General features: G+C 59.5%; 104 protein-coding genes, 1 tRNA gene and 1 riboswitch (1 of these 106 only partly in view). Of the genes, 57 read left to right on the forward strand and 48 right to left on the reverse strand.

Annotated elements, in window-relative coordinates; all coding sequences use genetic code 11:
* The first annotated feature begins 421 nt into the window (after window positions 1-421).
* From gntH to amaB, 8 genes are all read left to right on the forward strand, one after another.
* Window positions 422-1678, forward strand: coding sequence for a guanitoxin biosynthesis MBL fold metallo-hydrolase GntH (gene gntH, locus ACXAH8_RS16415; protein ID WP_475219888.1), 1257 nt, complete (start codon window positions 422-424; stop codon window positions 1676-1678).
* A 605-nt stretch (window positions 1679-2283) separates the two neighbouring features.
* Window positions 2284-3354: a hypothetical protein gene (locus ACXAH8_RS16420; RefSeq protein ID WP_475219889.1), complete on the forward strand. Its 1071-nt coding sequence runs from the start codon at window positions 2284-2286 to the stop codon at window positions 3352-3354.
* 27 nt (window positions 3355-3381) lie between these two features.
* Window positions 3382-3549 (forward strand): hypothetical protein, encoded by a 168-nt coding sequence (locus tag ACXAH8_RS16425; RefSeq protein WP_475219890.1) that lies wholly within the window; start codon window positions 3382-3384, stop codon window positions 3547-3549.
* A 61-nt stretch (window positions 3550-3610) separates the two neighbouring features.
* Complete coding sequence (locus tag ACXAH8_RS16430) at window positions 3611-5533, forward strand: DUF3604 domain-containing protein (RefSeq protein WP_170379816.1); 1923 nt, start codon at window positions 3611-3613, stop codon at window positions 5531-5533.
* A gap of 150 nt (window positions 5534-5683) precedes the next feature.
* On the forward strand, window positions 5684-6514 hold the full coding sequence (locus ACXAH8_RS16435) for a peptidyl-prolyl cis-trans isomerase (protein WP_475219891.1): 831 nt from the start codon (window positions 5684-5686) through the stop codon (window positions 6512-6514).
* Complete coding sequence (locus ACXAH8_RS16440) at window positions 6511-7500, forward strand: HupE/UreJ family protein (RefSeq protein ID WP_475219892.1); 990 nt, start codon at window positions 6511-6513, stop codon at window positions 7498-7500. The genes ACXAH8_RS16435 and ACXAH8_RS16440 overlap by 4 nt, the downstream gene beginning before the upstream one ends.
* A 202-nt stretch (window positions 7501-7702) precedes the next feature.
* Window positions 7703-8809, forward strand: a complete 1107-nt coding sequence (locus tag ACXAH8_RS16445; RefSeq protein ID WP_425084756.1) for a saccharopine dehydrogenase family protein — start codon at window positions 7703-7705, stop codon at window positions 8807-8809.
* A gap of 18 nt (window positions 8810-8827) precedes the next feature.
* Window positions 8828-10324 (forward strand): L-piperidine-6-carboxylate dehydrogenase, encoded by a 1497-nt coding sequence (gene amaB, locus ACXAH8_RS16450; RefSeq protein ID WP_475219893.1) that lies wholly within the window; start codon window positions 8828-8830, stop codon window positions 10322-10324.
* Between the two features lie 36 nt (window positions 10325-10360).
* Here the strand turns inward: amaB and ACXAH8_RS16455 are convergent, their stop codons facing one another.
* Complete coding sequence (locus ACXAH8_RS16455; protein WP_475219894.1) at window positions 10361-11938, reverse strand: DUF5928 domain-containing protein; 1578 nt, start codon at window positions 11936-11938, stop codon at window positions 10361-10363.
* 141 nt (window positions 11939-12079) lie between these two features.
* Here ACXAH8_RS16455 and ACXAH8_RS16460 point away from each other — a divergent pair, with 141 nt between their 5' ends.
* Entirely contained in the window at window positions 12080-12898 is an 819-nt protein-coding gene (locus ACXAH8_RS16460; protein WP_170692414.1) for a sulfotransferase family protein, read from the forward strand.
* Between the two features lie 326 nt (window positions 12899-13224).
* Here ACXAH8_RS16460 and ilvD read toward each other — a convergent pair whose 3' ends face one another.
* Complete coding sequence (gene ilvD, locus ACXAH8_RS16465; RefSeq protein WP_475219895.1) at window positions 13225-15057, reverse strand: dihydroxy-acid dehydratase; 1833 nt, start codon at window positions 15055-15057, stop codon at window positions 13225-13227.
* Window positions 15058-15163: 106 nt separating this feature from the next.
* Between ilvD and ACXAH8_RS16470 the strand changes: the two genes are divergently transcribed.
* The 4 genes from ACXAH8_RS16470 to ACXAH8_RS16485 all read left to right on the forward strand — a co-directional run bounded on the left by ACXAH8_RS16470 (window position 15164) and on the right by ACXAH8_RS16485 (window position 18124).
* On the forward strand, window positions 15164-15718 hold the full coding sequence (locus tag ACXAH8_RS16470; protein WP_170379801.1) for a helix-turn-helix domain-containing protein: 555 nt from the start codon (window positions 15164-15166) through the stop codon (window positions 15716-15718).
* Between the two features lie 24 nt (window positions 15719-15742).
* A complete protein-coding gene (locus ACXAH8_RS16475; RefSeq protein WP_170472696.1) occupies window positions 15743-16015 on the forward strand; it encodes a CBU_0592 family membrane protein in 273 nt (90 codons plus the stop codon).
* Window positions 16016-16085: 70 nt separating this feature from the next.
* Entirely contained in the window at window positions 16086-16940 is an 855-nt protein-coding gene (sseA, locus tag ACXAH8_RS16480) for a 3-mercaptopyruvate sulfurtransferase (protein WP_170379797.1), read from the forward strand.
* Entirely contained in the window at window positions 16940-18124 is a 1185-nt protein-coding gene (locus ACXAH8_RS16485; RefSeq protein ID WP_170700884.1) for an amino acid aminotransferase, read from the forward strand. The genes sseA and ACXAH8_RS16485 overlap by 1 nt, the downstream gene beginning before the upstream one ends.
* A 56-nt stretch (window positions 18125-18180) precedes the next feature.
* Here ACXAH8_RS16485 and ACXAH8_RS16490 read toward each other — a convergent pair whose 3' ends face one another.
* From ACXAH8_RS16490 to ACXAH8_RS16500, 3 genes are all read right to left on the reverse strand, one after another.
* On the reverse strand, window positions 18181-18546 hold the full coding sequence (locus ACXAH8_RS16490; RefSeq protein WP_170700885.1) for a SpoIIAA family protein: 366 nt from the start codon (window positions 18544-18546) through the stop codon (window positions 18181-18183).
* Between the two features lie 157 nt (window positions 18547-18703).
* Window positions 18704-20017 carry an ammonium transporter gene (locus ACXAH8_RS16495; RefSeq protein ID WP_170555187.1) on the reverse strand — a complete coding sequence of 438 codons (1314 nt, stop codon included), beginning with the start codon at window positions 20015-20017 and terminating at the stop codon, window positions 18704-18706.
* 34 nt (window positions 20018-20051) lie between these two features.
* Window positions 20052-20390 carry a P-II family nitrogen regulator gene (locus ACXAH8_RS16500; RefSeq protein ID WP_170379789.1) on the reverse strand — a complete coding sequence of 113 codons (339 nt, stop codon included), beginning with the start codon at window positions 20388-20390 and terminating at the stop codon, window positions 20052-20054.
* Window positions 20391-20650: 260 nt separating this feature from the next.
* Here ACXAH8_RS16500 and ACXAH8_RS16505 point away from each other — a divergent pair, with 260 nt between their 5' ends.
* Window positions 20651-22837, forward strand: coding sequence for a transglycosylase domain-containing protein (locus tag ACXAH8_RS16505; protein ID WP_475219896.1), 2187 nt, complete (start codon window positions 20651-20653; stop codon window positions 22835-22837).
* 72 nt (window positions 22838-22909) lie between these two features.
* Here ACXAH8_RS16505 and leuB read toward each other — a convergent pair whose 3' ends face one another.
* Window positions 22910-24013 (reverse strand): 3-isopropylmalate dehydrogenase, encoded by a 1104-nt coding sequence (leuB, locus tag ACXAH8_RS16510; RefSeq protein ID WP_170379785.1) that lies wholly within the window; start codon window positions 24011-24013, stop codon window positions 22910-22912.
* A gap of 91 nt (window positions 24014-24104) precedes the next feature.
* Here leuB and ACXAH8_RS16515 point away from each other — a divergent pair, with 91 nt between their 5' ends.
* Window positions 24105-24632, forward strand: a complete 528-nt coding sequence (locus tag ACXAH8_RS16515) for a redoxin domain-containing protein (protein ID WP_475219897.1) — start codon at window positions 24105-24107, stop codon at window positions 24630-24632.
* A gap of 3 nt (window positions 24633-24635) precedes the next feature.
* On the opposite strand, the gene ACXAH8_RS16520 is transcribed toward ACXAH8_RS16515, so the two are convergent.
* From ACXAH8_RS16520 to ACXAH8_RS16545, 6 genes are all read right to left on the reverse strand, one after another.
* Window positions 24636-25664, reverse strand: coding sequence for an endonuclease/exonuclease/phosphatase family protein (locus tag ACXAH8_RS16520; RefSeq protein ID WP_475219898.1), 1029 nt, complete (start codon window positions 25662-25664; stop codon window positions 24636-24638).
* Window positions 25661-26491: a hypothetical protein gene (locus ACXAH8_RS16525; protein ID WP_475219899.1), complete on the reverse strand. Its 831-nt coding sequence runs from the start codon at window positions 26489-26491 to the stop codon at window positions 25661-25663. The genes ACXAH8_RS16520 and ACXAH8_RS16525 overlap by 4 nt, the downstream gene beginning before the upstream one ends.
* A 333-nt stretch (window positions 26492-26824) precedes the next feature.
* Window positions 26825-27430: a 3-isopropylmalate dehydratase small subunit gene (gene leuD / locus ACXAH8_RS16530; protein WP_170472726.1), complete on the reverse strand. Its 606-nt coding sequence runs from the start codon at window positions 27428-27430 to the stop codon at window positions 26825-26827.
* A 42-nt stretch (window positions 27431-27472) separates the two neighbouring features.
* On the reverse strand, window positions 27473-28027 hold the full coding sequence (locus tag ACXAH8_RS16535) for an HdeD family acid-resistance protein (RefSeq protein WP_170379776.1): 555 nt from the start codon (window positions 28025-28027) through the stop codon (window positions 27473-27475).
* A gap of 37 nt (window positions 28028-28064) precedes the next feature.
* On the reverse strand, window positions 28065-29468 hold the full coding sequence (gene leuC / locus ACXAH8_RS16540; protein WP_170459358.1) for a 3-isopropylmalate dehydratase large subunit: 1404 nt from the start codon (window positions 29466-29468) through the stop codon (window positions 28065-28067).
* A 43-nt stretch (window positions 29469-29511) separates the two neighbouring features.
* Window positions 29512-29619, reverse strand: coding sequence for an isopropylmalate isomerase (locus ACXAH8_RS16545; protein ID WP_170528597.1), 108 nt, complete (start codon window positions 29617-29619; stop codon window positions 29512-29514).
* Window positions 29620-29849: 230 nt separating this feature from the next.
* Between ACXAH8_RS16545 and rsfS the strand changes: the two genes are divergently transcribed.
* The 3 genes from rsfS to ACXAH8_RS16560 are packed head-to-tail and all read left to right on the forward strand — an operon-like array spanning window position 29850 to window position 31222.
* Entirely contained in the window at window positions 29850-30209 is a 360-nt protein-coding gene (gene rsfS, locus ACXAH8_RS16550; RefSeq protein ID WP_170379770.1) for a ribosome silencing factor, read from the forward strand.
* 44 nt (window positions 30210-30253) lie between these two features.
* Entirely contained in the window at window positions 30254-30724 is a 471-nt protein-coding gene (gene rlmH / locus ACXAH8_RS16555; RefSeq protein WP_170379769.1) for a 23S rRNA (pseudouridine(1915)-N(3))-methyltransferase RlmH, read from the forward strand.
* Window positions 30725-30736: 12 nt separating this feature from the next.
* Window positions 30737-31222, forward strand: coding sequence for a flavodoxin family protein (locus tag ACXAH8_RS16560; RefSeq protein WP_475219900.1), 486 nt, complete (start codon window positions 30737-30739; stop codon window positions 31220-31222).
* A gap of 3 nt (window positions 31223-31225) precedes the next feature.
* Here the strand turns inward: ACXAH8_RS16560 and ACXAH8_RS16565 are convergent, their stop codons facing one another.
* Complete coding sequence (locus ACXAH8_RS16565; protein ID WP_475219901.1) at window positions 31226-31573, reverse strand: hypothetical protein; 348 nt, start codon at window positions 31571-31573, stop codon at window positions 31226-31228.
* A 35-nt stretch (window positions 31574-31608) separates the two neighbouring features.
* On the reverse strand, window positions 31609-32319 hold the full coding sequence (locus tag ACXAH8_RS16570) for a DUF599 domain-containing protein (RefSeq protein WP_170484917.1): 711 nt from the start codon (window positions 32317-32319) through the stop codon (window positions 31609-31611).
* 81 nt (window positions 32320-32400) lie between these two features.
* On the opposite strand from ACXAH8_RS16570, the gene ACXAH8_RS16575 reads away from it, so the two are divergent.
* The 8 genes from ACXAH8_RS16575 (at window position 32401) to ACXAH8_RS16610 (ending at window position 42105) form a co-directional block, all read left to right on the forward strand.
* A complete protein-coding gene (locus ACXAH8_RS16575) occupies window positions 32401-33840 on the forward strand; it encodes an FAD-linked oxidase C-terminal domain-containing protein (protein WP_170555215.1) in 1440 nt (479 codons plus the stop codon).
* Window positions 33841-33889: 49 nt separating this feature from the next.
* On the forward strand, window positions 33890-34990 hold the full coding sequence (locus tag ACXAH8_RS16580) for an FAD-binding protein (protein ID WP_475219902.1): 1101 nt from the start codon (window positions 33890-33892) through the stop codon (window positions 34988-34990).
* 4 nt (window positions 34991-34994) lie between these two features.
* Window positions 34995-36314, forward strand: a complete 1320-nt coding sequence (glcF, locus tag ACXAH8_RS16585) for a glycolate oxidase subunit GlcF (RefSeq protein WP_475219903.1) — start codon at window positions 34995-34997, stop codon at window positions 36312-36314.
* 119 nt (window positions 36315-36433) lie between these two features.
* Window positions 36434-37225, forward strand: coding sequence for a trypsin-like serine peptidase (locus ACXAH8_RS16590; RefSeq protein ID WP_475219904.1), 792 nt, complete (start codon window positions 36434-36436; stop codon window positions 37223-37225).
* Window positions 37222-38037 (forward strand): trypsin-like serine peptidase, encoded by an 816-nt coding sequence (locus ACXAH8_RS16595; RefSeq protein WP_475219905.1) that lies wholly within the window; start codon window positions 37222-37224, stop codon window positions 38035-38037. Before ACXAH8_RS16590 ends, ACXAH8_RS16595 begins: the two co-directional genes overlap by 4 nt.
* Window positions 38038-38163: 126 nt before the next feature.
* On the forward strand, window positions 38164-38631 hold the full coding sequence (locus ACXAH8_RS16600) for an Hsp20 family protein (RefSeq protein ID WP_475219906.1): 468 nt from the start codon (window positions 38164-38166) through the stop codon (window positions 38629-38631).
* A 190-nt stretch (window positions 38632-38821) separates the two neighbouring features.
* Entirely contained in the window at window positions 38822-39862 is a 1041-nt protein-coding gene (locus tag ACXAH8_RS16605; RefSeq protein WP_475219907.1) for a glycosyltransferase family 2 protein, read from the forward strand.
* Window positions 39862-42105 (forward strand): glycosyltransferase family 2 protein, encoded by a 2244-nt coding sequence (locus ACXAH8_RS16610; protein ID WP_475219908.1) that lies wholly within the window; start codon window positions 39862-39864, stop codon window positions 42103-42105. The genes ACXAH8_RS16605 and ACXAH8_RS16610 overlap by 1 nt, the downstream gene beginning before the upstream one ends.
* Window positions 42106-42108: 3 nt before the next feature.
* Here the strand turns inward: ACXAH8_RS16610 and ACXAH8_RS16615 are convergent, their stop codons facing one another.
* Window positions 42109-43077, reverse strand: coding sequence for a glycosyltransferase family 2 protein (locus ACXAH8_RS16615; RefSeq protein WP_475219909.1), 969 nt, complete (start codon window positions 43075-43077; stop codon window positions 42109-42111).
* A gap of 193 nt (window positions 43078-43270) precedes the next feature.
* Between ACXAH8_RS16615 and ACXAH8_RS16620 the strand changes: the two genes are divergently transcribed.
* A complete protein-coding gene (locus tag ACXAH8_RS16620) occupies window positions 43271-45481 on the forward strand; it encodes a glycosyltransferase family 32 protein (protein ID WP_475219910.1) in 2211 nt (736 codons plus the stop codon).
* 9 nt (window positions 45482-45490) lie between these two features.
* Here ACXAH8_RS16620 and dxs read toward each other — a convergent pair whose 3' ends face one another.
* From dxs to ACXAH8_RS16650, 6 genes are all read right to left on the reverse strand, one after another.
* Window positions 45491-47419 (reverse strand): 1-deoxy-D-xylulose-5-phosphate synthase, encoded by a 1929-nt coding sequence (dxs, locus tag ACXAH8_RS16625; RefSeq protein WP_475219911.1) that lies wholly within the window; start codon window positions 47417-47419, stop codon window positions 45491-45493.
* 16 nt (window positions 47420-47435) lie between these two features.
* Window positions 47436-48302: a polyprenyl synthetase family protein gene (locus ACXAH8_RS16630; RefSeq protein ID WP_475219912.1), complete on the reverse strand. Its 867-nt coding sequence runs from the start codon at window positions 48300-48302 to the stop codon at window positions 47436-47438.
* Window positions 48303-48545 carry an exodeoxyribonuclease VII small subunit gene (locus tag ACXAH8_RS16635; RefSeq protein ID WP_170484940.1) on the reverse strand — a complete coding sequence of 81 codons (243 nt, stop codon included), beginning with the start codon at window positions 48543-48545 and terminating at the stop codon, window positions 48303-48305. It lies immediately after the preceding gene.
* Complete coding sequence (locus ACXAH8_RS16640; RefSeq protein ID WP_475219913.1) at window positions 48542-49468, reverse strand: histone deacetylase family protein; 927 nt, start codon at window positions 49466-49468, stop codon at window positions 48542-48544. Before ACXAH8_RS16640 ends, ACXAH8_RS16635 begins: the two co-directional genes overlap by 4 nt.
* 69 nt (window positions 49469-49537) lie before the next feature.
* Complete coding sequence (locus ACXAH8_RS16645) at window positions 49538-50239, reverse strand: response regulator (RefSeq protein WP_170379735.1); 702 nt, start codon at window positions 50237-50239, stop codon at window positions 49538-49540.
* The gene (locus ACXAH8_RS16650; protein ID WP_170459388.1) at window positions 50236-50748 is read right to left on the reverse strand and encodes a MarR family transcriptional regulator; all 513 of its coding nucleotides are present in this window, start codon (window positions 50746-50748) and stop codon (window positions 50236-50238) included. Before ACXAH8_RS16650 ends, ACXAH8_RS16645 begins: the two co-directional genes overlap by 4 nt.
* A gap of 159 nt (window positions 50749-50907) precedes the next feature.
* Here ACXAH8_RS16650 and ACXAH8_RS16655 point away from each other — a divergent pair, with 159 nt between their 5' ends.
* From ACXAH8_RS16655 to ACXAH8_RS16670, 4 genes are all read left to right on the forward strand, one after another.
* Window positions 50908-51774 carry a branched-chain amino acid aminotransferase gene (locus ACXAH8_RS16655; protein WP_170379731.1) on the forward strand — a complete coding sequence of 289 codons (867 nt, stop codon included), beginning with the start codon at window positions 50908-50910 and terminating at the stop codon, window positions 51772-51774.
* 111 nt (window positions 51775-51885) lie between these two features.
* Entirely contained in the window at window positions 51886-52836 is a 951-nt protein-coding gene (locus ACXAH8_RS16660) for an AraC family transcriptional regulator (protein WP_475219914.1), read from the forward strand.
* Between the two features lie 111 nt (window positions 52837-52947).
* On the forward strand, window positions 52948-53313 hold the full coding sequence (locus tag ACXAH8_RS16665) for an SPW repeat domain-containing protein (protein ID WP_475219915.1): 366 nt from the start codon (window positions 52948-52950) through the stop codon (window positions 53311-53313).
* Window positions 53314-53564: 251 nt separating this feature from the next.
* Window positions 53565-53753, forward strand: coding sequence for a hypothetical protein (locus tag ACXAH8_RS16670; RefSeq protein ID WP_170555244.1), 189 nt, complete (start codon window positions 53565-53567; stop codon window positions 53751-53753).
* On the opposite strand, the gene cobO is transcribed toward ACXAH8_RS16670, so the two are convergent.
* The 5 genes from cobO to ACXAH8_RS16695 all read right to left on the reverse strand — a co-directional run bounded on the left by cobO (window position 53747) and on the right by ACXAH8_RS16695 (window position 57718).
* A complete protein-coding gene (gene cobO / locus ACXAH8_RS16675; protein WP_170661763.1) occupies window positions 53747-54346 on the reverse strand; it encodes a cob(I)yrinic acid a,c-diamide adenosyltransferase in 600 nt (199 codons plus the stop codon). The genes ACXAH8_RS16670 and cobO overlap by 7 nt on opposite strands.
* 56 nt (window positions 54347-54402) lie before the next feature.
* Window positions 54403-55338 carry a DMT family transporter gene (locus ACXAH8_RS16680; protein ID WP_170661765.1) on the reverse strand — a complete coding sequence of 312 codons (936 nt, stop codon included), beginning with the start codon at window positions 55336-55338 and terminating at the stop codon, window positions 54403-54405.
* Window positions 55339-55392: 54 nt separating this feature from the next.
* Window positions 55393-56055 carry an HD domain-containing protein gene (locus ACXAH8_RS16685; protein ID WP_475219916.1) on the reverse strand — a complete coding sequence of 221 codons (663 nt, stop codon included), beginning with the start codon at window positions 56053-56055 and terminating at the stop codon, window positions 55393-55395.
* Entirely contained in the window at window positions 56039-57139 is a 1101-nt protein-coding gene (aroC, locus tag ACXAH8_RS16690) for a chorismate synthase (protein WP_475219917.1), read from the reverse strand. The genes ACXAH8_RS16685 and aroC overlap by 17 nt, the downstream gene beginning before the upstream one ends.
* 141 nt (window positions 57140-57280) lie before the next feature.
* Complete coding sequence (locus ACXAH8_RS16695; RefSeq protein WP_170767942.1) at window positions 57281-57718, reverse strand: 6,7-dimethyl-8-ribityllumazine synthase; 438 nt, start codon at window positions 57716-57718, stop codon at window positions 57281-57283.
* 75 nt (window positions 57719-57793) lie between these two features.
* A riboswitch (FMN riboswitch) is annotated at window positions 57794-57948 on the reverse strand.
* A 54-nt stretch (window positions 57949-58002) separates the two neighbouring features.
* On the opposite strand from ACXAH8_RS16695, the gene ACXAH8_RS16700 reads away from it, so the two are divergent.
* Complete coding sequence (locus ACXAH8_RS16700) at window positions 58003-58632, forward strand: FMN-binding negative transcriptional regulator (RefSeq protein WP_475219918.1); 630 nt, start codon at window positions 58003-58005, stop codon at window positions 58630-58632.
* Window positions 58633-58688: 56 nt separating this feature from the next.
* Complete coding sequence (locus ACXAH8_RS16705) at window positions 58689-59297, forward strand: glutathione S-transferase (protein ID WP_475219919.1); 609 nt, start codon at window positions 58689-58691, stop codon at window positions 59295-59297.
* Between the two features lie 3 nt (window positions 59298-59300).
* Here the strand turns inward: ACXAH8_RS16705 and ACXAH8_RS16710 are convergent, their stop codons facing one another.
* Window positions 59301-59744: a cytochrome C gene (locus ACXAH8_RS16710; protein ID WP_475219920.1), complete on the reverse strand. Its 444-nt coding sequence runs from the start codon at window positions 59742-59744 to the stop codon at window positions 59301-59303.
* A gap of 461 nt (window positions 59745-60205) precedes the next feature.
* Here ACXAH8_RS16710 and petA point away from each other — a divergent pair, with 461 nt between their 5' ends.
* Genes petA through ACXAH8_RS16725 form a run of 3 tightly spaced genes read left to right on the forward strand, consistent with a single transcriptional unit; the run spans window position 60206 to window position 62942 of the window.
* Complete coding sequence (petA, locus tag ACXAH8_RS16715; protein WP_170379708.1) at window positions 60206-60790, forward strand: ubiquinol-cytochrome c reductase iron-sulfur subunit; 585 nt, start codon at window positions 60206-60208, stop codon at window positions 60788-60790.
* A 14-nt stretch (window positions 60791-60804) separates the two neighbouring features.
* A complete protein-coding gene (gene petB, locus ACXAH8_RS16720) occupies window positions 60805-62136 on the forward strand; it encodes a cytochrome b (RefSeq protein ID WP_170379706.1) in 1332 nt (443 codons plus the stop codon).
* A 17-nt stretch (window positions 62137-62153) separates the two neighbouring features.
* Complete coding sequence (locus ACXAH8_RS16725; protein ID WP_170379704.1) at window positions 62154-62942, forward strand: cytochrome c1; 789 nt, start codon at window positions 62154-62156, stop codon at window positions 62940-62942.
* Between the two features lie 140 nt (window positions 62943-63082).
* Here the strand turns inward: ACXAH8_RS16725 and mtaB are convergent, their stop codons facing one another.
* Window positions 63083-64339, reverse strand: a complete 1257-nt coding sequence (gene mtaB, locus ACXAH8_RS16730) for a tRNA (N(6)-L-threonylcarbamoyladenosine(37)-C(2))-methylthiotransferase MtaB (RefSeq protein WP_475219921.1) — start codon at window positions 64337-64339, stop codon at window positions 63083-63085.
* On the reverse strand, window positions 64336-65178 hold the full coding sequence (gene dapF, locus ACXAH8_RS16735; protein ID WP_475219922.1) for a diaminopimelate epimerase: 843 nt from the start codon (window positions 65176-65178) through the stop codon (window positions 64336-64338). The genes mtaB and dapF overlap by 4 nt, the downstream gene beginning before the upstream one ends.
* 212 nt (window positions 65179-65390) lie before the next feature.
* Between dapF and ACXAH8_RS16740 the strand changes: the two genes are divergently transcribed.
* A tRNA-Lys gene (locus ACXAH8_RS16740) sits at window positions 65391-65466 on the forward strand.
* A gap of 577 nt (window positions 65467-66043) precedes the next feature.
* On the opposite strand, the gene ACXAH8_RS16745 is transcribed toward ACXAH8_RS16740, so the two are convergent.
* From ACXAH8_RS16745 to ACXAH8_RS16765, 5 genes are read right to left on the reverse strand one after another with little or no spacing between them, the layout of a single operon-like run.
* Window positions 66044-66586, reverse strand: coding sequence for a DUF3833 domain-containing protein (locus tag ACXAH8_RS16745; protein WP_475219923.1), 543 nt, complete (start codon window positions 66584-66586; stop codon window positions 66044-66046).
* Window positions 66583-67200: a DUF3833 domain-containing protein gene (locus ACXAH8_RS16750; RefSeq protein ID WP_475219924.1), complete on the reverse strand. Its 618-nt coding sequence runs from the start codon at window positions 67198-67200 to the stop codon at window positions 66583-66585. The genes ACXAH8_RS16745 and ACXAH8_RS16750 overlap by 4 nt, the downstream gene beginning before the upstream one ends.
* Window positions 67197-68420: an MFS transporter gene (locus ACXAH8_RS16755; RefSeq protein WP_475220032.1), complete on the reverse strand. Its 1224-nt coding sequence runs from the start codon at window positions 68418-68420 to the stop codon at window positions 67197-67199. The genes ACXAH8_RS16750 and ACXAH8_RS16755 overlap by 4 nt, the downstream gene beginning before the upstream one ends.
* Window positions 68420-68965, reverse strand: a complete 546-nt coding sequence (locus tag ACXAH8_RS16760; protein WP_425084801.1) for a hypothetical protein — start codon at window positions 68963-68965, stop codon at window positions 68420-68422. Before ACXAH8_RS16760 ends, ACXAH8_RS16755 begins: the two co-directional genes overlap by 1 nt.
* On the reverse strand, window positions 68919-70250 hold the full coding sequence (locus ACXAH8_RS16765) for an NAD(P)/FAD-dependent oxidoreductase (RefSeq protein WP_475219925.1): 1332 nt from the start codon (window positions 70248-70250) through the stop codon (window positions 68919-68921). Before ACXAH8_RS16765 ends, ACXAH8_RS16760 begins: the two co-directional genes overlap by 47 nt.
* Window positions 70251-70478: 228 nt before the next feature.
* On the opposite strand from ACXAH8_RS16765, the gene ACXAH8_RS16770 reads away from it, so the two are divergent.
* On the forward strand, window positions 70479-71204 hold the full coding sequence (locus ACXAH8_RS16770) for an SDR family NAD(P)-dependent oxidoreductase (RefSeq protein WP_475219926.1): 726 nt from the start codon (window positions 70479-70481) through the stop codon (window positions 71202-71204).
* A 16-nt stretch (window positions 71205-71220) separates the two neighbouring features.
* Here the strand turns inward: ACXAH8_RS16770 and ACXAH8_RS16775 are convergent, their stop codons facing one another.
* Together ACXAH8_RS16775 and ACXAH8_RS16780 are read right to left on the reverse strand one after the other, a co-directional pair.
* Entirely contained in the window at window positions 71221-72873 is a 1653-nt protein-coding gene (locus ACXAH8_RS16775) for a DUF6504 family protein (RefSeq protein ID WP_475219927.1), read from the reverse strand.
* A gap of 61 nt (window positions 72874-72934) precedes the next feature.
* Window positions 72935-73222 carry an I78 family peptidase inhibitor gene (locus ACXAH8_RS16780; RefSeq protein ID WP_170722047.1) on the reverse strand — a complete coding sequence of 96 codons (288 nt, stop codon included), beginning with the start codon at window positions 73220-73222 and terminating at the stop codon, window positions 72935-72937.
* A gap of 130 nt (window positions 73223-73352) precedes the next feature.
* Here ACXAH8_RS16780 and ACXAH8_RS16785 point away from each other — a divergent pair, with 130 nt between their 5' ends.
* Window positions 73353-74465 carry an S-(hydroxymethyl)glutathione dehydrogenase/class III alcohol dehydrogenase gene (locus ACXAH8_RS16785; RefSeq protein WP_170379545.1) on the forward strand — a complete coding sequence of 371 codons (1113 nt, stop codon included), beginning with the start codon at window positions 73353-73355 and terminating at the stop codon, window positions 74463-74465.
* 54 nt (window positions 74466-74519) lie between these two features.
* Here ACXAH8_RS16785 and ACXAH8_RS16790 read toward each other — a convergent pair whose 3' ends face one another.
* The 3 genes from ACXAH8_RS16790 to ACXAH8_RS16800 form a co-directional block, all read right to left on the reverse strand.
* On the reverse strand, window positions 74520-75458 hold the full coding sequence (locus ACXAH8_RS16790; RefSeq protein WP_475219928.1) for a DMT family transporter: 939 nt from the start codon (window positions 75456-75458) through the stop codon (window positions 74520-74522).
* Between the two features lie 142 nt (window positions 75459-75600).
* Window positions 75601-76014, reverse strand: a complete 414-nt coding sequence (locus ACXAH8_RS16795; RefSeq protein ID WP_170555298.1) for a group III truncated hemoglobin — start codon at window positions 76012-76014, stop codon at window positions 75601-75603.
* 48 nt (window positions 76015-76062) lie between these two features.
* Window positions 76063-78981 (reverse strand): error-prone DNA polymerase, encoded by a 2919-nt coding sequence (locus ACXAH8_RS16800; RefSeq protein WP_475219929.1) that lies wholly within the window; start codon window positions 78979-78981, stop codon window positions 76063-76065.
* Window positions 78982-79091: 110 nt separating this feature from the next.
* Between ACXAH8_RS16800 and ACXAH8_RS16805 the strand changes: the two genes are divergently transcribed.
* Window positions 79092-79556, forward strand: coding sequence for a DUF1203 domain-containing protein (locus tag ACXAH8_RS16805; RefSeq protein ID WP_475219930.1), 465 nt, complete (start codon window positions 79092-79094; stop codon window positions 79554-79556).
* On the opposite strand, the gene ACXAH8_RS16810 is transcribed toward ACXAH8_RS16805, so the two are convergent.
* Window positions 79553-80545 (reverse strand): ABC transporter ATP-binding protein, encoded by a 993-nt coding sequence (locus ACXAH8_RS16810; RefSeq protein WP_475220033.1) that lies wholly within the window; start codon window positions 80543-80545, stop codon window positions 79553-79555. The two genes, ACXAH8_RS16805 and ACXAH8_RS16810, sit on opposite strands and share 4 nt — an antisense overlap.
* Before the next feature lie 87 nt (window positions 80546-80632).
* Between ACXAH8_RS16810 and ACXAH8_RS16815 the strand changes: the two genes are divergently transcribed.
* From ACXAH8_RS16815 to polA, 4 genes are all read left to right on the forward strand, one after another.
* On the forward strand, window positions 80633-80812 hold the full coding sequence (locus ACXAH8_RS16815) for a zinc-finger domain-containing protein (protein WP_170379537.1): 180 nt from the start codon (window positions 80633-80635) through the stop codon (window positions 80810-80812).
* A 90-nt stretch (window positions 80813-80902) separates the two neighbouring features.
* Complete coding sequence (locus ACXAH8_RS16820) at window positions 80903-81565, forward strand: YrbL family protein (RefSeq protein ID WP_475219931.1); 663 nt, start codon at window positions 80903-80905, stop codon at window positions 81563-81565.
* 154 nt (window positions 81566-81719) lie between these two features.
* Complete coding sequence (locus ACXAH8_RS16825) at window positions 81720-82190, forward strand: hypothetical protein (protein WP_475219932.1); 471 nt, start codon at window positions 81720-81722, stop codon at window positions 82188-82190.
* A 70-nt stretch (window positions 82191-82260) separates the two neighbouring features.
* On the forward strand, window positions 82261-85059 hold the full coding sequence (gene polA, locus ACXAH8_RS16830; RefSeq protein WP_475219933.1) for a DNA polymerase I: 2799 nt from the start codon (window positions 82261-82263) through the stop codon (window positions 85057-85059).
* A gap of 43 nt (window positions 85060-85102) precedes the next feature.
* Here the strand turns inward: polA and ACXAH8_RS16835 are convergent, their stop codons facing one another.
* Complete coding sequence (locus tag ACXAH8_RS16835) at window positions 85103-85333, reverse strand: DUF2798 domain-containing protein (protein WP_170379529.1); 231 nt, start codon at window positions 85331-85333, stop codon at window positions 85103-85105.
* A 49-nt stretch (window positions 85334-85382) separates the two neighbouring features.
* Window positions 85383-86162, reverse strand: coding sequence for a hydroxypyruvate isomerase family protein (locus ACXAH8_RS16840; protein WP_475219934.1), 780 nt, complete (start codon window positions 86160-86162; stop codon window positions 85383-85385).
* Window positions 86163-86379: 217 nt separating this feature from the next.
* On the opposite strand from ACXAH8_RS16840, the gene ACXAH8_RS16845 reads away from it, so the two are divergent.
* Window positions 86380-87279 carry a DMT family transporter gene (locus tag ACXAH8_RS16845; protein ID WP_475219935.1) on the forward strand — a complete coding sequence of 300 codons (900 nt, stop codon included), beginning with the start codon at window positions 86380-86382 and terminating at the stop codon, window positions 87277-87279.
* Here the strand turns inward: ACXAH8_RS16845 and ACXAH8_RS16850 are convergent.
* A complete protein-coding gene (locus ACXAH8_RS16850) occupies window positions 87276-87854 on the reverse strand; it encodes a DUF1285 domain-containing protein (RefSeq protein ID WP_475219936.1) in 579 nt (192 codons plus the stop codon). The genes ACXAH8_RS16845 and ACXAH8_RS16850 overlap by 4 nt on opposite strands.
* A gap of 64 nt (window positions 87855-87918) precedes the next feature.
* Here ACXAH8_RS16850 and ACXAH8_RS16855 point away from each other — a divergent pair, with 64 nt between their 5' ends.
* The 4 genes from ACXAH8_RS16855 to ACXAH8_RS16870 are packed head-to-tail and all read left to right on the forward strand — an operon-like array spanning window position 87919 to window position 94596.
* Complete coding sequence (locus ACXAH8_RS16855) at window positions 87919-88926, forward strand: AAA family ATPase (RefSeq protein ID WP_170379521.1); 1008 nt, start codon at window positions 87919-87921, stop codon at window positions 88924-88926.
* Complete coding sequence (locus ACXAH8_RS16860) at window positions 88923-89798, forward strand: DUF58 domain-containing protein (RefSeq protein ID WP_475219937.1); 876 nt, start codon at window positions 88923-88925, stop codon at window positions 89796-89798. The genes ACXAH8_RS16855 and ACXAH8_RS16860 overlap by 4 nt, the downstream gene beginning before the upstream one ends.
* Window positions 89795-92557, forward strand: coding sequence for a DUF4159 domain-containing protein (locus ACXAH8_RS16865; protein ID WP_475219938.1), 2763 nt, complete (start codon window positions 89795-89797; stop codon window positions 92555-92557). The genes ACXAH8_RS16860 and ACXAH8_RS16865 overlap by 4 nt, the downstream gene beginning before the upstream one ends.
* Window positions 92554-94596 carry a hypothetical protein gene (locus ACXAH8_RS16870; protein ID WP_475219939.1) on the forward strand — a complete coding sequence of 681 codons (2043 nt, stop codon included), beginning with the start codon at window positions 92554-92556 and terminating at the stop codon, window positions 94594-94596. Before ACXAH8_RS16865 ends, ACXAH8_RS16870 begins: the two co-directional genes overlap by 4 nt.
* 100 nt (window positions 94597-94696) lie before the next feature.
* Here ACXAH8_RS16870 and pbpC read toward each other — a convergent pair whose 3' ends face one another.
* Window positions 94697-96757, reverse strand: coding sequence for a penicillin-binding protein 1C (gene pbpC / locus ACXAH8_RS16875; protein WP_475219940.1), 2061 nt, complete (start codon window positions 96755-96757; stop codon window positions 94697-94699).
* Window positions 96754-102177, reverse strand: coding sequence for an alpha-2-macroglobulin family protein (locus tag ACXAH8_RS16880; RefSeq protein WP_475219941.1), 5424 nt, complete (start codon window positions 102175-102177; stop codon window positions 96754-96756). Before ACXAH8_RS16880 ends, pbpC begins: the two co-directional genes overlap by 4 nt.
* Window positions 102178-102293: 116 nt before the next feature.
* Between ACXAH8_RS16880 and ACXAH8_RS16885 the strand changes: the two genes are divergently transcribed.
* Window positions 102294-104483, forward strand: coding sequence for a response regulator (locus ACXAH8_RS16885; RefSeq protein WP_475219942.1), 2190 nt, complete (start codon window positions 102294-102296; stop codon window positions 104481-104483).
* A 126-nt stretch (window positions 104484-104609) separates the two neighbouring features.
* Here the strand turns inward: ACXAH8_RS16885 and yaaA are convergent, their stop codons facing one another.
* The 3 genes from yaaA to ACXAH8_RS16900 form a co-directional block, all read right to left on the reverse strand.
* Window positions 104610-105380 (reverse strand): peroxide stress protein YaaA, encoded by a 771-nt coding sequence (gene yaaA, locus ACXAH8_RS16890; protein WP_475219943.1) that lies wholly within the window; start codon window positions 105378-105380, stop codon window positions 104610-104612.
* Between the two features lie 133 nt (window positions 105381-105513).
* Window positions 105514-107553 carry a DNA helicase RecQ gene (gene recQ, locus ACXAH8_RS16895; protein WP_475219944.1) on the reverse strand — a complete coding sequence of 680 codons (2040 nt, stop codon included), beginning with the start codon at window positions 107551-107553 and terminating at the stop codon, window positions 105514-105516.
* Window positions 107554-107631: 78 nt separating this feature from the next.
* Window positions 107632-107919, reverse strand: a complete 288-nt coding sequence (locus tag ACXAH8_RS16900; RefSeq protein WP_170472916.1) for a YggT family protein — start codon at window positions 107917-107919, stop codon at window positions 107632-107634.
* Window positions 107920-108048: 129 nt separating this feature from the next.
* Here ACXAH8_RS16900 and ACXAH8_RS16905 point away from each other — a divergent pair, with 129 nt between their 5' ends.
* From ACXAH8_RS16905 to ACXAH8_RS16935, 7 genes are all read left to right on the forward strand, one after another.
* Entirely contained in the window at window positions 108049-109416 is a 1368-nt protein-coding gene (locus tag ACXAH8_RS16905) for an MFS transporter (RefSeq protein WP_170722020.1), read from the forward strand.
* On the forward strand, window positions 109413-110276 hold the full coding sequence (gene mepA, locus ACXAH8_RS16910) for a penicillin-insensitive murein endopeptidase (RefSeq protein ID WP_170722019.1): 864 nt from the start codon (window positions 109413-109415) through the stop codon (window positions 110274-110276). The genes ACXAH8_RS16905 and mepA overlap by 4 nt, the downstream gene beginning before the upstream one ends.
* Window positions 110249-111133: an esterase-like activity of phytase family protein gene (locus ACXAH8_RS16915; protein WP_475219945.1), complete on the forward strand. Its 885-nt coding sequence runs from the start codon at window positions 110249-110251 to the stop codon at window positions 111131-111133. Before mepA ends, ACXAH8_RS16915 begins: the two co-directional genes overlap by 28 nt.
* Window positions 111134-111224: 91 nt before the next feature.
* On the forward strand, window positions 111225-111872 hold the full coding sequence (locus ACXAH8_RS16920) for a queuosine precursor transporter (RefSeq protein WP_170379493.1): 648 nt from the start codon (window positions 111225-111227) through the stop codon (window positions 111870-111872).
* Window positions 111873-112136: 264 nt separating this feature from the next.
* Window positions 112137-112556: an alternative ribosome rescue aminoacyl-tRNA hydrolase ArfB gene (gene arfB / locus ACXAH8_RS16925; protein ID WP_475219946.1), complete on the forward strand. Its 420-nt coding sequence runs from the start codon at window positions 112137-112139 to the stop codon at window positions 112554-112556.
* 58 nt (window positions 112557-112614) lie between these two features.
* Window positions 112615-113361, forward strand: coding sequence for an SDR family oxidoreductase (locus tag ACXAH8_RS16930; RefSeq protein ID WP_475219947.1), 747 nt, complete (start codon window positions 112615-112617; stop codon window positions 113359-113361).
* A gap of 81 nt (window positions 113362-113442) precedes the next feature.
* Window positions 113443-113481: the start of a P1 family peptidase gene (locus ACXAH8_RS16935; protein ID WP_475219948.1), read on the forward strand. Its footprint extends 975 nt past the window's final position; the window shows 39 of its 1014 coding nt (coding positions 1-39); it begins with the start codon at window positions 113443-113445; its stop codon lies beyond the right edge, outside the window.

Consider the following 113481-nt stretch of genomic DNA (forward strand, 5'->3'; position numbering starts at 1 on the left):
TCAGGCTCATAACCTGAAGGTCGTAGGTTCAAATCCTACTCCCGCAACCAGTGTTGGCGAACAGAGTCCCGAACAAGCCGCCTCAGGGCGGTGTTTCTATTTGTGCCATCACAGCTGGAAGCATTGTGGAAGCAAGCGAAGCGAATTCACCCTGTGGTGAACGCACAACAGAGGCTAGTCGCACAAGTCCCCTAAAAGTCGCGCTGAGCTCTGAGCAACCGTTGCCACGAGAACCGGATTCTGCAAGTGCATTCGGCAACTCAGAGCCAAAAGCAGAATTCGGCGAATGGCTTTCCACCCTGCCGTTAATTTTGATTAGAAGATAAGACTTGTCAGATGTATTCTGAAATTGCGATCCTTTAATGGGTCGAATCCGCGCAAATGAATATTTTGCCAGATTCCGTGATGGGGGAGATTATCAATGATGCATTCGGAGTCATATTTTCGAACAGTGGTACTTAGCGCTGGGATTTTCGCGGCTTCGGCCACCATTTTGATTGCAGAAGACCAAGGTCCGTCTGAATGGTCAAGAACCGAACCTTACCCAAATCAAACTGTCTATTATCCTGGAACTGAAGCCCTTGGCCCTGACGAAATGCGGGTCATCGCCTGTGGAACTGGAATGCCTCAACCACGTCTGAAACAAGCTGCTGCGTGTTTCTTAGTCGAGTTGGGTAATGGTGAAAAATTCATCTTCGACATGGGTGAAGGATCATATGAACGGATCATGGCGCTTGGAATTCCTTTGGACCAGCTGGACAAGGTTTTCTTGGGTCACTTGCACCTCGATCATGCAGGCGACTTTCCGGCGTTCTATTTCACTGGCCCTGTGAATAACCGACTGACGCCTGTTCGTCTTTGGGGACCCGAAGGGATAAAGCCCGAATGGGGCACCAAGGCGTGGGCGGATCACATGATGAAAATGTGGGCGTGGGAAGAAGCAACTCGGGGAGCGGCCGTAGATCCACGCGGACTGCAACTAGAGGTGAACGAATTTGATTGGAAAGCTGTGAACAACGTCATTTTTGACGAAAACGGAGTTCAGGTTAGAACATTACCAGCAATTCACGGTGAGCAGGCCGTAAGTTTTTTACTGGAATGGAATGACCTCAAGTTTGCCTTTTCTTCCGACACACTTCCGACGCGCTGGTGGAGAGAGCACGCGGACGGTGCGGATCTTGCCATCCATGAGTGCTTTACTCCTCCGGAGTTTATGATCGAGAAATACGGATTTGAACCGTCAGAGGCCATTTTTGTGGGATCGCAAGGGCATACTGCTGCACAAGCATTTGGGAAGATCATGTCTGAAACGGAGCCGCGATTGGCGGTCTGCTATCACTTCCAAAACGATCATGACATTGCTCTGGCCGTCTATTCAGCAATTCGTGAGACATATAGTGGCCCGTTGGACTTGGCGGCTGACTTCATGACATGGAACGTGACGAAGGACGAAATCCGCACCCGCCAAGGTGTACCCAATGAAGAGTCTTTCCCAGCACCAGTTCAGATGGCGAAGCAACCACCGGACTCGGCGGCGGAATTCCCGTTTTCTGAATTTGATCTAGAGAGTATGGACCTTGGAGCCGCTGAAGCCACAAACGACATGATCGAAGCTTTCAACGAGCGCTCTGGAAACGATGAGGTAGGGGCTTACACGAGCCTACCGTTCAAGGAATAGCACACAAAGACTCCACGCTGATCTATTTCTTGGGTTTCAAGGGGCGGCTTTGTCCGCAAAGCCGGAGCTGGAGGACCTGATGAACGGCCAAACAATCAGGGTGACCTTTCTGTCTGCGTTATGGAAGTCTGTTAGCTACAAACATGAAGTCCCCTTGGGCGCTTAAACCAGTTACTACAGTCGCGTTCGGCAACAGTGGTTGCACCACCCCACGACCAAAATACAAAGCAGCCAAAGTCTTGTATTGACCAACTCGGCCAATGCCAACCTATGCAATCCAAGACATGAAACGTGCGGAATGTAATTTTGTTCCCGCCGCAGAGCTGCATGAAGGTCTAAAATTGAACCTTCGTTGTGGTTAGCTCAAACAGGTGCTGCGCGGTAGATTCTGGACATCTGCCGTTACGTCCTTTGTCGTCACTGAATTGAAACTCAGAGGTACAAAGCAGACTCTCGAAGGCGGCGAGATCCCCTAAGCGATCGCTCAAAAGAACAAAAAAGCTAAAAAACCACAGACTAATCTCCGGCTGGATAAAAAGTTCTTAGCTGCTACTCTGATTCTATGGCGCAGAGCTTTGCACTTGGTTTGAGGGGTTTTCCGCGGCTTGAGAATAGTTCTGATCATATTTGCGACTATCTTTGGGCTTGCTGAACCGCGAGCCGGACAGGCGTGTGGGGTTTGTATCGAACGGCCCGAGGCGTCGCTTGCAGATCACATCCTGTCGGCTGATTTCATAGTTCTGGCAGGCCCTGCGGCCGAAAACCCGTTCAGATACGGTGTGCAGGAGGTTCTGAAAGGACAGTGGGAAAACCTCGACGATGTGCCGGATATTCCCTTCCTCATTGATAGCGTTACGCGGCGCGCTTTTCGCTTGGATCCTACGAGATCTGTTTTATTGACCTACGGTCCAGACTATCAAGAAAGCACTGATCGAAGCTTCTCGAAGGCGTGGCGGCGTATTTTTCTGGTCGACCCGGAAAGAGCTGATTTTTTCGAAGACTTACGCTCGGCCGGTGCATTGTGGACGTACGGCGAAACGGACACTCAGGACCGTGTTCAGTTTTTTACCGAATATTTGTGGCACCCGGACACTGCGCTTCATAACGCGGCCCTGATAGAAATCGGGCGGGCACCCTACAAGCTTGTGCGCCCAATCGGTGACACGTCCACGACAAAGCAGATTCTGCGGGACTTCAACGATTTGAACCGCTTCCCCTATAGATCCGTCGCAATTCGCCTGTTGGGTCTGCAAACAGATCCACAGGCGCGCTCGATCGTGAAGGCGCGTTTTGCTGACGTGCTGGCCTCGGGCGACTTACATTCTTATGAGTGGGCACTTGCCGGTATAGAAGCGGAGGAGGAAGCCGCTATCAACGCAATCGGGTTGGCGTTGCAAGGCAGGCAAAAGACGTCGGTCGACAGACAGCCGCTTATTCGCGCTTTGGCTGAGGCCGGTGAATCGCAGGCAAGATTCAAGCCTCAGATCATCCAGATATTCTCGGAAGCTTTGGAAATGGACTCGGACCTGGCCCTGCAGATTGCAATTGCTACGCGGCAATGGGGGAGTACTCAGTTAAACCAGCAGTTTGAGGCTTTGCTTGCCCGGGCTGATACGGATCCGGCCACTCAGTTTGCCCTCAACCTGGCTTTGGGGACCGGTGTGGCATCTGACTAAGCTGAGTTCGAACGGTGTTTGTGTTGCTTGGGTTTCGAACAACAAGGAAAGCTTGAACAGTTTGGCGAAGGGCCGGAGCAAAGCGCGACAATACAGATCGAACTGGCGGCGATGGACGTTCAAATTAAGACTGAAGCACGCTTTCCAAAAAAATTTTCAAAGAAAGCAGAGACCTATGATATAGGTAAATTCTAATATGTTTTTCGCATGGGTGCCCGAAGGTACCTGACTTCATTTTTTGTATAGGGAGGTGAATATGTTTCGGCTATCCGTCTGTTTGGTTTCGCTTGTGTTGGCACCAACAAGCGTACTGTCTGACGCGGTTCCAAGCGAAGAGGCCGCAGAAGGCTTGTTCCAGGACCAACCGTATTCACCTTACGCCAACCGAAGTTTCCCTGAACGTCCACTTTGGGGGGATACGCATCTTCACACGGGCCTATCACTGGATGCCGGTGCGTTTGGCAACACATTGCTGCCCGATGAGGCCTGGCGCTTTGCCAAGGGAGAGCAAGTTATCTCTTCCACAGGTCAACCTGTCCGGCTGTCACGACCGTTGGATTGGATGGTTTTGACGGATCATACTGACTTGATGGGATTTGCCCCCGACCTTCAGGCCGGCAAGCCGGGCGTTCTGTCTGATCCCAAAGGCTTGGAATGGTACGAAGGTTACAAGGCCGGTGGAGAAGAGGCTGGAAAAACGGCCTTTGATATCATCACCAATTTTTCGCAGATGACATTGCCCGAGGTGCTTCTGGAATCCTACAGCCCGGGCGCGGACGCGTTTGCGTTTACGTGGGAACATATTGTTCTCGCCGCTGAGCGGCACAACGACCCCGGCGAGTTCACGGCCTTCATCGGGTTCGAATGGACCTCGGTCCCAAAAGGGTTCAACCTGCACCGCAACGTCATGCTGCGGGATGGTCCCATCCGGGCGCTTCAGATGGTGCCCCCGGTCACACAACCGCCCTATGGTGATACGGATCCTAAGTCGCTCTATGCGTGGTTGGAGGAATATCAGGAAAAAACTGGCGGTCGGGCTGTTGCCTTTGCCCATAACGGCAACCTGTCGAATGGTTGGATGTTCCCGACAGAAGATACCTATCACGGCGGCAAGGTCGACGAGGACTACGTCGCAGCCCGCGCAAAATGGGAACCGCACTATGAAGTCACGCAAATCAAGGGTGACGGCGAAGCGCACCCCTTCCTCAGCCCCGATGACGAATTTGCAGACTACGAAAACTGGGACGTAGGCAACCTCGATATCACCGAGTTGAAGACCGATGACATGCTGGCCGGAGAATACGCCCGCGAAGCGCTGAAGCGCGGTTTGATGCTTGAAGAAAAGTTCGGCGTGAACCCCTACAAGTTCGGCATGGGCGGGGCCACAGACAGCCATACCTCTTTGGCCACAGCGGAGGAGGACAACTTCTTCGGTAAGTCCGTCAGTGTCGAGCCTTCGGCCTCAAGGATCAAGCATCCGTTCATTGCCAATGATCTTGGCGAAATCCCTGGCGATCTGCTTGTGGCGTCCGGGTACACGGCCGTTTGGGCGACCGAAAACACACGCGCTGCGATTTTCGACGCGTTCAAGCGGCGAGAGACATATGCCACAACCGGCCCCCGTATTGGCCTACGGTTCTTTGGCGGATGGGATTTCAGTGACGCGGATGTAGAAACCCGCTTCCTTGCGGATGTCGGTTATACCAAGGGTGTCCCAATGGGATCCGACCTGCGTCCGCGCGAAGGGGATGGGGCTCCGTCCTTCCTGATCGCAGCGCTGCGTGACCCGGTTGGTGCCAATCTTGATCGCGTGCAGGTGGTCAAAGGGTGGCTGGATGCCGAAGGCGCCATGCAGGAAAAAGTCTATGATGTAGCGTGGTCGGACGACCGCGTCGCGGACGGGAATGGCAAGATCCCAGCGGTTGGAAATACGGTTGACGTTGATACTGCCAGCTGGACCAACACAATCGGCACGGCGGAACTGGTCACCGTTTGGTCCGATCCTGATTTCGACCCGAATGAGCGTGCCTTCTACTATGTCCGAGCGATCGAAATCCCCACCCCGCGCTGGATCCTGTATGACAAACTGCGGTTCGGGGCCGAATTGCCCGAAGACGCAATCCTGACACATCAGGAGCGCGCCTATTCCTCACCGATTTGGTACACGCCGTCCGAGTGAGCTGTCTTGAAAACTCAGCCGACCGCCGGAGCCTGGAGTATCACTCCGGCGGGTTCCTTGCGCCTCACCGCAGGCAGGGCGTAGATTTACGCGCAAACCGTTTCCAAAATTGACGGTCAGAACCTGAGTGCATTTCCAGCAGGAGCCTTCATGCGTTTGCTAAAAGAACCGCTGTTCCATTTCTTCCTGATCGGAGCGGCCATATTCATCTGGTTCCACATCGTTTCTCCGGAATCCGAAGCCGCAGTAGACAGTGAAAGGATAGAAATCACCGAGCAGGACGTCACGCTGCTGTCTGAACAGTTCGAAGCCCGCTGGAAACGCCCACCCAACACTGCTGAGCTACAAGCCCTGGTCGACGCCTCAATCCGGGAAGAGGTTCTGGTGCGTGAGGCGAAGAAGCTCGGTCTTGATCGTGGTGACACGGTCATCCGGTCTCGACTCAGCCAAAAGATGGGATTTCTGACTGAAGCCATTGCCGCATCAGTTGTTCCGGAAGAGGAAGTGCTAGAGGCGTTTCGTCAGCAAAATCTGGATCAATACGCGACCCCTCAAAAGATTGCTTTCACTCAAGTCTTTCTGGGCGAAAACCCCGCTGACGGCGAAGTCGAACAGGCCCTGAAGGCGTTGCGTGCGCAGCAAGAACCGGCTGATCTCAGCAGATCGACCCTTTTGCCCGCGTCGATGCCGTTGTCAGCCACACGGGTTGTCGACTCGGTTTACGGAAACGGGTTTTCGGATGGTTTGACCCCCCACGCAGAAGGGGAATGGGCTGGTCCGGTTCTATCGGGCTACGGTGTTCATCTGGTTAAGGTCCTTGAGATTGAACCCAGCCAGAACCCACCATTGGAAGAGATTTACGAGGTCGTTTTGCGGGACTGGCTGCGCGCGACAAGCGAGGATTTGGCCCAGGCGCAATATGAAACGCTGGCCCAAGGCTATGAAATCGTAGTTCCGGATGTTGAGGAGCTGTCTGAATGAAGGCTGCACTCTGTTTTTTGATTTTGCTGCTGTTTTCATTCACGGCAGACAGGGCAAATGCGCATGCGCTTGATCCCGGATATCTGGAAATACGCCAAATCGCGTCGGATAGTTGGAGCGTTCATTGGCGCAAACCGGATGTGAATGGCCGGCCAATGGCGATTGATGCCGTATTGCCCGAAATCTGCACCCTGGCACGAGGGCCAGACCCGGTGGCCGGGAACAGGGCATGGGTCTCGTCGTGGGTCACAGAATGCAGCGCGGATATTGCCGGTCAGCCCATCGCGATTGAGGGCCTGGAGACCCAAAACAACGATGTTCTGGTGCGCCTGCATCCGTTGCAGTCAGAACCGCTGACCCTTCGTTTCACGCCGGATGCTGCAGTCCAGACCATACCGGTGGCACAGTCAACATGGTCCGTTCTGGCCGCGTATTCCATTTTGGGGTTCGAGCACATCCTGGAAGGCTGGGACCATCTTCTGTTCGTCCTTGCCCTGTTCATTCTGGTCCGTGATCGCTGGCGGCTGTTCGGGGCCGTCACCGCGTTTACCTTGGCACACTCGATCACTTTGGCGCTTGCAACCTTTGGTGTTCTGAACGTTCCCGGGCCACCGGTCGAAGCCGTCATTGCGCTCTCGATCGTTTTTCTGGCGATGGAGATTGCAAAGGATGGCGAAGGCAGATTTCGACTGTCAAAGGAGAAACCATGGATCGTCTGCTTCGGCTTCGGGCTCTTGCACGGGCTGGGCTTTGCCGGGGCTCTGGCAGATATTGGTCTGCCTGCCAACGACATTCCTGCGGCCCTACTAGCGTTCAACCTTGGCGTTGAAGCCGGGCAGCTGTGTTTCATTGGGGCTTTGGCTCTCGTGGTCGCAGTATGGCGGCAGGTTGCGTTGCCACTGGGCCAAAAGGCCACGATCGTTGCTGCCTATGGCATTGGTTCCGTGTCGATGTATTGGTTGATTGAGCGCACGGCCGGATTTTGACGCGAGGCCCTGCCTTCGGATACTGAACGCGTCTCTGCTTTTGATGACAGCTTCGCGACCTATGTCCAAAACCTGTTTCGTCAAAAAGGGAAAAGGACCCGTAAAAATGACGAAATCATCCGTTAAATCGTCAATTTAGCTCCTGCGAAATGACGATATTCTCCGCCACTCTGGACTGAAAACCAGAAGGAGGAGGCGCGTTATGGGCTGGAATATTTGCATCGTTGGGGCTGGCAAGATTGGGCAGATGATCGCCACGCTGTTGAAGGGGTCGCCAAACTACAGCGTCACGGTTGCGGATCATGATCTCAAGGCCTTGGGCGACATCGCTAGAATTGGGGTAGCGACCAAGCAGATTGATGCCTCGGATATTGAAGGTCTGGCGCAAGGCCTGAAGACGTTTGACGCGGTGATTTCGGCCGCTCCGTTCTTTTTGACACCGAATATCGCGAAAGCTGCTCAGCGGGCCGGGGCGCATTATTTTGACCTGACCGAAGATGTGGCCGCAACCAATGCCGTGCGTGATTTGGCAGAAAACAGCAAGACCGCATTCATGCCCCAATGCGGGTTGGCACCCGGCTTTGTCGGCATCGCGGGGGCGTCCTTGGCGGCCGAGTTTGATGAGATTGACAGCCTGCATATGCGGGTCGGGGCCTTGCCTCTCTTTCCGACCAACGCTTTGAAATACAACCTGACCTGGTCGACCGATGGGCTGATCAACGAATACTGCAATCCGTGCGATGCCATCGTTAACGGCGAGCGGGTGAAGACCGCTCCGTTGGAGGACTATGAGGTCTTAGGCCATGACGGGGTGGAGTATGAGTGTTTCAACACCTCAGGCGGCCTTGGAACCCTTCCCGAAACCCTTGAGGGCAAGGCGCGGGCGGTGTCCTACCGCTCGATCCGCTATCCGGGTCATTGCGATATCCTGAAACTGCTCTTGAACGATCTGGGGCTGGGTCAACGCCGCGATCTTCTGAAAGAGATTTTTGAGGCCGCCCTGCCGCGCACGGATCAGGATGTGGTGCTTGTCTACTGTACTGCCAAGGGCAAGATCGACGGTGCCCTGCGCGAAAAATCCCTGATCAATAAAAGTTTCGCGCGTGAGATCAACGGACAGGTCTGGAGCGCCATTCAGGTCACCACGGCCGCAGGTGTGCTGGGCGTGGTTGATCTGATGCGCACGGGCGTTCTGCCCTCGACCGGCTTTGTCCGACAGGAGCAGGTGAAGCTGTCCGATTTCCTCAATACCGAATTTGGCCGGCTCTATCGGGCGGGCGACGTAACCCCACAGAACAAGGCGGCGTAAAAGATGAAAGACGTTGTGATGACTGCAGAAACCACTCTGGCAAACCTCGACCTGACCGCGGCGGAGCTGACTGGGGGAACGTTGGCGGTACGGTCTCCGATCGACGGGCGCACCCTGGCCGACGTGCATGAAACACCGGCCTCTGACATGGAGGCTATCCTGGCCAACGCCAAAACCGCCTTCAAAGCGTGGCGCACCGTGCCCGCCCCTCGGCGGGGGGAACTGATCCGCCTGCTGGGCGAGGAGTTGCGCGCCGCCAAGGACGATCTGGGCGCCTTGGTCAGTTGGGAGGCGGGCAAGATCACTTCGGAAGGTCTGGGCGAAGTGCAGGAGATGATCGATATCTGCGACTTTGCCGTTGGCCTGTCGCGGCAGCTTTACGGTCTGACCATCGCCTCGGAACGTCCCGGCCACCGGATGATGGAGACTTGGCACCCGGCAGGTCCGGTCGGCGTGATCTCGGCCTTCAATTTCCCGGTTGCGGTCTGGTCATGGAACGCGGCGCTGGCGCTTGTCTGCGGCGATCCGGTGATCTGGAAACCATCCGAGAAGACGCCTCTGACCGCAATGGCCTGCCAGAAGATCTTTGAACGCGCGCTGGCCCGGTTCGGGGATGCGCCCGACAATCTGCTGCAAACGCTGATTGGCGGCGCTGCTCTGGGTGAGGCCCTGGTGGCCAGCGAAGACGTACCAGTAATCTCAGCCACCGGCTCAACGCGCATGGGTCGAGCGGTTGCGCCGATTGTGGCGGCGCGGTTCGGCAAGTGCATTCTGGAGCTTGGCGGGAACAACGCGATGATTGTCGGCCCGTCGGCCGATCTGGAAATGGCGGTGCGGGCGATTGTCTTCTCGGCGGTCGGAACGGCGGGTCAGCGCTGCACGACTTTGCGCCGACTGATCGTACATAACTCTATCAAGGATGAGCTGGTCGCACGTCTGAAGAAAGCCTATGCCGGATTGCCAATTGGCGATCCGATGGCTGAGGGAACTTTGATCGGCCCGCTGGTCGATGAGGCTTCGGGCGCGGCGATGACAGCGGCGCTGAAATCCGCCGAAGCAGAAGGCGGCGTGGTCTTTGGTGGGAAGCGCGTGACCGAGGGTGTACCGGGTGGCGTTTATATGGAGCCAGCCATTGTTGAAATGCCAGGCCAGACAGAAACGGTTAGAACGGAAACCTTCGCGCCGATCCTCTATGTCATGAGCTATGACGATTTCGACGATGCCATCGAGATTCAGAATGGTGTGCCACAGGGACTGTCCTCATGCGTCTTCACCCTGAACATGCGCGAGGCCGAGCAGTTCCTGACCGCAGCCGGATCGGATTGTGGTATCGCCAACGTTAATATCGGCCCGTCAGGTGCCGAGATCGGTGGCGCCTTCGGTGGTGAAAAAGAAACCGGCGGCGGGCGCGAAAGCGGCTCGGACGCGTGGAAGGCCTATATGCGCCGTCAGACCAACACGGTGAACTATTCGGCAGAGCTGCCCCTGGCGCAGGGTGTAAAGTTCGACATCTGAACGCTCGTCCGGCGGCGGAGTCACGCCGCCGGGCCATCAATCTGAAAACAGATAGTCCAGTTTCATGATGGATTGGGCTGTCTCGGTTTTCACCCCAAGGAACTTAGTGATTGCGGCCTCATTCTCGGCCCGACCCGATGTCTCGCGCAGGCGCAGATAGCCATCAATTCCAGCCTTGCGGATTTCTTCGGACTCGTGTGCCAGATCATTGCGCAGGGTTGGCAACAGGCGCGCGACGGTCTCGGTTGGGCTGTTTTCACCTGCAAGGCCGACACGGCGCGCATGGCCGATAAGGTAGTCATCAGAATATTGACACTCGATCTCCAACACATGGGTCTTCGCCGCGTCGCCGCAGAAATCCTGAATGGCGTCCAGATAGGCCGGATCAAGGCACAACGCCAATTGGTTCGATCCGAAATGATCAAACAGCATGCGCACAACAGCCCGCCTATGACGTGAACGTTTGGTCAGGGTCGTCTCGATCCCGCCCAGATCAGGCAGCGGAGTATCCTGCTCATTGAACAGGTACTCCACGCAGGGGATGTCGGTGACCGAAGCGATCTGATCCACCAGCCGCTTTGCCACGTGCCACTTTTTGCAGACGATCAGAAACAGCTCTCGTTCCGGGCCCAGCGTATTCCCGGCCTCCCAGAACCGCTGACCGAACCGGCGGCCCACACGTCCACGCCCGGCCAGGAAGGCATAGAGGTTGCGCCCCTCATCCGAGATCGGGAAATCAACACCGGTGCTCGCGTAGAGAGTCCCGAGACGCTCTTTCAACTCATGCGCTTCGGGGCTGATCTTGCGGGCGAATAGGTAATTCTGCCCCAACAACATGTCGAAGTGATCATTGTAGAAGGTCACCGGCATGCCGTAATCCGAGAACATCAGGAACGTCAGCGTCCGGTTTTCAATCTCGTTCTTCGGGATCAGATGACGGACCAGGGTCTGAAAGAAGGTCTCGTCTGGAATCCAGGTGGAGGAGAAGAACCTGACCACATCGCGCCGCTGTTTCAGGAAATCCAAAATCAACTCGACCGTGCGGCGGCGCAGGCACCACCACTGGCTGCCGATCATCACCTGAATATCATCCGGGATGTCGCGTGTGACTTTGAAGCGCTTCTGCAACTCGTAAGAGGTATAGAACCGTTTGGGCTGAGTCCGTTCATTGAAGTAGTGGCGGTAGATCAGCCGGTCTTCTTTCATGCCGGTCTTGATCCAGTTGCTGGCAAAAAAGTCGTGGCTTTCGATGAAATCCGTGTCGTGTTCGTCCAGAAAGTTATGGGCGTATTCTGCCGTTTTGATGGCCATGCAATCGCCCGACAACATGTAGAAATGTGTGGCACGGGGAAAGGCGCTTTCGGCAGCTTGAAGGGCGTGCAGAGTTGCCTGCACCAGAGACCACTCACCCCAGCCGCATTTGATGCGTTTGGCGGCGAAGGTGACGTTCGGGTTGTCCTTCAGGGCTGCACGAATGCGGTCATAGTCCGACGCTTTGGCCCGTGCATCGAAATGGATTGCCATATAATCGCCGACGGCGGTCAATTGCTCAGCCTGCGCGATGATCGCGTCGGGGTCCTTGTGACACAGCAATATGTAAGCAATCTTCGCCATGTGGGTCCGCTATTTCCGTTTCTGCCCGTTTGCACTCGTGATACTGAGGATGAGCGATTGAATAAACCGAATAGTTTTGGTTCTTTGCTTGTAAAACGACTTGCGCGTAACAAGTTCCGAGATTTTGAGGAGGCATAGCAGATGGGGTTCCCCGGCACCTGGATGACCGAAAGCGAAAGCATGGTGTACCGTGTTGTGCCGAAATGTGCCTGCTCGACCATTGGCCAGATCATGTATTATTCCGATCATGGCCGGTTTTTTGATGGCGACATTCATGATGCCAAGGACGGGATGCATAAATGGGCCTTTGACCACAGCCAGGGCACGATCTCGGCTAATGTGCGCAATCACGGGTCTTATGCGTTCACCTGTGTGCGCAATCCCTATACGCGGATCCTCAGCTCTTTCTTCGACAAGATCTGCGGTATTCAGCGCAACGGCAAGCGGTACCGAGGCAAGCTGGTGCCGACGCTGGTTTATAACTACGGGATCGAGGTTGGCGGCGACGATGGAAAGGGTGAGTTCGACCAGATCGCCAGTTTCCGCCGCTTCCTTCTGTTTGCGCGGGATACGATCCGGTGGCGCAGGCCGATGGACCCGGATATCCACTGGTCGGCCATGTCTGGGCATGTGTCGACCTTTGTGGTTAATGGCGGGCGCTATGACAACATTTTCTGGACTGAGAAGTTCAACGACGGAATGCAGGATGTTTTGAACCATATCGAGACCGCGCATCCCGTGACCCTATCCGAGATCCCAAGGTTCAATGAATCCGAAGGCCACGGGCCCAAGCGCGCTCACCCTGTCGAGGACTATTTCGACGATCTTTCGATGCATCTGGTCTATGAGATCTACAAACAGGATTTCGAGCTGTTCAAATACGATTTCGAAAACCCAGCAAACAAGATGCCGGTGGGTGAGATCGACTTGGATGAAATCCACGCGAAACTCGGGTCGTAGCTCTGGCTGATTGGGGCAGGGCCCAAGTCCGAACATGGTATCGGCGGAGCCGATGGCACAGCTCGGGCGCGGGAGTGTTTGCGATTGTGTCATTGGTTGGCGAGGTGTCGATTCCCAACGCAAAGGGAGTTGGCGGTCTCTCAATACTCAGTTCGTGGGTGAATAGTTGACGGCCAGTTTCTTTAGTCTGAATGGGTCCCAAGACGTGTCGGTCGCATGAGTGTATCCCGAAGAGGAAGGTTCGACTTTGGGATTGCTCCATCCGCCCCAAAAAAAGGCCCCATCCGCTGGGCGGGTGGGGCCTTTGGGTTTCGCTCCCGAAGGCGTTACAGCTCTCGCACGGCTCCCTTTGCTGCGCTAGTGGTCAGCTTTGCATAAGCCTTCAGCGCAGTGGACACTTTGCGTTTGCGCGGCGCTGCTGGGGCCCAGCCTTTTTCGTCCTGAACCTTGCGCCGTTCGGCCAGATCCTCATCCGAGACCGACAGATGGATCGAGCGGGCAGGGATGTCGATTTCGATCTTGTCGCCGGTCTGCACCAAGCCGATGACGCCACCTTCAGCCGCCTCAGGCGAGACGTGACCAATCGACAGGCCCGATGTGCCGCCCGAGAAACGACCGTCAGTCAACAGGGCGCATGCTTTGCCCAGACCTTTGGATTTTAGGTACGAGGTCGGGTACAGCATCTCCTGCATGCCCGGCCCGCCGCGCGGACCTTCATAGCGGATAACCACCACATCGCCCTCTTTCACCTTGCCGGTCAGGATGTCGCTGACCGCCTGATCCTGGCTTTCGCAGACATAGGCCGTACCGGTGAATTTGAGGATGTTCTCATCCACACCCGCGGTTTTCACTATACAACCGTCACGGGCGATATTTCCGAACAGAACGGCAAGACCACCGTCCTGACTGAAGGCGTGCTCCTTGGAGCGGATGACGCCACCTTCGCGGTCGGTGTCCAGCTCTTTGTAACGGTTTGACTGGCTGAAGGCCTGCGTGGTGCGGACCCCGCCGGGGGCCGCTTTGAACAGCTCTTGCGCCTTCGGGTTGTTGGCAACCTTGATGTCCCAATTGGCAATCGCCTCGCCCATGGTAGCTGAATGCACGGTGCTGCAGTCTTCGTGCAGAAGCCCGGCGCGGCTCAACTCTCCGAGGATCGAGAAGATGCCGCCTGCGCGGTGGACGTCCTCCATATGCACGTTCTCGGTGTTGGGCGCGACCTTGCACAGACAGGGCACATTGCGGCTAAGGCGGTCCATGTCGGACATGTTGAAATCGACGCCGCCCTCATAAGCGATGGCCAGCAGGTGCAGAACAGTGTTGGTCGATCCGCCCATGGCGATGTCCAGCGACATTGCGTTCTCGAACGCATCAAAGGTGGCGATTTCGCGGGGCAGGAAGCCCTTCTCGTCCAAATCGTAGTGCCGTTTGGTGATCTCGACGATGCGGCGACCGGCTTCCAGGAACAGCTCTTTGCGGTCCGAGTGGGTAGCCAGGGTCGAGCCGTTGCCCGGCAGGGCCAGACCCAGCGCCTCGGCTAGGCAATTCATCGAGTTCGCGGTGAACATGCCCGAGCAGGAGCCGCAGGTCGGGCAGGCGTTTTCCTCGATATGTTTGACCTGTTCGTCGGTGTACTTGTCGTCCGCTGCGGCAACCATCGCGTCAACCAGATCGATCTTTTTTACGTCCAAATCGGCGATGTCGATCTTGCCGGCCTCCATCGGTCCGCCTGAGACGAAGATCGCCGGGATGTTCAGGCGCATTGCGGCCATCAGCATGCCGGGGGTAATCTTGTCGCAGTTCGAGATGCAGACCATCGCGTCGGCGCAGTGCGCGTTGACCATGTATTCCACCGAATCCGCGATCACCTCACGCGAGGGCAGCGAATAGAGCATGCCGTCGTGACCCATGGCGATGCCGTCATCCACCGCGATGGTATTGAACTCTTTGGCGACACCACCAGCGGCCTCAACCTCGCGCGCAACCATCTGGCCCAGATCTTTCAGGTGGACGTGGCCGGGCACAAATTGGGTGAACGAGTTGACGATGGCGATGATCGGTTTGCCGAAATCGTCATCCTGCATACCGGTGGCGCGCCACAGGCCGCGGGCACCGGCCATGTTGCGGCCATGGGTAGAAGTTCTGGATCGGTACATTGGCATGATGCTGTTTCCCTTTTGCCCCGGTTGCGATATGCGGGGTGCGTACGTTATAGCGCACGTACCACATGTGCGTTATAACGCACAAGACAAATCGTTGGGCGCGGATATGGAATCGGACGAAATTACGCTGAAACTAAAGGAAGTGCGGGCAGCATCGGGCCTCAGCCTGTCCAAAGTGGCCGAGTTGACGGGTGTCAGCAAAGCCATGTTGGGCCAGATCGAGCGTGGCGAATCAAGCCCAACCATCGCGACCCTGTGGAAAATCGCCAAGGGGTTTCAAGTCCCGCTCAGCGCCTTGATCGGGACTTCGGACGCGCGTGCGCAGGGCGTGTTCCGGACCGTGACCTTTCCGGGTAGCATTCAGGTCAAGATCGTCTTTCCCTTCGATCCCGCCCTTGGGGCCGAGACCTTCCATGTCGAACTGGCCGCCAACCAAAGCCACGAATCCCCGGCCCATGCCGCTGGGGTGACCGAGGAGGTCTTTGTGCTGAACGGCGCGCTTGAAGTTTTGCAGGATGGCAAATGGGTCGCCCTCAAAGCCGGTGAGGGACTGCGCTTTGCCGCCGATCTACCGCATGGCTATCGCGCTGGGCCAGATGGGGCAGCCTTTCTGAACATGCATCACTATTTTCAACCGGCCGAGCTGGCCTCGGTCGGGTAGCCCGGCCTTTCAGGATTATTTGCAATGACGGACGTGCTGAACAGCCTGACTATCGTCGATGCCGTGGGATCAGCCGGAGCGCTAGTCGTGGTCGCGGCCTATTTTGCGACGCAGATGCGGATGATGAATTCCGACGATCTGGCCTTTCCGGTGATCAATCTGCTGGGGTCGGTGCTGATCGCATACTCTCTGCTGCATAACTTCAATCTGGCCTCGATGCTGATAGAGGGGTTTTGGATCATCATCAGCGTGATCGGGATAATTCAGTATTTCCGGCTGAAACGGCGCGCGGAATAGCGCTAACCCGGCTTGAATACGGCCCTTTGCGCGTATAGGGAAAACCCAACCGCGCTAAGGGGAGGCTTTGATGCAAGACGATCCCAAAACCCTCGTTTCAACCGACTGGCTTGCCGCCCATCTGAAGGACCCGGATCTGCGGATTCTGGATGGGTCGTGGTACTTGCCTGCGCAGAACCGTGATGCCAAGGCGGAATATGACGCGGCACATATCCCCGGCGCCCGGTTCTTCGATATCGATGACATTTCAGACCACCGTTCGGACCTGCCGCATATGGCCCCTCCGGTCGAGAAATTCATGTCGCGCCTGCGCGCTATGGGAGTGGGCGATGGTCATCAGGTGGTGGTCTATGACGGGGCCGGGCTGATGTCGGCCGCGCGTGTCTGGTGGCTGTTCCGGCTGATGGGGCAAGAGAATGTCGCCGTTCTTGATGGTGGTCTACCGAAATGGCAGGCCGAGGGGCGCGAAGTCGAAGACCTGCCACCCGTTATCCGGGATCGCCATATGACGGTGCGGGTGCAGAACCATCTGGTTCGGGACGTGACTCAGGTCTCGGCAGCCGCCAAGCTGGCCGATCATGAAATTATCGACGCCCGCTCGGCCCCGCGTTTCGCGGGTACCGAGGCCGAGCCGCGCGAAGGTCTGCGCTCGGGCCACATCCCGGGATCGCGCAATGTGCCCTTTGGTCAATTGCTGAACAAGAACGGTACAATGAAATCGCCCGAGGATTGCCGCGCCGTGTTCGAGGCCGCAGGCGTGGACCTGTCGAAACCCGCGATCACCTCCTGTGGGTCGGGCGTGACAGCAGCGATCCTCAGCCTTGCGCTGGAGCGCATGGGCAAAAAAGACCACTCGCTTTATGACGGGTCATGGGCCGAATGGGGCGCCTTCCCAACCCTGCCTGTCGCAACCGGAGAGAACTGATGTTCGAGAACCTCAAGCCGCAGCCAGCCGACAAGATCCTGGCGCTGATGCAGATGTACCGTGAAGACCCGCGCGACCAGAAGATTGATCTGGGCGTCGGCGTCTACAAGAATGCCGAGGGCGTGACCCCGGTGATGCGCGCCGTCAAGGCCGCCGAAAAGCGCATTCTCGAAGAGCAGGAAACCAAAGCCTATACCGGTCTGGCAGGTGATCCGGCCTATGCCGATGCGATGATCGGCCTGATCCTCGGCGACGCAGTGCCTCGCGCTAATATTGCCGCCGTTGCGACCCCGGGTGGCACCGGTGCCTGCCGTCAGGCGTTCGAGATGATCCGCATGGCCAACCCCGAGGCCCGCGTATTCGTGTCGAACCCGACATGGCCGAACCACCTGTCGATCCTGAACTATCTGGGCATGGAGACTGTCCAGTATCGCTACTTCGACGGCGAAACCCGTGGCGTCGATTTCGATGGCATGATCGAGGACCTGAAAACTGCCAAGGCGGGCGATGTGGTTCTGCTGCATGGTTGCTGCCACAACCCCACCGGCGCGAACCTCAACCTGGTGCAGTGGCAAGAGGTCGTGAGCCTGATTAACGAGCTTGGCCTCGTGGCGATGATCGACATCGCCTATCAGGGTTTTGGCGACGGTCTTGAAGAAGACGCGCAGGCAACCCGTCTGGTGGCCTCGTCGGTCAAGCGCTGCCTGATCGCAGCGTCCTGCTCGAAGAACTTCGGCGTGTACCGTGAGCGTACCGGCCTGCTGATGGCGATCAGCGATGATGCGGCGCAAACCTCGCTGAACCAGTCGACACTGGCCTTCCTGAACCGCCAGAACTACTCGTTCCCGCCGGATCACGGCGCGCGCGTTGTAACCACGATCCTGACCGATGACGCCCTGCGTGCCGATTGGCAGGCCGAACTGGAAGAGGTCCGCCTGTCCATGCTGGGCCTGCGCCAGCAACTGGCGGATGAGCTGCAGCGCCTGACAGGGTCGGATCGGTTCAGCTTTGTCGCCCAACACCGTGGTATGTTCTCACGTCTGGGTGCTGCGCCCGAGCTGGTGGAGAAACTACGTGCGGACCACGGGATCTACATGGTCGGCGACAGCCGGTTGAACATCGCGGGTCTAAACGCGACAACTGTGCCTATTCTGGCAAAAGCGATCGTGGATGTAGGCTGCTAAGGCATCCTTTGGAAATCAAGAAAGCCGCGAAATTCGCGGCTTTTTTGCTTTGACGGTTAAGACTTGATCCAAGCCCACGCCTTATCAAGTTCGTCGGTGGTAAAGTGCTTTTCACCGATGTCGAGCATAGCGGCAAATTTCGCGTCGATCTCGACCAGGTGACCCAAGAACACGCTGTCAGCGACAATCGCCAGCTTACCAAGTTTCTTCACATTCTTGATGACCCATTTCAGATCAGTCATAGCGGCCTCAAATGTGGCAGAGACCCCTTTGTCGACGACCACGAGCACGCTGATCTTGGCGTGATCTTTTAGAATGTCCTCGGCTTTTTCGATCAACTCACGTTCCTGCGTGATGTCGATTTTGCCGGAAATTTCTAGGCCAAGGATATTGCCCTCGCTTTGGTCCAGCACCTTGTACATAACTCTCTCCCGATCTGATGTACGTCTTTGCGACCGTTGATTGGTCGGCTGTTTTCAGTGTTCAGCCATATACCAGAGTTGAGGGTGCAAGGGATCAACCAAAAGTAAAATGGCCCGGCATTGCGCCGAGCCATTCCAATGGTTTTATAAGTGGCACTTACCCTTTCGAGAATTCGGGGTACGCTTCCATGCCCAGCTCTGCCATGTCGAGGCCGTTGATCTCGTCCTCTTCGCTGACGCGGATGCCAACGATGGCTTTCAGGATGGTCCACAGGATCAGTGCACCAACAAAGGTGAACACACCGTAGGCCGCGATACCCAGCAACTGGGTGCCCAGGGACGCCTCGCCATAGAAGATGACGGCGATGGTGCCCCAGATACCTGCGAACAGGTGAACCGGAATTGCGCCAACAACATCGTCCAGCTTGAATTTGTCCAGCATAGGGACAGTGAAGACCACGATGATACCGCCAACTGCACCGATCCACAGTGCGCCGAACAGGGTCGGGGCCAGAGGTTCAGCGGTGATCGATACCAGACCGGCCAGCGCGCCGTTCAGCACCATGGTCAGGTCAGGCTTTTTGTACAGCAGTTGGGTCAGGATCAGCGCGGTTACGGCACCGGATGCAGCTGCCATGTTGGTGTTGGCGAAGATACGCGACACGTCCGTTACATCGCCCACGGTGCCCATCGCCAGCTGCGAGCCGCCGTTGAAGCCGAACCAACCCAGCCACAGGATGAACGTACCCAAAGTTGCCAGCGCCAGGTTCGAACCGGGCATCGGATGGACTTTGCCGTCCTTGTACTTGCCGATACGCGGGCCCAGAACGATCACGCCTGCCAGAGCTGCCCAGCCACCGACCGAGTGTACGACGGTCGAACCAGCGAAATCCGAGAAGCCAGCTTCAGACAACCAGCCGCCGCCCCACTGCCAGGAGCCCGAGATCGGGTACAGGATACCGGTCAGCACGACCACGAAGATCAGGAAGGGGAACAGCTTGATCCGCTCGGCCACGGCACCCGACACGATGGACGCGGTTGCAGCCACAAAGACCAGCTGGAAGAAGAAGTCCGACCCGATCGAGGCATAGTCCAAAGCAGCCTCAGCAGGGTCAACACCAACCGGATCAAGCACGGTTGGGCCGCCAATGGCAAAGAAGCCGTTGAAGTCGCCCGGGTACATCGTGTTGAAGCCAACCAGCCAGTACATGATTGCGGCAATGGAAAACAGCGCCACGTTCTTGATCATCTGCATGGCCACGTTCTTGGAACGCACCAGACCGCCTTCCAGCATGGCAAAGCCTGCCGCCATGAAGAAGACCAGGAAGCCCGCCATCAGAAACAGCAGGGTGGTGAAGATATACTGGGTGTGCAGCGCAGCTTCGCCTTCGGCGGCAGCCTCTTGCGCCAGACCCATCTGCGGCAGCGCGACAATCGCGGCAGCAGGGATGAGAGATTTCATCAGGTTCATAGTCAGTCCTCGAATGATAGTGAGTGTGGGCGCCTTACAGCGCCTCTTCGTTCGTTTCCCCAGTCCGCACGCGCATGGCCTGCTCGACATCGAGGACGAAAATCTTGCCGTCACCGATCTTGCCGGTCTTGGCGGTGTTGGTGATGGTCTCAACGATCTGATCGGCCATCGTTGCAGGTACCACGATCTCAAGTTTGATCTTGGGTACGAAGTTCACGGCGTATTCCGCGCCACGGTAGATTTCGGTGTGACCGGATTGCGAGCCGAAGCCCTTGATTTCGGTCACCATCATGCCGCGTACGCCCGCTTCGGTCAGTGCCTCGCGCACCTCCTCGAGCTTGAACGGCTTGATTGTCGCAATGATCAGTTTCACGTCTGTCCCCTCTACTACTCCGGATCGGGCCGGCTTGTTTGCACGTGCAGAAAAAGAGCGCGTGTCGGGGCGTTAAGGAACGATTCCCCGACGTGAAACCGACTGAAAATGACGCAATATTGCACAATTTTTGCACAAACAGTACTTGATGATTAAAAAATAGGCGAAAAAGGGAAGGGTAGTTCTGGAAAATCGGACCTCAACATAGGCGGGACGTCAGGGTATGGTGAGGCAAAAGTATAAACGGGCAGAGTTTGAGCATGTCTGAGTCCAAGCGCCGCAAACCGACACTGGTCGCGGATAAAAGATACCCTTCGAAGGGGCGCAAACCTTCGACGACCAAGCGGGCTGCCAAGCCTGCGGGCAAGAAGTCGACCGCCCGAAAAACCACGACGCGCAAGACGGCACGGAAGAAAACGCGCAAGCGGTCGGGCGGCAATGGTGGTGGTTTTTTCCGTCGTCTGTTCCGCTGGATCTGGCGTCTGGTCTGGGGCGTGACATGGCGCGTTGGGGCCGTGGTCGCCATGCTGATCGCGCTTGCGGTCGGGGTGGTCTATACCTCGCTGCCCGATGTCGATGCCTTGCTGGACGGTCGCGCTCGCGGGTCGGTGACGATGTTGGACCGTGATGGCAAGGTCTTTGCATGGCGCGGGGACCAGTTTGGCGGGGTGATCACCGCCGATACCGTCTCTCCCCATCTCAAAAACGCGGTCATCGCAACCGAGGATAAACGGTTCTACCGCCATTTTGGCGTCAGCCCGCGTGGTGTGGCCAGCGCGGTGCGCATCAACCTGAGCGAAGGACGCGGTCCGCTCTCGGGCCATGGCGGCTCGACCATCACGCAGCAGACGGCCAAGCTGCTGTGTCTGGGTGTGCCTTATGACCCAGCCGAATGGGAGTCGGAGGCCGCCTATGAAGCGGATTGCCGTCAGGGCTCGCTCTGGCGCAAAGGCAAAGAGGCGATTTATGCCCTGGCGATGGAGGTGAAATATTCCAAGGCCGAAATCCTGACGATCTATCTGAACCGCGCATTCCTGGGGGCTGGTGCACGTGGGTTCGAAGCGGCCAGCCAGCGCTATTTCGGAAAGTCCGCGGCCGAGGTCTCTCCTGCAGAAGCCGCGATGCTGGCCGGTCTCCTGGTGGCACCATCGCGCTATGCGCCGACGAACAACCTGCAGCGCTCGCAGGATCGGGCGCGACTTGTGGTTGGGCTGATGGAAGCGCAGGGCTACCTGTCCGGCGCGCAGGCCAGTGAAGCGCGTGCCCGTCCCGCGCAACTGTCTGAGGCCGCCGCTGCCCGTGCAGGCGGCTATTTCGCCGATTGGGTCATGGCCAGCGGGCCCGAGTTCTTCACCCGCAACACCACCGAGGATGTGGTGATCCGCACGACATTGGATCAGCGCATCCAGACCTCGGCGGAAGAGGCGCTGCAATTCATCTTTCAGGAGAAGGTCCGGGAAGGGTCGAAAGCACAGGCCGCGATTGTTGTGATGTCGGCGGATGGGGCGGTGCGCGCCATGGTCGGCGGTCGCAAAACCCGCGTCTCGGGCGCGTTCAACCGCGCGACGCAGGCGCTGCGGCAGACCGGGTCGTCGTTCAAGCCTTTTGTCTATGCTACTGCGTTGGAGCTTGGGTATTCGCCCTATGACACGGTGATGGATGAGCCCTACTGCGTGAACATCCCCGGATCGGGTCAATGGTGCCCCAAGAACTACACCAACAAATACTACGGGCAGGTCACGCTGGCGGATGCGCTCAAGAACTCTCTGAACATCCCGGCGGTGAAAGTCGCCGAGATTTCGGGCCTCGATAATGTGCGTACGGTCGCCACCGGTTTCGGGATCGCCAGCGATCTGGCGCAAGGCCCCGCGCTGGCGCTGGGCGCGTCGGAAAGCACGCTGATCGAGATGACGGGCGCCTATGCGGGTATTCTGAACGGCGGCTCGTCGGTTGAACCCTACGGCCTGACCGAGTTGAAACTGCTGGGTGATGAAACCCCGGTGATGGTGACGACCACGGGGATTGGTGAGCGGGTGATCAATGACAAAGCCGCCAAGGAACTGATCTGGATGATGGAGCGCGTCGTGTCCGAGGGCACAGGTGGCCGCGCCCAGCTGCCGGGATGGCAGGTGGCAGGCAAGACCGGAACGACGCAGGCAGCGCGGGATGCGTGGTTCATCGGGTTCACAGCCGACTACGTGGCCGGTGTCTGGATGGGCTATGACGACAACACGCCCCTGTCCGGTGTTACCGGAGGTGGGCTGCCCGCCGAGATCTGGAAAGAAACGATGCTGCGAGTCACCGAAGGGATGACGCCCACGCCTCTGCCGATGATCGCGCCAGAACCGCCTGTGCAGGTCGCGCAACCTCAGCCCCGCCGCAAACAGGGCGGAGGGTTTGAACGCGCCATCAACAACCTGATCCGGGATATCTTCGGCGGGAACTAACACGTCGCGGTCCAAACACAAAAAAAGGCGGCACACTAGGTGCCGCCTTTTTCAATTCAAACGGATTGAGGATCAGACGCTGGCGTCCAGCGCGGCCAGGATTGCATCGCCCATTTCCGACGTCGAAACCGGGGTCACGCCTTCATCGGCCAGCAGGTCTGCGGTGCGAACGCCGTCGGCCAGCACTTTCTCAATCGCGGCTTCCAGACGGTCGGCCTCGGCCCCTTGATCAAAGCTGTAGCGCAGCGCCATGGCAAAGCTGAGGATACAGGCAATCGGGTTGGCTTTGCCCTCGCCCGCGATATCCGGGGCCGAACCGTGGACCGGCTCGTACATCGCCTTGGGACGGCCATTCTCCATCGGAGCACCCAGCGACGCCGACGGCAGCATGCCCAGCGAGCCTGTCAGCATGGCGGCACAGTCCGACAGGATGTCGCCGAACAGGTTGTCGGTCACGATCACGTCGAACTGTTTGGGCGCGCGTACCAGCTGCATCGCACCATTGTCGGCATACATGTGTGTGACTTCGACCTCGGGGTAATCCTTGGCGACCTCGTTCACGACTTCGCGCCACAGAATGCCCGATTCCATGACATTGGCTTTCTCCATCGAGCACAGCTTCTTGTTCCGGCGCATCGCCAGTTCAAAGGCCGAGCGCGCAGCGCGTTCGATCTCAGATTCGGTATAGCGCTGGGTATTGACGCCCACGCGCTCATTGCCTTCTTCGAAGATGCCTCGCGGCTCGCCGAAATAGATGCCCGAGGTCAGCTCGCGCACGATCATGATATCCAGACCGGCCACAACATCAGTTTTCAGCGACGAGAAATCCGCCAGCGCATCAAAGCACTGGGCCGGGCGCAGGTTGGAATAGAGGTCCATTTCCTTGCGCAGGCGCAGCAAGCCACGTTCGGGCTTTAGGCTGAAGTCCAGATCGTCGTATTTCGGGCCTCCAACAGCGCCCAGCAGAACCGCGTCTACCTCTTGGGCTTTGGCCATGGTCTCATCCGACAGGGGTTTGCCATGGGCGTCATAGGCCGCACCGCCGACCAGATCCTCGCTCACGTCAAAGTGAAGGCCGCGATTGGTGTCGAACCATGAGATGATTCTGCGCACTTCGGCCATAACTTCCGGGCCAATTCCGTCTCCGGGCAGGATGAGGAGCGAGGGGTTGGACATCGACAGTCTCCTTGCGTTTTGTCGCAAAGGGCCTAGCGTCTGCGCTGCACCGGGTCAATGAGACGATCCGGATGAATCACGAGGAAAATACATGTTGATACCGGGAAATCCCGTCCCAGGCCTAAAAATTGAAACAGTCGGGCACGGGGTGTTCGATCTTGAGGCCGACAAAGGCGAAAACGGAACGCTGGTGATCCAGTATCGCGGCCTGCATTGCCCGATCTGCATCAAGCAGATGACCGAGGTCGAAGCGGCGCTGGATGATTTTGCCGCGCTGGGCGTCGAGGTCATCATGATCACAACAGATACCGCCGACCGCGCGGCTGAGGCCGCTGAAAAGGCCGGTGTGTCCCGACTGCGTATCGGGCACAGCCTGCCGCTGGCCGCCGCGCGTGAGGATTGGGGCCTGAACATCTCAACCGCGCGTGAAGGCAGCGCCGAGCCCGCCTTCTTTGCCGAGCCGGGGCATTTCTACATCGCCACGGACCGGACGCTGTACTACGCGTGGCAGCAGACAACGCCATTTGGACGTCCGGCGATGGCGGATATTGTTGGCGGTCTGAAATTCACCCTCGGCAACAACTATCCAGCGCGTGGTACCTATACCGGCCCGTTCTAGGCCTTATGGCAGCGAGACATCGACCCACACCAGCCGGTGACGGCTGGCGCGCTGGGCGATCTCGCGCATCGGGTCCTCAGGATTGGGCCAGAACACACCCGAGTTAACAACCTGCAGGTCAGCTGAGGGCAGGACAAAGTCCACCCTCAGCTCTCCGACAGCTTTCCAGTTCACAGTTGCGGCGTCGCCCTCTGCGGTCTTGGGCTGGGGGTCTTGCAAGCGGGGGTCGGAGAGAAGCGCGACGATGGTCTCGGTACGTCCGTCGCTCTTGCCGGGGTCCAGATTGGCGTCGCCTGCGATGACAAAAGGGCCATCAGGAACGGGGCCAAGCCGCCCGTCCAGCAGCAGGGACCAGAACCGGATTTCATCGCGATTGCGCAGGCCATTGCGGTCCTCTGGCCCGTCGAAGACCGGCGGAGTGGCGTGAAAGGTCATCAGATTCAGATGACCAAAAGGCGTGGTGACGGGAACCACCCAATGCCCGGTGGAGGACAGCCTCTGCGCCGCCTGCGCCTGTGCTGAGGGGTAGGGCGCGCCATTCACGACCGGAAGTTCAGCCCCTGGAAGTTCTGACCACAGCAGAGACGCGAAATTCTGTGCCTCGTCCTGTGCGATCTCGTATCGGGACAGAACGGCCAGCCCACCATGACCCGTGAACAAGCCCCAGCCCTGTGAGTCGCCCGGTCCTTGGGTGCGTCCGTCTCCGTCCAGATCCAGACCGCTATCTATCCCGGTATTGGGCTGCACGGCAAAATGATGTGGAAAATCCAGACCGGCCGCGCGTAGCGCATCGGTCAAAGCGGCCAGCGCCCGACCATCTATATCCCAGTCGATCCCCTGCAACGCCAGAATATCAGGCTGGACGGCAATCAAGACGTCGACAACGGCCTGAACCTGTGCGTCATCGCGCTGAATATCGCGCAGCAGCAGCCCTGGGCCTTTGCGGCTGAGTTCGGTGTTAAAGGTGGCAACGCGCACGGTCTCTGCCTGTGCGGCCAGAGGCAGCATCAGCAGGATCAGGGTACGGATCATGCGGTCTGAGTGGACTCGGTCGTGGAATAGGCGCGGCGTTTCTCGACGATCAGCCCGGCAATCCGAAGGGTCGCCATGCCGCGCATGATCATGCTTGCAGGCAGGAAGGCCCAGGCGCACATGGTCCAGATCAGGGTCTGAGGGTTGCTCAGCGAGATCGGGAGCAAGGCATTTGTAAGCAGCTTCATCACTGCCGGGATCAGGAAGGGCAACAGGATGCCAATGCAGATGTTCAGGCGCCCGTCGCGTTGCAGGCGCGTTACCACGTCACCGCCCTTGGTCGGGTCGAACAGAGGCAGGTTAGTCCACACATTGAACGCTCCGTTTCCAGTCGGCCAGCCGCGCAGTTTCACAGCATAGGCGAAGCTTGCGATGGTCACCAATGCTGCCATGTAGGCGATGCTGGCAGCAACGCGCACAAGCTCAACCAACTGCTGAGACGCATCTGCAGGCAGCATCAAAACGATCAACCGAACCGGAGAATAGGGGAAATCCACCACATTTGCGACAGACAAGCCCATCGCGTAGGAAAAGCGGGTCATTTCGGTTGGCGCATAGGCGTTTTTGCAGATCAACGTCAGGAACGTGACCATCGACATCAGGCCAACGAAGCGCAAACGGTTCACCGGAGGCGCATCACGAAATTCGATAAAGCTTGGGAAGGCAGAGTTATATTCGGCAAAGGTCAGGATGAACGCGAGGATCGCGAGGAAGACAACGACCTCGGTCCCGTTCGTCGATGAAACTGGCAGGTACAACGCGGGGGTCAACACCATAACGGCGACCAAAATCCCACGTATCGCCGCCCCTGTCGTGCGTGCAATCACTATCCGAACCCTTTTTCAAACCGGAACCAGCCAATTCTGTGTCGGCTTCATTCCAACTTGTGCCCGTCGCCTGCGTTTAATGACGGATACCTCTTTCGACCAAACATGGACGATAAGCGGTAATTCGCTCAAGCCAGGGTGCAGATAACACGTGATTTCGGGCAAAATGATGGCGCAACTGGTGCGGGATTGCATCAATTTCGACGCAAATCCGACGTGTATCTCAATTTGAGACCTACATGTTGTGTTTCTCGGATTTTCAACCCCAAGAATGCGAGCGGAGCCGCCTTGGCGACTCCGTTAGGTTGAGTATCAACAGATTCGTCCCCAGAATCACACCCAGGGGCGGGCCTGACCGGCGTGATCCTCGAACTTGTCGATGTGATGGTCTTTTTCCATCGTCAGGCCGATATCGTCCAGACCGTTCAGCAAGCAGTGCTTGCGGTGCGGGTCTATGTCGAAGGTGATCTCAACACCGTCCGAGGTGGTGATCTTCTGATCTTCCAGATGAACGGTCATGCGGGCGTTTTCGCCTTTGTGCGCGTCATCCATCAGTACCGCGTGATGCTCTTCTTCGACCACGATGGGCAGGATGCCGTTCTTGAAACAGTTGTTGAAGAAGATGTCGGCGAAGCTGGTCGAGATCACGACCTTGATGCCGAAATCCTTGATCGCCCAAGGTGCGTGTTCGCGCGAGGAACCGCAGCCGAAATTGTCGCCGGCCACCAGAATCTCGGCCTCGCGATAGGCGGGTTTGTTCAGAACGAACTCTTCATTCTCCTGCCCGTCGTCGTGATAGCGCATCTCGTCAAACAGAACGACGCCAAGGCCGGACCGTTTGATAGTCTTCAGGTGAACTTTGGGGATGATCATATCGGTGTCGATATTGATCAGCGGCATTGGGGCGGCCACCCCGTGGACTTTGTCAAACTTTTCCATGTCTACACTCCTGCGGGGTAGGGCCGCGCCCGTGCCTCGCGTTTAAGCTTCTTTCGCTTCAGTTGTTTCGTCTTTGGGTGCGTTCTTGACGAAGAACGCCATGAAGACCAATCCGAACCCGTTAAACAGCATCTCGATGCCCAGGAAGATCCCCAGAATGCTCAGCAGGGCCTGCGGTTGCTGCCCGACATAGCTCCAGATGATGCCTGCGAGGACGATCGACAAGATGCCTGAGATCATCGTTGGCCAGAAAAACTGCGTTCCCTTCATCTGGAACGACAGAATGATCCGCGCGATGCCGCCTGCCATGAACAGGATCAGCATTACGGTCGCCAGCGTAAGCGTACCCTGCAGCGGGTGATCCAGAAAGGACCAGCCCAGAAACAGCATGACCGCACCCATGATGAGTGACAGGATTTTGTTGCCAACGCCTTCAACTGTGAAGCCGCCAACAACCTGCAGCACGCCCGAGATCAGTAGCAACACGCCGGTTACCACCGTCACGGCGACAGATGCCACGACAGGTGCGCCCAGCACAAAGATACCGAACGCTATGGATAGGAGCCCCAGCAGGAGCCATTTGATCCAGTCACTCATTTGTTCAATCCCTCAAATATCTAGATATGAGGGGACCTTACATCATTTCGCGGACGTCTGTCAGCCGTCCTGTGATTGCCGCAGCGGCAGCCATTGCCGGGCTCAGCAGGTGAGTCCGCCCACCACGCCCCTGACGACCTTCGAAATTGCGGTTCGAAGTCGCGGCACAACGCTCGCCCGGTTGCAGCTGGTCGGGGTTCATCGCCAGACACATCGAGCATCCCGCCAGACGCCATTCGAAACCGGCCTCTTTGAAGATTTCGGCAAGGCCTTCTTCTTCGGCCTGAGCGCGGACAAGACCTGAACCGGGCACGACCATGGCGCGCATGCCATCTTTGATCTTCTTGCCCTTCAGGATTTCCGCGGCGGCGCGCAGATCTTCGATGCGGCCGTTGGTACAGGACCCGATAAAGACGGTGTCGACTTCGACATCGCTCAGCTTCTGACCGGCTTCCAGGCCCATATATTCGATCGAACGGCGGGCCGCGTCGACCTTGCCGCCTTCGAAGTCCTCAGGGTGTGGGACGGTTGCGGTGATCGGCAGCACGTCCTCGGGGCTGGTGCCCCATGTGACGACCGGGGCGATATCTTCGCCGCGCAGCGTGATGACCTTGTCAAAATGCGCGCCTTCGTCGGTGTAGAGCGTTTTCCACCAGTCCAGTGCCGCCTCCCACTGAGCGCCTTTCGGAGCATGCGGGCGACCTTTGACATATTCAAACGTGGTTTCGTCCGGCGCAATCAGGCCTGCGCGCGCGCCGCCTTCGATCGCCATGTTGCAGACGGTCATACGGCCTTCCATCGACAGATCGCGGATCGCTTCGCCGCAATATTCGATGACATATCCGGTGCCGCCAGCAGTGCCGGTCTCACCGATCACGGCCAAAGTGATGTCCTTCGCGGTCACGCCCGGCTGCAATTTGCCGGTGATCTCGACCTTCATGTTCTTGGACTTCTTCTGGATCAGGGTCTGGGTGGCCAGAACGTGCTCAACCTCGGACGTCCCGATGCCGTGGGCCAGCGCGCCAAACGCGCCGTGGGTGGCGGTGTGGCTGTCGCCGCAAACAACGGTCATGCCGGGCAGGGTCCAGCCTTGCTCGGGGCCGACAATGTGGACGATACCCTGACGCACGTCATGCACCGGGTAGTAGTGAATGCCGAAATCCTTGGCGTTCTTGTCCAGCGCTTCGACCTGAATGCGCGATTCGGGGTTTTCGATCCCGTTCACGCGGTCCGGAGTAGTCGGAACGTTATGATCCGGCACGGCAATCGTCTTTTCAGGTGCGCGCACCTTGCGACCTGCCATACGCAGGCCTTCGAACGCCTGCGGGCTGGTTACTTCGTGAACCAGATGGCGGTCGATATAAAGCAGGCAGGTGCCATCATCGGCTTCATGCGCGACATGGGCATCCCAGATCTTGTCATAGAGTGTTTTGGGGGACATCGGTCCTCTCCCGTATGTAATGAGAAATAGCTGGCGAGGTGGCTTAGGCCGCCGATAGGCGGGCCAGAACCGTGCGGGCAGCCCCATAGAACCGTTCGCGCAACCGCGCGCGGTCTTCCAGATTCTGTTCTTGGGCTACATTGAGTCTCATATTCCGGTCAGATATAGACACTGGCCGAGTCTATCAAGGTCTTGTAAGGCCCCCAGATGCCAACAGGGCACATTCATGCGAGGCATCAGGCGTGCTTCATTGAAATGTCATGGGTCGCTTGCTACCTTGAATTTACCCTGCGCCGGGTTTTACGGCGCGCAGCAAAGGAGGACTATGTCCTGTCTCTACATACCCAGGCGGGTTTGCCCGCCGATGACGGGGCCAGTGTAATGGCCCACTCTCAGTCAATCAGCGACAAGCTGCTTGAGCGTATCCTTTCCTCACTTTCCGACGACAAGGCCGAAGACGTCGTGCAGATCAACCTGCAAGGCAAGTCTTCTGTTGCGGATCATATGGTGATTGCCTCGGGTCGGTCGACTCGTCAGGTCGCAGCCATGGCGGAAAAGCTGACGGATCGCATCAAGCAGGAATTCGGTTTCACCTCAAAGGTCGAAGGCAAGGATGCCGGCGACTGGGTGTTGATCGATACGGGCGATGTGATCGTCCATATCTTCCGCCCCGAAGTGCGTGAATTCTACCAGCTGGAAAAGATGTGGCAGCCTGCGGGCGGCAGCGCCTCAGCCAACTGAGGCGCCATCCCGGCCATTATTGAAGGGCCGGAGGCGAGAGAGATATGCGTATCAGCATAGTTGCGGTCGGGCGATTGCGCGCCGGACCCGAGAAAACCCTGCTTGACGATTACCTGACCCGTTTTGACCGCACCGGCCGTGGCCTGGGCCTTGGTCCTGCGCGGGTGATCGAGGTTGAAGACAAGAAAAACGCAGGGATGGGGGCTGAGGCCGGGTTGCTGCGCAAGGCACTGCCCAAAGGCGCTGTGATCTGTACGCTGGATGAGCGCGGACGGCTGATGTCCTCTCCCGATTTTGCCCAAAAGCTGGGGAACTGGCGCGACGCCGGGCGGCAGGATCTGGCGCTGATTATCGGTGGAGCAGACGGAATTGACCCGTCACTGCGCGCTGAGGCGGATTTTTCCATCTCATTCGGGTCCATGGTCTGGCCCCATATGCTGGTCCGTGTGATGTTGGCCGAGCAACTCTACCGGGCCGCAACCATCTTGTCGGGCGGCCCCTATCACCGGGTCTGAAACGGGTCTGACATGGCGCAGCTTCTGATTGTCTATCATTCGCGCACTGGCGGTGCTCGGCAAATGGCCGAAGCAGCGGCCGAGGCCGGTAGGGATGAGGCAGATATCGTCCTGAAAACCGCAGATCAGGCCGGACCCGAAGACTTGCTGGCCGCCGACGGCTACATTTTCTGCGCCCCCGAAAACCTCGCCGCGATTTCGGGCCTGATGAAAGAGTTCTTCGATCGCAGCTACTATCCCGTTCTGGGCCGGATCGAAGGCCGCCCCTACGCCCAGATGATCTGCGCCGGGTCTGACGGAGAGAACGCCGCCCGCCAAACCGCCCGCATCGCCACCGGCTGGCGGTTGAAAGAAGTACAGCCGCCTTTGATCATTTGCACCCATGCTCAGTCACCTGAGGCGATACTGGCTGAGAAGACAATCCCCGAAGACCAGCTGAATCTGTGCCGCGAGATCGGCGCGGCTATGGCGGCGGGGCTGAGCCTCGGGGTGTTTTGATCCTCAGTTCAAGTCGATGATCGTGGTGTCTTCGCTCCAACCGCCAACATTGTCGCGGGCTTGAATTTGCACCTGCGTGGTGCCTTCGGGAATCGAGACGCCGCTCAGTGAGCGGGTGAAGGGCTGTTCATCCACATGCGGGTGATGCAATACGCGCATACCAAGCTCGGCCCCGTCAATGTCCAGCACGCGCCAACCATCGGCGTAGTCATCCCATCCGGTATCCGGATGCCGGATCGTCACATCAAAACGCCACGTATCTCCGCTGCGGCTGGCCGAGACGCTCTCGATGGTCGGCGGATCGGCAAAAACGGGTGTGGCAAGGAAAGCGGTCAGAATCAGGTAGCGCATGGGCAGATCCTAAGGAATTGATTGCGAAATAGGGATCACGTCTTGGTGTCAGGTGGCAAGGTCAGAAGCACCGTTCGCGAATGTGATGCGAACTCACGCCGGTAGAGGACGCCGAATGTGATCACGGTGCCTATGATTAACGCAATGGGGCCAAGAAACCACGCGAGCGAGGCAAGCGCAAAGTAGGTGGCCCTGAGCGCGCGGTTGAAGCTGCGGGCGGCGGTCACACAAATTTCAGCGGCTTGCGCGGCGCGCGGGTAGGCTTCCGGGTCATCGGGATCATTCGGCACGGCTGCCATCAGGACGGCGCAGTAGCCAAACAGGCGGTGCGCCCAGACGTATTTCAGGAACGCGTTTGCCAGAAATAGGATCACGACGAGGATCTTGATCTCCCACACCAATGCAGGGGCGCTGCCAATGGCCAGATCGCTGGCAACGCCCGCCAGTTGCTCGGTATTGCCCAACAAGGCCAGTCCGCCGCCAATGGCGATCATCGTGGTTGAGGCGAAGAAGGTGCTGCCCTGCCGCATGGCTGCAACAACCTGTGCGTCGAACATGCGGGGCTGGCGGGTGACCATCTCGTGCATCCAACCGCGGCGGAAATCATCCATCATCATCGCAACGGACAGTTTGCCCGGCGATGGGTGTTCGATCTTCCAGCCGATCCCTTGCCAGGCCGCCAGCAAAAGCAGAACAGCCGCATAGTCCAGCGTCGAAAACATAAGCGCGCGATCAATCCAGGTCATGGCGCGACAGTAGGGTCAGATCTTAAAACTTGCCAGACGGAGAAATTGGTAATATTATTTTACCAAATTGGAGGATCAGCCATGGAAATGCCCCAGCCAAATCCTGAAGTGCTTGCGCGAAAGCAGGCCGTTCTGGCGCGATTGCTGCAGGTTTTGCCTGAGGATGCGGTGATTCACGACCCGTCAGAGACTCGGGCCTATGAGTGTGATGCGCTGACCGCGTATCGTTGCCCGCCCATGCTGGCGGTGCTGCCATCGACCACGCAAGAGGTCTCGGACGTGCTTCGCATTTGTCATGACGAGGGCGTGCCGGTGGTCCCGCGTGGCTCGGGGACTTCGCTTGCAGGCGGGGCGCTGCCGACGGCGGATTGTGTGATCCTTGGCGTGGCACGCATGAATGACGTGCTGGAGACCGACTATGATAACCGCTTCATCCGCGTTCAGACCGGCCGCACCAATCTCAGCGTGACCGGCGCGGTTGAAGAGGAGGATTTCTTTTACGCCCCCGACCCTTCATCCCAGCTGGCCTGTGCAATTGCGGGGAATATCGCGATGAATTCGGGCGGAGCGCATTGTCTGAAATACGGCGTGACCACCAACAACCTGTTGGGTGTGACCATGGTGATGATGGATGGCAGCGTGGTCGAGATCGGCGGCGCACATCTGGACTCCGGCGGTCTGGACCTGTTGGGGGTTATCTGCGGCTCGGAAGGGCAGCTTGGCGTCGTGACCGAGGCGACGCTGCGCATCCTGCGCAAGCCAGAAGGCGCGCGGCCTGTTCTGATGGGGTTCGATGACAATGAGGTGGCCGGTCAATGCGTCTCGGACATCATCAAGTCTGGCATCCTGCCGGTTGCGATCGAGTTCATGGATACGCTCTGCATCAAGGCGTGCGAGAACTTCGCCCATGCTGGGTACCCAGATTGCCACGCGCTGCTGATTGTCGAGGTCGAAGGCTCGGATGCCGAGATCGACTACCAGCTGTCGAAGATCGTCGAGATCGCGAAACGTCACAACCCGGTAGAACTGCGCGAAAGCCAGTCGGCTGAAGAAAGCGCCAAGATATGGTTGGGTCGGAAATCGGCCTTTGGCGCGATGGGTCAGATGAACGATTACATGTGCTTGGACGGCACGATCCCCGTCTCGGCGCTGCCACAAGTTCTGCGCCGCATCGGTGAACTGAGCGAGGATTATGGCCTGCCCGTCGGCAACGTTTTCCACGCGGGCGACGGCAATATGCACCCGCTGATCCTGTTCGATGCCAACAAACCCGGAGATCTGGAGAAATGCGAGGCGTTTGGCGCCGATATCCTGAAGCTTTGCGTAGATGTGGGTGGCTGCCTGACCGGAGAGCACGGGGTGGGCATCGAAAAGCGAGATCTGATGTCGCATCAATATAGCGCGGCCGATCTTGAGGCGCAGATGGCGGTGAAGGATGTGTTCGACCCGCAGTGGTTGCTGAACCCAGCCAAGGTGTTTCCTTTGGACGTGTCACAGGCGCGCCGGATGGCTGCGGAATAGGGGGCTCTGCCCCTATCCCCTCGAGGTATTTTAGAACAGAAGAAGTGTCATGAGACCTGAGACAGAAACGGAACTGGCCGAGATCGTGGCCGGGTTGCAGGGGCCGGTGCGTATTGCAGGTGGCGGGACGCGCGGGGTGGATGGCCCGGGGGCGGTTTTGAATGTGGACGGATTGCGTGGGATATCGCTCTATGAACCCGGCGCGCTGACTTTGGTTGCGCAGGCGGGAACTCCGGTGGCTGAGATTGACGCCGCGCTGGAGGCCGAAGGTCAGCAACTGGCGTTCGAGCCTGCGGACTATCGCGCGCTGCTCGGCACCTCGGGTGAGCCGACGATTGGCGGAGTTATCGCTGCCAATATCTCGGGGCCGCGGCGGGTGCAGGCCGGGGCGTGTCGGGATTTTCTGCTGGGCGTGCGCTATGTCGACGGACAAGGGCAGGTCGTGAAGAATGGCGGGCGGGTGATGAAGAATGTCACCGGCTATGATCTGGTCAAGCTGATGGCAGGCTCCTGGGGGACGCTTGGGGTGCTGACCGAAGTGTCGTTGAAAGTTTTACCTAAATCCGAAGCGGTCGTGACCCTGGGCGTGCCAGTTGCCCATGCGTCGGGCGCGGTTGAGGTTCTGTCTGCCGCTTTGAGGTCGCCTTATGAAGTGAGCGGGGCTGCCTTTGCCCCCGAAACAGGTCAGGCATTGCTGCGGGTTGAGGGGTTTGCGGACTCGGTTGCGTATCGTGTCGGACGATTGCAGGGCGTGCTGTCGGGGTTCGGCGAGGTAGCCGTTGTTGAGGATTCAGATACGACGTGGCGCGCGATCCGAGACGTGACCCCGTTCACGGGGAAAGAGGGCGATGTCTGGCGTATCTCGGTCAAGCCCAGCGATGCGCCGGAAATAACTGCGCGGCTTGAGGCGAATAAACTCCTGCTCGATTGGGGTGGCGGTTTGATCTGGGCTTTGGTGGATGAGGGCACCGATGTTCGCGCGCGTCTTGGCGGTTTTCAGGGCCACGCCTCTATTGTGCGCGCGAAACCCGAGACCGTTGAGGCGCTGGGCCGGTTCCAACCGGAGCCAGCACCGGTTGCGGCCCTGAGCCAAGGTTTGCGGCAGCGGTTCGATCCGCGGGCCCTGTTTAATCCGGGATTGATGGGGTAGGCCGATGCAGACGACTTTCACCGAAGAACAGCTGCAAGACCCGGCGATCAAGCGTTCGAACGAGATCCTGCGCAGTTGTGTTCATTGCGGGTTTTGCACCGCCACATGCCCCACTTATCAGGTGCTGGGCGATGAGTTGGACAGCCCGCGCGGCCGTATCTACCTGATCAAGGATATGCTTGAGAATGAGCGTGTACCGGACGAGAAGACGGTCAAACATATCGACCGTTGCCTGTCCTGTCTGGCCTGTATGACGACCTGCCCGTCAGGCGTGCACTACATGCATCTGGTCGATCACGCGCGCGATTATATTGAGAACAATTACAAGCGCCCATTGTCGGATCGTGTGCTGCGCTGGGTTCTGGCGCAGATCTTGCCCTATCCGATGCGGTTTCGCTGGGCCCTGATCGGGGCCAAGCTGGGGCGCCCGTTCCGGTTTCTGATGCCGGATGCTCGGCTGCGGGCGATGCTGGATATGGCGCCGAAACATATCCCTCCGGTCAGTCGCAATGACGACCCGCAGAGCTTTGCGCCGTCGAGCGCCCGCAAGAAACGCGTGGCCTTGATGACGGGCTGTGCGCAAAAGGCTTTGAACACGGATATCAACGACGCGACGATCCGTCTGCTGACCCGGTTGGGGTGCGAGGTGGTGGTGGCCGAAGGGGCCGGATGTTGCGGTGCACTGACCCATCACATGGGCAAAAGCAAGCAGAGCCACGCGGCGGCGGCAGGCAATATCCGTGCATGGGTGCGTGAGATGGATGGGGACGGGCTGGACGCCATCGTCATTAACACCTCGGGCTGTGGGACGACGGTCAAGGACTATGGGCACATGTTCCGAAATGACCCTCTGGCACAGGACGCGGCACGGGTGTCGGCCCTTGCGATGGATATCAGTGAGGTCCTGATGCAATTGGACCTGCCCGGGCAGTCGGATCAAGGGCTGACCGTTGCCTATCACGCAGCGTGTTCGCTGCAACACGGGCAGCAGATCAAGACCTTCCCGAAAGACCTGCTGAAACGCGCAGGCTTCAAGGTTGTTGAACCCGCTGACAGCCATCTGTGTTGTGGCAGTGCCGGCACGTACAACCTGATGCAGCCCGAGATCTCTGGCCAACTGAAGCAGCGCAAGGTACGAACGCTTGAGGCGAAGAAGCCCGACCTAATCGCTGCCGGAAATATCGGCTGCATGATGCAGATCGGATCTGGAACCGAGCTGCCGATCGTCCATACGGTAGAGCTTCTGGATTGGGCCACCGGAGGTCCCGAGCCGCGTGGTTTGCAGGCGGGTGGGGCGACCTCCGAGGTGCCTATTCTGCGCTAAGCAGCGATGATGCGCCTTGGCATCAGTTGAACAGGAAATTTCCGCCACGCCGACCTGCCCTATTTTCGCCCTACGCGACCCGTAGAACAGTTGACCGGAACGGATAGCCGGAGAACCGCGTGCGCAACTGGATCAAGGCCATCGTGCTGAGTGTGCTGCCAATGGCCGCCTCGGCGCAGGATACCGGGCTGAAAAGCCTCGAGACGTCGGATTCCGGACGGCAATGGATGGCCGTTGGGCGGCTGGATATTGATGGCACCGGGTTTTGTACCGGCGCGCTGATCTCGCCAACTCTGGTGCTGACCGCCGCGCATTGCCTGTTCGAAAAACACACCAAGAAGCGAATCGACCCGTCGCGGATCGAGTTTCTGGCGGGTTGGCGACGTGGGAGCGCTTCGGCCTATCGTCCGGCGCGTCAGGCCGTGATTCATCCGAAATATGTATACAATGGCAGGGCCACCAGCGACCGTGTCCGCTATGATCTGGCGTTGATTGAGCTCTGGCAGCCGGTTCGAAACACCACCGTTATTCCTTTTGAGACCGGCGCGCGCCCCGACCAAGGCGAGCAGGTGGGTGTGGTGTCTTACGCGCATGACCGGGCCGAGGCCCCGTCGCTGCAGCAGGTTTGCTCGGTCATGGCCGGGCATCGGGGCGTTTTGGTAATGTCCTGCGATGTCGATTTTGGGGCCTCTGGCGCGCCGATTTTCTCGCTGAGCGGAGAGCGTCCGCGTATCGTATCTGTGGTGTCGGCCAAAGCCGAGCTTAACGGGGAAAACGTGTCGCTGGGTACCGCGCTGGATGGATCGCTACAGCTGCTGCAGGCGGAACTGTCCAATCGCAATGGGTTTGGCCTGTCTTCGGGCAGCACCGGGTCTGGCAAGAATGTCGGGGCAAGGTTTATCCGGCCATGAGGAATGCCTTTGCCCTTTTCGTCCTGTGCGCCTCTTTGGTGGCCACGGCGGCGCAGGCCCAAAGCAACAAACGCACACTGACGGATCGCGATGACCTCTACGGGTGGGAGGCGATCGGCCGGCTTGATGTCGGCACGCGGTCTTTCTGTACGGGAACGCTGATTGCGCAGGACATGGTGCTGACAGCCGCCCATTGTGCCTTGGACAAACACACCGGACAGGCCTATGAGCCGGGCGAGGTGACGTTCCGCGCTGGGCTGAGCAATGGCGTTGCTCTGGCCGAGCGCAAGGTGGTGCAGATTGCCACGCTTCCAAGCTATGGGATCAATGACCCTCTGTCGTCTCAGGGTGTGCGCGAAGACGTGGCGCTGATGCGGCTGGATGAGCCGATCCCCTATTCGATTGCCGACCCTTTTGTTCTGTATCAGGGGCCCGTCATCGGCTCGGAACTCAGTATTGCCTCTTATGGGCGAGGTCGGTCCGAGGCCATAACGCGCGAAAAATCCTGTCGAATCCTGGATCGGCGAGACGGGCTGATCACCTTTGATTGCGATGTCACCTTTGGCTCATCGGGGTCGGCTGTTCTGACCAAAAACGGGTCGCGCTGGCAGATTTTGTCGGTTGTCTCCGCTATTGGCGAGAGTGGGGGGCGCAAGATCGGCTTTGGGATGGAACTGTCTCCGGTCGTCTCCGAACTCAAAGCGATCATGCGGCGCGATGCGCCCCGGCCCGAAGCTAAGATCCGCAGATTGCAGGTGGGTTCGGGCAAGTCCGGTTCAGGCGCGAAATTCATCAGCTCGGGCGGGGGTTGAACTCACGTAAATCGTTACCCATTTGATTTGTATCGGATCGCCACAACGGGGTCCGGTATCACCCGAGGCCCGTCCAGATTGGAGGGCTCAACATCGTAAATCGCTCGAGGATGAGGATAACGACACATGCGTAGTTTTGATTTTGCACCGCTGCACCGCGCCACCATTGGTTTCGACCAGATCGCCGACATGATGGACCGCGTTCTGACCAACGACGTGGCACAGCCCAGCTATCCCCCATATAACATAGAAAAAACCGACGCCGACACCTATCGGATTTCCGTCGCTGTCGCCGGTTTTTCCGAAGAAGACCTGTCCGTCGAAGTGAAGGAAAACGCACTGATCGTGGCTGGCAAGAAAGCCGCCGAGGGCAAGGACCGCAGCTATCTGCACCGCGGTATCGCCACCCGTGCGTTTGAGCGTCGCTTTGCCCTGGCCGACCATGTTCGCGTGACAGGTGCCAGCCATGAGAACGGCATGCTGAACATCGACCTCAAGCGCGAAGTGCCCGAAGCGCTGAAACCGCGCCGGATTCAGATTTCCTCGGGCAAGGCCATCGAAAAAGATGTGGTTGATGCCAAGGCCGTGAACTAACGCGCCTTAAGTTCCTGCGGCGGTCTCCTCCTCCCTGACTGCCGCAACACCCGCCCCGCGTTCCTCCAGACGCGGGGCGTTGTTTTTTTGGCGCTACCCAAGGGCTCCCTTCCCTGATCAACCGCGTGGCTTTCTTGTTCTGATCCGCCTATAAGTGGATGAAAAGACCAAGAGCAGTCAGAGGTCATGCATGACCCTATTGGGCATCACATGTCAGAAGGATGACGGGCCGTTTCTGGTGGAATGGCTGGCCCATCACCTTGCGGCGGGCGTCGACCAGTTTCTGGTCCTAAGCCATGATTGCTCGGATGGGTCCGACGCGTTGCTGAATGCGCTGGCCCAGGACGCGCGGATTGAGCATCTTCCCTTCACCCCTAAGGGCAACAAGGCCGTGCAATGGCAGGCGTTGAAACTGGCCTCGGATCACCCAGCTTACGCTTCGGCCGACTGGGCGCTGTTTTTCGATTGTGATGAATTCGTGTGTCTGCGGGATGCCACTCTGCCGGATTTGTTGACCCGGTTTGAGGCGGCGTCGGGGCCCTTCGATGCTCTTGCCCTGCCATGGCGGTTCTTTGGCACGGGTGGTCAAGTACAGCGTCGCAGCGGTTTGACGCCCGAGAGGTTTACGCAAGCCGCGCCCGAGGACCTGCATTTTCCGCTCGGCCACCTGTTCAAAACGCTCCACCGCCCGGAGGCGTTTCAAAAGCTGGGGGTGCATCGGCCCCGCAGTAAACCGTCAAAACCCGCGCGCTGGATCGGCCCGGATGGAGCGGACCTGCCGGCGGGTTTCGCGGGGAATGACGGTGCGATTTCGCTCTATGGTCTGCCGATGGGGGCGCGTCAGGTTTGGTTGAACCACTATGCTCTGCGCTCGCGTGAAGAGTTCATGGTCAAACGCGCCCGCGGTTTGCCGAACCACATGGATCGCGAGATCGGGGTGACCTATTGGGCCGAACGCAACTGGAACTCGGTCGAAGAGACAAGCATTTCCGCAATGATGAATGCGACCCGCGCTGTATACGCCGACCTGATGGGCCTACCCGGCGTAGCCGCCGCGCATGAGGCCTGCCTGAACTGGCACCGCGCCGCCTATTTAGCCCTGCAGCAAGATATCGAGGCCGTGCGGCTGGAATTCCGCCTCGGGTTGGTCAAAAGCATTCCGCCCTCTGCGCAAGAGGGGGCCGCGTTTGTTGCCCGACAGGTCTCGCTTTTGTCAAAGGCGGCTGAGTGATGGGGCTGATCGAACGGCAACTTGCAGGTCAGGATCTGGGTGTCGCGATCCTGCTCGATGCGGTCGTGCATCAGGACAATGGCGCGCAGGCCATCACGTTGTTCTTTGATCGTTTGATCGCGCCCGAGGATGTCATCCCCCCTGAGGGCAGCGTAGCTGAGGAGGCAGGCGCCGTGGGCGACGCGCGCATTCTGCGATATCGCTTGCCGCAGGACGCCCACCCTCGATTTACGATCTGCGGGGAGGCCTTTGATCTGAACTATGCGCCTTCGGAATGCACGCTGTTTGAGGGGCAGAATGCGTTCATCGCTCAACGCAACGGCGAAAGCGCTGGGATCGTGTTGGAGTGGCTGGCCTATCATATCGAAACACAGGGGCTTGAGGCTGCCGTGATCCTCGACCGTGCCCCTCTCGGTGCCGAGGATGGGTTTGCCGCCGCGCTTCGCGAGGGTCTGGAGAGCCATGCCTTGCCCTGTCAGGTGGCTCTGGTCCAAAGCCCTGTGCCGCTGGGCAAACCCGACCTGCCGCCCGAGGCGCACCCCTTTTGCGTCGGCGAGTCTCCGGGCAAGGACCGGATGAAGGTCCCGCCCCCCAGCCCATGGGACAGCCCACTCGGCGCGTTTTCGGTCTACGAAATCTTGCGCATACGGTTTCTGGCGCAGGCGCGCGCCGTGGCCAACATCGACGTGCATGACCTTATGGTCGAAACAGATACATCCGTCTTCGACGCAGCCGTCGCAGCCGAAGGCGGGCTGATCGCGCTGTTTGGGCGGCATTGTTATCCATGGCGTATGCGAGCGGGCCAAAAGGCGCATTTCGGTGATCATATCTGTGTGCAGTTCGATGCCACGGGCGGTCGGCAGCGCTGGTGCATCGCGCCGGCCAAGTCTGCCCCTGATGCGGTCTGGCGGTTGGTCCGGGTCGGAAATGCGCGCCCGGATTCGACCCTAACGATGGGGTTTTACCGCCATATGCTGTTGCGACACCCGACACGCTCGATCTCGAAAATCGTGCCGAAGACCTCTCTGATCGAGCATGAGCCGCTGTTGCACCAATCCGTCACGACCTGGGGGTACAAGCCAGTGCGGATGCCGGAGCTGAAGGTCAATTCAAAGGAAACAGGGCGCGGGCGATGTGCCATCGTGACCACGATGAAGAACGAAGGCCCATTCATTCTGGAATGGCTCGCCTATCACCGTGCCATAGGGTTCGATGATTTCCTGATCTACACCAATGACTGCACAGACGGCACCGATACGATGCTGGAGATGCTGCAAAGCAAAGGCCTGGTTCAGCACCGAGACAACCCGTTTCGTCAGATGGACATGCGCCCGCAGCACGCGGCCCTGCATTCCGCGGATGATGAGCAGATCGTCAGGGATGCCACGTGGGTCGCCTGCATTGATGTAGATGAATACGTGAACATCAAATGCGGTGACGGGACTCTGGACGCGCTGTTTGCCGCTGTGCCTGACGCCAACATGATCGCGATGACCTGGCGGCTGTTCGGAAATGGCGATCTGCACGGGTTCGAAGACAGGCCCATTATCGAACAGTTCCAGCGCTGCGCCCCGGAATACGCCCGCAAACCGCATCAGGCCTGGGGGTTCAAGACGCTGTTCCGCAATATCGGCCTGTTCCGAAAGCTGGGCGTGCATCGCCCCAAGGGCCTCAATCCGCAATTGTGGGAGGAGATCAACTGGGTCAACGGGTCCGGTGCGCCGATGCCGCGCTCGATGTTTCGCAACGGCTGGCGGTCCACGATCAACACCTATGGCTATGATCTGGTGCAGCTGAACCATTACGCCGTCCGCTCGGCCGAGAGCTTTCTGGTCAAGCGCGACCGAGGCCGGGTGAACCATGTTGAGCGGGATCAGGGCCTCGCCTACTGGTTCCGTATGAACAACAACTACGCCGAGGATCATTCCATCGCGCGTATGGTGCCAGCGATGCGGGCCGAGTTGGACCGCCTGCTCAGCGATCCCGATATCGCCGCCGCGCATGCCCATTCGGTAGACCGCCACCGCGCCAAGATCGCGGAGTTGAAAGCCACGCCGAACTACGCCGCTTTCTACGCCGAACTGACCGGCGCGCGTCTGGAGAAGCTTGCGCGCCTGCACCGGCATTTCGGGGCGAACGTGTTCCTCAAAGGCCCCTCATCCATTCCGGAAGACGTGCTGGAGCGTGACCCCGACAAGGATTGGTTCTTTACCGTCGATCATGACGGGGAAACCCAGCATTAGAGCCTAAAGCGCGGCTTTCAGCCCGTTGACCAGCTCATCCATTTCCGGATCCAGCTTCATTGAGGCTGCCTTGCGCCGGTGCCATTCGACCGCCCGCGCATGCAGATCGCCCAAAACCGGGTCCGATTTCAATTCATCCGCCAGCTTGTTGCTTTGGGGGGCGTAGCGCTCGATCGAGGTGTCTTTTTCGTCGTTAAGGTTGAACCTGTCCCAGTATTCCATACCCAGCACGTGGTGGCTGTGGTTCGCCCGCCCGCGCGCGCGTTTGATCAGAAAACTCTCCATCGAACGCAACGCGTAGTGGTTGACCTGCGCGTGGGTAAACAAAGGCGGGTTCTCGGTGCGGGCGCCATCAACGACGTAGTCCGCGCCGCCTGGCAGAACACGCTTCGTGTCCGAGACATGCTCATCAAGCGACACCGGCGCATGCAGGCCCATCCGCTTGAATTTATGCTGGTTGGTGTAAATGGATTTGACGAATTTACCGGTATTGGGCCGCTCCTTCGCGTCCCATTCAAGCTCGCCCATGGTGAATTGTTGGGTGACGGGCGCATCGTCGAACCGCTCGATATGGTCTGGGCCGAAGACCCGCCAAGGGACCGAGATTACATCCGCATCCGCGCCGGACCCTTCGACCAGCGCGTGGGCCGAGCCATCGCCCATATGGATATTCAGGTACTCATCCACATCGCAGACAAAGACCCATTTGGCCTCCATCACGATGTCGTAGCGGCGCGAGGCCTGCCGCAGGGCCGAACGGTGAATGCCGCCGCCGCGCACGATTGTGTTGTGCTGGGTGACCAGCCCCATCTCTTGCAGGCGCAGAAGGATTTCGACGGTGGGGTCGGTGCAGTCATTCGTGCAGACCAGAATGTGGTCAAAGCCCAGCGTTTTGTAATGCGCCACCCAATCAATGATGTAGGGGCCTTCGTTTTTCATCGTGGAGACGACTGTATAAGTCTCATTGCTCATGACTGTCTGCTCGCTTGCCTGCTTTGGCGCTTGGGTCTTGTCTATGCGGCGCAAAACGGGATGCACCAAGGTCACGCCCGGCCAACTATTCGCGCCTGCTGCGTAATCTGGCGGTACCCAAGCGCGGCGCAAGACCTTAGGATCAAGAAAACGACGCGTGTGCCAAAATACACGCAGGCACAAGGATACGCGGATGGCACGCACGCGCGAGGTCGGCACGTTATGGATCGGTGGCCCGCTCAGTTGGCTTGAACAGCTGTGCCTAAAATCCTTTGTGGACAAGGGGCAGAAGATTACCCTGTTTTCCTACGAGGATATCCCCAACGTCCCTGATGGTGTGATCCACCGCGACGGGCGCGAGATCATAGATACCGACGATTTCATCAAATACGAACAGAAGAACTCCTTCGCGCTGTTTGCCGATTGGTTCCGGCTGCACATGATTCAGAAATGCCCTGGCATGATCTGGATCGACACGGATGTCTATTGTCACCGTCCCATGACCTATGACAGCGACTACGTCTTTGGGTATGAGCTGCCGAACTCGCCTCGGATCAACAACGCGGTGCTGGGGATGCCCTCGGACAGTGAGCTGCTGCGTCAGATGCTGGACTTCACCGAGGATCGATATTCTATTGCGCCGTTCCTGCCGAAGGCGAAACAGCGCGCCATGCAGCAGGCGGCGGAAAGCGGCAACCCGGTTCACATTTCGCAGCAGCCATGGGGTGTCTGGGGGCCGATGATGGTAACCCATTTTGTTCACGCGTTGGGTTTGGAGCACCACGCCCTGCCGGTCAGCGCCTTCTACCCGGTCACCTTCCCCGAGCGCTACAAGTTCATGCGTCGTGTGGCGTTGGCCAAGCAGCTGATTGCCGAAGACACCACGGCACTTCATCTGTGGGCCTCCAACAAGCGCCAGTTGGGCAATCATCACAACGGCCTGCCGCCCAAGGGCACGTATCTTGCCAAACTTGTGGCCGAAACGGGCATCAACCCCGTCCTCGCGCCCATTAAAGGGCGTGGGCACACGGTGTTTGACGGCGCGCTGATTGATGAGGTCGACCTGACCGAGGTTCGCTCGGTCGCGGATCTGACCGGCAACGCGCGCAGCTTTGTTCTGGCGCTGCATCACAAGTTCGATTGTGACGTCAAGCTGGTCGACGTGAACCGCCGCGGCAAGTTCAAACCCGAGCAGGAGCCGTGGATCGCCGACTATGTCGCCTTTCTGACCGATCATGAGGTTGACCGGGACCGGATCGAAATCATCACCTCCCAGGACCGGCTCAAACCGGTGGATGTGCTGTGCAATCTCGAAGGATTCGGCGATCGCTACAAGGTGCCCTTCCTTGAGAAATTCCTGACCCGGATGCTGCATTCCGACACGCGGCTGTTCATGGATATCCGCAAAGGCTCGGGCGCGTTTCCATTCCTCAAGGCCTTCGGGACCAATGAAAAGATCGCCACGCATGAGGTTGACGGGCACGAGATCACCCGCGTGAAGGTCCTGCCCAAACCGCCGGAACCCACCGATGCCGCAAGCAGCTGGGCGCGGATCGCGACGGATCTTGCAGGCAAGGACGGCTGGTATCGACCCGGTGAGAATGGGCACTCCCTGCTATATATGCCACGGTCCAAGGACACTCTGGTCGTGACTTTCGACAATCTGGACGTGGCGATGAACAACCGAAAAGACCGCCGCCCATGGGGATATTCTTTCATAAAAGAGCAGAACTGGTCGATGCTGTCGGCAATTGCAGGCGGCTGGACCTGGTATCGCGAACCGTGGGTCTATGACCGATTCGATGAGCTGAAGCAGAGCGGTTTCTTCAAGCAGTTTCAGCGTGTTGTGTTCTATGGGGCCTCGATGGGCGGCTATGCGGCCTGCGCCTTTTCTCCGGCAGCACCGGGGTGCGATGTAGTCGCGATCTCACCACAAAGCACGGTCGACAAGTCCGTTGTCCCGTGGGAGACGCGCTATAAAACCGTGTGGGATCGGGACTTCACCGGTCCCTACGGAGATGCTGCGCTGGTCAGTCAGGCGGCGCGGCGGGTGTCGATCCTCTATGACCCTTACGAGCCGCTGGATGCGGGCCACGCAGCGCGGTTCACGAATGCCAACGTCTCGCATCTGCGCGCGCCGCTGCTGGGGCATCGGTTGGGGTCATCTCTGCTGCAGATGGGTATCTTGCACCCGATCATTCTGGGGGCGTTGAACGGAACCCTGACCGAGGCTGAGTTCTACACCTTTCTGCGCGCCCGCAGACAATTCCCGCGCTACCAGCGAGAGCTGTTCAATCGCGCGGTCAAGAAAGGGCACAAGGACCTCGCCCGTCGCCTGGGCGCTCATATCCTGAAGCAAAACCCCAACCGGGCCGTGCGGCTGGGGTTAAAAGAGCTGGGTTAAACGCGGCGATCAGGCGCGTTTTTCGCCGATGGTCGCAACGCCCAGAATATCCAGAACCTTGGCTTCGATCTGTTCGGCATTCATGCCCGCCACCGCGTACATATCCGCCGGGCTGGCCTGATCAATGAAAATGTCGGGCAGGACCATCGAGCGGTATTTGAACCCGCGATCAAACACGCCTTCGTCTGCCAACAGCTGCGCAACGTGGCTGCCGAACCCGCCCACGGCGCCTTCCTCGATGGTGATCAGCGCCTCGTGGTTTTCGACCAGATCAAGGATCAGATCGCGGTCCAGCGGCTTGGCAAAGCGCGCGTCCGCAATAGTCGGGGTGATGCCGCGCGCCGACAAAGCCTCAGCCGCTTTCTGTACCTCGGCCAGACGGGTGCCGAAGGATAACAAAGCCACGCGTGCGCCTTTCTGTATCAATCGGCCCTTGCCGATCTCCAGAACCTCGCCCCGTTCGGGCAGGTCGACGCCAACGCCCTCGCCTCGGGGGTAACGGAACGCAATCGGGCCGTCATCATGGGCTGCAGCGGTGGCCACCATATGCATCAGCTCGGCCTCATCTGCGGCGGCCATGACGACCATGCCGGGCAGATTGGCCATATAGGCAATGTCGAAAGACCCGGCATGGGTGGCCCCATCCGCGCCAACAAGGCCGGCACGGTCGATGGCAAAGCGCACCGGTAAGCGCTGGATCGCCACGTCATGCACAACCTGATCATAGCCGCGCTGCAAAAAGGTCGAATACATCGCGCAGAAGGGCTTCATCCCCCCTGCCGCCAGCGCCGCCGAGAAGGTCACACCATGCTGCTCTGCAATCGCGACGTCAAAACAGCGCGAGGGGTAGCGTTCTGCAAAAAGGTTCAACCCCGTACCATCTGGCATGGCGGCGGTGACGGCGACGATCTTGTCATCCCGCGCGGCCTCTTCCACCAGCGTTTTGCCAAAGACCGAGGTATAGGACGGCGCGTTTGAGGGCGCTTTTTTCTGCTCACCTGTGATCAAATCGAACTTGGCGGTTGCGTGGCCCTTGTCGCGGGCCTGCTCGGCCGGGGCGTAGCCTTTGCCCTTTTTGGTCAGCACATGAATCAGGATTGGCCCCGTCGCCCGTGCCTTGACGGTACGCAGAACTGGCAGCAACTGGTCCATGTCATGACCGTCAATCGGGCCGAGATAGGAGAACCCGAGCTCTTCGAACAAGGTCCCGCCAACAGCCATCCCTTTGAGCATCTCTTTCGCGCGTTTGGCTCCTTCGCGGAACGGCTCGGGCAGCAGAGAGACCGCGCCTTTGGCGGCGGCCTTCAGCTCGTGAAACGGTTCCTCGGCGTAAATGCGCGACAAGTAGGTCGACAGAGCGCCCACAGGTGGCGCGATGCTCATCTCATTGTCGTTCAGGATCACGATCAGGCGCTTTCGCAGGTGGCCTGCATTGTTCATCGCCTCAAACGCCATGCCCGCAGACATCGAGCCATCGCCGATCACCGCAATCGCATCGCCCAACCCCTCTGGTGGTACTCCGCCCAAATCGCGGGCGACGGCAAAGCCCAAAGCGGCGCTGATCGAGGTGCTGGAATGCGCCGCGCCAAACGGGTCATAGGGGCTTTCACTGCGTTTGGTGAAGCCGCTGAGGCCATCCTTCATGCGCAAGGTGCGGATACGGTCGCGGCGTTCGGTCAGGATCTTGTGCGGATAGCACTGATGCCCCACATCCCAGATGATCTTGTCGCGCGGTGTGTCGAAGACCGCATGCAACGCCGTCGTCAGCTCAACGACACCCAGGCCTGCGCCCAGATGCCCGCCGGTGACCGAAACGGCCGAGATTGTCTCGGCCCGCAATTCCTGCGCCACCTGATGCAATTGTGCGTCCGAGAACTGCTTCAGATCCGCAGGGCGGTTCACAAGGTCCAGCAGTGGCGTATTCGGACGGTCAGACATTTGGCGCGTTCCTGGCTTAGCTGTCCCGGGCAATAACGAAGCGAGCAGCGTCCTTCAAGGTTTCAGCCTTTGCCCCATACCCATCCAGCGCGGCGCAGGCTTCGCCCACCAGCTCTGCTGCACGGGCCTTGGCTGCATCCAGTCCCAGAAGCGAAACAAAGGTTGCCTTGCCCGCATCTGCATCTTTTTGCAGCCGTTTACCTGCCTTTTCGGCATCGCCCTCGATATCCAAGATGTCATCGGCGATTTGAAAAGCAAGCCCAAGGGCTTGGGCATATTGGCGCAACGGGGTCGGATTAGCCTGCGCCAACCGAGCGCCCGCGCAGGCGGACCATTCGATCAACGCCCCCGTCTTGCCTGCTTGCAGCCGCGCGATTTCGTCCAGCGAAAGCGGGGCAGAGGCCGTTTCAGCCGCGATATCCAGTGCCTGACCCAGAACCATGCCCTGCGCCCCGCTTGCTTTGGACAGAGTCATCGCCAATTCGGCGCGAACCTCGGGCTTGCCAACTTCGGGCCGCGTGCAAAGCTCAAACGCCAGGGTCTGCAAGGCATCCCCGGCCAGAACGGCAGTGCCCTCGTCCCATTTCACGTGAACCGTCGGGCGCCCACGTCGCAGGTCATCGTCATCCATACAGGGCAGGTCATCATGGACGAGGGAATAGGCGTGCAACGCCTCAATCGCTGTCGCAGGCCAGATTGCTTGAGCGGCGTCAACACCATGGAGACGCGCGCTTTCCAGAACCAGAAACCCCCGTAGACGCTTTCCGCCTCCGGTGGCGTAGGCCATGGCCCGCGTCACATCCAGATCGTCAAGTTCCCCCAGAACCAGGTCAAAATGACTCTGAACCCGCGCCGCATCCTGCGCCAGCCTGTCGCGAAACATTTACTGACCTTCGACTGGAGTCGTCCCGGTTGGCTGCCCGCTGGCGTCCAGCGTGATGGCGGCGACTTTTTCCTCGGCGCGCTTCAACTCATCTTCGCAGCGCTTTTTCAAAGCCGCGCCGCGTTCATAGAGCGCAATCGACTGATCCAGCGCCACGTCACCGCGTTCCAATTGGCCCACTACGGCCTCAAGCTCTTTCATCGCCTGTTCAAACGTCATTTGCTCAACGGGGGTATCGGTCATCGTGCTGCCTTCATCAGTTCTTCCACATGGGCGTGTGTCGCCTCGGCCAATGCGTTCAGATCATACCCGCCTTCCAGAGTCGAGACGATACGGCCCTCACAAACCTCGTCGGCGATCTTGCACAGCTCGGCGGTTATCCAAGCGAAATCGTCCGTGGACCAGTTGAGATTGGCCAGTGGATCGTCCTGATGGGCATCAAACCCGGCCGAGATAATGATCAGTTCGGGCTTAAAGGCTCTCAGGCGCGGGAAGGCCTGCGCCTCATAGGCCGCGCGCATCTCAGCCCCACCGCTTGCGGGTGGCAGGGGGATGTTCAGAACCGTATCATAGGCCCCAGTTTCATCGGGGCGACCGGAGCCGGGCCACAAAGGCATCTGCTGGCTGGTGATCACAAGCGCGCGTTTTTCGTCCCATAACAGGTCCTGCGTGCCATTGCCGTGATGTACATCGAAATCCACCACCGCGACACGGTTCAGCCCGTGATGATCCAGCGCATGTTTTGCACCCAAAGCGGCATTGCCAAACAGGCAAAACCCCATCGCCTTGTCGGTCTCTGCGTGATGCCCCGGAGGCCGAATGGCGCAGAATGCATTCGGGACTTCGCCAGACAGCACCAGATCCACCGCCCGAACAACGGCCCCAGCGCCCCGATACGCCGCATCGACCGACCCCGGAGACATAAACGTATCCCCGTCAATCTGCGTATACCCCTCTTCAGGCCGCGCGGCCCGGATATCTCGGATATAGTCCTCAGGGTGAATCCGTAGTAAATCATCATCCGCCACCATCGGAGCGGTCCTGCGGTCCAGGTCCAAAGCCTCCAGCGCATGTAGTATATGCTCCAGCCGCGCCACCCTTTCAGGATGGCCATCCGGGGTTGCATGGCCCAGACAATCTGCATGGGTCAACAAGGCCGTCTTCATCGGGATCCCCTCTTCATCTGGCCAAAAACATCCTCGCCGAAGGCATAAAATCGCCGCGCAGCGGCCCGGTCAATCCGGTGCCAGCATATACCCTGCTCCGCGAACGGTTTGCAGGTATCGGGGTTGCTTTGGGTCCTGCTCGATCTTGCGGCGCAACCGCGTGATCTGCACGTCGACGGCCCGCTCCTGCGCCTGCCCCTTGTCGCGTCCAAGATCCTCGACCAGTTTTGCCCGGCTGATCGGCTCACCCGGTTTGGCCGAGAAGATCTTCATCAATTGGCTTTCCGTCGCCGTCAGACGCACCGGGTCCTCACCCTGCCACATCTCACCACGCTCAATGTCATAGCGGATCGGGCCAAGGGTCAGGATTTTCGCGGCCGCATCTTGGGCCGGAGCTTCGGGCATCCGCCGCAGAATGGCGTTGATGCGCAGCAACAGCTCTTTCGGCTCAAACGGTTTGGCCAGATAGTCATCCGCCCCGGCCTCAAGCCCGGCAATCCGATGCTCGGTTTCGCCGCGCGCCGTTAGCAAAAGGATCGGCGTGCTGTGGGTCTCGCGCAGCGCTTTGGTCAGGCTCACACCATCCTCGCCGGGCATCATCACATCCAGAACGATCATGTCGAAGTCCAGCCCGGACAGTACACGCCGCGCATGCGCCGCGTCCCGCGCCGCGGTCACCAGAAACCCGTTCCGCATCAGAAACTTCTTCAGCAGGTCGCGAATGCGCTCGTCATCATCGACGATCAGCAGGTGGGCATCCATATCGCTCATGAGGTCGTATCCCGCAACTTCTTGTAAGCATGACGCATATCAGCATCCATCATTGCTTCAAGTACTTTGCGGAACCCGGCCACGGCCTCGGGCCCCGCATCCTTGTAAGCAGCCCGCATCCGCGCGCGCTGGGCGTCTGACAATGTCGCCTCAAGCGCGCGGCCTTTTTCCGTCAGAAACAGATGCCGCTCGCGCTTGTCGACGGTCCCAACGCGGCTTTCGACCATACCGTCTTCGATCAGCGTCCGCAGCACCCGGTTCAGGGATTGTTTGGTCACGCCCAGAATGGCCAGCAGGTTGTTGACCGTCGTGCCGGGGGCGCGGTTGATGAAGTGGATCGCCCGGTGATGCGCCCGCCCATAAGACATGTCCGACAGGATACGATCCGGATCCGCCGTGAACCCCCGATAGGCGAAAAACATCGCCTCAATCCCCTGCCGCAACTGCTCATCGGTTAGGAATAACAGGCTTTCGCCCCCATAAATCGGGGCGGGGCGGATTTCGGACATATCATGCCTCATGCGTTACTCGATCTACAGTTTAAGTCAGCCTTATTGACATTCCAAGGGCAGACAGGTATCGAATCGCAGTTTTTGCGCAAGATTGTGTCCGCTCCGGTCCTAATTAGCGCAACATTCGCAAATTCAACCCGGTTCAGGAGGTTTCGCATGGCGGGGTATGATGATCGTGATGGCACCATCTGGTTGGATGGCAAGCTGGTCCCATGGCGCGAGGCCAATGTCCACATCCTTACACATGCGATGCACTACGCCTCGTCCGTGTTCGAGGGCGAGCGCGCCTATAACGGCAAGATCTTCAAAAGCCGGGAACATTCTGAACGTCTGATCGCCTCGGCCGAGGCGCTGGACATGCCGATGCCCTACGATGTGGATCAGATTGAGGCCGCCAAAGAAGAGGCCTTAAAAGCCAGCGGCCTACAGGACGCCTACGTCCGCGCGCTGGTCTGGCGTGGGTCGGGCGAGGATATGGGCGTGGCCTCGGCCAAGAACCCCGTGCGGATGGCTGTCGCTGTATGGCCGTGGGGGGCCTACTACGGCGACGCCAAGATGCAAGGTGCCAAGCTGGACATCGCCGAATGGAAACGCCCCAGCCCCGAGACCATTCCGGTTCATGCCAAAGCGGCGGGCCTCTACATGATCTGCACCATCTCCAAGCATAAGGCCGAGGCCAAGGGCTGCTCGGACGCGCTGTTCATGGACTGGCGCGGCTATGTGGCCGAGGCCACGGGTGCCAACGTCTTCTTCGTCAAGGATGGTGAGGTCCACACGCCGCTGGCGGATTGCTTCCTGAACGGCATCACCCGCCAGACCGTCATCCAGATGCTGAAAGACAAGGGCATTACCGTGCATGAGCGCCGCATCAAGCCTGAGGAAATGGCTGATTTCGAACAATGCTGGCTGACCGGCACGGCGGCCGAGGTTACTCCGGTCGGGCAGATTGGCGACTACACCTTTGAGGTGGGCGATCTGACCCGCGAAATTGCGGAAGACTACGAGAAACTCGTCCGTGCCTGATAAGACCTTGAACCCCCGCTTCGACGGGGGTTTTTGTTGCAGGTCGTGCAAAGTGTTTTGCAGATCGTTCAACAGCATAGACCTTGGCGCGCTGCGCTGTATCTTTGGCCTATGTTGGACCTACTCAGCGATATCCTCACCCGCCTGTCCCTACGCGGCACGTTCTATTTCCGAACCTCCTTCACCCCGCCTTTCGGGATTCAGGTGCCCGGTTTTGAAAACGTGGCCCGGTTTCATTTCGTCCAGCGCGGAGAGCTGAAGGTCAACATCCCGGCAACTGGCGAGACTGTGCGTCTGAAACAGGGCGATCTGATCGTGATCCCGCATGGCGCGCAACATGCGCTGCTGTGCAATGAGGTCAGGCCGTTTGACGCTCTGCCATTGGAACAGGTCCTAGATATCGCGGGCTATACCGGTGAAGGCGTTCTGGTCTATGGCGGCGGGGATGAGGAACGCGACACCCAACTGATCTGTGGGCATTTTTCCTTCACGGGACCGGCTGGCCGGAATGGCACCGGTCATATGCTGATCGACCGGTTGCCGCCCTACATCCTAATCCAGAACTACGGGGAAGAGGCGGGATCGTGGATCGAGGCCACCCTGCGCATGATCGGCTCAGAAGTGTCCGGCGCGCGGATTGGCGGCGACCTGATTGCCCTGAAACTGTCCGAAGTGCTGTTCGCACAGGCGATCCGGGCCTATTTGGAGCATCAAAGCCCCGACGATGACGCGCTGGCCGGTTTTGCGGACCCGCGAATCTCGCGCGCTTTGACGGCGTTCCACCAAGCCCCCGCGCAGGAGTGGAGCGTGGCCAGCCTTGCTAATGAGGCCGCGATGTCGCGCACGGCCTTTGCCCAGCTTTTTGCCGAGAAGATGGGAACCACTCCGATGCAATATCTGACGGACTGGAGGATGCAGATCGCCTGCCAAGGTCTGACCGAGGGACGTTGGAACGTGGCTGACGCCGCAGCCGAGGCCGGATATGCCTCTGAAGCGGCGTTTTCGCGGGTGTTCAAGAAACAGGTCGGAGTTTCTCCGGCCGCTTATCGTGAGATGCACTGATCCACCAACAATTCTGAACGATCTGCAATGTTTTGCAAACGATCTGGACTGCTGCGTTCCCAACGCAGGTCCTATTCTTGATCTGTCTCTGATTGAGGAAAGGAAATCCAGATGTCCCTTCGTTTTGTTACCCGCAATATTCATGCCTACCTCGACTATCCTGTTGCCGTTGCACTAATGGTGCTGCCCTTTGTGCTTGGTCTGGGCCAATCCAACCCGCTGGCGCTGTGGCTGTCCGTTGTTACCGGCATTGCCGCTTTCGTTCTGACGGTGCTCACTGACCATCACCTGGGGATTTGGCGGGTGCTACCTTACAAGCTGCATCTGGCCGTGGATCTGGCCGTTGGCGTGACCTTCCTGTTGGCCCCTAGCTTGCTCGGCTTTTCGGGAATCGACGCGCTGTTCTACTGGCTGAACGGGGCCGCTGTTGTCGCTGTGATCTCGCTCAGCGCGCCTGAACAGACCGCAGCCGCCTGAATCCTGTCTATCCCTCACTGCTCAAAGCCGCGCCATCTTGCGCGGCTTTTCCCTTTTTAGGGTCTGTTCTTCTCGGTAAAACAGGCTCGCTGACTTGCTCCGTCGTTTTCCCTTGCAAAAACCGACAAAAACAGTCAGAAAAAATCGACGCCAGATGAACCGATCAAGCACAAGGTTCCGGGGCGGTCTGTGGGCTCAGCAAGTTCAATCGTGATGGCCTGCCACCGTTCCGGAAACGACCGAGGGCACCGATGCGTACCAGATTTGAAGAGCTGTTATCCGACCCGTGTTGCGCGTCCTGCGATTGCGACGCACTGGCCTCGGATGTTGAAGCCTATCTGGATCGCAAAACCTGCGACGCAGAAAAATGCCGAGAGCTGAGTCAACAGCCCTCGGACGACGTTGTCAGAGAAACACCCAAAAGGGCGCGCGATCAGTAGTCCACGCCGCGCTGGGCTTTGATCCCGGCTTGGAACGGGTGCTTTTCTTCGGTCATCTCAGTGACCAGATCGGCATAGTCCCGCAGTTCTTGTGGGGCATCACGGCCGGTCAGGAATACGCTGGTCTTGTCGGAACGGCCATTCAGCCCCTCAATCACACGCTCAACTGACAGGTATTCGTAGCGCAGCGCGATGTTGATCTCATCCAGTACGACCAGATCGTAGTCCCCGCTGGCCATCAGGACGCAGGCCTTGTCGAACGCGGCGGTTGCGGCGGCGATGTCGCGGTCTCGATCCTGAGTGTCCCAGGTGAAGCCTTCGCCCATCGTGTGCCACGTCACCAGATCGCGTTCTTCGAAAAAGCGCCGCTCGCCGGTTTTCCATTTTCCCTTGATGAACTGAACAACGGCAACCTTTTGGCCCCAACCAAGCGCACGGATCACCACTCCAAAAGCGGCCGAGGATTTACCCTTGCCCTTGCCGGTATTGATCAGCACCAGGCCGCGGTCAGGGTCGACCGCTTCGGACACTTTCTTGCGGTGCTTGGCCTGCACTTCTTGCATCTTTTCCTTGTGGTCTTGTGCGTCACTCATGCGGAGCCCTCATTGATTGTTGCGCTCAAACTAAGCGAAGTTGGCGAAAGGTAAAGTCACGGTTTGTGGTCGGTCAGAGACCGCGCCTTGCCGCGCTCCAACCCCAGCTGATGTTCGCGCCAAACCACGACCACATTGCCCGCGATCACCAGTGCCGCACCCAGCAAGATCGTCAGCGTCGGCAGCTCATCGAACCAGAAATAGCTGATCGCAATGGCGAACAGCATGGTGGTGTAGTCATAAGGCGCCAGCATCGATGCCTGACCAAACCGATAGGACGAGGTCACAAGGATCTGCGCAACCCCACCGATAAGACCCACAACGACCAATAACAGAGCCTGATCCAGTGTCGGCATGGTCCAACCCCAAAACACGGTCAGCGATGACAGGAGCGTCGCCGTGATCGAGAAATAGAACACGATGGCGGCGGGGTGGTCGACCTTGACCAATTGCCGGATATGGATTTGCACAAAAGCCCGCGCGATGGTTGCAGCCAGAACGCAAAGGGCGCCAATCGTTGCCGCCACCTCCATCTCGGTGCTGCCGAGCCGGGGCCAGAGCATGATCAGAACCCCCACCAGCCCCAGCATCACCGCACCGATGCGGATCATGCGAATGCGCTCACCCAACAGCAATGCGGCCAGGACGAGGGTGAAAATCGGGGTCGCGTAGCCTATGGCGGTGACCTCAGGCAGCGGCAGTAGGCTGAGGCCGGTAAAGGTCAGGCCCATTGCGCTGGTGCCCAGAACGCCGCGCCAGAAATGGCCCATGGGTTTCTTGACGACAAAGCCCTGTGACAACTCCCCGCGCCAGATCAGCCAGGCGATGATGACGGGAATCGCCAGGAGCGACCGGAAAAAGACCAACTCACCCGGCGGGAAGTCCTCGGACAACGCTTTGACCAAGGCCGACATCAAGGTGAACAGCATCAAGGCGGTTAATTTCAGGCCCACAGCAAGAGCCGGGCGGTGCGATGTCAAGGATTGTGCCATTGGCCGGGAACCTGCGCTTTTGGCGCGGAAAGATCAACGACGGGATTGTACCAATCAGGGGGTTTCCCATGGCGCGGGCACGGGGTGGCCGATTTCATCCGCGAAGGCCCTGAGGAATTCAAGCATCTGCGCCCGGCGTTTTAGCGCCAGAGCATGGCCCGCCTCGGTCAGCATATCGTCGGGCAGGCTCAGCAGCTTTACTTTCCAGTGGTCGATCGAGAAATTCAGGTCGTCCAGGTCGCGCGCCTCGGCAAATGGATCCTCGGGGTCGTAGAGATCCCGGCCCAACGCACCAGCGACCGCAAAAGTGCGCGCAATACCGATGGCCCCCAGTGCATCAAGCCGGTCCGCATCTCGCAGGATGCGGGCTTCGGATGTGCGGGGCGGGATGTTGGCCGAGAAGCTGTGTGCCTCAATCGCGTGTTGGGTGGCTTGGATCTGCGCGTCAGAAAAGCCCAATTCCTTTAGAATAGACTCTGATTCCTGAGCGGATTGGCATGAGGCCAAGTGGCGGTTCGGGTCGTTCTTTGGCAGGTTGATCAGATCATGCAGATAGCTGGCAGCCAGCAACACAGCCATGTCCGCCTGATCATCCGCAATCGCCAGAGCATTCCGCCAGACCCGATCCAGATGGGCCAGATCATGTGCAGGATCGGTTTGCATACGCTGCGCGACGATGCCGCGCAGGCGCGTGCGCAGATCAGCCAATATGTCCACGGTTCACACCAATCTGGCCTCGGTGCAGCAGCAGATGGTCGAGGATCACGCAGGCCATCATTGCCTCCCCCACAGGCACAGCGCGGATACCGACGCAAGGGTCGTGGCGGCCTTTGGTGATGATCTCGGTTTCCTCACCCGATTTGGTGATCGTCTTGCGCGTGGTCAGGATGGATGAGGTCGGCTTTACCGCAAACCGCACCACGACGTCCTGTCCGGTGGAGATTCCGCCCAGAATTCCGCCCGCGTGGTTAGAGCTGTATTGCGGGCCATTCTGACCCATGAAAATCTCATCGGCATTGGCCTCACCTGTCAGTTCGGCAGCGGCCATGCCTTCGCCGATCTCGACCCCTTTGACGGCGTTGATCGACATCATCGCGGCGGCCAGATCAGTGTCTAATTTGGCATATATCGGTGCGCCCAGCCCGGCGGGGACGCCGCGCGCGACGACTTCGACCACAGCGCCAACCGAGTTGCCGGATTTGCGCAGATCGTCCAGATAAGCGGCCCAGCCCTCGGCTGCTTGTGCGTCGGGTGTCCAGAACGGGTTCTGTTCGATCTGCGACCAGTCGAAATTGGCGCGGTCGATTTTGTGTCGGCCGATTTGGGTCATATAGCCTGTGATCTGCACATTGGGCGCGATCTGTTTAATGGCCTCGCGTGCCAACCCTCCCGCGGCGACGCGCGATGCGGTTTCGCGCGCCGAGCTACGCCCGCCGCCGCGATAGTCGCGGATGCCGTATTTCTGCCAGTAGGTGATATCGGCATGTCCCGGGCGGAACTTTTCCATGATATCACCGTAGTCTTTCGAGCGCTGGTCGGTATTTTCGATCATCAGCTGAACGGGCGTGCCGGTTGTCTGACCTTCGAACACGCCGGACAGGATTTTGACCTGATCAGGTTCGCGCCGTTGGGTGGTGAACTTGTTCTGCCCCGGTTTGCGCTTGTCCAGCCAGTGCTGGATCTTCGCCTCGTCGATCTGCACGCCCGGAGGGCAGCCGTCGACCGTCGCGCCCAAGGCGGGCCCGTGGCTTTCGCCCCAGGTGGTGACGCGGAAGAGGTGTCCAAAACTGTTCATCGACATGGGGCGGGCTCCTTTGCGGGGTTGTGATTAGCGGGGAGAGCCTTTGGCCTCAAGTGGATTTGCATTTGAAATGGGGGAGGGGGCTATGCCCCCGCCGCGCTAGCGCGCCTCCCCCGAGGTATTTTTCAAACAGAAGAAGGATCAGGCTGCCTTGATCGCTTGGCGGGTTTTCGTGATGTTGAGGGCGGCGTTGGCGGCCTCACGCCCTTTTTGCACGAAGTGGTCGCGGTAGATGGCGTTGTGGTGGTCGGTTTCCTGATATTGATGTGGAGTGAGCGAGACCGACAGGACCGGGACGCCGGTGTCGAGGCTTGCGCGCATCAGGCCGTCAACCACGGCCTGCGCCACGAAATCGTGCCGGTAGATGCCTCCATCAACCACGAAGGCGGCACAGGCGACGGCGGCATATTGGCCGGTTTGGGCCAGATCACGGGCGATCAGGGGCATTTCAAACGCGCCGGGGACGTCGAACACGTCAACCTGATCGGCTGGGATGAGTTCCAGAAACCCTTCGAGCGCGCGGTCGACGATATCGGAATGCCAGTTGGCTTTGACAAAAGCATAGCGGGTGTGTGTCATCAGGATCTCCTTAGCAAAACAGACACTTCACCCAAGGCGATCACGAGCAGACACGCCGTTTCACCGACGCATCTGGCACGTTCTCTTTCATCCGGACTTTAACCGTCGGCTCTGGCCTCTCACCAGATCTGCTGACACCCCTTCGCAAATACGACGAGGCCGCTCGCGGGCTGACGGGTCAATGCCCGCATACCGCCGGTGGGGAATTTCACCCCGCCCTGAGAACGAGGCGGACCTTGCATAGATTGGACCTCCTCTGCAAGAGATTTGGCAGGAGGAATCTCATGCACCCGAATCCCGCCTTTCGCGCTGAGGAGATCAGCCGACATATCGCCTTTGCCCGCGATCGCGCCTTTGGCGTTCTGGCCGCGTCGACGGATGCCGCGCCTTTGATTAGCCACGTGCCGTTTCTGTTGTCCGAGGATGGGGCGGTGGCTGAGTTGCATCTTGTCCGGTCGAACCCGATTGTCCGGCTTTTGAAGACACCGCAGGCAGCGCGAATCGCGGTTTCTGGTCCGGACAGCTATGTCTCGCCCGATTGGTATGAGGTGAGCGATCAGGTGCCGACATGGAACTATGTCGCCGTTCATCTGATCGGCGTTCTGGAATTGCGCCCGGTGGAGGAGATGCGAGACCTGTTGGACCGGCAGTCGGCGTTTTTCGAAGACCGGCTGCGCCCGAAGCCGCCCTGGCACAGCAGCAAGATGGAGGGCGACGCGCTTGAGCGGATGATGCGGATGATTCTGCCCTGCCGGATGCGGGTTGAGGATATTCAAGGCACGTGGAAGCTGAACCAGAACAAACCTGATGACGTTCGGATGCGGGCGGCGGAGCAGGTCGGGACGTTTGGAATCGGCTCAGAAGTGCAGGCCCTGCAGGCGCTGATGCGCGCTGTGGAGTCCTCAGGCAAATGACGGCTTTTGTTTTCTGCACCCTGCTGTAAGGTCGGCCCAAACAAAGGAGTGCGCTCATGAAACTCTATCACAGTCTGACTTCGCCCTATGTCCGTAAAGTCATGGTTTTGTTGCATGAAACAGAGCAGCTAGAGGATGTTGAGTTGGAAACGGTGGCGGGTACGCCAGTGGCCCCAGCCGCGCCCTTGATCGGCAAGGCACCTTTGACCAAGGTTCCTGCGCTAGAGCGCCCCGACGGCCCGACCCTGTTCGACAGTCGCGTGATCTGCGCCTTTCTGGATGACCGCGCCGGGGGACAGCTCTACCCCGAAGGTGCGCGGCGCTGGGATGTTCTGACGCTTGAGGCGCTGGCAGATGGCATTTTGGATGCCGCGCTGCTGATGACATATGAAAGCCGGCTGCGTCCCGAAGACAAGCAATGGGATGAGTGGGTGGATTCGCAATGGGTCAAGGTCGAGCGCGCCTGTGCCGTCCTGAACCAGCGCTGGATGGCGCATCTGTCGGGGCCGCTGGACATGGGGCAAGTGGCTGTGGGATGCGCGCTGGGCTATCTGGATCTGCGCCACGATGCGCGGGGCTGGCGCAAGGGCAATGATGCCCTCGCAACCTGGTTTGCCGAGTTTGACGCGCGTCCGGGCATGGTCGCCACGCGCCCTATGACGTAAACCCTACTGGCTGAACGTCGCCAGATAGGCGGCGATGTCGTCCGCGCCTTTTTTGAGCTTCACGCTCATGTTCGGGCGGGCGGTATCGTCTTGCAGGAACTCTTTGATGAACCCGATCGGGTCCTCGGAGTATGCGGCGATGTTTTCCTCGGTCCAGACCAGACCTGCGTCACCGGCGCGGATCATGTCGTCTGTGAACATGCCGATGGGCAGGCGTTCGCTGCCATAGCGATAGTCGTTCTCGGATCCGGCGGTGCGGCCCACGACCCCGTATAGGTTGGGGCCTGTGATGCCGCCTTTGACCAGAACCTCGCCATCCTTGATGATCGCGTGGCAGGCCGAGCAGCGGTTGTAGAGCTTTTCGCCTTTGGCGGGGTCTCCGGCCGTGGCGGCTTGGGTCGACACAGAAATCGTTAACAGAACGGCGGCCAAGTGGGTCTTTGACATGGGGGTCTCCTGATCGGCGTTCGCGCGAAATCGGGCATCAGGTATTCGCGCAATAAGTGCAACAGGAAACAGGCTCGCTCGGCGTGCAAAAAATCGTCTATTTCAGGCATATGATTTGTTGTTGAACAAACCCCGTTTCCCATGTCGGATTTTTCAGGTTTTCGCACCAATGCGACCCGCTTGTGCTGTCGGCCCGGGTTCGCTGGTCCCGGTCAGATTGGGGTCACAGGGCGCGAATCAAGCGGGGCTGATTCGACGCTTCGTTGAAACATGAGGGCGAGAAACATCAAAAAGACTGCCCCGCGCGATGATAAATTACGCAGATGCGGCGTATTGCGCATTCAACACCGCTGGACGAATACTATTCTGCTCGGTAGAGAATTCCGCTAAGACCCGGCATCCGTGCCGGGTTCCAGCTATTGGCCCGTTCGCACGGGCGCTAGACAATCGGAGAAAACCTCGTGTCCCACGTAGAAGACCACGAAGGCACCCGCAGAGATTTCCTGTACTACGTCGCGGGCGGCGCAGGGGTCGTTGCGACCGGTGCTGCGGTATGGCCTATGATCAATCAGATGAACCCGTCGGCGGATGTGCAGGCTCTGTCCTCGATCCGTACGGATGTAAGCGGGGTTGAGCCGGGTACACAGCTGACGGTCAAGTGGCTGGGTAAACCGGTCTTCATCCGTCACCGCACAGGCGCTGAAATCGCCGAAGCGCAGCAGCAGGACGAAGAAGCGGTAGGCAACCTGCCTGACCCGCTGGCCCGGAACTTCAACATCAACGCAGATGCACCCGCGACCGACGCCAACCGCGTCATGCCATCGCCCGAAGGCGAGGCAGAGGGCGCGTGGATCGTTCAGATGGGCGTTTGTACCCACCTGGGCTGCGTGCCTCTGGGTGATGCAGGCGACTTTGGCGGCTGGTTCTGCCCCTGCCACGGCTCGCACTACGATCTGGCAGGCCGAATCCGTAAAGGCCCCGCGCCTGAGAACCTGCCGATCCCACCGGTCGAGTGGGTCGACGCTTCAACCATTAAACTCGGCTAAGGGAGACCCAACTTATGTCCGGCATTCCCCACGATCACTACGAGCCGAAGTCAAACGGCGAAAAGTGGCTGCACAGCCGCCTTCCCATTGTCGGCTTAATGTACGACACCCTGATGATTCCTACGCCCAAGAACCTGAACTGGATGTGGATCTGGGGTATCGTTCTGGCCTTCTGCCTGGTGCTGCAAATCGTTACCGGCATCATGCTGGTTATGCACTACACGCCGCATGTCGATCTGGCCTTCGCCAGCGTCGAACACATCATGCGTAACGTGAATGGTGGCTATTTCATCCGCTATCTGCACATGAACGGCGCGTCGCTGTTCTTTGTTGCGGTCTATATTCACATGTTCCGTGGTCTTTACTACGGCTCCTACAAAGCCCCGCGTGAGATCACGTGGATCATCGGTATGCTGATCTACCTGATGATGATGGGCACAGCCTTCATGGGCTACGTTCTGCCTTGGGGTCAGATGTCCTTCTGGGGTGCGACCGTGATCACCGGCCTGTTTGGCGCGATCCCGTTTGTGGGTGATGCGCTGCAGACATGGCTGCTGGGCGGACCCGCTGTGGATAACGCCACGCTGAACCGCTTCTTCTCGCTGCACTATCTGCTGCCGTTCATCATTGCGGCGCTGGTTATTGTGCATATCTGGGCCTTCCACACCACCGGCAACAACAACCCCACGGGTGTTGAGGTACGTCGCGGCTCAAAGGCCGAGGCTGAGAAAGACACGCTGCCCTTCTGGCCGTATTTCGTGATCAAGGATCTCTTCGCTCTGGCGGTCATCCTGGTCGTGTTCTGGGCCATCGTGGGCTTCATGCCGAACTATCTGGGCCACCCCGATAACTATATCGAGGCCAACCCGCTTGTGACGCCTGCACATATCGTGCCCGAATGGTACTTCCTGCCGTTCTACGCGATCCTGCGCGCCTTCACCGGCGAGGTTTGGGTTGTTCAGTTCGCCAGCTTCATCACCGGCGGCATCATTGATGCGAAATTCTTCGGTGTTCTGGCGATGTTCGGCGCGATCCTGGCCATGGCGCTGGCGCCCTGGCTGGACACCTCGACGGTGCGTTCGGGTCGGTATCGTCCGATGTTCAAATGGTGGTTCTACCTGCTGATCATCGACTTCTTTGCTCTGATGTGGCTGGGTGCGATGCCCGCGGAAGAGCCCTACGCGACCTTCTCGCTGATCGCGTCTGCGTACTGGTTTGCGTATTTCCTCGTAATCCTGCCGCTGCTTGGCGTGATCGAGAAACCTCTGGCCCCGCCTGAGACCATCGAAGAAGACTTCAACGCGCATTATGGCAAGGCTGACGCCGACGCCACGCCGGCCGAGTAAGAAGAGGGACCGGAAACATGTTCAAGAAACTTGCAATCGGCGCTGCGTTTGCCCTGGCCCTTACCCCTGCCGCTTCTTTTGCGGCAGGCGCTTACGACACTCATATCGAGGATTTCGACTTCTCGTTTGAGGGTCCGTTCGGAACCTGGGATCAGAACCAGCTGCAACGCGGCCTTCAGGTCTATACCGAAGTCTGCGCGGCCTGCCACGGCCTGCAATACGTTCCTCTGCGCGATCTGGAAGCGCTGGGTTACAGTGAAGAGCAGGTGATCACTTACGCGGCGGACAATTTCGAGGTTTTCGACCCCGAATTGGACGATTTCCGCCCGGCGATCCCGACTGACCACTTCCCGGCGAACAACGGTGTTGGCGCGCCGGACCTGAGCCTGATGGCCAAAGCGCGCGCGGGCTTCCACGGCCCCTACGGTCTTGGCATCAACCAGCTGGTCAAAGGCATGGGCGGCGCGGAATACATCGCCTCTCTGCTGGACGGCTACACTGGTGAAGAGAAGGAAGAGGCAGGCACGATCCTTTACGAAAACAAGGCCTTCCCTGGAGGCTGGATTTCGATGGGCCCGCCGCTGTCCGAAGATCAGGTTGAATTCGCCGATGGCCACGCGGCCACCGTCGAAGCCATGTCCGAAGACGTCGCAGCCTTCCTGATGTGGGCCGCGGAGCCCAAGCTGACAGACCGCAAGAACGCCGGTTTTGTCGGCGTGATCTTCCTGACCGTCCTGTCGGTGCTGCTGTATCTGGTCAACAAGCGCCTGTGGGCACCGCATAAAGGCAAGCTGCGCGAGCAGTGAAGCTTTTGAGCTTTTGAAGTTTAAGACCCCCGCGCCTATCCGGTTGCGGGGGTTTTTCTTTTTGAGGGGGCAGAGGGGCTAGCCCCTCTTGGCCGGCGGCCAATTCACCCCGAGGTATTTATGGCCAGATGAAGAGCGGATCAGGCTTGCAGCTGGGTCGCAGTTTGCCCTGTGATCGTCGCGGTGACGATCTGGCCTTCGGGATGGGGGGTGTCGAAACTAACCTCGGTGAATTGTTCGGTACGGCCCATATGCGGGTTTTCCATGAGGATGTGATGGGTTTGACCGATCTGGGCTGAGAGGTGTTTGGCGACCTGCGCCTCTCCGGCTGTGCGCAGGCGGGCGGCGCGGTCCTTGATGATCTTGCCGTTGACCTGCTGTGGGATGCGCGCCGCTGGCGTGCCTTCGCGTTTGGAGTAGGGGAAGACGTGCAGCCACGTCAGGTTGCAGTCCGTGACCAGCTTGAGGGAGTTTTCGAAATGCGCCTCGGTTTCCGTAGGGAAGCCAGCGATGATGTCGGCGCCAAAGGTCATGTCGGGGCGCAGGCTGCGTGCCTCTTCGGTGAAACGGATGGCGTCATCGCGCAGGTGGCGGCGTTTCATACGTTTCAGGATCAGGTCGTCGCCATGCTGCAGGGACAGGTGCAGATGCGGCATCAGTCGAGGCTCGGTCGCGATGGCCTGCATCAGGTTTTCGTCCACCTCGATCGAATCGATCGAGCTGATGCGCAGGCGCGGCAGATCGGGCACGAGCTTCAGAATGCGCATGACCAGATCGCCCAGTTTGGGCTGAGCGGGCAGATCCGCGCCCCATGAGGTCAGGTCAACGCCGGTCAGTACGACCTCGTTATAGCCTTTGTCGACCAGCCGTTTGATCTGATCCACGACCACACCAGCGGGTACACTGCGAGAGTTCCCGCGGCCATAAGGGATGATGCAGAAGGTACAGCGATGATCACAGCCATTCTGGACCTGCACATAGGCGCGTGAGCGGGTGCCGAACCCGTCGATCAGGTGCCCTGCCGTTTCGGTGACCGACATGATGTCATCGACTTGAACGGTTTCGGTTTCGCCGATGAAATCAGCCGCCATGCCTTTCCAGGTGTCGGGCTGCATCTTCTCGGTATTGCCGATCACCGCATCAACTTCGTCCATGGCCGAGAAGGTCTGCGGTTCCGTCTGCGCGGCGCATCCGGTCACGATCAGGCGCGCGTTGGGGTTTTCGCGGCGCAGCTTGCGAATCTCTTGCCGTGCCTTGCGCACCGCCTCGGCAGTCACGGCGCAGGTGTTCACGATCACCGCATCTTGCAGACCCGCTTTCTGAGACAGCTCTTTCATCGCCTCAGTCTCATAGGCGTTCAGGCGACAGCCCAGAGTGGTGAATATCGGTGCGCTCATTCCAGTGACCTCAGGAATTCCAGGGTCAGAGTGCCCGAGAACACATGGCAGGTCGGCCCGGTCATCCAGACGCCATCATCGCGCCAATCGATCCAGATTGTGCCGCCGTCCAGCTCGATCTGCACCTTGCGCCCCGTCAGGCCGCGCCGGGCCGCGGCGACGGCTGTAGCGCAGGACGAGGACCCTGAGGCCAGCGTGATGCCCACACCCCGCTCCCAGACACGCATACGGATGTGGTCCGGCCCGATCACCTGCGCCACCTGCACATTGGTGCGTTCGGGGTAGAGGGGATGGTGTTCGTACCGCGCGCCGAACTCGGCCAAGGGGATCGCTTCCGCGTCGTCCACGAAAAACGTGCAATGGGGGTTGCCCATGCCTGTTGCCGAGGGCGTGCCCTCAATCGGCAGTTCCAGCGTGTCCATCTCTTCAGCCAGAGGTATGTCCTGCCAATCTAGCTGGGGCTGCCCCATATTGACGGAGGTCAGGCCGTTGCCTGCATCCTGCGCGTATAACGTGCCGCGCTCGGTAGTCAGGGTCAGCTCTGTTTTGCCGCTCTCTTCCATCAGGAAACGGGCGATACACCGTGTGGCGTTCCCGCAAGCGGCCGAGGTCGACCCGTCCGCGTTATAGAACACGAGATGCGCGTCAGCCGCTCCGTTTTCGATCACGGCCAACTGATCGAATCCCACACCAAACTGGCGGTGCCCGATTCCCTTTGCCAATGCAGCGCTGATCGACGTCGCCTGTGCGCGCGCGTCGACAATAACGAAGTCATTGCCCAGCCCGTGCATCTTCATGAAGGGCAAACCGGTATCGAGTCTCTGTTGCATGGCGGGCATATAACGTTGGTCCTACGATGAATCCACCCTGCGGTGACGATTCCTGAAAAAAGGGCTTGACCCCCCTGCGCCACCTGCCTAATTAGGCCGCCTATCGGGTCGCCGGAAACACTGATTACCCTGGCGAAACGAGGTGCAAAATAAGGTCTTGAACCCGGTTGGGAAAATGCCTTAAAGAGCGCCACGGATCATAAAGATCCAGACAAAAGAGTGGGCCGTTAGCTCAGTTGGTAGAGCAACTGACTTTTAATCAGTGGGTCGCAGGTTCGAATCCTGCACGGCTCACCACTTTTTTCAGAGCGATCGAAGGAATGGATGAGAGTGCTTATCGCCTATGGTGGGAGACTCGTATCCAAGCGACACACTTGTGCGTCTATGCCAGGTTTTTTGAGGATCGGCTTTAAATCCACCAAATCGGGAAGCGGTTGAACTGGCAGTTCCGGTCCGCAACACTACCTTTGGTTGTTTGAAAAAAGTACATTTTTATTTAAACGTGCTATTTGGCGACTTTCTAGTGGATTTCCGCCTGCGCGATTCGAAAAAATTGGCAGATTCAGCTAGATTTGCTATCGTTTAGTCAAAGGGTGTAAAAAAACCCGGGGGCAAAAATCGAGCAGAAATCAGGCAAATCTTCACAGGTGGTGTGGGTTAAAATACCCGAGCATCTCAATGGCACTCGGCGCGGGTTGTTTTTCTTGTGGGCCGAGGTCGAGCGTGCTCGGGTGGAGGCCAAGGCCGCGCCACCGCCCTCTGAGGCGCGTCAGCCCGAGTCGAACAAGATATTCGGTTGGGTTGACGAGTTTATCTTCTATGAACGCGACATGGCGGAGCAGCCGGATCAGCGCGCCGAGGCCCCGTCGGGCCGTCACAGTTTCTCGAAGAACAGGATGACCTCGCCTATACGGACGCCAAAACGCGAAACATAGGCGCGGTTCAGCAGGCGGTCATCTTCCAGAAGCCACATCCAGTCGTCAAAGTTTACACGCATGGTGCCCTCTTTGATCGGCAAGTCGATTTTGTATTTCCAGTTGAAGGTATCACCACGCTCGATCCCTTCGGCCACACCAAGAACACCCGGAGCAGTGCCGGTCCAGGTGTCTTCGCCGGTTTTGGTTAGGGTCCAGATGCGCTGTTCCGTTGCGCCGTCATCGTAGACGAAATCCTCGACCAGCGTCAGAGTTTCTCCGTTCCAGGTGCCGTCAATCTCAACCGTGAATCGGCGCGGCACATTGCCCAGAACATCCTGGAACTGACCATAGGCCACGGTCTTGCCTTCGAAGAATTCTTCAAGGTTTAGCTGCCGGTCGGACAGAAAGCTTTTGGGCACCCGTGGCTTGGCTGAGCAGGCCGCGAGCAGTGTCAGGCTGGCGATTGCGACCAGTGAGATCAGAAAACGCAACCGGGTCATTGCAGCGGCCTGTTTTCAGCATCCGCATCATACCCGTTTGCACCGGGTAGATGTGCGGACTGCACCTCTGGCGCGGGTCGCATGGTTGCCACCAGTTCAGCCACCTTGAGGCCGAATTTGCGCATCTCTGAGCGGTTCATGATCGCTCCGTTTTCTGTCAGGTACATCCAGTCGGTCACGTCCAGCGTGTGCCCTCCGGCGTCTTCGGGCAGGATGATCCGGTAGGATAGCTTGACGGTCGAGCCCGAAATCACGCCTTTGCCTTCACCGACGATATCGTCCGCTGTGGCTGTGAACGTGTTGCCGGTGCCCAGTGTCAGATACCACTTTCGGGTCATCTGTTTGCCGTTGGAATAGGTGAACCACTCGGCCAGAGTGCCCGTGTTTCCATCCCATTCACCGACCATGCGCGCGACAAAGCTGTTCGACATCTTGCCATTGGGGCCATAGATCAGCCCCTCGGACAGGATATCTCCGTTCAGGTGTTTGCTCAGTGAAAACTCTGGCCCCGTTCCCGAATAGTCAGCCGGGGATTGTGAGCGAAAGCTCAGGAACCGTCTTTTGACCGCCACGACAACGAGGATGGCGAGCAAAATCACAACAAGCGTATTCATTTGGCTGGGACCTCCGTAGGCAGGGTCAAGACCATCCCGAATGCGCCCAGCTTTAGGATGCAGGGCAGCAGGGCATAGGCGAATGTGAGCGTGTTTAGAGCCTGTGCTGAGTTGGCTTGACCGGGTGAAAAGCCGCTGCGTTCCAGCAGGGGCAGGGTGAAAAAGGCAGCGAGCGCGAGGCCCAGCTTGCCAGCAAAAGACCAGATGCCAAACGCGGCCGAGGCATTCAGCCCCGCGCGTGTAAGCACCACGGAAAACATGGCGGGCAGGATTACGATATCCGCCCCTGCCGCTGCGCCCGAGGCCAGGCAGATCAGGGCAAAAGCGGTCAGCTCTCCGGCCGAGAGGGTGGCTGCGCCGATGAAGGAGGCGATGCCCAGCGGCATGGCGATCATCAGCGTCTGTTTCGGGCCGATCCGATTGCTGAGTCGCGCCCAGAGGGGCACGCTAGCCCCGGCGCTCAGGAAGAACAGGATCAGTAGTGGGCCGGCCATACCGGAAAGTTGCAGTTTGTCCTCGACGAAGAACAGAAACAGCGTGGCTGTCAGGGCGATCGGCAGGCTGTTGATCAGCGCCAGAACCAGCAGGCGGAGGGCGCCGGATTGTCCGAGCGCGGTGAACGAGAGGCCCTCGCCCGTGATGGGTGTGCGTCGCCACATTGGTATGGTGACGATCAGGGTGAGCAACGCCAGCGCGCCCAGAAACAGGCCAAAGGCGGGATAGCCCTGTCCCTGCGCGCCGAAGGCAACGAACAGGGCCGGAGCACTGGCAGCCAGCACAACTCCGGTCAGTTGCCCGCCTTCGCGGAAGGCGGCGAGGCGCATCAGCTCTTGCGGATCGGCCTGTTTGGCCAAAGTTGCGCTGCGCCCGTAAAGCAGGATTGTGCCCAGGCTGTAGGCCGAAAACAGAAGCACGAGGATGGCGATCAGCGCGCCAACGCTGGCCCCGTCCGGCAGGCCGAACAGCAGCGGAAACCCAACAGCCAGCCCAAGCGCCGCCAGAGCGGCAAACAGCAGTTGCGCGCCTGGCCAGCGGTCGATGGCCCAGCCGATCAGCGGGTCTTGCAACAGATCGACCAGCCGGATCACCAGCAGCACGGTTCCGATCACCCCAAGGCCAATGCCCAAATTCACCGCCGCAAAACGCGGCAGGTGAATATAGAGCGGGATACCCGCCGCAGCGAGCATCAGCGCATACAGGCTGACCCGGGGATACAGCATCACTGCCCCTTCAACTGCCGTGTAAAACTGGCGGACCGAGTGTTGTCGCCAAGAAAAATCGACATGAACGATTTCTTGATGCCGGTGTTGGTTAGTGTGCAGGTTTGTGCACCATTGCGCCAAAACCCAACTTTGTTAGGTCCTTCGGATATGGCCAGATAGCTGTCACCTTTGCTGACTGCTTGAAAACAGGTCTCTAGCTGGGCCTTTGTCGGCGCGGGATTGCCTTGCCTCGCCATCTCATCCAGCGTCGACTCTACAAGAGCCTTTTGTGCGAGGTTTTTTCGATAAGTCAGTTGCAACCCGAAATCCTCGGTCCAATTGAAAGCCGCTCCAGCAGGCGTGAATAGCTTGGCGTCATAGACAGGCAGGCCCAAGAACCTAAATGTCGAGCTGCCCAAAAGCTTGGGATCACTCAGTTCGCTGGACAGAGGCGACGCCACTGCCCCACCACTCGACAGTAAGGCGATCGACAGCAGCGCTACGCGCAAAGTGGATTTATTCGGCGGCCACATGGATGGCCGGATCTTTTTCAAGAATGCCATTGTCAGCTCCGGTTATGTGCGGGGCGCCGCGCAAGCGGTCGACGACATGCATCGCGCTGGCGATCCCGTCTTCGTGGAACCCGTGCCGGTTATAAGCTCCGGCGTACCAGGTGTGATTCTGTCCCTGCATGTCGCGAATCTGTCCCTGCGCTTTCAGCGCGGCTTTGTCGAAAACCGGGTGGGCGAACTCGACTTGGTCATAAATCTTGTCCTCGTCAATTTGCGAAGACGCGTTCAACGATACAAAGAGCGGATCGATGTCCGGGATGTTCTGCAAGCGGTTCATCCAATAGGTCACACCGACATCCCCGGCTTGTGAGCGATAGGTCCAGCTGGACCAGCAGGCGCGCCGCTTTGGCATCTGGCTTTCATCACAATGCAGGATCGCGTGATTGGGCTGATAGCGGATCGCACCAAGGGCCGCGGCCTCATCCGCTGTGGCGTCGTTGCCCAGAATGGCCAGCGATTGGTCCGAGTGGGTCGCAAGGATGATCTCGTCAAACTGATCGGCATGGCCTTGGCTGGTGACCATTACGCCGGTCTCATGACGCTGTACGTGATCTACCGGAGCCGCCAGACGGATGTCGCATCCGCGCGACCGCAGCGCGGCATCTATCCGGCGCACATACTCGATACTGCCGCCTTTGACCGTATACCACTGGTGCTGGTTGGCGCGCCCGCTGGCAAGCAGGGCGTGGTTGCGGAAAAACTGCACCAGCGAGCGGGCCGGAAACTGATCCACAAACTCAACCGGGGTGGACCAGATCGCGCCGCACATCGGCATCAGGTAGTTGTGGCGGAACCAATGACCCAGGCGCATTTGATCCACCAGTTCTCCGATCGTTGTGTCGTCATCCTTCGCCGCATCCGGGGCCTCTTTACTGAAGCGCAGGATGTCTGAGATCATTTTGTAGTAAGACGGGCGCAGCAGGTTGCGTTTCTGGGCTGTCAGAGTGCGCAGCGTGTTCAACCCGTATTCAATGCGACCATTGTCGATCGTAGCGCCAAAGCTCATCTCGCTTTTCTCAACGGGGACGTTCAGTTCATCAAACAGCTTGGTCAGGTGGGGGTAGGTCGCGTAGTTGAAGACGATAAAGCCGGTATCGACCGGTTGGTCTCCGTTCTTACCCGCCATCACTGTTCGGGCATGCCCGCCAAGGCGCGGCTCGGCCTCGTAAACGGTAATATCGTGCTGTTCTGAAAGGTAGTAAGCTGCGGAAAGTCCTGAAATGCCTGCACCTATGACTGCGATTTTCTTGCGCTCGCCTCGCGTTTCGTCGAACATGTGATCCCCTTAAGTGCGACATTTATCTAGGGATACGTAGCAGGTTCTGACGCGGATCAATCAGGTTAGATTATATTTCCCAACGCACTATATTGTGACTTCGTGGCAAAATTCCCTCAGCTGGGGATGATCCGACCGGTTGGCTTGGTCGTAAAATATACATGATAGCTGAAGCAGAACCGTAACCGCGCATGGGGCGTTGTTTCATGGTTCCACGTTGGGGCAGGCATGACCGGTTTCGAAGTAAAGACGTATTGGATTGTAGGCGCGAGCGAAGGGCTCGGGCGCGCTTTGGCCCAAGGGCTAAGCGAGCGCGGCGCGCATCTTGTCCTGTCGGCGCGCAATGCGGATCGGCTGGCCGAGATCTGCGCAACCCTTCCCAATGCGCGTGCGGTGCCTTTTGACGTGACCGACCTTGAGGCCGTGCGCCGTGCCGTGGCTGAAGTCGGAGAGGTCGATGGTCTTGTCTACAACGCCGGAGCCTATGAGCCTATGCGCACCGGTGATTGGGATACCGAGGCGGTCTTGTCGATGACCGACGTGAACTACACCGGTGCCCTTCGGGTGTTGGGTGAAACCGTGCCGGGCTTCGTGAGCGCCGGACGCGGGGATATCACTCTGATCGGCTCTTTGTCGGGCTATCGCGGTTTGCCTGCGGCTGTGGGCTATGCGGCCAGCAAGGCGGCGCTGGTCTCGCTGGCCGAGACCATGCGGTTTGATCTGGCGGGTACGGGCGTGACGGTTCGGATCGTCAATCCCGGCTTTATCAAAACCCGCCTGACTGAGAAGAACAATTTCAAAATGCCCATGCTGATGTCGGCTGAAGACGCGGCAGAGCGTGTGATCAAAGCGATGTCGCGCCGCCGGTTCCGCACCGATTTTCCGGCCCCGTTTTCCTGGGTGATCCGGTTGCTGGACTATTTGCCCGATATCCTGATTTATCGCGGAAAATAGACCCTAATTAGGACTTCTAGCCAAATTGCCCCTGGCAGAACCAGCCTGCGGACATGGTGCCGCCGTGGCCATAAAACAGCCAGAGCCTCTCGCCCTGTTCGGTCACCACAACCCAGTAATCGCGCACGCCGCTGCGCCAGTTGGGGTCATCCAGCCACCATTCTGGCGCGATCCGTTCCGGGCCTGTGGCCTGTGCCAATTGCCAATCACGCCCGCGCCAGCGAAAGGCGGAAGGCACATCCGGGGTTTCCGGGGCCATTACCGGCTCGGGCTGCCACATCTGCAGGGGGCGCGGGCGTGGTGGCGCAGGCCAGTCTCGCGCCGGTTCGGACCATGCCGCTGCTAGCACTTGCGCGGTTTTCTCGGGAATGTGTGAAGCAGCGGGGTGACGCCTTGTAATGACCTCCAGCCCCACCCGTGCGCCCAGTTTGGCCATAAGGTCTTCGACGGCGGTGTTGCCCTCAAGCCGGTTGCGGGCCACACGGCGGGCCTCGGCATGACCGGCAATGGTGCGGGCGTGGATGGGTTCGGTCTGCACCGCCTCAAGCCGTAGCATGTCAATGCCATAGCCCGCGTCGATCTTGTCGATTTTCATCTCTAACAAAGGGCGAATGCGGTATTTGTCATAGGTCGGGCGGGCCAGCCCAACCTCGATGACCTCGGCCGCCTGATCTGCACGATGGGCCTCCAGCCGCAGGGTGCGGACGCCGCGGCCCTTTTCTTCCAGCTTGGAGCAGAGTGTCGGCAGAACCCGGTCGATGGCGGCCATCACATCCTCGACCAACCCAATGGGATTGGGCAGAGTCATCCGTACCGCGAAGTGATGTGGCGGGCGGGCGGGCGAGACCGGCTCGGGTGCGCTGCCCATCGCCTGATCCAGCCGCAAGACCAGCCCACGTCCGAACCTGCGGGCGAGGGAGGCGCGGGGTTGGCCCAGAAGATCCCCAATCCGGCGCAGGCCGAGACGGTTCAACTGCGCGACGACCTGATCCTCGAGCCGCAGCGCCGCGATGGGCAGCGGGCTGAGCGCGCCATAAGACTGCCCCGGGGCTGCGATCCGGGCGCCGCCGCCCAAGGCCACCACTTGCGGTGCGGCTCCGCCCTTGGTCCAGTGTCGTCGCTTGCTGGCTCGGGCACGGGTGGCGCGGGCCTCTTGACTGATGGCGTCGCCGTTGCGGTCGGATATGGCCTCTTGCCCGGCATAGCGCGCCAGCGCCCAGGCCGCGCCCAACGTGTCGGCAATGCCCATCTGCACGCTCAGACCCATATCGGCGCAGTCGACCTCAAGCACGCGCAGTAACGCCTCTTCCCCGCCAAACAGATGCGCGCAGCCCGAGAGGTCAACGATCAGCCCGTCCGGAGCCTCTTCGGCGACCCAAGGGCTGAACTTGCCTGCCCAGCGGCGCAACGCGGTCAGGAACGCGGCTTCGGCCGGGGCGTTACGGTGCCGCGTGATCAGGGACGCACACATGGCATGTGCATCGCGCACCGGCTGGCCCACCTGCAGCCCGGCGGCCTGAGCTTCGGCGTTCAGAGAGGTGATCACCTGCATGTTCGACTGCTCGGCCACTACAGCCAAAGGCCCGACATGCAGCCCCCGCGCGGCGCGGATCAGCCGTTCAGCCCCCAGACGGGGAAACCAGAGTGAAAGTATTCGGCGTTTTGGCATCGGCAGACATCAAAATGTTCCCATTTTGTTCTTATCCGAGAATCAGCGCCGGAGTCCACGCTTACCCGCAGGTCAGGCGCTGAATGATGCCCGCACCGTTCACGAAGACATTCAGCCGGTCGATGCGGTAGTCTTGTGTCGCAATGTCATTGGGTCCTAACACCCGCGCGCGCTCGGGCAGGCTGGCCTGAATGGTCGAAACCGGCTGGCCGATGGAATCCGCAAACGGATCGCCTTTGCAGAAGGCCAGATCGACAGGCGCAGCCTCGGGCTCAAGGTCTGCTCCTTCCAAGGTCGAGGTTTCGGCGCAGGCGGCCAGAAGGATCAGGATCGGGATAAATCGGTGCATTGGCGTTCCCCAGTATGACAATGTCGTTTCTGCAATATCAAATGTTTAGCCAATCTGCCATGAAAGTGCAGTTGAAAACACCCTGCATTTGACGCAGGGTCGGGTCAAACAAGACTGGGAGACAAGCACCATGCGCACCCGTGCAGCCGTCGCCGTTCAGGCTGGCAAACCTTTGGAAGTGATGGAGGTGAACCTCGAAGGCCCCAAGGCGGGCGAGGTTTTGGTCGAAGTAAAGGCCACCGGCATCTGCCATACCGATGAATTCACCCTGTCCGGCGCGGATCCCGAAGGCCTGTTCCCGGCCATTCTGGGCCATGAAGGCGCAGGCGTCGTGGTCGAGGTCGGCCCGGGCGTCACCAGCCTGAAGCCGGGCGACCATGTGATCCCGCTCTACACACCCGAATGTCGGGAGTGTGAATACTGCCTGCATCCAAAGACCAATCTGTGTCAGGCGATCCGTGAGACTCAAGGCAAGGGCTTGATGCCCGATGGCACCTCGCGCTTCTCGACTTTGGATGGCGACCCGATCCTGCACTACATGGGCTGCTCGACCTTCGCCAACCACACAGTCCTGCCTGAGATCGCGCTGGCCAAAGTGCGTGAGGACGCACCCTTCGATAAGATCTGCTACATCGGCTGTGGCGTTACCACCGGCATCGGCGCTGTGATCAACACCGCTAAGGTGGAAATCGGCAGCCGCGCCATCGTGTTCGGTCTGGGTGGTATCGGCCTGAACGTGATCCAGGGCCTGCGCCTTGCCGGAGCCGACCAGATCGTCGGTGTCGACCTGAACCCATCGAAGGTCGAAATGGCCACCAAGTTCGGCATGACGGATTTCGTTAACCCGAAAGAGGTCGAAGGTGATCTGGTGCCCTACCTGGTCAACCTGACCAAAGGCGGAGCAGACTATACGTTCGACGCGACCGGCAATGTCGGGGTGATGCGCGACGCACTGGAATCAGCGCATAAGGGCTGGGGTGAGTCGATTATCATCGGCGTTGCACCTGCGGGGGCTGAGATCTCGACCCGTCCGTTCCAGCTGGTCACTGGTCGTTCCTGGCGCGGCACCGCCTTTGGCGGCGCGCGGGGTCGGACCGATGTACCCAAGATCGTCGACTGGTACATGGAAGGGAAGATCGAGATCGACCCGATGATCACCCACACCATGGGTCTGGACGACATCAACCACGGTTTCGACCTGATGCATAAAGGCGAGAGCATCCGCTCGGTGGTGGTCTACTAAGGCTCTAAACCAGTTGAATTCGCTTAAGCGGCGCGCTGTCTGGCGCGCCGTTTTTCATTCGCCGGGTCGCGATGCGCCCGTATCCGACCTTGGTGACCGCACGCGCAGAACCGGCGTGTTGGTCGAGGTGGTGTTCGACCGGCTTTCGCGCCAGACGACGAAGATGCCCGAGGCGATGATGACGCTTGCGCCGACCGCGACCCAGCCGTCCGGGTGTTCGCCAAAGAAGATCATGCCGAACAAGGTGGCCCAGATGATCTGGCTGTACTGGCTGGGCGCCACGACACCGGCCGGGGCCGCGCGATAGGCCAGAATGATCAGATGTTGCGCGATGACGGAGAACACTCCGACCAGTGCCATCATCGCCAGATGCAGCAGCGATGGCGGCTGGTAGACTGCCGGTTGCATCAAGCTCATGACCACGATCGCCAGCAGCATCGGATAGAGGATCAGCACGGCCGAGCGTTCCTCATTCCCGATCTTGCGCACCAAAACAGAGCCTAACGCGCTGCAAAACGCGGCTGTCAGGGCGGCCATGTGGCCGAGCGTGATATCCGTCGCGCCGGGGCGCAGGACGATCAGAACACCGATCAACCCGACGCCAACCGCGGCCCAACGTTGGACACGCACGACCTCTCCTAGAATCGGAATCGATAGCACTGTGACGAACAGGGGGAAGGCAAACAGCAGCGAATAGACCTCGGCCAGAGGCAGGACCGAAAAGGCATAGAAAGCGCAGACCATGGATGTGACCATCAGCGCCGACCGGAGCAGGACCAGCCATGGGTGATGCGGCAGGAAATTCCCGGTCGTGCGGTCCGTCAGGATCGTCACCGCCATTGGCACGAAGGAAAACAACGTGGCGAAGAAGATGATCTGCATCACCGAATAGGTCCCGCCCAGCACTTTGATCAGCGCGTCATGGCTGGCAAAGACCGCGAATCCCAGAAACGCGAAACCAAGTCCCCGGAGGGTGGTGTTTTGAGTGCTCATGATCTGGCCTCAGGCGATGTCGGTGTGGTGGCTTTAAGCCGGCGCAGCCAAATGGGCTGTCTTTTCCCTGAGTAGACGCATTTTCCCGGACCGCATAGCCCCTATTTTACCGCTAACACAGCAAAGCCGCCATGTTGTGAGATCAACGCAGGATCGGCGGCGCGTCCTTGGGCTGTCGGGCGGATTGCACGCCCGCTTTCATCCCCACACCGATCCGTCGGGCCAGCGCGACCCAAGGGGTGGCGATCTCAGCGGGTAGGGTTTGGGTGGCGACCTCCTCGAACAGGTCCAGCCAATGAGCGAACATCTCGGGCTGCACGTCGGGCCTTTCGCTGTGAACGCGCTGCGGATTGCCGTTGTAGCTGCGCTCATAAAGGATGGCGTTGCGCCAGAAGGCGGCGATCTTGTCCTCATGCGCGGGCCAGTCATTGACGTGCTTGTTAAACACCGGTCCCAGAACGGCATCCTCGCGCACGCGGGCATAGAAAGCGTGAACCTGCGCGTTGATCTGGTCTGGTGTCGCGGGAAAGCGCGGGGGCAAGGTGGGTCTGGTCATGGTGGTCTCGGATTTCGACTCTAGTCCGGGACATATCTGGGGCGGAGGTCAGGCAACAGGTGTGGTTTTGTCGCGCGGCTCGGGCGTCAGTAGATGCCGGATCAAAGCCACCGGATGCGCCTTCAGGCTGAGGCGTGTGGCGACGTAATCCTCGACCACCTGTTCGCCCAATGTCATCTGGGGCAGGTAGGCTGCGGGTTCATCCAGCGTCTCGCCCTCCAGATCCTGTGAAAACAGCGGCAGAGGTTTGGCGGTCGCAATCGCCTTGGCCTGCCACAGAGCCTCGCGCCGGGTCAGGTCGCAGGCGGCGAAGGCATCGGCCTCGGCCAGACGTTCGATCACCGATGGCCCCAAACCTGCGCGACGCCAGACGTCATCGACCTGAGTGTAGCCGTTGCCCCGTGCGGCGGTCAGCCAACTGGCGTCTTCCTCGCTGAGGCCCTTAATCTGGCGGAACCCCAGTCGCAGGGCGAGCCCACCATGACCATCAGGTTCCATCACATTGTCCCAGAAACTCGCATTGATGCAGATCGGCCGCACCTGAACACCGTGTTCGCGGGCATCCCGCACGATCTGGGCCGGAGCATAGAAGCCCATCGGTTGCGAGTTCAGCAGCGCGCAGGCGAAAATGCCCGGATGGTGGCATTTGATCCAGGCCGAGGCATAGACCAGCAGCGCAAAGCTGGCCGCGTGGCTTTCGGGGAAGCCATAAGACCCGAACCCTTCGATCTGGGAAAAACAGCGCTCCGCGAAATCCTGTTCGTACCCGTTGCGTTTCATCCCGCGTAAGAACAGTGCGCGGAACTCGCTGACATTGCCATGTTTCTTGAAAGTTGCCAGGGAGCGTCGCAGCCGGTCCGCCTGTTCCGGGGTGAATCCCGCGCCGACAATGGCGATCTGCATCGCCTGCTCCTGAAATAGCGGCACGCCCAGTGTTTTGCCCAACACATCCCCCAATGCGTCCGAGGGGAAGCTGACCTCCTCCTCTCCGTTCCGGCGGCGGATATAGGGGTGGACCATATCGCCCTGAATCGGGCCGGGGCGGATGATGGCGACCTCGATCACCAGATCGTAGAAATTGCGCGGCCGCATCCGGGGGAGGAAGTTCATCTGCGCCCGGCTTTCCACCTGAAACACCCCAATAGAGTCTGCTTTGCACAGCATATCATAGACCTCGGGGTCCTCGGGCGGCAGGGTGGCGAGGGTATAGCCGGTCTGGTGATGCTGTCCGATCAGGTCGAACGCCTTGCGGATACAGGTGAGCATCCCGAGGCTGAGGACATCGACCTTCAGGATACCTAAGGAGTCGATATCGTCCTTGTCCCAGCAGATGACCGTGCGCCCCTCCATCGTGGCGTTCTCGATGGGAACAAGCTCGTCCAGCCGCCCCTCGGTGATGATGAAGCCACCCACGTGCTGTGACAGATGGCGGGGGAAGCCGTCGATCTCATAGACTAGCATTAGAGTCTGTTTTAGCCGTCGATCTTCAGGATCGAGGCCGATTTCGCGCATCCGATGCGCCTCGAGCCCTTTGGTCGAGAAAAAGCCCCAGAGCTGCGAGGACAGGGCCGAGATCGTGTCCTCGGTCAGACCCATGGCGCGGCCGACCTCACGAATAGCACGCTTGCCGCGATAGTGAACGACCGTGGCGCAGAGGCCCGCGCGTTCGCGGCCATAGCGGTCATAGATATGCTGGATCACCTCCTCGCGGCGCTCGTGTTCGAAATCGACGTCGATATCGGGCGGCTCGTCGCGGGCCTCGGAGACGAAGCGCTCAAAAACCATCGTGCCCATCTCGGGGCTGACCTCGGTGATGCCGAGGCAGAAGCAGACCACCGAATTGGCGGCCGAGCCACGTCCCTGACACAGGATGTCGCGCGAGCGGGCGAAATGGACGATATCGCGGACGGTGAGGAAATAGGGTTCATATTTCAGCTTGCCGATCAGCCTCAGCTCATGGGCCAGCATCTTTTTGGCCTTCTCGGATGCGCCTGCCGGATAGCGCCATTTCAACCCCTCATGCGCCAGGCGGTACAGGCGTTGGGCCGGGGTTTCCTGTTCACTGCCTTCGCTGGGGTATTCATAGCGCAGCTCATCCAGCGAGAAGGTGAGCTGCTCGCTGAGGTCATAGGCGCGGGTGACGGCCCTCTCGTGACCTTTGAAGATCCGCAACATCTCTCCCTCGGAGCGCAACCGCTGTTCGCCGTTGGCCAGCGCGTCGCGGCCCAGCTCATCGACCTTGCGGCGCAAGCGAATGGCGGTCAGTACATCGGCCAGCTTACGGCGTGCGCCGTGGTGAATCATCGGCGCGGCACTGGCGAGGGTAGGGATGTCGAGTTGCTTTGATTCAGTCTCTAATAAAGAGAAATATGTACTATCCGCGCCATCATATCGAGGGTGCATTAGCAGATGTATCCGCCCACCAAAACGGCGCGTCAACTGTTGCGCCTGTGTCCGCCATGCGCTCGCGCCGCTCTTTGACCGGTCTGCTTGTGGCCAGAGCAGCAGGTGGAGGCCGTCGGAAAACTCCAGCAGGTCAGACAGGTGCAAGATGCAATCGCCTTTTTCCGCACGCAGGCGGCCTTTGGACAGGATGCGGCATAGGTTTCCCCAGCCTTGCCGGTTCAGGGGCAGGGCGGTGACGATGGGCGCGTCGGTGAAGATCAGCCGCGCTGCCGGGATCAGGCGCGGCACCGCGTGGATCGGGTACGAGGGCGGTTTGGGGATGTGATCGGGGCAGGGCGGGCCTAGGCTCGTGTTCTGCGCCTCCCACTCCAGCCGTTCGCGCACCTTACGGGCGATCTCGCGCGCTTGGGTATGGGCGCGAACGATCCCGGCGACCGAGTTGTCATCGGCAATCGCGATGGCGGGCAGGCCCAGGGTCACAGCACGCTCCATATACTCCTCGGGGTGAGAGGCCCCGGTGAGGAAGGTGAAGTTTGACGTGATCGACAGCTCGGCATACATGGCGAGTCACTATTATATTCACGTTTTGTTCTTTTTCGAGTCCTTTGCGCAGGAACCGGGTCGCTTGCGGCAGATCAGGAGGGCATGGTCGGGAAAAAAGGAGACCCGAAATGTTCAAGATCACCGCACTTCCCACTGAAGAAGTTCGTGCCCTGCAGGCGGGCGGGCTGGATGCCTATGGCGCCACGCCTGAGCGGGCTGTTTCCACCGGCGCAGGCAATCCCTGTCGTCATTGTTTGCAGAACATCCGCGAGGGGCAGGATATGCTGATTTTGGCGCATAGACCCTTTTTAGAGCCACATCCTTATGCAGAAACTGGCCCGATCTTCCTGTGTGCCAAACCATGCAACCGCTACGAAGGCGATGAATTGCCTGAGATACTGAAGTCTTCCCCTGACTACCTGATTAAGGGCTATGGCAAGGATGATCGGATCGTCTACGGCACGGGTGCCATCACGCCAACGGACCAGATCGGAGCCAAAATCGCTGATATCTTTGCCAGACCGGGCATCGCCTACATCCACGTCCGATCAGCGCGGAACAATTGCTATCAGGCGCGGATCGATCGGGCCTAGAGCTTGACCCGGTGCATGCCCCGGCGCGGCTGATCCTGATCCTCGGCCGGGGTGTCATCCGCACGCGAAGAGGTCAGCGCAAGGAATACATCCTCGAGGTCTGCTTCTTCAGTTCGGACGTCGCGGATGCGGATATTGGCGGCACGCACCGATTCCAGAACCTGTTCGGCGCTGGTCTGGGCGCTGCGATACTGCAGCACAAGGCTGCCATCGTCGCGCAGCGTGGCCTCGACACCATCCGTCATAGGCAAAGCGGTGACGGGGCTGTCAGGGGCGATCACCATCGTCCGGCTGTCCATGCGGCCCAGCAGGTTGGCCGTGCTGTCCTGAGTGATTTTTTCGCCGTGATTGATGATGGCGATCTCGTCGCACATCTCTTGCGCTTCTTCCAGGTAATGCGTGGTCAGGATGATGGTCATGCCTTGCTCGTTCAGCTTGCGCACATTGGCCCAGAGCATCTGGCGAAGCTCGATATCCACGCCTGCCGTTGGCTCGTCCAACACCAGGATCTTGGGGTGATGCACCAGCGCCTTGGCCAGCAACAGTCGACGCCGCATCCCGCCGGACAGCGTGCGGGCATAGGCCTCGGCCTTGTCGCTGAGGCCCACCAGTTCCAGAATCTCATCACTGCGGCGTTCGGCCTTGGGGACACCGTAGAGACCGGCTTGAACCTCCAACGCGCCTCGGGGGGTGAAAAAGGGATCAAGGTTCAGCTCTTGCGGCATGACACCGATAGCGGTGCGGGACGAGCGTGGGTTCTTGTCCTGATCATATCCCCAGATCGAAACATGGCCCGAGGATTTCACCACCAACCCCGCAAGGATGTTGATCAGGGTCGACTTCCCAGCCCCGTTGGGACCCAGCAAGCCAAAGACCGATCCGCGTGGTACGGTCAGGTCAACGCCCTTCAAAGCGTGTTTCTCGGGCTGGCCTTTGCCGCCGCGATAGGTCTTGCGCAGCCCTTCGATCCTGATTGCCGCATCGCTCATGTGGCTCTTGCCCCCGGCTTGCTCATCGCTCATAAACGCATCTAATGCATGCCCGCGAGGCCGACAACCAGTGAAGGATCGCCAGCCGTGACAATCGAAGCGCCGGAAACGAAGATCGTGGAAACTTCTCGTGTTGCCTGTGATGGCGGCGAAGGCGCTTTGGGACACCCGAGGGTGTGGCTGCAGATTCCGGAAGACACCGGATGGGTCGAATGCCCCTATTGCGATTGCAAATATGTGCTGGCGGATGGACATTCACAAAACTGACGCATAACTGTTACATCAACGGCGGCCGTGGTTGATTTGGCTTTTCATGGCCGGTACAGCCATTTGTCTACGGTATGAAACGGAACCCAAATGCTCTTTCCAGCGCAGCCTTTACAGCTGTCAGAACAGGATCTTTTGGCACGTGGTGGTCAAAGAAACGTATATGCGTGCCCAGGTCGGCCAGAGCTGCTGATCAAAATCACCAGGCCGCGTAAACGCCCTATTCGGTCGTACACCAAGCGGCTGATCCGGCAGGTGTTTCCCGATGCAAAATATCGCAACACCCTCAAAGAGATGGAATGCGAGTTGAAGGCGGCCTTGAAAAGCGGCTCTGACATAGCGAAACTACCTGTCGCGCGCGCATTCGGAATTGTTCAGACTGATGCCGGCCCGGGCCTTATTGTCGAGCGGATTCAGTCTGAGGATGGGCAACTTGCTCCGCAGCTGTCATCGGTGTGCAAACAGGGCCAGTTGACGGGCGACGTTCTGAGCGAACTCAACAGTTTTGTGCATCGGTTGTTTCAGCTTCAGATCGTAGGGCGCGATATCCACCCCGAAAACATTGTCTACGGGCTGCGCAATCAGACCAAAATATTTGTTCTGATTGACGGGTACGGAGAGCGCAATCTGGTTCCTTTGCGCACGCTGAGCCGTCGTTTGAACAACCGTTCGCTTAGCAAGCAGATGCAGTATATCGCTGATCGCACGGGACTGCTCTGGGACAAGTCGCAGCGGGTCTTCCGCACTAAATGACAGCCCCGATAATTAGGGCGCTGCAGCGGGTGCGGACGTTTCCATGGTAAGCGAGGCACAAAACGATCCCGAAGAGCTCCTTACCGGCCCTCTGCCCAAATCTTGCCGCGATTGTGATGGTACTAAGGTGGTGCAGTCAGCATAGGTGAGTGTGATGACGGACATTTCTGCTACGGAAACTGCCCGTCCAGTTTTCGGATGGATCGGGTTTTGTACGGCGTCGGTTGCGTTGTTTGCGGCGCTGCTAGTGTTTTGGGCCGGACCGTTTGCGCCGCAACCTTCCACCGGCGTGTCACTGGGGGAGCTGGCAGCCAAGCTTGGGAAATCCACCCTGCGCGCCGCTGCAGGTCTCGAGCAGCCCGAACCTGTCGCCCAAACCCGCGATCTGGACGATTTCTTGCAAATCGGTGTCGCCATGCTGGGCGGTTTGGCCATTGTCGTCTCTGTTATTGGCATTTTGCGCCATGAACGGATGCGGCCTGCCATCGCCGGAGTGAGTATCGGCGTCGGCGCTATCCTGTTTCAGTTCTTCGCGATGGCGTTTTTTGCTTTCCTAGGCGCGCTGGTCATCATGGCGCTGCTTCACAGTTTCTCGGACGTGTTTGGCGGCCTCTTTGGCGGTTAACTGACGTTCCTCACTGGTCAGTCGCGCGGCCCTGTGGCAGAACCATCCCTGACCGATAGGGAGCACGCGCATGAGCAATTTCGGAAAAGGATGTCACCTGCATCTGATCGACGGATCGGCCTTTATTTTTCGGGCCTATCACGCGCTGCCTCCGCTGACGCGCAAGTCGGATGGTTTACCAATTGGCGCTGTGTCGGGCTTCTGCAACATGCTGCAGAAATATGTCGAAGGAAATGCCGGCCCCGATGCGCCGACCCATGTTGCGGTGATTTTCGACAAGGGCTCGCATACCTTCCGCAACGATCTTTATGACCTCTACAAAGCCAACCGCGAGGCGATGCCCGAGGATTTGCGCCCGCAGATGCCGCTGACCCGCGAGGCGACGAAGGCTTTCAACATCGCCTGCAAAGAGCTTGAGGGCTATGAGGCGGACGATATCATTGCCACGCTGGCCGTGCAGGCGCGCGATGCGGGTGGGCGTGTGACCATCGTCAGCTCTGACAAGGACCTGATGCAGTTGGTCGGCGGCGGCGTTGAGATGCTAGACGCCATGAAGAACAAACGCATCGACACGGATGGCGTGTTCGAGAAGTTCGGCGTTGGCCCGGATCGCGTGGTCGATGTGCAGGCGCTGGCAGGGGATAGCGTTGATAACGTGCCAGGGGCCCCGGGGATCGGCGTCAAGACGGCGGCTCTGTTGATCAACGAATATGGCGATCTGGAAACCCTGCTGGACCGCGCGGAAGAGATCAAACAGCCTAAGCGCCGCCAGACCCTGATCGAAAAGCGCGAACAGATCGAGCTATCGAAGAAGTTGGTACAGCTGGATGAGAACACGCCGCTGGATTTCACTCTCGACGACCTTGAGGTTCAGGACCCTGACCCCGAAACCCTGCTGGGCTTTCTGGCGGATATGGAGTTCCGCACCCTCACCAAACGGATTGCCGACAAGCTAGGGGCTGAGGCTCCGGTCATCGCCGACGCGCCCGCGCCAGTCGCGGAAGAAGTTGTGGCCGAGGCGATCCCGTTTGACTCGTTGAAATACGAATGCGTGCGGGACGCGGGCGCTTTGCAGAAGTGGATTGATCAGGCTTATGAACGCGGCTGGGTTGCCGTAGATACCGAGACTACCGGGCTGAACGAAATGATCGCCGATCTGGTCGGTATTTCGCTTTGTATCGAAGCAGGGGAGGCCTGTTACATCCCGCTGACCCACCGCGACGGTTCGGCAGATGATCTGTTCGGCTCGGATGCGCTGGCCGAGGGGCAGATGCCGCTGGAAGAGGCTCTAACACTGCTGAAACCGCTGTTCGAAGACCCTTCGATCCTCAAGATCGGGCAGAACATGAAATATGATGCCAAGATCTTTGCGCGCTATGGCATCGAGATCGCTCCGATCGATGACACGATGCTGATGTCTTACGCCATGCATGGCGGTGAGCATGGGCATGGAATGGACACTCTGTCCGAGCGCTATCTGAGTCACACGCCGATCCCGATCAAACCGTTGCTTGGGTCCGGCAAGTCGGCGATCACCTTCGACAAGGTCGCAATTGATGAGGCCACGGCCTATGCGGCTGAGGATGCGGATATCACGCTGCGCCTGTGGCAGTTGTTCAAGCCGCAGTTGCATCAGGTTCAGGTGACGACGGTTTATGAAACGCTCGAACGCCCGCTGGTGCCGGTTCTCAAAGAAATGGAGATGCACGGCATCAAGGTGGATCGCGATGTCCTCAGCCGGATGTCGAACGCCTTCGCGCAGAAAATGGCCGGATTTGAGGCTGAAATTCACGAATTGGCCGGTCAGAACTTCAATGTCGGCTCGCCTGCGCAGTTGGGTGAGATCCTTTTCGACAAGATGGGTCTGGAAGGCGGCAAAAAGGGGAAAACCGGGAAGTACTCGACCGGGGCCGATATTCTTGAGGATCTGGCGACCGAGCATGAATTGCCGCGCCGGGTGCTGGACTGGCGGCAGCTGTCTAAGTTGAAGTCGACCTACACGGATGCGCTGCAGACCCATATCAACCCGGACACGGGCCGCGTGCATACGTCTTATTCGATCACCGGGGCGAACACCGGCCGCTTAGCCTCGACCGATCCGAACCTGCAGAACATTCCCGTCCGGACCGAGGAAGGCCGTCGCATTCGTGAAGCGTTTATCGCCGAACCGGGTAATGTTATGGTCAGCCTCGACTACAGCCAGATCGAGTTGCGGATTCTGGCGCATATCGCTGAGATACCGGCGTTGAAGCAGGCCTTTGCAGACGGGCTGGACATCCACGCGATGACCGCGTCCGAGATGTTCGATGTGCCGTTGGATGAGATGACGCCGGATATCCGCCGTCAGGCCAAGGCGATCAACTTTGGCGTGATCTATGGCATCTCGGGCTTTGGTCTGGCGCGCAATTTGAGGATTCCGCGCGCCGAGGCGCAAGGGTTTATCGACCGGTATTTTGAGCGTTTCCCTGGTATTAGAGCCTATATGGACGACACGGTCGCCTTCGCCAAAGAGAATGGCTATGTGCAGACCCTGTTCGGACGAAAAATCCATACGCCTGAGATCAACGCGAAAGGGCCTCATGCCGGGTTCTCGCGTCGGGCGGCGATCAATGCTCCGATTCAGGGGACGGCGGCGGATGTGATCCGGCGCGCGATGGTGCGGATGCCTGAGGCGATCAATGGGCTGCCGGCCAAAATGCTGTTGCAGGTCCACGACGAATTGCTGTTCGAAGTCGCCAAAGATGCGGTGGATGAGGTGATCGGCGTTGCGCGGGATGTGATGGAGGGTGCCTCGGACCCTGCCGTGAAGCTGGACGTGAAGCTGGTTGTGGATGCTGGTCAGGGGGCGAACTGGGCCGAAGCGCACTAAAGTTCGCCGCTCATCAGGCCCGGCGGGCCCTTTTCGCTGCGGGTCAGTCCTGCGGCCTGACCATGCGGTTGACGAACCGTTGCACACTGGGGCCAAACAGAAGGATTACGGTAAAGGCGATGGGCCAACAAAAGGCCCATGAGGCCATCCAATCGCTGAGGGTGGACGGGCCAAAGCCGATGGCTTTGACTGTTGCGATCCCGGTGACGATGCAGGACATCAACCCGGACATGATCAGGCTGAACACGGCGCGGGCATAGCGGGCAGGGATCATTAGGCGTTTCCTTGGTATCTAGGGTAGGACGGACGGCGCTATTTGCGGATCAGAGATCTGCATTGGCAACAACTGCTTTATGCATCCAATCCAGGGATGAGCTCGTCAAAGCTGTTGAGGGAGTATATTCCGCACTGACCCATCCTTCATAGCCAGAGACCTCCATCGCCTTGAACAGGGTCTGAAAATCCAGATCTCCGCTACCCGGTTCGGACCTGCGGGGTGCTGCGCCGATCTGGGCGTGGATGACGCGATTGTGAAAGCGATCCCAAATCTCCAACGGATCCGAGTGGATCATCTCTGAGTGAAAGCTGTCATATTGGAGGCCCAGATTGGGACGATCTACGCGGTCCAAAACCTCCGCGGCCAAATCGTAGTCGTTGAGGAAATAGCCGGGTTGGGACACGGGGTTCAAAGGTTCGATGGTAAAGGTTTGACCGGGGGCTGTATCGGCGGCCCATTGCAGGTTGCGAACAAAGCAATCCAGCGCCTCAGGCCCCGATGCATAGCCGGACATGATGTGGATCAGGCCCGGTTTCAGCACATCGGCATAGCGCAAGACGCGGCGGATATCGGATTGGAATCGTGCCTCACCGCCTGGAACAGCGGCATAGCCCGGCTCACCCCCGGTGTAGTTTGGCGGAGGCGCGTTGATCAGCACAAGCTCCAACCCGTTGGCCAGAAGGGCGCGGCGGGTCTCTTTCGCGGCCAGTTCATAGGGGAACAGAATTTCAACGGCCTTGAAGCCCGCCTCGGCCGCAGCCTGGAACCGTTCCAGATACGGGAGTTCGGTAAAGAGCAGAGAGATATTGGCGGCGAACTTGGGCATGAGAGGCCTTTGGGTCGGTGATCCGCCCAAGCTTAGTCTCCACCGATTTTCGAGGAAAGGGATTGAAAACGACAGATTGTCGAAAATCGACAAGAAGGCAGGCCCAAGTCCAGAGATGTTTGGGCTAACACGGCGAATCATTTTTCTACGCCGTTCCAACAGAAGGTCCGATCCCATGGCGATGAGCCCTGATCCTGTGCGCGGGAACACTCTTCCTATGTCCACTGGCCGCAGCTCGGCCTTGTCTGGAAACGGTTTGGCTGTGGCGTCCATGCTGACCTGGGCAGCGGGGTTTCCTGCGGCCGAAGTGTTGCTGCAGACCTGGCCTCCGGTCGCGCTGTTCGTGGCGCGCCTGGCGCTAGCAGTGGCGGTCATGGTGCCTCTTTGGTTTCTGATCGACGGGCCAAGCCGGGTTTTACGCGCCCGTTGGGGTCATGCGATGCTTGTTGGCGGGACACTCGGGGCCGGTATGTTCCTGATCATCGTGGCGCAAAAACTGACAGATCCGGTGACGGTTGCCATCATTGCTTCCTGCGCGCCATTGTTTGCCACCCTGATCGAACTGGCAACCGGGGCACGACGGTTGCGCTGGAATTTCGCGCTGGGCGTTGTGGTGTCCATCATTGGCGGTCTGATCGCGACCAGTGCAGTAGCGCCAGCGCAATTGGGTTTGGGCGCGATCTGCGCCATCGTGTCCACCGGTTTGTTCTGCTGGGCGACCATGGCAACGGCGCGGGATTTTCCCGAACTGAGCCAAACCGGGCGCAGCACCATCACCTTCTTCGGCGGCTTGGTTGTCGCTTTGCTGCTGTTCTTCGGGGCGCGCCAAGTGGGTATGGATGTCGTGCCAACGGCGCAGATTGATGTTCAACAGATCGGAATGCTTGGGATCTATGCCCTGGTGTCTATGGGCCTCAGCCAGGTTCTGTTTGTCGGATCCGTTGGGAAACTGGGCGTTGCTTTGGCCTCGTTCCACATCAATATCGCACCGTTCTACGTGATGCTGATCATGCTGGTGCTGGGGGAAGAGTGGAACTGGACCCGCGCTTTGGGCGCAGGTGTCGTTGCGGTGGCCGTCGTGCTGGCGCAGGATCGCAAAGTTGCAAAGCCGGCCTAGTCCGGCAGGTCTTCTGACTTGATCAACTGGAAGAAACGCTGTTCGGACCAAACTCCGAACCAGCCCTCATGATGGGTACCCATCTCGACCAGCCGGTAAAAGCTCTTGCGGTCAATCCGGGCTTCAAGGGCATCACGGATCAGTATGTATGGAGAGGGTTCCCGGGTCTGCGGGTCCATGACAACGCGGATCGGGTGATCTGGCCCGGCCACTGCGATATCGCCAACCTTGGTGGTGAAGGTCAGAGCCTGCGCCTCATCTTCGCCCGAGGCATCGACGTCGACTGCGATGAACGGCACGTCCTCGACGGTGATTCCCACCTTCTCGACCGGGGTCACCAGATAGTATTTCCCGTCTTCCAGCTTAAGAATTGAGGAAAAAAGCTTCACAAGCTCGAAACGGGTGATGGGCGAGCCTAAATAACTCCAAGTGCCATCTTTGGCGATCCGGATGTCCAGATCACCGCAAAAAGGGGGATTCCAGAGGTGAACGGGGGGTAAACCCTTGGTTTTGGTCGCTTTGATCGACGCCGCAAGACCGTCAGGGGAAGGTTTCACAGGTTTTTGTCCGCTCATTGCTTTTGCCATTTCCTCTCAGCGCGATAGACTTCATCTATAATAGTCCACGGAAGGGAAAGTCATGTCCGAACCTGCCGACCTCGTGTCCGAGATCGAAGCGTTGGAAAACAAGCTGCAAGAGGCGAAATCCTCGATCACCCGCCGCTTCATCGGGCAGGAGAGGGTCGTGGATCTGACCCTGACGGCGCTGCTGTGCGGGGGGCATGCCCTGCTGATCGGTTTGCCGGGTCTGGGAAAAACCCGACTGGTTGAAACGCTGTCCACCGTGATGGGCCTTCATGGCAACCGTATTCAATTCACGCCTGACCTGATGCCCGCCGATATTCTGGGGTCCGAGGTTCTGGACACCGCCGATGATGGCAGCCGACATTTCCGGTTTATTTCGGGGCCGATCTTTTGTGAGCTGCTGATGGCGGATGAGATCAACCGCGCCAGCCCTCGGACGCAGTCTGCCTTGCTGCAGGCGATGCAGGAACGCACAGTGACCGTGGCGGGCGAAGATCGGGTGCTGGGCACACCGTTCCACGTGTTGGCAACGCAAAACCCGATTGAGCAAGAGGGCACCTATCCGCTGCCCGAAGCTCAGCTAGACCGTTTCCTTGTGCAGATCGACGTGGAATACCCTGATCGCCAGACTGAGCGGGATATCCTTCTGGCCACCACCGGCGTGGCCGAGGACGAGGCGCATCAGATCTTCAGCAAAGAAGAGCTGTTGGCCGCCCAAGTCCTGCTGCGCCGGATGCCTGTGGGGGATTCGGTTGTGGAACTGATCCTCGATCTGGTCCGCGCCTTCCGCCCGGAGGAAGCGGGCGTCTCGGATCGCGTCGCTGAAACCGTTGCTTGGGGTCCCGGTCCGCGTGCGGCGCAGGCGCTGATGATGACCGTGCGGGCGCGGGCGATGTTGCAGGGGCGTCTGGCCCCGAATGCCGAGGACGTTCTGGATATGGCCCGCCCGGTTCTCAGCCACCGGATGGCTCTGAACTTCGCGGCGCGCGCGCGGGGCGACAGCCTTGCCGATCTGATCGATAGCACAGCGGCTGGCCTGATCCGCACTGAGGCTGCGGCGTGAATGCTGCGCTAACCCTTCGTCAACGTTCCGAGGCCGAGGCGTCCCGGCTGCCGCCGCTATTGGCGCGGGCCGAACATCTGGCAGGCACTGTTCTGTTGGGTGACCATGGCCGACGTCGATCCGGCATGGGGGACGACTTCTGGCAATATCGTCCCGCCCAGATCGGAGACAGCCGCCGGATGATCGACCACCGCCGCTCGGCACGCGGGGATCAGCAATTCGTGCGCGAACGCGAGTGGCAGATCGCGCAGTCGGTCATGCTGTGGGTCGATCAGGGGGCCTCGATGCGCTTTGCGTCGGATAAGGCGCTGCCCTCCAAGGCGGATCGTGCTCGGCTGTTGGGTCTGGCGACCGCGATCCTTCTGGTGCGCGGCGGGGAACGTGTTGGCCTGACGGGTACAACCCTGCCGCCCCGACGCGGGAACGCACAGATCATTCGTTTGGCCGAGGCGTGGTCAGAGGACACGGAGGTCGACTACGCGCCACCCGAACACCGCGCCATGATCCCTCATGCCCGTGCGGTGTTCATCTCGGATTTTCTTGGCCCGATGGATGAGGTTGAACTGGCCCTGACCAAAGCAGCAGATCGCGGCGTTCGGGGTGTTTTGTTGCAAGTCCTCGATCCGGGGGAAGAGACGTTCCCCTTCGCGGGCCGCACCATTTTTGAAAGCGTCGGCGGCACCGTTCGGCATGAAACGCTGAAGGCCGGAGAGCTGCGCGACCGGTATCTGGACCGCCTTGCCGAGCGCAAGGATGCGCTGACGCATCTGTGCCGCGCGACCGGCTGGCAATTGGGTCTGCACCACACCGGAGAAAGCGCGCAATCGGCTCTATTGTGGCTCTATCGTGCGCTGGACGGGGGTGTTCAATGACCGTTTTGGCGGGCATCGGTTTCACCGCGCCATGGGTGTTGTTGGGTCTGCTGACCCTGCCGATCCTGTGGCTGATCCTGCGCGCGGTCCCACCCGCGCCGATCCGTCGGATGTTCCCGGCGGTCACACTTCTACTCGGCCTCAAAGATGATGAGAGCGTATCGGACCGGACACCCTGGTGGTTACTTTTACTGCGGATGCTGGCGGCGGCAGCGATCATCATCGGTTTGGCCGGTCCCGTATTGAACCCGTCGCGCGATCAGACGGGCACTGGCCCCCTGATGCTGGTGCTGGATGCAAGCTGGGCCGGGGCCACGCGCTGGTCGTCGACGTTGGACCAGATCGATGCGCAATTGACCGAAGCCGGACGCGCGGGCCGCCCCGTCTCGATCCTGCGCCTGACCGAGCCGGAACCGCCGGTGTTCCAGGCGGCAGAGGCGTGGCGCAACCGTTTGCCGGGCCTTGTTCCGAACCCGTGGCAGCCGACCGAGGATCAGGTTGATCAGGTCATCGCCGCGCTGGATCAGGTCGAGGGCGGGTTTGATACGCATTGGTTCAGCGACCGCTTGGGCTATGAAAAACACACAGAATTAGTGTCTGAACTGCAGTCCCGCGGGCGGGTCACCGTCTACCACTCGAACGCGACGGCGCTGGCGCTTTTGCCTGCCGTTTATCAGGACGGTGTCATTCAATTGAACGCATTGCGGGCCGAACCGGGCCCGGAGGAGAGCGTGACCGTTCTGGCGCAAGGCCGTGACCCGGCAGGCACGGCACGGATACTGCAATCGGCCGAGATGACTTTCGCAACCGGAGAAACACAGACCCAGATCGACCTCGCTCTACCGTCTGAGCTGCGCGCCCGGATCACACGGTTTGAGCTGCAGGGCCAGCGCTCGGCCGGGGCGGTGACGCTAACCGATGACAGTTTGCGGCGGCGCGAGGTTGCGCTGATCGCCGGAACCCTCAACCGCGAGGGGTTGGAGCTGTTGTCGCCGCTCCATTACCTCACGCAGGTTCTGATCCCCACCGCCGATTTTGTTGAGGGCGGCCTGCCCGAGGTTCTACCTGCAAATCCCGATGTAATTGTGCTCTCGGATGTCGCCCAGATCTCGGGTCCGGAAGAGGTTGGCTTGATCGAATGGGTCGAACAGGGCGGTCTGTTGCTGCGGTTTGCGGGCCCTCGCATGGCGGCCAGCGATCTGGGGCGCGACGAAGAGGATACGCTGCTACCGGTTCGTCTGCGCAGCGGCGGGCGTACCGTAGGCGGCGCGATGAGTTGGGGGGAATCCAAGACACTGGCACCGTTCCCCGAGGATTCGCCTTTCTACGGGTTGCAGATACCAAACGACGTGACCGTGTCCACTCAGGTTATGGCGCAACCAGACCCTAACTTGGCCGATCGCGTGATTGCGTCGCTGTCAGACGGCACCCCTCTGGTCACCCGCAAGGCGCTGGGTTTGGGGCAGGTTGTCCTGTTTCATGTGACCGCCGATGCGGAATGGTCCAGCCTGCCGCTGTCTGGCCTGTTCGTGGAAATGCTGGACCGTCTGGCCGTCGCCTCGGCCGCGAAATCGCGTCAGGTCGCGCAATTGGAGGGCACCACGTGGGAGCCGGTCCAGATCATGGACGGGTTCGGCACGTTGTCCGATGCCGGTACGCTGGCGGGTGTGGATGGGGTTGACCTGGTGTCAGGCCAGATCGGGCCCGACCTTCGCCCCGGCCTCTATGAAAGTGGGAAGCAAAAGCTGGCGCGGAACGTTTTGTCCGAGGAGACAACGCTCAGCCCCGTTATCTGGCCCGCAGATGTACCGATCCGTGGGCAGGAGGTCTCAACCGAGACGCCTCTCGGGGGTGTATTGCTGAGCCTCGCATTGATTCTGCTGACCGTGGATGTCATCGCATCCTTGGCCTTGTCGGGTCGTTTGGGTCTGGCGAAGGCGGCGGCGATGGCCATGGGGGCCGTGCTGATGGCGCCCGAGGCGCAGGCGCAGTCGCCCGATGAGAGCGACTTTGCCCTCGCCGCGACACATGAACTGGTTCTGGCGCATGTGCTGACTGGTGACAGCCAGGTGGACGACATCGCGCAGGCTGGGTTGCGAGGATTGGCTCAGACGTTGAACTACCGCACCTCGGTCGAACCCGCTGCACCGATTGGCGTCGATCTGGAACGGGATGAGCTGGCCTTTTTCCCGCTGCTCTATTGGCCCATCACGCAAGATCAGCCGCGCCCCTCGGATGAGGCCTATGCCAAGTTGAATGCCTATCTGCGCTCGGGCGGTATGATCCTGTTTGACACGCGCGATGCGGATATCGCAGGGTTTGGTGCCTCCAGCCCCAATGGGCGCAAGCTGCAGCAACTGGCCGCGCCGCTTAATATCCCCGCGTTAGAGCCGATTCCGAACGATCATGTGCTAACGCGGACCTTCTATCTTCTGCAGGATTTCCCCGGTCGCTACGCGGGAACCGATGTCTGGGTTGAGGCCGCTCCGCTGGATGCCGAACAGATCGAAGGGATGCCCTTCCGTAACCTCAACGACAACGTGACGCCCGTGGTGATCGGCGGCAATGACTGGGCCGGGGCCTGGGCGGTGGATCGCAACGGGCAGGCCCTTCTACCCGTCGGGCGTGGCTATGCGGGGGAACGTCAGCGCGAGCTGGCCAATCGCTTTGGGGTCAATCTGGTGATGCATGTGCTGACCGGGAACTACAAATCCGATCAGGTCCATGTGCCTGCTCTGCTGGACAGGTTAGGACAATGACCGGAACCGTAATCTTTGATCCGCTGATCCCGTGGCCCATACTGTTCGTGGTCGCCTCGACCGCCGTTGCAGGCGTGGTCTTGGCAGTCTGGCGTGGGTTGTCCGGGTGGGCTTTGCGTGGGTTGGCCGTGTTGGTAGTGATCGCGGCACTTGCCGGTCCGGTCTATCAGGTCGAAGACCGCGCGCCGCTGACAGATATTGTCCTGATGATCGAGGATGAAAGCGCCAGCCAGACGCTCTCGGACCGGGCCGATCAAACCGCCCAAGCGGCTGAGGCCTTGGCGGCCGAAGTCGAGTCGCGTGACAATACCGAACTGCGCCGCATCCGCGTGGGCGACGGAGATGGCGACGAAGGCACGCAGGTGATGGCCGCTGTGAATGCGGCCCTGGCCGAGGAGCCGCGCGCGCGGGTGGCCGGTATACTTGTTGTCTCGGACGGGATTGTTCATGACGTTGATCAAGCACCTGACCTGCCCGCGCCTCTGCATCTTTTACAAACCGGGCGCGCGAGCGACTGGGACCGCAGGCTCATCGTCCGCAATGCGCCTGCCTTTGCCATCATTGGTGAACCCGTAACCCTGACTCTGCGCGTTGAAGACAGCGGCGCGGCTCCGGGCGGGGCCACCAGCGCGCCGCTTGAGATCTCGGTTGATGGGGGCGAGCCGGAGGAATTCCGTATACCCATTGGCGTGGATGTCGAACTGCCGGTTTCTCTGCCGCATGGTGGGCGGAACGTCATCCAATTCACGGTCCCGGAGGCCGATGGTGAGCTGACCGATCGCAACAATACCGCATTGATCCAGATGAACGGCGTGCGCGACCGCCTGCGCGTCCTGCTGGTGTCGGGCGAGCCGCATCCCGGCGGACGCACCTGGCGCAACCTGCTGAAATCCGACAGCTCGGTCGATTTGGTGCATTTCACCATTCTGCGCCCGCCCGAGAAACAGGACGGCGTCCCGGTGGATGAATTGTCTCTGATCGCCTTCCCGACACGCGAGCTGTTTCTGGAGAAGATCAATGATTTCGACCTGATCATCTTTGATCGCTACAAACGCCGGGGCATCCTGCCTGCGATCTATCTGGATAACGTGGCTGATTATATCGACAGCGGCGGCGCTGTGCTGATTGCCGCTGGCCCGGATTTCGCCACCGCAGACAGCATCTTCCGCTCGCCCCTCGCGGGCAGTCTGCCAGCGCAACCGACGGCACGGGTGATCGAAGAGCGTTATGTTCCCATGGTCAGCGATTTGGGGCATCGGCACCCTGTGACCACCAATCTTGGCGATTCTGAGGATTGGGGTGCGTGGCTTCGCCAGATCGACGTGAATGAGCGCTCGGGCCAGGTGCTGATGACCGGCCTTGAGGACCGGCCGCTGTTGGTGTTGGACCGGGTCGGTGAGGGACGGGTAGCCCTGTTGGCGTCAGACCACGCCTGGCTGTGGAGCCGTGGTTTTGAAGGCGGCGGGCCTCAGCTGGAACTGCTGCGACGACTGGCCCATTGGATGATGAAAGAGCCCGAGCTTGAGGAAGAAGCGCTTTGGGCCGAGGCCAATGGCCAGTCGATGCGCATTGTTCGCCAGACCCTCGAGGAAGAGGTCGGACAGGTCACGATCACCCGGCCCAATGGCGAAACGCTTGAGATCACCCTTGAAGAGGTTTCGCCCGGACGGTTCGAGGCGCAGTATTTCGGGCCTGAGATTGGGCTTTATCGCCTGCAGGAGGGCGATTTGATGGCCGTGATCGGCCTCGGTCCTGCGGCACCGAAAGAGTTCGAGCGCACCATTGCAACAGGAGACGTGCTGGAACCCGTGATCGCCGCCATGCGCGGTGGTGTGATCCGGCTGGAAGAGGGTTTGCCCTCAATCCGCAACGTCCGCGCTGGGCGTCCGGCTGCAGGGCGCGGCTGGATTGGTCTTACCCCACGCGAAGCTTATGAGACGCGCGACGTTACGCAAGCCGGGCTGCTGCCACCATGGCTGGTTCTGCTGTTGGCCGGTGGGTTCTTGCTGGGCGGATGGCTGCGCGAAGGGCGTCGTTAGATCGCATCGGGTTAGGCCTGCGACACGAATACCCTGCCACGCTTTCAGCGTTCTCGGGAAATTTGTGTCACTCGATGATTCAGGTAAAACCCGAAACGCTTTAGTCGATCCGAACTGACACCCGATCCGACGCGCCATGGGCGTCCACCACTACGAGTGCGGAATACCCGCGACCCGGGTTCGGGATTTCGAACTCGCGATGCCGTTGCCCCGTCAATACCGGAACGCCATCCGCAAGCAGCGAAAATGGTCCAATTCCACCACGTAGTTTCACGGTCACTGGGCCTCCACTCGTCTCTAACAACGAGTTATTGGGCGGAAAGATCACTTCCGGGGCGCTTGGGTCATCGTCGAACGCTGCCCCTCGGGGCTGAAAGCGTTGTAGGGGTTGCGGCAGTTCGGCGGCCCCCACGATCAAGGTCGATCGCGGCGGTGCGCGCAATGGCGTGGCAGTCGGTTTCAGATAACCGAAGGCTTCGAACAGCAGAGGGGCCGCCAGTTCTCCACCGAAGGCGCCGGGGACCGGAGTGCCATCCGCGCGCCCTAGCCAGACGCCGATGACGTGCTGGCCGTCAAAGCCGATCGCCCAGGCATCCCGATGCCCGTAAGATGTGCCGGTCTTATGCGCCAAGCCAAACGCGGCGGCCCCCGGTGGGGGAGGCAGACCGGCCAGAATATCGCTCACCTGCCATGCCGCGACATCTGACAGAACCCGAGGCGTCTCAGCGCGGTCCGCCAAGGCCACATGGCGCAACCTTGGCCCTTGCCCACCTGCGGCCAGCGTGGCGTAGAGTTGCACCAGATCCTGCAGGCTCAGCCCGACACCCCCCAGTGAGATAGCAAGGCCTGGGGTGCCTCCGTTCAGTTTCGGGTGGGCTCCAGCCTGCTGTAGGGCGGCCATCACGCGCGCAGGCCCAAGCTCATCCGTCAGCCGCACAACCGGGATATTGAGCGACAGTTGCAGCGCGTCCCGTACCCTTACATCGCCCCGAAAGACGCCATCAAAATTGCGCGGCGCGTAGCGGCCAAACATCACCGGGCTGTCGCTGATCAACGTTTCGGGATGGACCAGTCCCTGATCGAAGGCTAACCCATAGACCAGGGGTTTCAGCGTCGATCCCGGAGAGCGCAGCGCTTGGGTCATATCCACAAACCCTTGCCGCGCGCCCGCGTAGCCCGCAGATCCGACCGATGCCAGAATCCCTCCGCTGCGGTGATCAGCTACGATCAGCGCCCCCGAAATACGAGGCCCCGCTCGCGCCGCCGCCTGCGCCACAAGAGGCTCCAGCCGTTCCTGCAGCTCAGCATCCAGTGTCAGATCCAAAGCCTCTGATCCCGGGTTTTCGCGCCGCGCTCGGTCCGTCAGGTGAGGGGCTAAACGGGGAAATGGGCGCATCTGATCCGGGATATCTTCGGTCAGTGCGCTGTGCGTCTCGGATTCGGTCAGAACCCCATAGGACTGCATCCGCTTCAGAACTCGGTCGCGCGCGTCTCGGGCGGTCGACGGCGCGCGGTCAGGGCGTCGAACCTCGGGCGATTGAGGAAGGGCAATCAGTAGAGCGGCCTGCGCGGGGGTCAACCGCGCTGGATCTTTTCCAAACCACGCACGGCTACCTGCGCGAAGACCTTCCAGATTGCCACCATAGGGCGCGTGGGTCAGGTAGAGGTTTAGGATTTGCTGCTTGCTCTGACGCCGTTCCAGCGCCAATGAGACCCTAACTTGGCGAATTTTGCCGCTCCAGCGCCCGGTTGAGCCATCCTCGATAAGCCGCGCGACCTGCATGGTCAGGGTTGATCCCCCCGAAACAGTTCGCCCATTCCATAGGGCTTGCCCGGCAGCGCGAAGGAACGCGACGGGGTCAACACCGGAATGCGACCAGAACCGTTTATCCTCATACCGAACCAGCATTTCGATGAACGCCGGGTCCACCGGGCCGGGGCGCATGCGCCAGATACCGTCCTCGACCGGGAAGGCCCGCAGGAGCGATCCGTACCGGTCCCTTATTTCGACTGAGGTTTCGGCCAGAACAGGTGGCAGGACGGTTGCGTCTACCCACGCATCCAACTGGTCCCGCGCAAAGGCGGTCAGGTAGAGCGCAGAGGCCAACCCCAGCAAGACCGGGGCGAACCCCTTGCGTCGATATGACGGGCGCGGGATCACCGCACCTCAACCCGCCCGGTTTCGGTCCGCGCGCGGTTTTGCGGGCGATACATATCCTCGACCGAAGCGGCCGGATGGTGGAACGTACCGGGCGTGACGGCGCGCGCCATATAAGCCAGTGTCACCGTCTCACCGCCGGACAGATCGACCGCCGCCAAGAAGCGGTCTGCGCGGAACTCGGTATGCGTCGCGTCGGACAGGTTCAGCCAATCCAACGCGCGCACATCGCCTGATCTCAACAGGTTGGGATTGTCGATCTCGATCCCCGCTGCCAGAGGGTCATCGATCATCAACCGCGCTCCACCGCTCTCGAACGGTGTGACGGTTAGAACGGTTACAAAGCGGTCACCTGCGATGAAGGTAGACGGGTCCAGTGGGTCGCCTTCCAGCGAATAATAGGCTCTGTTTAAGGCGTATCCGGTACCTCCGGCCTCGGGCGGAGTGGTTGGGATGCCCGTCACTGTCAGCGTGATATCGGTTGGGTTGGCTGCGGTAGCCGAGATGTTCAGGTCATCCGTAAACCCTGCCTCACGCACTTGAACGAAGGGGCCCGAGACAGGCGCGCCGTTCACCATCAACCCCGAGTCGGATGGGTCTGTTACAAGCGCATGCGCGGCCAACAAGGACCATGAAGCCTCCTGCGTCGACAAATGCGCGCGGCTTGAGGTGACACGCTGGATCAGCGCGTCGCGATCCACTGCCTGACTGCCCACATCGACCGCAAGGGTCAGAAGACCGGCGGCATCCCGCAGATCTGTGCCGTAGTCGACCCGCCACAGGTATCGCTCCTGCGCGGGTCGGCGCTGCAGCAGCTGGGCCGCACGGGCGAACATGGCATCGGCACGGGTTTGATCTCCGTAGGACGCCAGGGCTGCCCCAAGTTGGGCTGCGGCCAGAGGGGTGTCGAAAGCGTCACCCTTGGTATCCGCGTAATAGCGCAGATCGCCCATCGAGGCTGCGCCTTCGCGCGCCAGCACCATCAACGCATAGGCGATATCTTCACCGCCTTCGTCGAAATCCGGGGCATAGTTCACGCGGTTTCGCAGGTTATCCATGGCCTGCGCAAAGGCGCGGTCCGACACCGGGTGGCCTTGCGATCGGGCGCGCGAGAGGAAGTCGGTGACATAGGCGTCCAACCAGAAATCTCCGCTTTCTGCGCGCCAGAGGCCGAACGCTCCGTTCGGGGCCTGCCGGGTCAGGATGCTGCGGATCGAGTCACCGATGCGTTGATCCATAATCGGCCCGTCACCCAGCCCCGAAGCTTGCGCCACGGACGACAGGTACAGCAGCGGAAGGGCCTTGCTGGTGATTTGCTCGGTGCAGCCATAGGGGTAGCGATTCAGCTGATCCAGCAGGGCGGGCGTGTCGAACTTTGCCAAAGCGCCTGCAGACAGGACCGCCTTTGCGGTGCCGGGCTGGAAGCCATCGAACACGTCCTGGGTGAACAGGAAATTGTCGCCTGTACCCAGCGAAAAGCGCCGTGTTTGAGCCACAATAGGGTCGTTTGCGCGTACCGGCATCCGGAGGGTTTGTGACAAGTCACGCCCATCAGGCGTCGTGATCGCCACGCTGATTTCCGGGTCTCCGACGGCAAGCGCGCGAAGCGGGACTTCGAACACCGCTTTGCCGCCATCCTCCAGAACAAAGCTGGTGGGCGCTGTTCCCAACTCCAACCCGGATGAGGCGGTCAGTCCCAGCGCCATCTCACCTGATGGGCCATCGGCATGGACGATCTCAAGCAACATCCTGCTTTGGTCGCCGGGGGCCAGAAAACGGGGCAGGCTGGCTGTGACGACCACAGGGTCGCGCACAATCATCTCGGCCTCGGCCTGTCCGACGGCTGCCGCCGACCAGGCGACCGCCATCAGCCGCACGGTTCCGTTGAAGGCGGGCAGAGGGATGTCGACCTCGACCTCTCCGTTTGCATCCACCTGAACGGGGCCGCTGAAAACGGCCATCAGGTCTTGTGTGGGCGGAGGAGATTGCCTCTGCATCCCCGAATTGTCACCGCCCGAGCGGATCGTGCCCATTGCACCGTTCATGCCGTCGATCAGGCGGCCATAGACATCACGCAGGTCCACGCCCAGACGGCGCTGGCCGAAATAGTAACCCTGCGGATCGGGGCTTTCGAAACCGGTCAGATTCAGAATACCAACATCCACGGCGGCCAGGGTTAGCCAAACAGGCTCACCTTCTGGAGTATTCTCGACCCTAATAAGGGCTTTTTGTGTCGTTCTCGGAGAGGTCACCTGCGGCACATCAATGCCCACATCCAACTTACGCCCGACAGGTTCAACCGTTGCGTGGGCCACACCCATTGCCCGTGCCGGGTTCTGTCCGGCTGCGACATCCATGGGGCGGATCACGGTGGCGGTGACATAGGCTCCGGCGCCCCAATCCTCGGTCACATCGATCGGGAACACGGTTTCGCCTTCTGGCACTTCGACCATCTGGCGGTGGATCAGACGGTTCGAGAGGACCTCGATCTGCGCCACGCCCGCCATGCGCGGCACGATCCGCAGTTGCGCCGTCTCACCCGGGCGATAGCTGTCGCGGTCCAGCGACATCTCTAACCGGTCAGGCGACGTGGAGGCGTCTGCCGCCTGATACCAGCCCGCGCTGAACTCCACGGCGGTTTCCGCGTAGGCGCCGTCGAGGCGTTCGACCACCAGTTCATACTGTCCCCAGTCAACCGGCTGCGATAGGTTCAGTGGCTCTGCACCTGTCTCAACCTCACCGGTGGCAATACGGGTGCGGCGCGTGGTCGGCTCCCAATTCCAATCGCCGTAGAGCTGATACCATTGATAGCGAGTTTCCAGCCTGTTCAACGTCCAACGAAGGCGCATAGGTTCAGCGGTCAAGTCCGGAGACAGGCCGATGACTTGGAACGCGGCCTCGGTGCCTTCGGGGATCACATCCTCGAACAGGGGGCGGATACCGATCATCGCCTGTGCAGAGCGGACCGGAGCCCTCAGACGGCGTTCGACAGGGCGACCTGATCCATCGGTAAGTCGGGCGATAACTTCCGCCTCTAGAGGTTTGCCATTTGTCTCTAACACAGGGATTTCGATGGCAATCGAGGCCTGTCCAGAGGCATCCGTCTGCGCATCGCCGAAATAGGTGCTTTTGGTTGAAGTCTCGGCGTCGTAGCGGCCGAAGCGATAGGTTTCAAAACCCGGAACGGCGTCGGTTGGGCGGGCGATGACCTGACCATCAATGCTCAGATCCGACCCCGGCGCGCCGAAAAGATAGCGAGCGTCGATCTGCAAGGGCGGCGTATCGCCGGGGCGCAAAGGCGCGTCCGGCAGGATGAGGTCAAAGTCGATGCGCTCGGGCAGGAAATCCTCGACCAACACGGTTTGACGGGCCAGAGCGTCGGCCTTGGGGTCGGACTTGATCTCAATCTTCCATGTCCCACGCGGCACATCGGGGGCGACGGGCAGGCTGAAGATGTGGCCGCCCGCTACACCGCCATCCGAGACCGCGCGGCGATACTCCACCCCATCGGGGCGATAGAGAATGGCGGTAAGGGGCAGGCCTTCGATGGCCTGAGCTGTGTTGTTGCGGGATAGAGCTGTGATGTGAATGACCTCTCCGGCGCGATAGGCGCCTCGGTCAGTGGTCAGGAACACATCCACGGGACCCGCAGGCGCGCGCCCTTCGACCCCGCGATCCGACAGGTCAAACGCGGGGTCAGTCAGAGAGAGGAAGCTGAAATCAGAATCCCCATCAACAACCATCACCAAAGCTGGTGCGCTTGCCCCCTTGCCGCGGGTCAGGCCCGCTTCGAACTGCGCATAGCCACTGGCATCTGTCTGCGCTTTGGCAATCACCGCGTTGGCGTTTGAGACTAGCGAAACCTCGATCCCGTCGCGCGGGGTAGCATCGTGCAGACCGCGTACGGTGACATGCAGCCCGTCGGTGCCAAGAGCCGTGCTGATCCCCAAATCGGTCAGCACGAACCACTGTGTTGCGCCTGGGTCATCATAGGGATCGGCCCCAGGTACGCGTGCAGTCAGCGCATAGATCCCAGCGGGTTGATCGGCAATCGCCTCCGCCATGGGCAGGCGGGCGGTCATGCTCTGGTTCAGCTCGTTTGCGATCTCGGCTGTGCCGGTCCAGACATCCTCGGCAATCTCGTCCGAAAACTCACGTTCCTGCCATTCGCTGAGGGGGCGGCCAAAGAAATCCTGCTGGATCGCCCGGATCAGGTTGCGGTCGCTGACGCGTCGCAGGGTCAGGTCCAGAGAACCGGTATTGACCGTCTCAACCGGCAGGGCCGCATCCGCCGATTTCGGCAGCACATAGCTGCGCCCCGGAAACCGGACCGACGGAGCACGGTCACGGACGTAGTGCGTCAGCTCGACAGTACGGTTGAGGGCCTCACCCGAGGCCGCCGGAAGCCCCTCGCGCAGGGCAAAGCGATAGCGCTGACCATGCGCAACGCCGTCTAGGCAAATGCTTTTGCCATCGACCTGTACCACCAGCCCATCGTCACTGCGTTGCACAAACGGGTCGTAATCGACCCCCGCCTTGACCAAGGGTTCCGAGAACTCAACGCAGATACGCGGTGCGGCGGCGTTGCTTTCCACCGTGCTGTCGATGATGCGGAAACCGTATTTACCGATCGCATCGTCCAAAGCTGCCAAGACATCCTCACGCGGTTGGACCTGTTCGGCCAGCCGCAGCGCCGATACCATATCGCGACCGCGTTCGACCGCTTCCAGCGCGTCTGACATCACCATCAGCGCCGCGATTTGGGCCCCCGGTGTGTCCGCGCGCAGATATCCGTTGATGGCGGCGTTCAACGCGCGGGTGCGGAAGTCCTGCTGCTCCTGATATCCGTTCGGGTTCAGGCGCAGCAGCAGCCGGGCGTATTCAACCCATAGGTCGGACGCATCGCTGAGGGTCACGGCCTCCCCAGTCCACAACATCGCAAGCCGGTCCGTATCTGCGTTTAGCGCTGACTCCAGCAAAGTCTGCAGGTCACGCCCTCCGGCAGAGTGGCGAAACCCAAGGTCGCGGGCCTGTTGAAACGCTTCGTTCAGGTTTTTCTGGCGAAGGAATGTGAGGGACTCAGCGCGCGTTTTCCCCAATAATAGGGTCTGTTCTGGGATGAATACTTTCTGTGCCGACACCGCGCCTTGATAGGGCTCCTGCCGGTTCACACCGCTTTTAGGAAAACAGGCATCCGACCGAGTGTTATAGGTAAAGGCCGTGCAGCTTTGATTGGCCGAACAGGCCCGGATGCAGGACTTTAGATCCGTATCGAACAGCGCATCCAGATCCGAGCCGAAAAAATCCGCATCTCGGGTCGTGACATAGCGGAACTCGGGCACGGCAGTCTGGGCCAGAGCGCCCAGGGTCAGGGCAAAAGTTGAAATGATGTAAGTTATTGAAAAAAATACAAAGCGGTGCATTGTGACCTCCTGTTTGGAGTCAATTTGACACGTGCGATGCCCTTCAGGCAACGGCTTAAACACTTTTTCACCGATTGCCCGGATGCTGACGGCAGAGCAGACCGGAATTACGCATCATGAGCCTTGCACAAAAACTGGTACAGGAACGGCGCGCGCGCCTGGTGGCGGAACGGATGTTGGCGCTGAAACAGGCCGAGCTGTCCTCGGCCAACCGCAAACTGGGCCGCCATGCGATGGCCCTGACCAAACGCATCGGCGAAACCCAGGCTGAGGTTGAAACCGTCCGGGATGAGAATGAAAAGGTCAAATCCGACCTGACCGAGGCCCATGCCAAGGTCGAAGTGGCCGAGCGTCGCCTGTGGCATTCGATCCAGACCATTCAGGACGGCTTTGCCTTTTTCGACGATGACAGCTGTCTGATTGGGGCCAATACTGCTTATCTGAGCGTGTTCGAAGGTCTGGATGAGGTCGCGCCGGGTATCCCTTACACGCGCATTCTCGAACTTCTGACCAACGAAGGCATCGTCGACACTGGCGCGGAAAAGGCCGGGGACTGGCAGGCCCGCATGCAAAGACGCTGGGCACGGGCCAATCCGCCACCCGAAGTGATCCAACTGTGGAATGGTCAATACATCCGCCTGATCGACCAGCGTGGCAGCGGCGGAGATGTGGTCAGCCTTGCCCTGAACATCACCGCATCCGTCCGGCATGAGGCCGAATTGCAGGCTGCACGCGACCGCGCCGAGGCTGCGAGCCGCGCCCAATCGGCCTTTCTGGCGAATATGAGCCATGAAATCCGCACGCCCATGAACGGCATCGTTGGCATGACCGAGTTACTGTCCGAAACACCGATGGATGAAGAACAGCGCCTCTATGTCAACACGATCCGCAACTCGGGTGAGGCGCTTCTGGTTATCATCAACGATGTGCTGGATTATTCCAAAATCGAAGCGGACAAACTGATCCTGCACCCCGAGCAATTTGATCTCGAACGCTGCATCCTTGAGGTTGCGATGTTGCTGCAGCCCAGCGTGCGGGATAAGGGCCTGACGCTGCTGGTGGATTACGACCTCTTCCTGCCGACGCTGTTCGTGGGGGATCCGGGTCGCGTGCGGCAGGTTTTGACCAACCTTGTGGGCAATGCCGTCAAGTTCACCAGCGAGGGGCATGTGTTGATCCGAGTGACCGGTGTCCCCCATCCGGACCGGCAGGACTGCGATGTCCACATCGCCATCGAAGACACCGGCATCGGGATCGAGGACAACAAGATCAATCACATCTTTGGTGAGTTCAATCAGGTCGAAGATGAGCGCAATCGCCAATTCGAAGGGACAGGGCTGGGCCTCGTGATCACAAAACGCCTGATCACCATGATGGGGGGCAATGTCTGGGTCGAAAGCGAAGTTGGGCAAGGGTCGTGCTTTGGCTTCCGGGTGACTCTGCCCACTGCCGAGGGGCCGCAACCCTCTCCGCCCGACCTGCAAGGGTGCCTGAAACACGTGATCCTGGTTGAGGATATGGCGGCCAACCGGGCCATCCTCGCCAAGCAGCTGGGGCGCCTTGGGGCAAAGGTAACGGTCTGTGCTTCCGGAGGCGAAGCGCTGTCGAAACTGGACCCCTCGATTGATCTGTTCCTATGCGATCACGACCTGCCCGACATGGACGGGATGGAGCTTGCGACCATCCTGCACGAGCGCGGCTGGACTGAATTGCCAGTGGTCATCATGTCCACCAATCCGGGCGTCATTCACGCCAGCCCCGCGCGACATTTGATAGAAGGCGTCTTGCAAAAGCCTATCCCCCGGTCCGAGCTTTACAGTCGACTGATCGCTTTGGGGGATCCTGTATCTCAGCCAGATACCTCGCCTCAACCTAAGCCTGAGACCCACCCAATCGGGAACCGCGTAATGCGCGTTCTGGCGGCCGAGGATAACAGGACCAACCAGCTGATCCTGAAGAAGATGGTCAAGGATCTGAACATCGACTTGCGTTTCGCGGGTAACGGGCAAGAGGCTGTTGATCTCTATCAGGAGTTTTCACCCGATTTGATCTTCATGGACATTTCGATGCCCCAGATGGATGGCAAACAAGCCACCGCAGAAATCCGCCGCCGCGAGGTTGAAACCAACCGCCACGTGCCCATAGTCGCCCTGACAGCTCATGCCATGGCGGGGGAGGATCAAGGTATTCTGGAGGCTGGTTTGGATCACTACCTGACCAAACCGCTGCACAAGAACCTCATCCAGCAAATGATCCTGGACCACTGTCCCGAGGATGCCAAACCTATCACGTCTGGGAGGCGGTGATCAGGTAAAAGAACCGTGAAAAGGGATCCCCACTTCATCTGGCTATAAATATCTCGGGGAGCCATCATTGGTGCGCCATTGGTTAGAGCCCAAATGGCGGCGGGCTGGCCCCTCGCTTCCTGCCCTCTACGCGGTGTAAGGGCGTACGAAAACGGGCCTATCGTCCTCCGACAGATCGGGGCGGTATTCATAGCCGCCGCTGTCAAAATCCAGCAACCCGGCCGGATCAGTCAGGCGATGCTGAATGATGTACCGCGCCATCGCGCCGCGCGCTTTCTTGGCGAAAAAGCTAACGGTTTTGGGCGTACCGGCTTTGTCCTCCATGAAGACCGGAGTGATGACCTTCAAATTCAACGCTTTCAGGTCGACCGCCCCGAAGTACTCCTGACTGGCGCAGTTAACCAGGACCTCGCTGCCAACCTCAGCCCCTTGCGCATTCAGTGCTTTGCTGAGCTGATCGCGCCAATATTCATAAAGGTTCTTGCCGCGCCGAGTTTTCAGTTTACTGCCCATTTCCAACCGGTAGGGCTGAATCGCGTCCAGAGGGCGTAGTACGCCGTAAAGGCCGGACAGGATCCGTAGGTGGTCCTGCGCCCATACCATCTCATCAGCGTCCAGCGAGGCTGCCTCCAGCCCTTGATAGGTGTCACCGGCAAAGGCCAGTGCGGCGGGGCGGGTGGCCTCAAGCTCGGGCGCGTCGGCGAAGGCGCGATAGCGGTCCCTGTTCAACCGGGCCAGATCATCGCTGAGGTCCATCAGTTTCTTGAGGTCGCCCAGTGTCAGGTTGCGCGCGGTCTTGGACAGACGATTCGCATCGTCCTGAAAGTCGGGTTGCGTGGTGTCAACATCCCGCTCTGCCCAGTCCAGCCGCTTGGCCGGGGAAATCACTACCAGCATATCCGCCCTCGTTTCTTGCCTGATAGGGCGTATTTAGGTCGTTTTGCGTTTCATCAAAAGTGCTTTTGTCGAAAGGCGCGTTCGACCGAAGAGAGAGGCAGCGTCTTTTGACGCCTTTCAAACGCGAAACGACCTAGCCCTCTTGCCGCAGCACATCCAGAAAGGCCGCCCCAAACCTTTCGTGACGACGATCACCCAACACCTGTTCGACCCCGCGCAGATCATCGGGTCGCATCTGCGCCACCTTCGCCAGTTGCGAGGCCGTGCAGCTCAGCGGCTTGTCGATCCCCTCTGGCCCGCGTGACAATTGTGACTGCACCTCAAGCAGGCGGTCGTAAATCTCGCCTTGCTCGCGCCCGGCCAGCTTGCGCCGCGCAGGGTGGACCGCTTCTACGGCCCCAGCAATGACCTCAAGGAAGGTGTCGCCATAGCGTTCAAGTTTTTTGGCCCCGACCCCTCCGATCCGGGCCATGTCGTCCAGTGTTTGCGGACGTTTCTCGGCCATTTCGATCAGGGTGCGGTCGGGGAAGATGACATAGGCCGGAACGCGCTGGGTTTCGGCCAGCGCCCGGCGCTTGGCTTTGAGGGCAGAGAGCAGCGGAGCGTCTTCTTCGGCCACCATAGCCTTGACCGCAGGGCGGCGTGTGGCTTTGCGGATCGTATCCTTGCGCAGGTTGATCTGCGCCTCGCCCTTGAGGATCGGTTTGGCGGCCTCGGTCATGCGCAGGGCACCGTGGCGTTCGGGGTCGGGGCGGACCAGATCATGGCCCATCATCTGCCGAAAGATCGCCTGCCATTGCGGGCGCGACCAGTCTTTGCCGATACCCCAGGTCGACAGCGTATCATGGCGGCGCGCGCGGATCTTGTCGGTTTCATTGGCGAGCAGGATGTCGATCAGATGGCCACTGCCAAACCATTCCTCGGTCCGCAGAATCGCCGAAAGCGCCATACGGACGGGGGTTGTGCCATCAAAAACCTCGGGAGGGGTGTCGCAGAGATCGCATTTCCCGCAGGGTTCGGCCGTTTCTCCGAAATAGCCCAGCAGAGTTTGACGACGGCACACCAACGCCTCGGCCAGACCCAGCAGAGCGTTCAGACGCGCATGATCCGCCATGCGCCGTTCGGGCGGGGCGAGGCCTTCATCCACCTGAGACCGCCGCAAGCGAATGTCGTCGGGGCCGAATAGAGTCAGGGTTTCAGCCGGACCACCATCACGACCTGCGCGGCCGATCTCCTGATAGTAGGCTTCGATGGATTTCGGCAAGTCCGCATGGGCGACCCAGCGGATATCGGGTTTGTCTATGCCCATCCCGAAAGCCACGGTGGCGACGACGATCAACCCGTCCTCGCGCGCAAAACGCGTTTCGACGATGCGCCGGTCCTCTGGGTCCATACCGCCGTGATAGTGACAAGCCGAATGCCCTTCGTCGCGCAGAGCCTTAGCCAGAACTTCGGTCTTGTTGCGGGTACCACAATAGACGATACCGGGTTGGGTTTTGCGCGCGGCGGCGAAGGCGAGGATCTGTTTGCGGGGACCATCCTTGGCGGCAAAGGCCAGATGGATGTTGGGCCGATCAAACCCCCGCAGAAACTTGCGCGGGGCGCCTCCGTCGAACAGTTTCTCGACGATCTCATCTTGCGTTTCGGCATCCGCCGTGGCGGTGAACGCGGCCAGAGGCACGTTCAGGGCGCGCCGCAGCTCTCCGATCCGCAGATAGTCGGGGCGAAAATCATGACCCCATTGGCTGACGCAATGCGCCTCATCCACGGCGATCAGGCTGACATTGATCCGACGCAACATGCCCAGCGCGGACCCGGCCGCCAGACGCTCGGGCGCCATGTAAAGCAGCTTGAGCCGTCCGGACTCCAACGCCTCCCACACCGCGTCGGTTTCTTCGGGTGTATTGCCCGAGGTCAACGCGCCGGCTTCAACCCCGGCTTCCTGCAAGCCTCGGACCTGATCGCGCATCAAAGCGATCAAAGGAGAGATCACGACCGTCACACCGTCGCGCAGCAGTGCAGGCAATTGATAACACAGGGATTTGCCGCCGCCCGTTGGCATGATTGCCAACACGTTTTCGCCTGCAGTTACAGCATCGACGATCTCTTCCTGACCGGGGCGGAAGTCGTCGAATCCAAAGACATCTCGCAGCAGGGGTGCGGCGTCGAACATGTGCGGGGTTGCCCTGTTTTAAGGTTTATCTGCTCTTAAGACAGGACAATCACATACTAAGATTCGGTGAACAAGAGGTCAGACGAAATAGCCGGCATTGTTGATCAGGATGATCCGCGCCGCATAGACCCCGATCAGCACGACCAGAGGGGTCAGATCCAGCCCGCCCATGTTCGGCAGGATACGGCGGATGGGGCCGTAGATCGGTTCAAGTATGCGGTTCAGGCCGTACCAGATCTGCGCGACCAGCTGTTGGTGCAGGTTAAGCACCTGGAAATTGATCAGCCAGCTCATGATCACGTGGGCGAGGATGATGAACCAGACAATGTCCAGGATCAGCAGCAAGATTTGGATCAGCGACAGCATGGGTACTCCGTTCTTTCACCGAAAAAGACCTAAGCACACACGCCGCAAAGAGCAAGCCTGCGCCAACTGAAAGCTTGCGAAATGGGCCAAACACCCGTCTTATTGGACAAAAGAATAACTGGGGCAGTCATGGCAGAGATTTCCAATCGCAAGCGCATCTGGGGCTGGTGGTTTTTTGATTGGGCGTCTCAGCCTTATCACACGCTGCTGGTTACCTTTGTATTCGGCCCCTATTTCGCCGGGGTCGCCGCAGGGTATTTCACCGATGCCGGGCTGGACCCGCAAGCCGCCGCCGCACGGGCGCAGACGGTCTGGGCCAATTGCCTGACCATCACCGGGCTGATCATCGCTTTCGGCGCGCCTCTGCTTGGGGCAATGGCAGATGTTTCGGGTCGCCGCATACCGTGGATTTTTGCGTTTTCGGTGATGTATGTGGTGGGGTCCGCCGCACTTTGGTACACGATGCCCGACGGTTCAAACATGTGGCTGATGCTGTCGGCCTTCGGGCTGGGCTTTGTCGGGGCAGAGTATGCGCTGATCTTCATCAACTCGCAGCTGCCTGATCTGGGCGACGATAATCAGGTGGGTGAGATCTCGGGCTCGGGTTTTGCCTTCGGATACTTCGGAGGGTTGATATCGCTGGCGATCATGCTGGCGTTGTTTGTCGAGCAGGCCAACGGCAAAACGTTGATCGGGATAGAACCTGCTTTGGGACTTGATGCCGCCACTCGTGAGGGCACGCGCTTTGTCGGGCCTTTCACTGCCGCGTGGTTTGTTTTGTTCATGGTGCCCTATTTCCTGTGGGTGCGCGATGACACAAACGCCGAGAAAACCGGCAGTTTCGCCGAGGCGCTGCGCCTGCTGGGGCACTCTATTTCGAACCTGCGGCATCGGGTCAGTCTGGCGACTTATCTCGGGTCGTCGATGTTTTACCGCGACGCGTTGAACGGGCTTTACAGCTTTGGTGGGGTCTATGCGCGGCTGGTTCTGGAGTGGGATCTGATCAAGATCGGTGTCTTCGGGATTGTCAGCGTTCTGGCCTCCGCCATTTTTGCGTGGATCGGGGGCAAGTTGGATCGGAAATACGGCCCTAAACCGGTCATTCTGGTTGCAATCTGGGTGCTGATCTTTGTCTGTATCACTGTCGTTTCGATGGACCGGACGCAGATTTACGGCATTGCACTGCCCGAAGGGTCCGGACTGCCCGACATGGTGTTTTTCGGCTGTGGCATCCTGATCGGCGGGATGGGCGGGGTTCTGCAATCCGCCAGCCGCTCAATGATGGTGCGCCATACCGATCCCACAGCTCCGGTTGAAAGTTTCGGCCTTTATGGCTTGTCCGGCCGTGCGACCGCCTTTGCCGCGCCTTTGCTGATTGGCGTCGCAACAACTGTGACCGGTAGTGCAAGACTAGGGGTGTCACCGATCATTCTGTTGTTTATTCTGGGTCTATTCCTGATGCGCTGGGTAAAGCCGGAAGGGGATCAGAGCAGATGATTTTACTACGTTTTTTGGCACTATTAGCCACGATCGCATGGGCAGGCACGGCGGGGGCGCAGCCCTTAGCCAAGCAATTGTTCGGGGCGCAAAAGCAAAGCTCACAACAAAAACCAGCCGCTTTCGGCAGTTATTCGCGCGGATGTGCCGCCGGATCAGTGCAGCTGCCTGAAACCGGGCCGACATGGCAGGCGATGCGCCTGTCCCGCAATCGCAACTGGGGCCACCCCGAGGCAATAGATTACGTTCAAGACCTCAGCCGGTTTGCGGCCAAGCAGCCGGGCTGGAATGGTCTCTATGTCGGGGACATCAGCCAGCCACGGGGCGGGCCGATGACCTCGGGCCATCGCTCGCACCAATTGGGGCTGGATATCGATATCTGGATGCTGCCCGGAGACAACATGCGGCTGTCGCGTAACGCGCGTGAGAATATCTCGTCCATTTCCCTGCGTCGCGCGAACGGAGCCTTCGTCAACGGAAACTGGACCAAACAGCACCACGCCGTTCTGCGAGCAGCCGCAAAGGACAAGCGAGTCGCGCGGATTTTTGTGTTCCCAGGTGCCAAGGTTCAGATGTGCAAGGAAGAAAAGGGCAACCGGGCTTATCTGCGCAAGATCCGGCCTTGGTGGGGCCATCACTACCACTTCCATGTGCGCCTGAAATGCCCGCGCGGGTCTAAAGGCTGCGTCAATCAGGACCCGCCGCCAAAGGGTGATGGCTGCGCACAGGCGCAGGAATGGGTCAACAATATCCTCAACCCTCCGCCACCAGATCCGAACGCGCCTGCGCCAAAGAAACGTCGCGAATATGTTTTGGCCGATCTGCCCCAGCAATGCGCTGCCGTTTTGTCGTCCAACTGATTGCCGCTGCTTTGTGGGCCGGTCAGGTCGCAGCGGTTGAGATCAAGAGCGCCACATTTCTGGGCAGCTACACATGGGTCGAGGCCACCGATTGGTTCGGTGGCTTCTCGGCCATACACCTGAGCGACGACGGATCCTACGTCACCCTCCTGAGCGACCGAGCAACTCTGGTCACGGCACGGATCACGCGCGATGGAGATGCGATATCGGGTGTCGAAGTGCAAAACCGCGGGCCGCTTCTGTCCAGCATGGGGCGTAAGCTGAGCGGCCGGGCGGGGGACTCCGAAGGAATCGCCCTTGCGCCAGGTGGCGGCTTTTTCGTGTCCTTCGAAGGTGTTCATCGCGTGGCCTATTATAGCTCTTCGGAGGCTAACGCGTTGGTTATGCCGCGCCCTCACGCCTTCAGCACGCTGAATCGCAACGGTTCTTTCGAAGGGCTGGCGATTGACGGGCAAGGGCACCTCTATACCCTGCCGGAGAAAACCCGCACGGCGAGCGGCGATATTCCGGTTTTTCGCTGGAACGGGACCACCTGGTCGACCCCTTTTACCCTTCCACCGCGGGATCGCTTCCTGCCCGTTGCGGCTGATTTCGGCCCAGATGGGCGCTTCTATGTGCTTGAGCGTTCGGTCGCATTCATCGGATTTCGGACCCGCCTGCGCCGATGGGACGTCTCAAATGACACACCACACGCCGAGGAGGTTCTGCTGGAAACCGAAACCGGTACACATGACAACCTCGAAGGTCTGTCGGTCTGGCGCGACGATCAGAACCGCCTGCGCGCAACGATGATCTCGGACGATAACTTTCTGGCGCTGCAGCGGACTGAGCTGGTGGAATACCTCCTGCCCGATTGACAGGACCAGACCAAGGGTCTAAACGCACGGCTTGCCTTGGGATGAGCCCTTGGCCAAGTCGCCGCTACCTTGTCAAAACGGGCATCTGAAAATGCAACGCTCTTATATTCCCGGCATCCTTGCCATGGCCGCCATTGTTGTGGCCTCGAACATTCTGGTTCAGTTCCTGATCCTCGACGGTCTGCTGACCTGGGGTGCTTTCACCTATCCGCTGGCCTTCCTAGTCACTGACATCATGAACCGCGTCTATGGCGTGGGTCCGGCCCGCAAGGTCGTGTTCGCCGGGTTTGTCACCGGTATCATCTGCTCGCTGATCGGTAGCCAGATCATGCTGCAGGGCGATGGTTTCACCTATGCCGCCGTACCGCTGCGGATCGCTGTTGCCTCGGGCACCGCCTTCCTGATCGCGCAGCTGACCGATGTCACCGTGTTCAACGCCATGCGTGGTGGCCGCTGGTGGCGAGCGCCGTTGGTTTCGACTCTGGTCGGATCGGCGCTGGACACTGCAATCTTCTTTACACTGGCCTTCTCGGCCTCGGTCACTTTCTTCGGTGCCAACGCTGACGCAGCAATCAACTGGGCATGGGAGCCTGTGCCGTTCATGCTGTCCGGCCCGATGGCTCCGCTGTGGGTCACGCTGGCCTTTGCGGACTGGCTGGTGAAGCTGTCACTGGCCCTGATTGCCCTGATCCCGTTCAAGGTGATCGTCGCCCGTCTGACCGCCGCACAGCCTGCGTAAAAAAGTGCTTTGAGAATGGCGCATCTTGTGTCAGGCTCAAAACTAACCGCAACAGATAGAAAAGGAGGTGATCCAGTGTCAAGAAAGAGATTGGAGAGAGGTGTTGGAACAACCGGGGGGGAAGCCTGCTAGGGCAGCCCTTGGCGGAGCGCTCGCTCCGGCTGGTCGATTGATCTAACCGACCCGACCTCCTTGTACTTTCGAAGGGCCGTCCCACCGGGGCGGCCCTTTCTGTTTCCTCCCGCGCCTTGTAAGGTCTGACCCATGTTGCGCATCACAGACGATATCATTCTGCAGGATTGGGAAATGACCGAGAGCTTTGTCCGCTCCTCCGGTCCCGGTGGGCAGAACGTCAACAAGGTCTCGACCGCAGTCGAGCTTCGGTTTGAGGCTTCACGCTCTCCATCCCTGCCGGAGCCGGTGAAGAACCGCCTGAAACGTCTGGCCGGGCGGCGCTGGACCAAGGATGGCGCAATCATCATTCAATGCGAAGAAACCCGGTCGCAGGCCCGCAACCGCGAACTTGCCCGGGCCCGACTGGCCGAATTGATCGCCCGAGCGCTGGTCAAACCCAAACGACGGGTCGCGACGAAGCCGACCTATGGGTCGGTCAAACGGCGGCTGGCGGCGAAAAAAGCCCGTGGCGACGTCAAGGCGCTGCGCGGCAAAGTCTCGGAAGAATGATCTGGTATCTTTGGGATGCGTTGCTACTCTGCCCCTGACTGGCAGGAGGGGTAACGACGTGAGGCTGAACGGCAAAACCGCAATCGTCACCGGCGGTGCATCCGGATTCGGGGCGGGAATTGTACAGAAATTCCTGATCGAAGGCGCGCGCGTGATGATCGCTGACATCAACGGCGACGCGGCGCAGGACCTGGCGGCGCAACTGGGCTCCGCCGCCATGGCGCAACAGGTGGATGTCAGCGACGGCGCGTCGGTTCAGGCCATGGCCGACGCGGTCGAGGCCGCCTTTGGACAGCTCGATATTCTGGTCAACAACGCGGGCGTCACTCATCTGCCCACCCCGCTGGAAGACGTGAGCGAAGAGGATTTTGACCGCGTATTCAACGTGAACATGAAGTCAGTATACCTGACTGCCCGCGCCTTTGTCCCGGCGATGAAGGCGCGAGGTGCCGGGGCGATCCTCAACGTTGCCTCAACCGCAGGGCTGTCGCCGCGCCCCAATCTGAACTGGTACAATGCCTCCAAGGGTTGGATGATCACCGCGACGAAAACAATGGCGGTCGAACTGGCCCCCTCTGGCGTGCGGGTCAATGCCATCTGCCCGGTCGCGGGGGAAACGCCGCTGCTGAAATCCTTCATGGGCGAAGATACGCCCGAGATTCGCGCCAAGTTCCTCTCAACCATCCCGCTTGGTCGCTTTTCAACCCCACAGGACATGGCCAACGCGGCCCTGTTTCTCTGCTCGGACGAGGCCAGCATGATCACCGGCACAGCGCTCGAGGTCGACGGTGGCCGCTGTATCTGATCCGCTCTTCATCTGGCCAAAAATACCTCCGCCGGAGGCAGCGCGCGCTAGCGCGCTTTCGGCCCAACACAAAAGGCGAAAATGACCCCCGGAGCCCGAAACCTTATCACCGATGTCCCC

Source organism: Ruegeria sp. ABV3_008, assembly GCF_056161185.1.

Bases quoted from the DNA above. Each gene is read 5' to 3' on its own strand.
- leuC (WP_170459358.1), bottom strand. From the start codon at position 29,468: ATGTCCCCCAAAACACTCTATGACAAGATCTGGGATGCCCATGTCGCG.
- aroC (WP_475219917.1), bottom strand. From the start codon at position 57,139: ATGTCGATGAACAGTTTTGGACACCTCTTCCGCGTCACCACCTGGGGC.
- ACXAH8_RS16655 (WP_170379731.1), top strand. From the start codon at position 50,908: ATGGCGGGGTATGATGATCGTGATGGCACCATCTGGTTGGATGGCAAG.
- ACXAH8_RS16545 (WP_170528597.1), bottom strand. From the start codon at position 29,619: ATGAGACTCAATGTAGCCCAAGAACAGAATCTGGAAGACCGCGCGCGG.
- ACXAH8_RS16470 (WP_170379801.1), top strand. From the start codon at position 15,164: ATGGAATCGGACGAAATTACGCTGAAACTAAAGGAAGTGCGGGCAGCA.
- ACXAH8_RS16900 (WP_170472916.1), bottom strand. From the start codon at position 107,919: ATGCTGTCGCTGATCCAAATCTTGCTGCTGATCCTGGACATTGTCTGG.
- mepA (WP_170722019.1), top strand. From the start codon at position 109,413: ATGATTTTACTACGTTTTTTGGCACTATTAGCCACGATCGCATGGGCA.
- ACXAH8_RS16570 (WP_170484917.1), bottom strand. From the start codon at position 32,319: ATGACCTGGATTGATCGCGCGCTTATGTTTTCGACGCTGGACTATGCG.
- ACXAH8_RS16790 (WP_475219928.1), bottom strand. From the start codon at position 75,458: ATGAGCACTCAAAACACCACCCTCCGGGGACTTGGTTTCGCGTTTCTG.
- rsfS (WP_170379770.1), top strand. From the start codon at position 29,850: ATGGCCCACTCTCAGTCAATCAGCGACAAGCTGCTTGAGCGTATCCTT.
- sseA (WP_170379797.1), top strand. From the start codon at position 16,086: ATGCAAGACGATCCCAAAACCCTCGTTTCAACCGACTGGCTTGCCGCC.
- ACXAH8_RS16840 (WP_475219934.1), bottom strand. From the start codon at position 86,162: ATGCCCAAGTTCGCCGCCAATATCTCTCTGCTCTTTACCGAACTCCCG.
- ACXAH8_RS16705 (WP_475219919.1), top strand. From the start codon at position 58,689: ATGAAACTCTATCACAGTCTGACTTCGCCCTATGTCCGTAAAGTCATG.
- ACXAH8_RS16800 (WP_475219929.1), bottom strand. From the start codon at position 78,981: ATGTATGCCGAGCTGTCGATCACGTCAAACTTCACCTTCCTCACCGGG.
- ACXAH8_RS16850 (WP_475219936.1), bottom strand. From the start codon at position 87,854: ATGAGCGGACAAAAACCTGTGAAACCTTCCCCTGACGGTCTTGCGGCG.
- ACXAH8_RS16635 (WP_170484940.1), bottom strand. From the start codon at position 48,545: ATGACCGATACCCCCGTTGAGCAAATGACGTTTGAACAGGCGATGAAA.
- arfB (WP_475219946.1), top strand. From the start codon at position 112,137: ATGTTGCGCATCACAGACGATATCATTCTGCAGGATTGGGAAATGACC.
- ACXAH8_RS16750 (WP_475219924.1), bottom strand. From the start codon at position 67,200: ATGAATACGCTTGTTGTGATTTTGCTCGCCATCCTCGTTGTCGTGGCG.
- ACXAH8_RS16505 (WP_475219896.1), top strand. From the start codon at position 20,651: ATGTCTGAGTCCAAGCGCCGCAAACCGACACTGGTCGCGGATAAAAGA.
- ACXAH8_RS16445 (WP_425084756.1), top strand. From the start codon at position 7,703: ATGGGCTGGAATATTTGCATCGTTGGGGCTGGCAAGATTGGGCAGATG.
- ACXAH8_RS16845 (WP_475219935.1), top strand. From the start codon at position 86,380: ATGTCCACTGGCCGCAGCTCGGCCTTGTCTGGAAACGGTTTGGCTGTG.
- polA (WP_475219933.1), top strand. From the start codon at position 82,261: ATGAGCAATTTCGGAAAAGGATGTCACCTGCATCTGATCGACGGATCG.
- ACXAH8_RS16520 (WP_475219898.1), bottom strand. From the start codon at position 25,664: ATGATCCGTACCCTGATCCTGCTGATGCTGCCTCTGGCCGCACAGGCA.
- ACXAH8_RS16430 (WP_170379816.1), top strand. From the start codon at position 3,611: ATGTTTCGGCTATCCGTCTGTTTGGTTTCGCTTGTGTTGGCACCAACA.
- ACXAH8_RS16870 (WP_475219939.1), top strand. From the start codon at position 92,554: ATGACCGGAACCGTAATCTTTGATCCGCTGATCCCGTGGCCCATACTG.
- ACXAH8_RS16595 (WP_475219905.1), top strand. From the start codon at position 37,222: ATGAGGAATGCCTTTGCCCTTTTCGTCCTGTGCGCCTCTTTGGTGGCC.
- ACXAH8_RS16665 (WP_475219915.1), top strand. From the start codon at position 52,948: ATGTCCCTTCGTTTTGTTACCCGCAATATTCATGCCTACCTCGACTAT.
- ACXAH8_RS16760 (WP_425084801.1), bottom strand. From the start codon at position 68,965: ATGGCATTCTTGAAAAAGATCCGGCCATCCATGTGGCCGCCGAATAAA.
- ACXAH8_RS16805 (WP_475219930.1), top strand. From the start codon at position 79,092: ATGTTCAAGATCACCGCACTTCCCACTGAAGAAGTTCGTGCCCTGCAG.
- ACXAH8_RS16600 (WP_475219906.1), top strand. From the start codon at position 38,164: ATGCGTAGTTTTGATTTTGCACCGCTGCACCGCGCCACCATTGGTTTC.
- ACXAH8_RS16535 (WP_170379776.1), bottom strand. From the start codon at position 28,027: ATGAGTGACTGGATCAAATGGCTCCTGCTGGGGCTCCTATCCATAGCG.
- yaaA (WP_475219943.1), bottom strand. From the start codon at position 105,380: ATGCTGGTAGTGATTTCCCCGGCCAAGCGGCTGGACTGGGCAGAGCGG.
- ACXAH8_RS16700 (WP_475219918.1), top strand. From the start codon at position 58,003: ATGCACCCGAATCCCGCCTTTCGCGCTGAGGAGATCAGCCGACATATC.
- leuB (WP_170379785.1), bottom strand. From the start codon at position 24,013: ATGTCCAACCCCTCGCTCCTCATCCTGCCCGGAGACGGAATTGGCCCG.
- dxs (WP_475219911.1), bottom strand. From the start codon at position 47,419: ATGTCTGACCGTCCGAATACGCCACTGCTGGACCTTGTGAACCGCCCT.
- ACXAH8_RS16610 (WP_475219908.1), top strand. From the start codon at position 39,862: ATGGGGCTGATCGAACGGCAACTTGCAGGTCAGGATCTGGGTGTCGCG.
- ACXAH8_RS16865 (WP_475219938.1), top strand. From the start codon at position 89,795: ATGACCGTTTTGGCGGGCATCGGTTTCACCGCGCCATGGGTGTTGTTG.
- ACXAH8_RS16435 (WP_475219891.1), top strand. From the start codon at position 5,684: ATGCGTTTGCTAAAAGAACCGCTGTTCCATTTCTTCCTGATCGGAGCG.
- ilvD (WP_475219895.1), bottom strand. From the start codon at position 15,057: ATGCCAATGTACCGATCCAGAACTTCTACCCATGGCCGCAACATGGCC.
- ACXAH8_RS16915 (WP_475219945.1), top strand. From the start codon at position 110,249: ATGCGCTGCCGTTTTGTCGTCCAACTGATTGCCGCTGCTTTGTGGGCC.
- leuD (WP_170472726.1), bottom strand. From the start codon at position 27,430: ATGGAAAAGTTTGACAAAGTCCACGGGGTGGCCGCCCCAATGCCGCTG.
- ACXAH8_RS16660 (WP_475219914.1), top strand. From the start codon at position 51,886: ATGTTGGACCTACTCAGCGATATCCTCACCCGCCTGTCCCTACGCGGC.
- ACXAH8_RS16455 (WP_475219894.1), bottom strand. From the start codon at position 11,938: ATGGCGAAGATTGCTTACATATTGCTGTGTCACAAGGACCCCGACGCG.
- ACXAH8_RS16485 (WP_170700884.1), top strand. From the start codon at position 16,940: ATGTTCGAGAACCTCAAGCCGCAGCCAGCCGACAAGATCCTGGCGCTG.
- ACXAH8_RS16640 (WP_475219913.1), bottom strand. From the start codon at position 49,468: ATGAAGACGGCCTTGTTGACCCATGCAGATTGTCTGGGCCATGCAACC.
- ACXAH8_RS16605 (WP_475219907.1), top strand. From the start codon at position 38,822: ATGACCCTATTGGGCATCACATGTCAGAAGGATGACGGGCCGTTTCTG.
- petB (WP_170379706.1), top strand. From the start codon at position 60,805: ATGTCCGGCATTCCCCACGATCACTACGAGCCGAAGTCAAACGGCGAA.
- ACXAH8_RS16770 (WP_475219926.1), top strand. From the start codon at position 70,479: ATGACCGGTTTCGAAGTAAAGACGTATTGGATTGTAGGCGCGAGCGAA.
- ACXAH8_RS16795 (WP_170555298.1), bottom strand. From the start codon at position 76,014: ATGACCAGACCCACCTTGCCCCCGCGCTTTCCCGCGACACCAGACCAG.
- gntH (WP_475219888.1), top strand. From the start codon at position 422: ATGATGCATTCGGAGTCATATTTTCGAACAGTGGTACTTAGCGCTGGG.
- ACXAH8_RS16680 (WP_170661765.1), bottom strand. From the start codon at position 55,338: ATGGCACAATCCTTGACATCGCACCGCCCGGCTCTTGCTGTGGGCCTG.
- recQ (WP_475219944.1), bottom strand. From the start codon at position 107,553: ATGTTCGACGCCGCACCCCTGCTGCGAGATGTCTTTGGATTCGACGAC.
- ACXAH8_RS16515 (WP_475219897.1), top strand. From the start codon at position 24,105: ATGTTGATACCGGGAAATCCCGTCCCAGGCCTAAAAATTGAAACAGTC.
- dapF (WP_475219922.1), bottom strand. From the start codon at position 65,178: ATGCCCGCCATGCAACAGAGACTCGATACCGGTTTGCCCTTCATGAAG.
- ACXAH8_RS16810 (WP_475220033.1), bottom strand. From the start codon at position 80,545: ATGAGCGATGCGGCAATCAGGATCGAAGGGCTGCGCAAGACCTATCGC.
- ACXAH8_RS16780 (WP_170722047.1), bottom strand. From the start codon at position 73,222: ATGCACCGATTTATCCCGATCCTGATCCTTCTGGCCGCCTGCGCCGAA.
- ACXAH8_RS16645 (WP_170379735.1), bottom strand. From the start codon at position 50,239: ATGAGCGATATGGATGCCCACCTGCTGATCGTCGATGATGACGAGCGC.
- ACXAH8_RS16440 (WP_475219892.1), top strand. From the start codon at position 6,511: ATGAAGGCTGCACTCTGTTTTTTGATTTTGCTGCTGTTTTCATTCACG.
- ACXAH8_RS16785 (WP_170379545.1), top strand. From the start codon at position 73,353: ATGCGCACCCGTGCAGCCGTCGCCGTTCAGGCTGGCAAACCTTTGGAA.
- amaB (WP_475219893.1), top strand. From the start codon at position 8,828: ATGACTGCAGAAACCACTCTGGCAAACCTCGACCTGACCGCGGCGGAG.
- ACXAH8_RS16745 (WP_475219923.1), bottom strand. From the start codon at position 66,586: ATGACCCGGTTGCGTTTTCTGATCTCACTGGTCGCAATCGCCAGCCTG.
- ACXAH8_RS16765 (WP_475219925.1), bottom strand. From the start codon at position 70,250: ATGTTCGACGAAACGCGAGGCGAGCGCAAGAAAATCGCAGTCATAGGT.
- ACXAH8_RS16650 (WP_170459388.1), bottom strand. From the start codon at position 50,748: ATGTCCGAAATCCGCCCCGCCCCGATTTATGGGGGCGAAAGCCTGTTA.
- ACXAH8_RS16835 (WP_170379529.1), bottom strand. From the start codon at position 85,333: ATGATCCCTGCCCGCTATGCCCGCGCCGTGTTCAGCCTGATCATGTCC.
- ACXAH8_RS16710 (WP_475219920.1), bottom strand. From the start codon at position 59,744: ATGTCAAAGACCCACTTGGCCGCCGTTCTGTTAACGATTTCTGTGTCG.
- ACXAH8_RS16580 (WP_475219902.1), top strand. From the start codon at position 33,890: ATGAGACCTGAGACAGAAACGGAACTGGCCGAGATCGTGGCCGGGTTG.
- ACXAH8_RS16920 (WP_170379493.1), top strand. From the start codon at position 111,225: ATGCAACGCTCTTATATTCCCGGCATCCTTGCCATGGCCGCCATTGTT.
- ACXAH8_RS16880 (WP_475219941.1), bottom strand. From the start codon at position 102,177: ATGCACCGCTTTGTATTTTTTTCAATAACTTACATCATTTCAACTTTT.
- mtaB (WP_475219921.1), bottom strand. From the start codon at position 64,339: ATGAGCGCACCGATATTCACCACTCTGGGCTGTCGCCTGAACGCCTAT.
- ACXAH8_RS16885 (WP_475219942.1), top strand. From the start codon at position 102,294: ATGAGCCTTGCACAAAAACTGGTACAGGAACGGCGCGCGCGCCTGGTG.
- ACXAH8_RS16855 (WP_170379521.1), top strand. From the start codon at position 87,919: ATGTCCGAACCTGCCGACCTCGTGTCCGAGATCGAAGCGTTGGAAAAC.
- glcF (WP_475219903.1), top strand. From the start codon at position 34,995: ATGCAGACGACTTTCACCGAAGAACAGCTGCAAGACCCGGCGATCAAG.
- ACXAH8_RS16825 (WP_475219932.1), top strand. From the start codon at position 81,720: ATGACGGACATTTCTGCTACGGAAACTGCCCGTCCAGTTTTCGGATGG.
- ACXAH8_RS16560 (WP_475219900.1), top strand. From the start codon at position 30,737: ATGGCGCAGCTTCTGATTGTCTATCATTCGCGCACTGGCGGTGCTCGG.
- ACXAH8_RS16490 (WP_170700885.1), bottom strand. From the start codon at position 18,546: ATGTACAAGGTGCTGGACCAAAGCGAGGGCAATATCCTTGGCCTAGAA.
- cobO (WP_170661763.1), bottom strand. From the start codon at position 54,346: ATGAGTGACGCACAAGACCACAAGGAAAAGATGCAAGAAGTGCAGGCC.
- ACXAH8_RS16725 (WP_170379704.1), top strand. From the start codon at position 62,154: ATGTTCAAGAAACTTGCAATCGGCGCTGCGTTTGCCCTGGCCCTTACC.
- ACXAH8_RS16905 (WP_170722020.1), top strand. From the start codon at position 108,049: ATGGCAGAGATTTCCAATCGCAAGCGCATCTGGGGCTGGTGGTTTTTT.
- ACXAH8_RS16475 (WP_170472696.1), top strand. From the start codon at position 15,743: ATGACGGACGTGCTGAACAGCCTGACTATCGTCGATGCCGTGGGATCA.
- ACXAH8_RS16670 (WP_170555244.1), top strand. From the start codon at position 53,565: ATGCGTACCAGATTTGAAGAGCTGTTATCCGACCCGTGTTGCGCGTCC.
- ACXAH8_RS16565 (WP_475219901.1), bottom strand. From the start codon at position 31,573: ATGCGCTACCTGATTCTGACCGCTTTCCTTGCCACACCCGTTTTTGCC.
- ACXAH8_RS16775 (WP_475219927.1), bottom strand. From the start codon at position 72,873: ATGCCAAAACGCCGAATACTTTCACTCTGGTTTCCCCGTCTGGGGGCT.
- ACXAH8_RS16615 (WP_475219909.1), bottom strand. From the start codon at position 43,077: ATGAGCAATGAGACTTATACAGTCGTCTCCACGATGAAAAACGAAGGC.
- ACXAH8_RS16630 (WP_475219912.1), bottom strand. From the start codon at position 48,302: ATGTTTCGCGACAGGCTGGCGCAGGATGCGGCGCGGGTTCAGAGTCAT.
- ACXAH8_RS16695 (WP_170767942.1), bottom strand. From the start codon at position 57,718: ATGACACACACCCGCTATGCTTTTGTCAAAGCCAACTGGCATTCCGAT.
- ACXAH8_RS16620 (WP_475219910.1), top strand. From the start codon at position 43,271: ATGGCACGCACGCGCGAGGTCGGCACGTTATGGATCGGTGGCCCGCTC.
- ACXAH8_RS16575 (WP_170555215.1), top strand. From the start codon at position 32,401: ATGGAAATGCCCCAGCCAAATCCTGAAGTGCTTGCGCGAAAGCAGGCC.
- ACXAH8_RS16820 (WP_475219931.1), top strand. From the start codon at position 80,903: ATGCTCTTTCCAGCGCAGCCTTTACAGCTGTCAGAACAGGATCTTTTG.
- ACXAH8_RS16755 (WP_475220032.1), bottom strand. From the start codon at position 68,420: ATGCTGTATCCCCGGGTCAGCCTGTATGCGCTGATGCTCGCTGCGGCG.
- ACXAH8_RS16495 (WP_170555187.1), bottom strand. From the start codon at position 20,017: ATGAACCTGATGAAATCTCTCATCCCTGCTGCCGCGATTGTCGCGCTG.
- ACXAH8_RS16460 (WP_170692414.1), top strand. From the start codon at position 12,080: ATGGGGTTCCCCGGCACCTGGATGACCGAAAGCGAAAGCATGGTGTAC.
- rlmH (WP_170379769.1), top strand. From the start codon at position 30,254: ATGCGTATCAGCATAGTTGCGGTCGGGCGATTGCGCGCCGGACCCGAG.